This window comes from Pseudomonas sp. 22072 (assembly GCF_052046095.1).
Lineage (GTDB): Bacteria > Pseudomonadota > Gammaproteobacteria > Pseudomonadales > Pseudomonadaceae > Aquipseudomonas > Aquipseudomonas paracarnis.
In genome coordinates, this window is the sequence record NZ_JBQEQE010000008.1 from 1 (window position 1) to 114,271 (window position 114,271).

99 protein-coding genes, 1 tRNA gene, 1 other RNA gene and 2 pseudogenes (1 of these 103 cut by a window edge) are annotated in these 114,271 nt (G+C 60.4%); 57 read left to right on the forward strand and 46 right to left on the reverse strand.

Features of this window, described 5'->3' with window-relative positions; translation table 11 throughout:
- Window positions 1-116: 116 nt before the first annotated feature.
- A complete protein-coding gene (locus ACTJLA_RS10340) occupies window positions 117-1,781 on the reverse strand; it encodes an electron transfer flavoprotein-ubiquinone oxidoreductase (protein WP_314546778.1) in 1,665 nt (554 codons plus the stop codon).
- A 516-nt stretch (window positions 1,782-2,297) separates the two neighbouring features.
- On the opposite strand from ACTJLA_RS10340, the gene ACTJLA_RS10345 reads away from it, so the two are divergent.
- From ACTJLA_RS10345 to ACTJLA_RS10410, 14 genes are all read left to right on the forward strand, one after another.
- Entirely contained in the window at window positions 2,298-3,047 is a 750-nt protein-coding gene (locus ACTJLA_RS10345) for an electron transfer flavoprotein subunit beta/FixA family protein (protein WP_014719538.1), read from the forward strand.
- A gap of 2 nt (window positions 3,048-3,049) precedes the next feature.
- Window positions 3,050-3,979, forward strand: coding sequence for an electron transfer flavoprotein subunit alpha/FixB family protein (locus tag ACTJLA_RS10350; RefSeq protein ID WP_034120769.1), 930 nt, complete (start codon window positions 3,050-3,052; stop codon window positions 3,977-3,979).
- Window positions 3,980-4,139: 160 nt separating this feature from the next.
- On the forward strand, window positions 4,140-4,955 hold the full coding sequence (locus ACTJLA_RS10355; protein WP_089041900.1) for a substrate-binding periplasmic protein: 816 nt from the start codon (window positions 4,140-4,142) through the stop codon (window positions 4,953-4,955).
- A gap of 9 nt (window positions 4,956-4,964) precedes the next feature.
- Entirely contained in the window at window positions 4,965-5,327 is a 363-nt protein-coding gene (locus ACTJLA_RS10360) for a DUF4398 domain-containing protein (RefSeq protein WP_003193475.1), read from the forward strand.
- Complete coding sequence (locus ACTJLA_RS10365; protein WP_034126751.1) at window positions 5,324-6,136, forward strand: OmpA family protein; 813 nt, start codon at window positions 5,324-5,326, stop codon at window positions 6,134-6,136. Before ACTJLA_RS10360 ends, ACTJLA_RS10365 begins: the two co-directional genes overlap by 4 nt.
- A gap of 273 nt (window positions 6,137-6,409) precedes the next feature.
- Complete coding sequence (locus ACTJLA_RS10370) at window positions 6,410-7,849, forward strand: aminotransferase-like domain-containing protein (RefSeq protein ID WP_003193472.1); 1,440 nt, start codon at window positions 6,410-6,412, stop codon at window positions 7,847-7,849.
- A 93-nt stretch (window positions 7,850-7,942) separates the two neighbouring features.
- The gene (locus ACTJLA_RS10375) at window positions 7,943-8,434 is read left to right on the forward strand and encodes a hypothetical protein (RefSeq protein WP_034126752.1); all 492 of its coding nucleotides are present in this window, start codon (window positions 7,943-7,945) and stop codon (window positions 8,432-8,434) included.
- A gap of 162 nt (window positions 8,435-8,596) precedes the next feature.
- On the forward strand, window positions 8,597-8,851 hold the full coding sequence (locus tag ACTJLA_RS10380) for a YkgJ family cysteine cluster protein (protein ID WP_034126753.1): 255 nt from the start codon (window positions 8,597-8,599) through the stop codon (window positions 8,849-8,851).
- 41 nt (window positions 8,852-8,892) lie between these two features.
- Window positions 8,893-9,498, forward strand: coding sequence for an START domain-containing protein (locus ACTJLA_RS10385; RefSeq protein WP_054897213.1), 606 nt, complete (start codon window positions 8,893-8,895; stop codon window positions 9,496-9,498).
- A 103-nt stretch (window positions 9,499-9,601) separates the two neighbouring features.
- Window positions 9,602-9,838: a hypothetical protein gene (locus ACTJLA_RS10390; protein WP_054897212.1), complete on the forward strand. Its 237-nt coding sequence runs from the start codon at window positions 9,602-9,604 to the stop codon at window positions 9,836-9,838.
- A gap of 213 nt (window positions 9,839-10,051) precedes the next feature.
- The gene (locus ACTJLA_RS10395; protein ID WP_003193463.1) at window positions 10,052-10,393 is read left to right on the forward strand and encodes a ribonuclease E inhibitor RraB; all 342 of its coding nucleotides are present in this window, start codon (window positions 10,052-10,054) and stop codon (window positions 10,391-10,393) included.
- Between the two features lie 445 nt (window positions 10,394-10,838).
- A complete protein-coding gene (locus tag ACTJLA_RS10400) occupies window positions 10,839-12,248 on the forward strand; it encodes a circularly permuted type 2 ATP-grasp protein (RefSeq protein ID WP_054897219.1) in 1,410 nt (469 codons plus the stop codon).
- A gap of 4 nt (window positions 12,249-12,252) precedes the next feature.
- Entirely contained in the window at window positions 12,253-13,203 is a 951-nt protein-coding gene (locus ACTJLA_RS10405; protein ID WP_034126756.1) for an alpha-E domain-containing protein, read from the forward strand.
- A complete protein-coding gene (locus ACTJLA_RS10410) occupies window positions 13,200-13,982 on the forward strand; it encodes a transglutaminase family protein (RefSeq protein WP_054920491.1) in 783 nt (260 codons plus the stop codon). Before ACTJLA_RS10405 ends, ACTJLA_RS10410 begins: the two co-directional genes overlap by 4 nt.
- Before the next feature lie 171 nt (window positions 13,983-14,153).
- Here the strand turns inward: ACTJLA_RS10410 and ACTJLA_RS10415 are convergent, their stop codons facing one another.
- A complete protein-coding gene (locus ACTJLA_RS10415; RefSeq protein ID WP_314546802.1) occupies window positions 14,154-14,954 on the reverse strand; it encodes a cytochrome c in 801 nt (266 codons plus the stop codon).
- A 647-nt stretch (window positions 14,955-15,601) separates the two neighbouring features.
- Between ACTJLA_RS10415 and ACTJLA_RS10420 the strand changes: the two genes are divergently transcribed.
- The 3 genes from ACTJLA_RS10420 to ACTJLA_RS10430 all read left to right on the forward strand — a co-directional run bounded on the left by ACTJLA_RS10420 (window position 15,602) and on the right by ACTJLA_RS10430 (window position 19,900).
- The gene (locus tag ACTJLA_RS10420; protein ID WP_034126758.1) at window positions 15,602-16,807 is read left to right on the forward strand and encodes an acetyl-CoA C-acetyltransferase; all 1,206 of its coding nucleotides are present in this window, start codon (window positions 15,602-15,604) and stop codon (window positions 16,805-16,807) included.
- Between the two features lie 16 nt (window positions 16,808-16,823).
- Window positions 16,824-18,968: a 3-hydroxyacyl-CoA dehydrogenase NAD-binding domain-containing protein gene (locus tag ACTJLA_RS10425; protein WP_314546807.1), complete on the forward strand. Its 2,145-nt coding sequence runs from the start codon at window positions 16,824-16,826 to the stop codon at window positions 18,966-18,968.
- A 206-nt stretch (window positions 18,969-19,174) separates the two neighbouring features.
- Complete coding sequence (locus ACTJLA_RS10430; protein ID WP_014719523.1) at window positions 19,175-19,900, forward strand: amidotransferase; 726 nt, start codon at window positions 19,175-19,177, stop codon at window positions 19,898-19,900.
- Here the strand turns inward: ACTJLA_RS10430 and ACTJLA_RS10435 are convergent.
- The 4 genes from ACTJLA_RS10435 to ACTJLA_RS10450 form a co-directional block, all read right to left on the reverse strand.
- The gene (locus ACTJLA_RS10435) at window positions 19,897-20,868 is read right to left on the reverse strand and encodes a magnesium and cobalt transport protein CorA (RefSeq protein ID WP_003193449.1); all 972 of its coding nucleotides are present in this window, start codon (window positions 20,866-20,868) and stop codon (window positions 19,897-19,899) included. The genes ACTJLA_RS10430 and ACTJLA_RS10435 overlap by 4 nt on opposite strands.
- 147 nt (window positions 20,869-21,015) lie before the next feature.
- Entirely contained in the window at window positions 21,016-21,738 is a 723-nt protein-coding gene (locus ACTJLA_RS10440) for a 1-acylglycerol-3-phosphate O-acyltransferase (protein ID WP_054920500.1), read from the reverse strand.
- Window positions 21,739-21,950: 212 nt separating this feature from the next.
- Entirely contained in the window at window positions 21,951-22,643 is a 693-nt protein-coding gene (locus ACTJLA_RS10445) for a crotonase/enoyl-CoA hydratase family protein (protein ID WP_014719521.1), read from the reverse strand.
- Window positions 22,644-22,693: 50 nt separating this feature from the next.
- Window positions 22,694-22,861: a hypothetical protein gene (locus tag ACTJLA_RS10450; protein ID WP_155290843.1), complete on the reverse strand. Its 168-nt coding sequence runs from the start codon at window positions 22,859-22,861 to the stop codon at window positions 22,694-22,696.
- A 103-nt stretch (window positions 22,862-22,964) separates the two neighbouring features.
- Between ACTJLA_RS10450 and ACTJLA_RS10455 the strand changes: the two genes are divergently transcribed.
- A tRNA-Ser gene (locus ACTJLA_RS10455) sits at window positions 22,965-23,054 on the forward strand.
- Window positions 23,055-23,201: 147 nt separating this feature from the next.
- Here ACTJLA_RS10455 and ACTJLA_RS10460 read toward each other — a convergent pair.
- The 4 genes from ACTJLA_RS10460 to ACTJLA_RS10475 all read right to left on the reverse strand — a co-directional run bounded on the left by ACTJLA_RS10460 (window position 23,202) and on the right by ACTJLA_RS10475 (window position 26,342).
- Entirely contained in the window at window positions 23,202-24,242 is a 1,041-nt protein-coding gene (locus ACTJLA_RS10460; protein WP_236453100.1) for a DMT family transporter, read from the reverse strand.
- A 69-nt stretch (window positions 24,243-24,311) separates the two neighbouring features.
- Window positions 24,312-24,647 (reverse strand): hypothetical protein, encoded by a 336-nt coding sequence (locus ACTJLA_RS10465; RefSeq protein ID WP_003193349.1) that lies wholly within the window; start codon window positions 24,645-24,647, stop codon window positions 24,312-24,314.
- 178 nt (window positions 24,648-24,825) lie between these two features.
- Entirely contained in the window at window positions 24,826-25,404 is a 579-nt protein-coding gene (locus ACTJLA_RS10470) for a DUF4337 domain-containing protein (protein ID WP_003193347.1), read from the reverse strand.
- A gap of 53 nt (window positions 25,405-25,457) precedes the next feature.
- Window positions 25,458-26,342 (reverse strand): LysR family transcriptional regulator, encoded by an 885-nt coding sequence (locus ACTJLA_RS10475; RefSeq protein WP_054920598.1) that lies wholly within the window; start codon window positions 26,340-26,342, stop codon window positions 25,458-25,460.
- 94 nt (window positions 26,343-26,436) lie between these two features.
- On the opposite strand from ACTJLA_RS10475, the gene ACTJLA_RS10480 reads away from it, so the two are divergent.
- Window positions 26,437-27,405 (forward strand): NAD-dependent epimerase/dehydratase family protein, encoded by a 969-nt coding sequence (locus ACTJLA_RS10480; protein ID WP_181124867.1) that lies wholly within the window; start codon window positions 26,437-26,439, stop codon window positions 27,403-27,405.
- On the opposite strand, the gene ACTJLA_RS10485 is transcribed toward ACTJLA_RS10480, so the two are convergent.
- The 3 genes and pseudogenes from ACTJLA_RS10485 to ACTJLA_RS10495 all read right to left on the reverse strand — a co-directional run.
- The gene (locus ACTJLA_RS10485; protein ID WP_014719513.1) at window positions 27,392-27,748 is read right to left on the reverse strand and encodes a DUF2784 domain-containing protein; all 357 of its coding nucleotides are present in this window, start codon (window positions 27,746-27,748) and stop codon (window positions 27,392-27,394) included. The genes ACTJLA_RS10480 and ACTJLA_RS10485 overlap by 14 nt on opposite strands.
- A gap of 51 nt (window positions 27,749-27,799) precedes the next feature.
- The gene (locus ACTJLA_RS10490; RefSeq protein ID WP_014719512.1) at window positions 27,800-28,126 is read right to left on the reverse strand and encodes a helix-turn-helix domain-containing protein; all 327 of its coding nucleotides are present in this window, start codon (window positions 28,124-28,126) and stop codon (window positions 27,800-27,802) included.
- Window positions 28,110-28,361, reverse strand: a pseudogene (locus ACTJLA_RS10495) (type II toxin-antitoxin system RelE family toxin); the annotation flags it as partial. The pseudogene ACTJLA_RS10495 and the gene ACTJLA_RS10490, both read right to left, overlap by 17 nt.
- Window positions 28,362-28,585: 224 nt before the next feature.
- On the opposite strand from ACTJLA_RS10495, the gene ACTJLA_RS10500 reads away from it, so the two are divergent.
- A complete protein-coding gene (locus ACTJLA_RS10500) occupies window positions 28,586-29,272 on the forward strand; it encodes an HAD-IA family hydrolase (RefSeq protein ID WP_054897203.1) in 687 nt (228 codons plus the stop codon).
- A 129-nt stretch (window positions 29,273-29,401) separates the two neighbouring features.
- Here the strand turns inward: ACTJLA_RS10500 and ACTJLA_RS10505 are convergent, their stop codons facing one another.
- Entirely contained in the window at window positions 29,402-30,148 is a 747-nt protein-coding gene (locus tag ACTJLA_RS10505; RefSeq protein ID WP_054897202.1) for a 3-oxoacyl-ACP reductase family protein, read from the reverse strand.
- Between the two features lie 107 nt (window positions 30,149-30,255).
- Between ACTJLA_RS10505 and ACTJLA_RS10510 the strand changes: the two genes are divergently transcribed.
- On the forward strand, window positions 30,256-31,179 hold the full coding sequence (locus ACTJLA_RS10510) for a LysR family transcriptional regulator (RefSeq protein ID WP_054897201.1): 924 nt from the start codon (window positions 30,256-30,258) through the stop codon (window positions 31,177-31,179).
- Between the two features lie 76 nt (window positions 31,180-31,255).
- On the opposite strand, the gene ACTJLA_RS10515 is transcribed toward ACTJLA_RS10510, so the two are convergent.
- The 3 genes from ACTJLA_RS10515 to ACTJLA_RS10525 form a co-directional block, all read right to left on the reverse strand.
- The gene (locus tag ACTJLA_RS10515) at window positions 31,256-31,984 is read right to left on the reverse strand and encodes an aspartate/glutamate racemase family protein (RefSeq protein ID WP_054897200.1); all 729 of its coding nucleotides are present in this window, start codon (window positions 31,982-31,984) and stop codon (window positions 31,256-31,258) included.
- A 13-nt stretch (window positions 31,985-31,997) separates the two neighbouring features.
- On the reverse strand, window positions 31,998-33,527 hold the full coding sequence (locus ACTJLA_RS10520) for an NCS1 family nucleobase:cation symporter-1 (protein ID WP_314546844.1): 1,530 nt from the start codon (window positions 33,525-33,527) through the stop codon (window positions 31,998-32,000).
- 418 nt (window positions 33,528-33,945) lie between these two features.
- On the reverse strand, window positions 33,946-34,680 hold the full coding sequence (locus ACTJLA_RS10525) for a phosphoadenylyl-sulfate reductase (RefSeq protein WP_314546847.1): 735 nt from the start codon (window positions 34,678-34,680) through the stop codon (window positions 33,946-33,948).
- Window positions 34,681-34,831: 151 nt separating this feature from the next.
- Here ACTJLA_RS10525 and thrH point away from each other — a divergent pair, with 151 nt between their 5' ends.
- Window positions 34,832-35,449 carry a bifunctional phosphoserine phosphatase/homoserine phosphotransferase ThrH gene (gene thrH / locus ACTJLA_RS10530; protein ID WP_014719505.1) on the forward strand — a complete coding sequence of 206 codons (618 nt, stop codon included), beginning with the start codon at window positions 34,832-34,834 and terminating at the stop codon, window positions 35,447-35,449.
- Window positions 35,450-35,569: 120 nt separating this feature from the next.
- Here thrH and ACTJLA_RS10535 read toward each other — a convergent pair whose 3' ends face one another.
- From ACTJLA_RS10535 to rloA, 6 genes are all read right to left on the reverse strand, one after another.
- A complete protein-coding gene (locus ACTJLA_RS10535) occupies window positions 35,570-35,932 on the reverse strand; it encodes a helix-turn-helix domain-containing protein (protein ID WP_034128345.1) in 363 nt (120 codons plus the stop codon).
- Window positions 35,932-36,234, reverse strand: a complete 303-nt coding sequence (locus ACTJLA_RS10540; RefSeq protein ID WP_034128346.1) for a type II toxin-antitoxin system HigB family toxin — start codon at window positions 36,232-36,234, stop codon at window positions 35,932-35,934. The genes ACTJLA_RS10535 and ACTJLA_RS10540 overlap by 1 nt, the downstream gene beginning before the upstream one ends.
- A gap of 227 nt (window positions 36,235-36,461) precedes the next feature.
- On the reverse strand, window positions 36,462-37,805 hold the full coding sequence (gene pabB, locus ACTJLA_RS10545) for an aminodeoxychorismate synthase component I (protein WP_314546851.1): 1,344 nt from the start codon (window positions 37,803-37,805) through the stop codon (window positions 36,462-36,464).
- A gap of 186 nt (window positions 37,806-37,991) precedes the next feature.
- Window positions 37,992-38,978, reverse strand: a complete 987-nt coding sequence (locus ACTJLA_RS10550; protein ID WP_003193326.1) for an alpha-L-glutamate ligase-like protein — start codon at window positions 38,976-38,978, stop codon at window positions 37,992-37,994.
- Window positions 38,978-40,510 carry an osmotic stress tolerance membrane protein RloB gene (gene rloB / locus ACTJLA_RS10555; RefSeq protein ID WP_003193324.1) on the reverse strand — a complete coding sequence of 511 codons (1,533 nt, stop codon included), beginning with the start codon at window positions 40,508-40,510 and terminating at the stop codon, window positions 38,978-38,980. The genes ACTJLA_RS10550 and rloB overlap by 1 nt, the downstream gene beginning before the upstream one ends.
- An 18-nt stretch (window positions 40,511-40,528) precedes the next feature.
- Window positions 40,529-41,053 (reverse strand): retropepsin-like aspartic peptidase RloA, encoded by a 525-nt coding sequence (gene rloA / locus ACTJLA_RS10560; protein ID WP_014719501.1) that lies wholly within the window; start codon window positions 41,051-41,053, stop codon window positions 40,529-40,531.
- 270 nt (window positions 41,054-41,323) lie between these two features.
- On the opposite strand from rloA, the gene ACTJLA_RS10565 reads away from it, so the two are divergent.
- The 6 genes from ACTJLA_RS10565 (at window position 41,324) to prpD (ending at window position 49,809) form a co-directional block, all read left to right on the forward strand.
- Window positions 41,324-42,037 carry a GntR family transcriptional regulator gene (locus ACTJLA_RS10565; protein ID WP_057976273.1) on the forward strand — a complete coding sequence of 238 codons (714 nt, stop codon included), beginning with the start codon at window positions 41,324-41,326 and terminating at the stop codon, window positions 42,035-42,037.
- Window positions 42,034-42,927, forward strand: coding sequence for a methylisocitrate lyase (prpB, locus tag ACTJLA_RS10570; RefSeq protein WP_003193320.1), 894 nt, complete (start codon window positions 42,034-42,036; stop codon window positions 42,925-42,927). Before ACTJLA_RS10565 ends, prpB begins: the two co-directional genes overlap by 4 nt.
- 156 nt (window positions 42,928-43,083) lie before the next feature.
- Window positions 43,084-44,211, forward strand: a complete 1,128-nt coding sequence (prpC, locus tag ACTJLA_RS10575; RefSeq protein WP_314546858.1) for a bifunctional 2-methylcitrate synthase/citrate synthase — start codon at window positions 43,084-43,086, stop codon at window positions 44,209-44,211.
- Window positions 44,212-44,370: 159 nt separating this feature from the next.
- A complete protein-coding gene (gene acnD / locus ACTJLA_RS10580; RefSeq protein ID WP_019820558.1) occupies window positions 44,371-46,965 on the forward strand; it encodes a Fe/S-dependent 2-methylisocitrate dehydratase AcnD in 2,595 nt (864 codons plus the stop codon).
- An 11-nt stretch (window positions 46,966-46,976) separates the two neighbouring features.
- Entirely contained in the window at window positions 46,977-48,167 is a 1,191-nt protein-coding gene (prpF, locus tag ACTJLA_RS10585; protein WP_314546862.1) for a 2-methylaconitate cis-trans isomerase PrpF, read from the forward strand.
- A gap of 157 nt (window positions 48,168-48,324) precedes the next feature.
- On the forward strand, window positions 48,325-49,809 hold the full coding sequence (prpD, locus tag ACTJLA_RS10590) for a 2-methylcitrate dehydratase (protein ID WP_089041905.1): 1,485 nt from the start codon (window positions 48,325-48,327) through the stop codon (window positions 49,807-49,809).
- Window positions 49,810-49,932: 123 nt separating this feature from the next.
- Here prpD and ACTJLA_RS10595 read toward each other — a convergent pair whose 3' ends face one another.
- Genes ACTJLA_RS10595 through ACTJLA_RS10615 form a run of 5 tightly spaced genes read right to left on the reverse strand, consistent with a single transcriptional unit; the run spans window position 49,933 to window position 55,461 of the window.
- A complete protein-coding gene (locus ACTJLA_RS10595) occupies window positions 49,933-50,667 on the reverse strand; it encodes an alanyl-tRNA editing protein (RefSeq protein ID WP_034128353.1) in 735 nt (244 codons plus the stop codon).
- Window positions 50,668-50,669: 2 nt separating this feature from the next.
- Window positions 50,670-51,662, reverse strand: coding sequence for a serine O-acetyltransferase (locus ACTJLA_RS10600; protein ID WP_034128354.1), 993 nt, complete (start codon window positions 51,660-51,662; stop codon window positions 50,670-50,672).
- 37 nt (window positions 51,663-51,699) lie between these two features.
- The gene (locus tag ACTJLA_RS10605; RefSeq protein WP_127881138.1) at window positions 51,700-52,614 is read right to left on the reverse strand and encodes a PLP-dependent cysteine synthase family protein; all 915 of its coding nucleotides are present in this window, start codon (window positions 52,612-52,614) and stop codon (window positions 51,700-51,702) included.
- Window positions 52,615-52,630: 16 nt separating this feature from the next.
- On the reverse strand, window positions 52,631-54,493 hold the full coding sequence (gene moeB, locus ACTJLA_RS10610) for a molybdopterin-synthase adenylyltransferase MoeB (protein WP_252949679.1): 1,863 nt from the start codon (window positions 54,491-54,493) through the stop codon (window positions 52,631-52,633).
- A 23-nt stretch (window positions 54,494-54,516) separates the two neighbouring features.
- Window positions 54,517-55,461 carry a DMT family transporter gene (locus ACTJLA_RS10615; protein ID WP_034128416.1) on the reverse strand — a complete coding sequence of 315 codons (945 nt, stop codon included), beginning with the start codon at window positions 55,459-55,461 and terminating at the stop codon, window positions 54,517-54,519.
- A 109-nt stretch (window positions 55,462-55,570) separates the two neighbouring features.
- On the opposite strand from ACTJLA_RS10615, the gene ACTJLA_RS10620 reads away from it, so the two are divergent.
- Complete coding sequence (locus ACTJLA_RS10620; RefSeq protein ID WP_034128356.1) at window positions 55,571-56,995, forward strand: aminotransferase-like domain-containing protein; 1,425 nt, start codon at window positions 55,571-55,573, stop codon at window positions 56,993-56,995.
- Between the two features lie 140 nt (window positions 56,996-57,135).
- Here ACTJLA_RS10620 and ppsR read toward each other — a convergent pair whose 3' ends face one another.
- Entirely contained in the window at window positions 57,136-57,954 is an 819-nt protein-coding gene (ppsR, locus tag ACTJLA_RS10625; RefSeq protein WP_003193298.1) for a posphoenolpyruvate synthetase regulatory kinase/phosphorylase PpsR, read from the reverse strand.
- Window positions 57,955-58,132: 178 nt separating this feature from the next.
- On the opposite strand from ppsR, the gene ppsA reads away from it, so the two are divergent.
- The 8 genes from ppsA to ACTJLA_RS10665 all read left to right on the forward strand — a co-directional run bounded on the left by ppsA (window position 58,133) and on the right by ACTJLA_RS10665 (window position 66,271).
- Entirely contained in the window at window positions 58,133-60,508 is a 2,376-nt protein-coding gene (gene ppsA / locus ACTJLA_RS10630; RefSeq protein WP_003193296.1) for a phosphoenolpyruvate synthase, read from the forward strand.
- Window positions 60,509-60,614: 106 nt separating this feature from the next.
- A complete protein-coding gene (locus ACTJLA_RS10635; protein WP_314546878.1) occupies window positions 60,615-61,604 on the forward strand; it encodes an alpha/beta fold hydrolase in 990 nt (329 codons plus the stop codon).
- Between the two features lie 229 nt (window positions 61,605-61,833).
- Entirely contained in the window at window positions 61,834-62,325 is a 492-nt protein-coding gene (gene rraA / locus ACTJLA_RS10640) for a ribonuclease E activity regulator RraA (RefSeq protein ID WP_014719488.1), read from the forward strand.
- Between the two features lie 25 nt (window positions 62,326-62,350).
- A complete protein-coding gene (locus tag ACTJLA_RS10645; protein ID WP_054897192.1) occupies window positions 62,351-63,346 on the forward strand; it encodes a zinc transporter ZntB in 996 nt (331 codons plus the stop codon).
- Between the two features lie 86 nt (window positions 63,347-63,432).
- Window positions 63,433-63,678: a hypothetical protein gene (locus ACTJLA_RS10650; protein WP_014719486.1), complete on the forward strand. Its 246-nt coding sequence runs from the start codon at window positions 63,433-63,435 to the stop codon at window positions 63,676-63,678.
- A gap of 2 nt (window positions 63,679-63,680) precedes the next feature.
- Window positions 63,681-64,505, forward strand: a complete 825-nt coding sequence (locus ACTJLA_RS10655; RefSeq protein WP_003193288.1) for a mechanosensitive ion channel family protein — start codon at window positions 63,681-63,683, stop codon at window positions 64,503-64,505.
- Between the two features lie 87 nt (window positions 64,506-64,592).
- The gene (sigX, locus tag ACTJLA_RS10660; RefSeq protein WP_003193286.1) at window positions 64,593-65,183 is read left to right on the forward strand and encodes an RNA polymerase sigma factor SigX; all 591 of its coding nucleotides are present in this window, start codon (window positions 64,593-64,595) and stop codon (window positions 65,181-65,183) included.
- 107 nt (window positions 65,184-65,290) lie between these two features.
- Window positions 65,291-66,271 (forward strand): OmpA family protein, encoded by a 981-nt coding sequence (locus ACTJLA_RS10665; protein WP_034128361.1) that lies wholly within the window; start codon window positions 65,291-65,293, stop codon window positions 66,269-66,271.
- A gap of 57 nt (window positions 66,272-66,328) precedes the next feature.
- Here the strand turns inward: ACTJLA_RS10665 and cobA are convergent, their stop codons facing one another.
- From cobA to ACTJLA_RS10705, 8 genes are all read right to left on the reverse strand, one after another.
- Window positions 66,329-67,072 carry a uroporphyrinogen-III C-methyltransferase gene (cobA, locus tag ACTJLA_RS10670; protein WP_054897190.1) on the reverse strand — a complete coding sequence of 248 codons (744 nt, stop codon included), beginning with the start codon at window positions 67,070-67,072 and terminating at the stop codon, window positions 66,329-66,331.
- Between the two features lie 10 nt (window positions 67,073-67,082).
- The gene (locus ACTJLA_RS10675; RefSeq protein ID WP_314546899.1) at window positions 67,083-69,791 is read right to left on the reverse strand and encodes a nitrate reductase; all 2,709 of its coding nucleotides are present in this window, start codon (window positions 69,789-69,791) and stop codon (window positions 67,083-67,085) included.
- Window positions 69,791-70,108: a nitrite reductase small subunit NirD gene (gene nirD / locus ACTJLA_RS10680; protein ID WP_014719483.1), complete on the reverse strand. Its 318-nt coding sequence runs from the start codon at window positions 70,106-70,108 to the stop codon at window positions 69,791-69,793. Before nirD ends, ACTJLA_RS10675 begins: the two co-directional genes overlap by 1 nt.
- Window positions 70,105-72,558 (reverse strand): nitrite reductase large subunit NirB, encoded by a 2,454-nt coding sequence (gene nirB, locus ACTJLA_RS10685; protein WP_034128365.1) that lies wholly within the window; start codon window positions 72,556-72,558, stop codon window positions 70,105-70,107. Before nirB ends, nirD begins: the two co-directional genes overlap by 4 nt.
- A 232-nt stretch (window positions 72,559-72,790) precedes the next feature.
- Window positions 72,791-74,458, reverse strand: coding sequence for a bifunctional protein-serine/threonine kinase/phosphatase (locus tag ACTJLA_RS10690; protein WP_020302635.1), 1,668 nt, complete (start codon window positions 74,456-74,458; stop codon window positions 72,791-72,793).
- Window positions 74,458-75,669, reverse strand: coding sequence for a nitrate/nitrite transporter (locus ACTJLA_RS10695; protein ID WP_014719480.1), 1,212 nt, complete (start codon window positions 75,667-75,669; stop codon window positions 74,458-74,460). The genes ACTJLA_RS10690 and ACTJLA_RS10695 overlap by 1 nt, the downstream gene beginning before the upstream one ends.
- Before the next feature lie 146 nt (window positions 75,670-75,815).
- Entirely contained in the window at window positions 75,816-76,391 is a 576-nt protein-coding gene (locus tag ACTJLA_RS10700; RefSeq protein ID WP_003193274.1) for an ANTAR domain-containing response regulator, read from the reverse strand.
- 13 nt (window positions 76,392-76,404) lie between these two features.
- Window positions 76,405-77,604, reverse strand: a complete 1,200-nt coding sequence (locus ACTJLA_RS10705; protein ID WP_236282446.1) for a CmpA/NrtA family ABC transporter substrate-binding protein — start codon at window positions 77,602-77,604, stop codon at window positions 76,405-76,407.
- A 246-nt stretch (window positions 77,605-77,850) separates the two neighbouring features.
- Here ACTJLA_RS10705 and ACTJLA_RS10710 point away from each other — a divergent pair, with 246 nt between their 5' ends.
- The 5 genes from ACTJLA_RS10710 (at window position 77,851) to ACTJLA_RS10730 (ending at window position 81,113) form a co-directional block, all read left to right on the forward strand.
- Window positions 77,851-78,771 (forward strand): secretin N-terminal domain-containing protein, encoded by a 921-nt coding sequence (locus ACTJLA_RS10710; RefSeq protein ID WP_314546915.1) that lies wholly within the window; start codon window positions 77,851-77,853, stop codon window positions 78,769-78,771.
- A 14-nt stretch (window positions 78,772-78,785) separates the two neighbouring features.
- Window positions 78,786-79,001, forward strand: a complete 216-nt coding sequence (locus ACTJLA_RS10715) for a FliM/FliN family flagellar motor switch protein (RefSeq protein ID WP_034128368.1) — start codon at window positions 78,786-78,788, stop codon at window positions 78,999-79,001.
- A 163-nt stretch (window positions 79,002-79,164) separates the two neighbouring features.
- Complete coding sequence (locus ACTJLA_RS10720) at window positions 79,165-79,554, forward strand: winged helix-turn-helix domain-containing protein (RefSeq protein ID WP_072447526.1); 390 nt, start codon at window positions 79,165-79,167, stop codon at window positions 79,552-79,554.
- Window positions 79,541-80,008 (forward strand): transglycosylase SLT domain-containing protein, encoded by a 468-nt coding sequence (locus tag ACTJLA_RS10725; RefSeq protein ID WP_034128369.1) that lies wholly within the window; start codon window positions 79,541-79,543, stop codon window positions 80,006-80,008. The genes ACTJLA_RS10720 and ACTJLA_RS10725 overlap by 14 nt, the downstream gene beginning before the upstream one ends.
- An 85-nt stretch (window positions 80,009-80,093) precedes the next feature.
- Entirely contained in the window at window positions 80,094-81,113 is a 1,020-nt protein-coding gene (locus tag ACTJLA_RS10730) for a quinone-dependent dihydroorotate dehydrogenase (RefSeq protein ID WP_034128370.1), read from the forward strand.
- 127 nt (window positions 81,114-81,240) lie between these two features.
- Here ACTJLA_RS10730 and rmf read toward each other — a convergent pair whose 3' ends face one another.
- Window positions 81,241-81,456, reverse strand: coding sequence for a ribosome modulation factor (gene rmf / locus ACTJLA_RS10735; RefSeq protein ID WP_002553055.1), 216 nt, complete (start codon window positions 81,454-81,456; stop codon window positions 81,241-81,243).
- 532 nt (window positions 81,457-81,988) lie between these two features.
- Between rmf and rlmKL the strand changes: the two genes are divergently transcribed.
- Complete coding sequence (gene rlmKL, locus ACTJLA_RS10740; RefSeq protein WP_034128371.1) at window positions 81,989-84,253, forward strand: bifunctional 23S rRNA (guanine(2069)-N(7))-methyltransferase RlmK/23S rRNA (guanine(2445)-N(2))-methyltransferase RlmL; 2,265 nt, start codon at window positions 81,989-81,991, stop codon at window positions 84,251-84,253.
- A 198-nt stretch (window positions 84,254-84,451) separates the two neighbouring features.
- Window positions 84,452-86,836, forward strand: coding sequence for a diguanylate cyclase (locus ACTJLA_RS10745; protein WP_314546922.1), 2,385 nt, complete (start codon window positions 84,452-84,454; stop codon window positions 86,834-86,836).
- A 129-nt stretch (window positions 86,837-86,965) separates the two neighbouring features.
- Here the strand turns inward: ACTJLA_RS10745 and dacB are convergent, their stop codons facing one another.
- Window positions 86,966-88,426, reverse strand: coding sequence for a D-alanyl-D-alanine carboxypeptidase/D-alanyl-D-alanine endopeptidase (gene dacB, locus ACTJLA_RS10750; protein ID WP_314546923.1), 1,461 nt, complete (start codon window positions 88,424-88,426; stop codon window positions 86,966-86,968).
- A gap of 236 nt (window positions 88,427-88,662) precedes the next feature.
- Between dacB and ACTJLA_RS10755 the strand changes: the two genes are divergently transcribed.
- On the forward strand, window positions 88,663-89,007 hold the full coding sequence (locus ACTJLA_RS10755; protein WP_003193255.1) for a YggL family protein: 345 nt from the start codon (window positions 88,663-88,665) through the stop codon (window positions 89,005-89,007).
- A 37-nt stretch (window positions 89,008-89,044) separates the two neighbouring features.
- Here the strand turns inward: ACTJLA_RS10755 and ACTJLA_RS10760 are convergent, their stop codons facing one another.
- Complete coding sequence (locus ACTJLA_RS10760) at window positions 89,045-90,235, reverse strand: benzoate/H(+) symporter BenE family transporter (RefSeq protein WP_057976252.1); 1,191 nt, start codon at window positions 90,233-90,235, stop codon at window positions 89,045-89,047.
- 222 nt (window positions 90,236-90,457) lie between these two features.
- On the opposite strand from ACTJLA_RS10760, the gene ACTJLA_RS10765 reads away from it, so the two are divergent.
- Window positions 90,458-91,222, forward strand: a complete 765-nt coding sequence (locus ACTJLA_RS10765) for a GntR family transcriptional regulator (protein WP_014719469.1) — start codon at window positions 90,458-90,460, stop codon at window positions 91,220-91,222.
- A 151-nt stretch (window positions 91,223-91,373) separates the two neighbouring features.
- Here the strand turns inward: ACTJLA_RS10765 and guaD are convergent, their stop codons facing one another.
- The 4 genes from guaD to xdhA form a co-directional block, all read right to left on the reverse strand.
- Window positions 91,374-92,678 (reverse strand): guanine deaminase, encoded by a 1,305-nt coding sequence (guaD, locus tag ACTJLA_RS10770; RefSeq protein ID WP_314546931.1) that lies wholly within the window; start codon window positions 92,676-92,678, stop codon window positions 91,374-91,376.
- Window positions 92,679-92,690: 12 nt separating this feature from the next.
- A complete protein-coding gene (gene xdhC / locus ACTJLA_RS10775; RefSeq protein ID WP_127881131.1) occupies window positions 92,691-93,530 on the reverse strand; it encodes a xanthine dehydrogenase accessory protein XdhC in 840 nt (279 codons plus the stop codon).
- Window positions 93,531-93,595: 65 nt separating this feature from the next.
- Window positions 93,596-96,022 (reverse strand): xanthine dehydrogenase molybdopterin binding subunit, encoded by a 2,427-nt coding sequence (gene xdhB / locus ACTJLA_RS10780; RefSeq protein ID WP_314546934.1) that lies wholly within the window; start codon window positions 96,020-96,022, stop codon window positions 93,596-93,598.
- Window positions 96,015-97,463 (reverse strand): xanthine dehydrogenase small subunit, encoded by a 1,449-nt coding sequence (gene xdhA, locus ACTJLA_RS10785; RefSeq protein ID WP_054898613.1) that lies wholly within the window; start codon window positions 97,461-97,463, stop codon window positions 96,015-96,017. Before xdhA ends, xdhB begins: the two co-directional genes overlap by 8 nt.
- A gap of 280 nt (window positions 97,464-97,743) precedes the next feature.
- On the opposite strand from xdhA, the gene ACTJLA_RS10790 reads away from it, so the two are divergent.
- The 4 genes from ACTJLA_RS10790 to ligA all read left to right on the forward strand — a co-directional run bounded on the left by ACTJLA_RS10790 (window position 97,744) and on the right by ligA (window position 105,471).
- Entirely contained in the window at window positions 97,744-98,403 is a 660-nt protein-coding gene (locus ACTJLA_RS10790) for a GntR family transcriptional regulator (RefSeq protein WP_034128379.1), read from the forward strand.
- Window positions 98,404-98,405: 2 nt separating this feature from the next.
- Entirely contained in the window at window positions 98,406-101,894 is a 3,489-nt protein-coding gene (smc, locus tag ACTJLA_RS10795) for a chromosome segregation protein SMC (protein ID WP_440841216.1), read from the forward strand.
- Window positions 101,895-102,153: 259 nt separating this feature from the next.
- Entirely contained in the window at window positions 102,154-103,017 is an 864-nt protein-coding gene (gene zipA, locus ACTJLA_RS10800; protein WP_054898611.1) for a cell division protein ZipA, read from the forward strand.
- Window positions 103,018-103,104: 87 nt separating this feature from the next.
- Window positions 103,105-105,471, forward strand: coding sequence for an NAD-dependent DNA ligase LigA (gene ligA / locus ACTJLA_RS10805; protein WP_034128382.1), 2,367 nt, complete (start codon window positions 103,105-103,107; stop codon window positions 105,469-105,471).
- Between the two features lie 120 nt (window positions 105,472-105,591).
- Here the strand turns inward: ligA and ACTJLA_RS10810 are convergent.
- A pseudogene (locus ACTJLA_RS10810) lies at window positions 105,592-105,681 on the reverse strand (outer membrane lipoprotein carrier protein LolA); the annotation flags it as partial.
- Window positions 105,682-105,758: 77 nt separating this feature from the next.
- Between ACTJLA_RS10810 and ACTJLA_RS10815 the strand changes: the two are divergent.
- The 5 genes from ACTJLA_RS10815 to ACTJLA_RS10835 all read left to right on the forward strand — a co-directional run bounded on the left by ACTJLA_RS10815 (window position 105,759) and on the right by ACTJLA_RS10835 (window position 111,029).
- Window positions 105,759-106,925 carry a zinc-binding metallopeptidase family protein gene (locus ACTJLA_RS10815; protein WP_313042565.1) on the forward strand — a complete coding sequence of 389 codons (1,167 nt, stop codon included), beginning with the start codon at window positions 105,759-105,761 and terminating at the stop codon, window positions 106,923-106,925.
- Between the two features lie 98 nt (window positions 106,926-107,023).
- An RNA gene (gene ffs, locus ACTJLA_RS10820) (signal recognition particle sRNA small type) lies at window positions 107,024-107,120 on the forward strand.
- A gap of 150 nt (window positions 107,121-107,270) precedes the next feature.
- A complete protein-coding gene (locus ACTJLA_RS10825; RefSeq protein ID WP_314546943.1) occupies window positions 107,271-109,232 on the forward strand; it encodes a hypothetical protein in 1,962 nt (653 codons plus the stop codon).
- 158 nt (window positions 109,233-109,390) lie between these two features.
- The gene (locus ACTJLA_RS10830) at window positions 109,391-110,437 is read left to right on the forward strand and encodes an N-acetylmuramidase family protein (protein WP_034128386.1); all 1,047 of its coding nucleotides are present in this window, start codon (window positions 109,391-109,393) and stop codon (window positions 110,435-110,437) included.
- A 1-nt stretch (window position 110,438) separates the two neighbouring features.
- The gene (locus ACTJLA_RS10835) at window positions 110,439-111,029 is read left to right on the forward strand and encodes a hypothetical protein (protein ID WP_034128387.1); all 591 of its coding nucleotides are present in this window, start codon (window positions 110,439-110,441) and stop codon (window positions 111,027-111,029) included.
- A gap of 141 nt (window positions 111,030-111,170) precedes the next feature.
- Here the strand turns inward: ACTJLA_RS10835 and ACTJLA_RS10840 are convergent, their stop codons facing one another.
- Window positions 111,171-112,034 carry a LysR family transcriptional regulator gene (locus ACTJLA_RS10840; protein ID WP_060772981.1) on the reverse strand — a complete coding sequence of 288 codons (864 nt, stop codon included), beginning with the start codon at window positions 112,032-112,034 and terminating at the stop codon, window positions 111,171-111,173.
- A 98-nt stretch (window positions 112,035-112,132) separates the two neighbouring features.
- On the opposite strand from ACTJLA_RS10840, the gene ACTJLA_RS10845 reads away from it, so the two are divergent.
- Complete coding sequence (locus tag ACTJLA_RS10845; protein ID WP_181124892.1) at window positions 112,133-113,074, forward strand: DMT family transporter; 942 nt, start codon at window positions 112,133-112,135, stop codon at window positions 113,072-113,074.
- Between the two features lie 77 nt (window positions 113,075-113,151).
- A protein-coding gene (gene dnaX / locus ACTJLA_RS10850) for a DNA polymerase III subunit gamma/tau (protein WP_034128390.1) crosses the window boundary here: on the forward strand, window positions 113,152-114,271 show its 5' portion. 956 nt of this gene lie beyond the right edge of the window; only the first 1,120 of its 2,076 coding nucleotides appear in the window; it begins with the start codon at window positions 113,152-113,154; the stop codon falls past the right edge of the window.

The following is a 114,271-nucleotide window of genomic DNA, read 5'->3' on the forward strand; positions in this document are numbered from 1 at the left end:
TTTTTGGGGCCGCTTCGCGCCCCAGCGGGAGCAAGCTCCCTCGCCACAGTTACCGATTCTGTCTTAACTGACTGGCATTACCCATTTCGGGAGCCTTTTCTGGTTAAGCGAACTACTTACATATTCGGGTAAGTCGGCCCGCCCGCGCCTTCCGGCGTCACCCAGGTGATGTTCTGCGAGGGGTCCTTGATGTCACAGGTCTTGCAGTGCACGCAGTTCTGGGCGTTGATCTGGAAGCGTTTCTCGCCGTCTTCCTTGGTCACCACTTCATACACGCCTGCCGGGCAGTAGCGCTGCGCCGGTTCATCGTAGAGCGGCAGGTTGGTGCCGATCGGGATGCTTGGGTCTTTGAGCTTCAAGTGGCACGGCTGCTCTTCTTCATGGTTGGTGCCGGAGATGAACACCGAGCTCAGTTTGTCGAAGCTCAGCTTGCCGTCGGGTTTGGGGTAGTCGATCTTCTGGCTGTCTTTGGCCAGCTTCAGGCAGGCGTAGTCCGGCTTGGTGTCGTGCAGGGTGAAAGGGATCTTGCCGCCGAAAATGTTCTGGTCGAGCCAGTTGAAACCGCCGCCGATGATTGCGCCGAACTTGTGCACGGCCGGGCCGAAATTACGGCTGGCGAACAGTTCTTCATACAGCCAGCTGGCTTTGAAGCTGTCGACATATGTGGTCAGCTCATCACCGCCCTCGGATTCGGCAAACAGGCGGTCAGCCACGGCGTCGGCGGCGAGCATGCCGGACTTCATCGCGGTGTGACTGCCTTTGATCTTGGCGAAGTTCAGGGTGCCCAGATCGCAACCGATCAGCGCGCCGCCCTTGAAGACCATCTTCGGCAGCGAATTCAGGCCACCTTTGCAGATCGCGCGGGCGCCGTAGCTGACCCGCTTGCCGCCTTCCAGGTACTGGGCCAGCACCGGGTGGTGCTTGAGGCGCTGGAATTCATCGAACGGCGACAGGAAGGTATTGCTGTAGGACAGGTCGACGATCAGGCCGACCACGACTTGATTGTTTTCCAGGTGATAAAGGAACGAGCCACCGGTGTTCTCTTTACCCATGATGTCCAGCGGCCAACCGGCGGTGTGCACCACCAGGCCCGGCTGGTGCTTGGCTGGGTCGATTTCCCAGATTTCCTTCAGGCCAATGCCGTAGTGCTGGGCGTCGGCGTCGCTGTCCAGGTTGAAGCGCTGGATCAGTTGCTTGCCGATGTGGCCACGGCAACCTTCGGCGAACAGCGTGTACTTGCCACGCAGCTCCATGCCCGGGGTGTACAGGCCGTCTTTTGGCTTGCCTTCACGGTCGACGCCGAGGTCGCCGGTGATGATGCCGCGTACCACGCCGTTCTCGTCGAACAGCGCTTCCTGGGCGGCGAAGCCTGGGTAGATTTCCACGCCGAGGTTCTCGGCCTGCTGGGCCAGCCAGCGGCACAGGTTGCCCAGGGAAATGATGTAGTTGCCTTCGTTGTGCATGGTCTTGGGCACAAAGAAGTCGGGCACCTTGGTGGAGGCTTCCGGGCTGCGCAGTACATAGATGTCATCGCGCACCACGGGCGTGTTGAGCGGGGCGCCGAGTGCTTTCCAGTCCGGGAACAGCTCGTTCAGGGCACGTGGTTCAAACACGGCACCGGAGAGGATATGGGCGCCGACTTCGGAGCCTTTCTCGACCACGCAGACGCTGATGTCCTTACCGGCTTCGGCGGCCTTCTGCTTCAGTCGGCAGGCGGCAGACAGGCCAGCCGGGCCAGCGCCGACGATGACCACGTCGAATTCCATGTATTCGCGTTCCACAGGCTATCTCCTACTCAAGGCTCAACAGGCTTTTTTTTCTAATGGGTGGAGGTTCGGTGTGGTTCTGCGCGAAGGCAGGACCCACCTGTCTCTCTAGGTGGCGCATTATATATAGACCACTGACAGCGTCCAATACAAACGTTTGTTTGAATTGCCTGCAGCCTAGATAAATCAAAGCAACGGGGCTTATGACTGACCATTTTGCCGTATTGACCAGAATAGGCGTTCCGGTCAAGATACGGTCGGTTTTGCGCTTCCCGTAGGCAGACTGCAGGTTTCAAGAGCACGTCCAAAGACAGGCCGAAGGCAATGAAGGTGATGCGCACCCAAACGTTGGAGCGCAGTTTACACGCCGCGATAAAGAATGACCTCTCAGTCACCACTGACGAACGGTCGTCATTTCCCGTGTGCAAGGCCACTGCCGAGGTCTTTGGAGGTGCCCTTGTGTGCCGATGAGCATCAACCGCCAGGTTCGCCTAGGCGACTTTCTTTTCACCGGAGAGTAACGAGGAATCCATGAAGGTTCTTGTAGCTGTCAAACGCGTTGTCGATTACAACGTGAAAGTTCGCGTCAAGGCGGACAATTCCGGCGTCGACCTTGCTAACGTCAAGATGTCGATGAACCCTTTCTGCGAAATCGCTGTGGAAGAAGCCGTACGCCTGAAAGAGAAAGGCGTGGCGACGGAAATCGTCGTGGTGTCCATCGGGCCGACCACTGCCCAAGAGCAGTTGCGTACCGCTTTGGCCCTGGGCGCCGACCGCGCCATTCTGGTGGAGTCCGCTGAAGAGCTGACCTCACTGGCCGTTGCCAAGCTGCTCAAGGCCGTTGTCGACAAGGAGCAGCCACAACTGGTGATCCTGGGCAAACAAGCCATCGACAGCGACAACAACCAGACTGGCCAGATGTTGGCTGCACTGACCGGTTACGGCCAGGGCACCTTCGCTTCGAAAGTCGAAGTGAGCGGCGACAGCGTTGCGGTCACCCGTGAAATCGACGGCGGCGCCCAAACGGTTTCCCTGAAACTGCCGGCTATCGTCACCACCGACCTGCGTTTGAACGAGCCGCGTTATGCGTCCCTGCCAAACATCATGAAAGCCAAGAAGAAGCCTCTGGAAACGCTGACTCCGGACGCTTTGGGCGTTTCCACCGCCTCTACCAACAAGACCGTCAAAGTCGAAGCGCCGGCTGCACGCAGCGCGGGCATCAAGGTCAAGTCGGTGGCTGAACTGGTCGAGAAACTGAAAAACGAAGCGAAGGTAATCTAATCATGACTATCTTGGTAATCGCTGAACACGACAACAAGGTACTGGCCCCGGCCACCCTGAACACCGTGGCCGCTGCCGCTAAAATCGGTGGGGACATCCACGTGCTGGTTGCTGGTCAGGGCGCTGGCGCCGTGGCTGAAGCGGCTGCAAAAATCGCAGGCGTGAGCAAAGTCCTGAACGCTGACAATGCCGCTTATGCGCATCAGCTGCCGGAAAACGTTGCACCGCTGGTCGCCGAGCTTGGCGCTGGCTACAGCCACATCCTGGCCGCCGCTACCTCCAACGGCAAAAACATCCTGCCACGCGTTGCCGCCCAGCTGGACGTTGACCAGATCTCCGAGATCATCTCGGTAGAAAGCGCCGATACCTTCAAGCGCCCGATCTACGCCGGTAACGCCATCGCCACCGTGCAGTCCAATGCTTCGGTCAAGGTCATCACCGTACGCGCCACCGGTTTCGACCCGGTTGCTGCCGAAGGTGGCTCGGCTGCCGTTGAAGCCGTCTCCGCTGCCCACGACGCTGGCACTTCCAGCTTCGTCGGCGAAGAGCTGGCCAAGTCGGACCGTCCTGAACTGACTGCTGCCAAAATCGTCGTTTCCGGCGGGCGTGGCATGCAGAACGGTGACAACTTCAAACACCTGTACGCCCTGGCCGACAAGCTGGGCGCTGCGGTCGGCGCTTCCCGCGCAGCCGTTGACGCAGGTTTCGTACCCAACGACATGCAGGTCGGCCAGACCGGCAAGATCGTTGCGCCACAGCTGTACATCGCCGTCGGTATCTCCGGCGCGATCCAGCACTTGGCCGGTATGAAAGACTCCAAAGTGATCGTTGCGATCAACAAGGACGAAGAAGCGCCGATCTTCCAGGTCGCCGATTATGGCCTGGTGGCGGACTTGTTCGAAGCGGTACCTGAGTTGGAGAAGCTGGTCTAATCCTGCCGCTTCACTTATAAAGAGCCCGGTCTTATGACCGGGCTTTTTTATTCCCTGTAGGAGCGAGCTCGCTCGCGAAAAAACCACAGGCGCCGCATTTATTCAGAACGCACGCGTTATCGTTGACGTTTTTCGCGAGCACTTTAGGAAGGAACATGCCATGGCGCTGCGCCCCTGGACTGTACTGCTGGGCCTTACGCTGCTGCCGAGCCTGACGCTCGCCGCCGGCAAGTGCGAGCGCCTGGTGATCACCGGCAGCCCGGACGCACCGCCTTTACTCTGGCGCGACCCCCAGGACCCTACGCACCTGATCGGCGCGACCGCTGACGTGCTGCAACAAGTGGGCAAGGAGCTCGGGGTGAAAATCGACCTGCTCTACGGCGGCAAACGCTCCCTGGCCCTAGATGAAGCACGCAGCGGGCGCATGGACATTCTCGCCGACGCACCGCTGAACCTGGGTGAACTGGACCACTTCGACTACATCCATCCGGCGCTGATGCAGACCGACTACCTGGTATGGACGCGCAAGGATTCAGCCGTGGTCTATTCCACCGCCGCCGATTTGCACGGCCACAAAGGCGCAGTCTCGGAACGTGCGCGTTTGAGCACGGAGTTCGAAACCTTCGCCAGCCAGCAACTCAACCTGCAACGCCTGCCCAATTTGACGCCGGCTTTCCAGAAACTGTTGCTCGGTGAGGTGGACTACGTGCTGGCTGGGCGCTATTCCGGCATGGCCATGGCCCAGACCCTGGGCATGAGTAATGACCTGGTGGCCCATGAGGTGCCTGTCGATCAGCCTGGCCTGTACCTGGCGATTTCCCACAACTCGGCCTGCAATGATCCTTGGCTTCGCGGACAGCTGACGAAAAAGATGACAGAATTGCCCGCCTCCGGTGCCGCTCAAGCCGCGCTGCAGCGCAATCTGGAGCGTTGGAAAGCGCAACTGCAACAACCTGTCGGCACCCCAACAAAGTAGGGATTTACAGTGATTTTTCGAGCTCTTTTCGCGGCCCTTGCCGTTGTCGCGCTGGCGGGATGCGCAACCGATCCTGCGCCGATCGAACAAATGCGCCTGACCCAGCAAGCCTTGGAACAAGCCACCGCGGTCGGGGCCAACACCGATGAATCCCCCGAACTGAAGCTGGCCGAAGAAAAATTCGCCCGGGCCAAGGGCAACATGGCCGACCAATCCTACAAGCGAGCGCGGATGCGCGCCGAGCAGGCTGAGCTGGACGCACGCCTGGCCGAAGCCAAAGTGCTGACCGGCAAGAGCCAGGAACAATTGAACGTGCTCAATACCCGTATCACTCGCCTGCGTAAGCAGCTGCAGTTGGGAGAAGCACAATGAGCCCGATGATCCGTGGCCTGAGCTGTGTACTGCTGCTGGGCAGCGTGGCCCTGGGCGGCTGTGCGAGCCAACCCACGAGTGAGCAGGCGTTGCAGCAGGCCGGCGATGACTTTCAAAAGGTCAAGGAAGACGCCAACGTGCTGCGCTTCGCGCCCAAGGACGTGATCCGCGCCGGAGAGTCCCTGGCCCGCGCCGATCGCCTGTCCAGCTACTGGGGCAGCGGCTCCGATGTGGTGCATTACGCCTACCTGAGCCAGCGGTACAGCGCCATCGCCCGAGAGCACACCCAGCAGGGCCTGAATGCCGAGCGCGGCACCCAACTGGAGTTGGAACGTCAGCGCCTGCAACTGGCCTTGCGCGAAAACAAGCTGGCCAGCGTGCAACAGCAGGGCAAGTGGGTTGAAGCGCAAATCGCCAGCCTCACCACCCAGACCGACCGTGGCCTGGTGATGACCCTGGGCGACGTACTGTTCGACACCGGCGAAGCGGAGCTGCAGAACTCGGCCAACCGCACGGTGCTCAAGATCGTGCAATTCCTGCAACTGAACCCCAAGCGTCGGGTGCGCATCGAGGGCTACACCGACAACACCGGTGGCGAGCAGGAAAACCTGAAACTGTCCCGCGACCGGGCTCAATCGGTGGCCGACCTGTTGATGGACCTGGGCATCGATGACAAGCGCATCGAAGTCGAGGGCTACGGCGACCAATACCCGGTGGAAGCCAATGCCTCCGAGCGTGGTCGTGCACAAAACCGTCGGGTGGAAATTGTTTTCTCTGACGAGAAGGGCCAATTGGGCGCTGCGCGCTAACAGCCAAGCCCGGGTCAAAATGTGGGAGGGGGCTTGCCCCCGATAGCGGTTGTTCAGTTGGTACATCTTTGACTGACACACCGCAATCGGGGGCAAGCCCCCTCCCACATTTTTTCTGGGCTCTATGAATGCTGTCCCTGCACCCTTACAGTTTTTACTGTCACTCCCGCCCACGCTCGACTATTGTGGCAACTGTCCCCGTACACTTCTAAACTGTGCCGGTATGTATGTTTCACACAAAAATAAAATGCCCGTGAAATCGAGTGCTGCGTCATGACCAATCTGTTGCTTTACCAACGTATTGCCCAGCAACTGGCTGAGGACATCCGCCGCGGTGTTTACCAACCGGGGGAGCGCGTGCCGTCGGTGCGCAAGATGAGTTCCCAGCTCAATGTGAGCCATGCCACGGTGCTGCAGGCCTACGCCAACCTGGAAGACCAGGGGCTGATCCGGGCGCGGCCGCAGTCGGGCTACTACGTGCACCAGACGCCAGCACTCACGGCGCCTACGCCTGATATCGCACGGGTCGAGCGCCCAGGGTTGGTCACCCGTAGCAGTATCATCCAGCAGGTGCTGGTCGAGTCGCGCCGTGAAGGGGTTTTTCCCCTGGGGGCGGCGGTGCCGAGTGTCGACTACCTGCCGGTGCGGGCATTGCATCAGCAATTGGCCAAGGTCACGCGTTTCCAGAGCCCACGGGCGTTCAGCTACATGTTCAGCCCTGGCTTTGAACCCCTGCGGCGCCAGGTGGCGATCCGCATGCGCGATGCCGGGGTGGTAGTGGACCCTTCCGAAGTGGTGATTACCCACGGCTGTGTCGATGCCTTGCAAATGTCGTTGCGCGTGCTGACGCGCCCTGGCGACCTGATCGCGGCTGAATCACCGACCTATTACGGCTTGCTGCAATTGGCTGATTTGCTGGGCCTCAAGGTGATCGAGATCCCCAGTGACCCTGCCACGGGCATGAGCCTGGAAGCCCTGCAACTGGCCGCCAACCAATGGTCGATCAAGGCGCTGGTGCTGACCACGCGCTTGAGTAACCCGCTGGGCGGCACCATGCCAGAGGAGCGGCAGAAACAGTTGCTGCGCCTGGCGTCGGACTTTGATATCCAGATCGTCGAAGATGATATTTACGGCGAGTTGATGTTCGAACTCGGCCGCACCAAAGCTCTCAAGGCCTACGACCGCCTCGACCGGGTGATCTATTGCTCAAGCTTTTCCAAGACCTTGTCGCCGGGCGTACGCATTGGCTGGATGATTGCCGGTAAATACCAGCAGGAAATCCAGCGCCTGCAGATGTTCAGCACGCATTCGGCATGCAGCGTCACCCAGATGGGCGTCGCGGCCTATCTGGAAAACGGTGGCTACGACCGTCATTTGCGCTACATCCGCCAGGAATACCGCAAGAACCTCAGCGCCTTCCAATTGGCGGTGCAGCAGTATTTCCCCGAGGGCACCCAGATGACCCGCCCGACCGGCGGCTTTATCCTGTGGGTCAGTTTGCCGGGGCGGGTCAATACTCAGGAGCTGCATGTGCGTGCCCTGCAACAAGGCATCAGCATTGCGCCAGGGCTGATTTTCAGTAATACCGAACAGTTCAACCACTGTATTCGCCTCAATTGCGGCACGCCGTGGAACCGCGAGGCGGAGAGGGCGTTGATGACCCTGGGAATGCTTGCCAGCCAGCTGTGCCAAGAGGCCGCAGCGGGTTTTTGAGGCGAGCAAAGGGGACAAGACTGATCTGTGCCCTTGTCATGCCGCGCACAACAAGCGAGCATATGGCCTTCTGCCGTTAATGCTGTTGGCGATATGACTTCTATTTTTCGCGTTACGTTGATGCTTGGTCTGCTGAGCCTGTGCAATGCCGGTAGCGTGCTGGCTGCAGCACCGGTGGCTGAAGGCAAGCCTGTTGTCGGTGCCGAGCAAAAGACCTCAGCCAAGCAGCCAACGCCTGCGAAAAAATCCCCTGCCGCGCAAAAAAAAGCCGCTTCGACCAAAAAGCGTGCACCCGTGGCGAGCAAGTCCAAGTCGGCCCATGAGGTCGCCCAGACCAAACTGCCACCGGCACAGTTGGACCTGTCCCTGCCTTCGGACATGGTCAGGCACTTGCAACCCATTGGCACCATGCCCAAGCCCAAGAGCGTGCCTCTGTTGCCGCCGATGTTTGGTGAAAAGCCCACCGACAACAGTGCGTTCCAGATCAACGGCCGCTTGCTCAGCAATGAGATGAAGCTGCAACTGCGTAACGAAGAGCGCCGTGATGTAGAAGGCGCTGCGCTGGATTTCGAATTCAAGCAATAAACTTTCGGTCCACAGGTGACCCAGGTTGCCGACCATCTGTCGCAGACTGGTCGGTCATTTTTGTTTTGTGCGAAAAACTCCTGTTGGCCCATTTTAAAACGGCTGTTTAAGGGCGTACTCTAGCCCGGCCATCCCTATTGAGTCGTCGAGGACCTGCTGGTCATGAAATGCCGTGAAGGCTGTGGCGCCTGCTGCATTGCCCCCTCCATTAGTTCGCCACTACCCGGAATGCCCCAGGGCAAACCCGCTGGCGTCCGTTGCGTGCACCTGTCGGTGGAACAATTGTGCCAGTTGTTCGGTCAACCGCAGCGGCCCGCCGTGTGCAGTGATTTCAAGGCCGATATTGAGGTGTGCGGCAACGACCAGGCCGATGCCATCCGGCTGATCGGCTGGTGGGAGCAGATGACGGCGGCTTGATGGGCTTTACTATCGGAACTTCAACAATAAGGAATACAACGATGGGTTCGCTGAAACGAGTGGCTGTGCTGTGCGGTTTTACGCTGTTGTTTGCGGCCACTGCCCAGGCTGAGGATTGGCAAGTCGCCAAGGACGAAGACGGTATCAAGGTGTCCCTGAGCGAGATTGCCGGTTCCAAGTACAAGGCCTATCGCGGCGTGACCGTGATCAAGGCGCCTTTGGCCAAGGTCCAGGCGCTGCAGGAAGATGTGGTCGGTGCTTGCGCATGGATCCATGAATGCAAATCCCAGAAACTCGTCGACAAGAAAGGCGACGAGGCCTGGACCTACACCCAGTTCAAGGCCCCGTTCCCCGTGACGGACCGCGACTCGTACATCCACGTCACCACCACCAAAGCCGCTGACGGCACCGTCACGCGCAAACTGGAAGGCGTGCCGACCTACAAGCCTGAAGCAAAAGGCTACGTGCGGGTCGCCCAGGTGGAGGGTTTCTGGAAGCTGGTGCCAAAGGGCGATAACCAGACCGAAGTCACCTACCAGGTACACACCGAACCAGGTGGCAGCGTACCTTCGTGGCTGGCCAACAAGTTCGTGGTGGACGCGCCGTTCAACACCTTGAAAGCCTTGAAAGATCACGCTGAAAAATAAGTGCAGTTGATCCGGTGCCTCCGGGCTTGAGCGGAACGTTTTGCGCGCCGCCAAGGTCCAGATACTTGTAAGCCCACCTATGGGTTTTATCGAGGAGGCACCGATGCAAACGTGGCAAATTACCTTCGTTGATGATCACGGTGAAACGTCCGTGCAGCAGTTCACCTGCGAACAAAAGCCCAGCCTCGAAGACGCTGCGCATATGATTCGTGCGAAGCTGGTGCCGATTGCTGCCAAGCTCGATCTCAATGACCTGGAAGGCCGTAAACCCGAGCCGACGGTCAAGATTCTCAAAGACCAGAACAGTATCCAGATTCTCGATATTTCTCCCTCCGTCTAAACATTTTTCACGCGCCACACGAGCACCTCTGGTGGCGGTGATAGCTTCACGCTACTCTGCAATCGAGATCAGCGAATGAATCGCTAAGGTCTGGTCTTGTCAGCTACATGCTTGTTTTCCTGCGGTGATGTTATGCCGTGGTGCCCGCGCCAGCAGGGCGCGGGGCTTCAGGAAGCACGGAAAGTCTATCCATCGGTGTGAGGAGGACGTTTCATGAGCACAGCCTATCAAGAAGACATCAGCACCAACGTACTGCGCCGCATGAAAGAAGGCGGCTTTGATTTCTCGCGCTTTCACCCCATCGAGTTCTACGCCATTTTCCCGGATGAGGAACGGGCGCGCAGGGCTGCGGGTCGATTTCGTGGGGAGTCCCTCAACGCCCAGGTCAGCGCGCGCGACGATGGCGCCTGGTACCTCGAACTGAGCAAAATCATGTTCGCAACCTACGACGGCATAGGAGACTTCGAGCAAGACTTTGAAGCGGTGGTCGAGCCCCTGGGAGGGATCATCGAAGGATGGGGCGTCAAGCAGGAGGTGCGTGGGTTACCCATGTAGTTGGTATTTATGAGCAGCACAGCGTATCGGCTGACCTTTGGGTCGGCCGATTTTGTTTGGGCTACCGTCGCAACGGAAACTGCCGTTTCAGGCGCAAAAAAAAGCCACCCGGATGGGGTGGCGGAAAGGGAAGACCGAGGAGTCATCAGTACACGAGTCAATACGTTACTGAATGTGCAAAGGGTTTGGCTGTAGGACACGTCCTGTTCAACCGATGTGGGCGATTATCCGCATGTGCAGGCGGGCAGTGAAATCAACTCTGACTATGCTGTTGATAGCCAAACACCGCATTGCAACGGAGCGTACGGCGTGGCCCAGGCAATTGCGCGCACCAGGACGGTGCGGCAAATCCCCTCGGATTATGCAACTGTTTGATTATAAAGTGTTTATGCCGCTGGCACGGGCCTTGCGAAGGTTCTTGAGTCCGGGTGACAAGGAGTACGGCATGATCCGCACTTATTACGATGAAATGTACGATGGGGCAGGGCAGGTTCGCCCCCATTATCGCGAGTTCGCCCGCTGGTTGGCCGACACCCCTGCCGAACTGCTGGCCCAGCGCCGGCGTGAAGCCGATTTGCTGTTCCACCGCGCCGGCATCACCTTCACCCTCTACGGGGACGAACAAGGCACCGAGCGCCTGATCCCCTTCGATACCATCCCCCGCAGCATTCCGGCGAGTGAATGGCGGGTTGTCGAACGCGGTTGCATCCAGCGGGTCAAGGCGCTGAACCTGTTCCTCACCGACCTGTACCACGACCAACGCATCATCAAGGCCGGCATCATCCCCGCCGAGCAGGTATTGGCCAACGAGCAATACCAACTGGCAATGCGGGGCCTGGACTTGCACCGCGATATCTATTCGCACATCTCCGGGGTGGACCTCGTACGCGATGGCGACGGCACGTACTACGTGCTCGAAGACAACCTGCGCACGCCCAGCGGTGTCAGCTACATGCTCGAAGACCGCAAGATGATGATGCGTCTGTTCCCCGAGTTGTTCGCGGCCCAACGCATCGCGCCCATCGACCATTACCCCAACCTGCTGCTCGACACCCTCAAAAGCGCCAGCCCCCTGGATAACCCCAGTGTGGTGGTACTTACGCCCGGGCGTTTCAATAGCGCGTTCTTCGAACATGCCTTCCTGGCTCGGGAAATGGGTGTGGAGTTGGTGGAGGGCGCGGATTTGTTCGTGCGCGATGACCGTGTGTTCATGCGCACCACCGATGGGCCCAAGGCTGTCGATGTGATCTACCGTCGCCTCGATGATGCATTTCTAGATCCCTTGGCATTCAACCCCGACTCGATGCTCGGTGTACCCGGCCTGCTCGCCGCCTACCGGTGCGGCAATGTGGTGCTTGCCAACGCCATTGGCACCGGAGTCGCGGACGACAAATCGGTTTACCCGTTCGTCACCGAGATGATCCGCTTCTACCTCGATGAAGAGCCGATCCTGCAGAACGTTCCGACTTTTCAATGCCGTAAGCCTGACGAGTTGTCCCACGTACTGGCCAACCTGCCCGACCTGGTGGTCAAGGAAACCCAGGGCTCCGGTGGTTACGGCATGCTGGTTGGCCCGGCGTCTACAACCGCAGAAATCGAAGCGTTCCGGGCGCGTATCAAGGCCAAGCCACACGCCTATATCGCGCAGCCGACCCTGTGCTTGTCCACCTGCCCGACATTTGTCGAAAACGGCATCGCCCCGCGCCATATCGACCTGCGCCCCTTCGTGTTGTCCGGCAAGGACACCCGCGTGGTGCCGGGTGGCCTGACCCGTGTGGCGCTGCGCGAAGGCTCGCTGGTGGTCAACTCGTCCCAGGGCGGCGGAACCAAAGACACCTGGGTGGTCGAGGACTGATGCCATGTTGAGTAGAACTGCCTCGGATTTGTACTGGATGTCACGCTACCTGGAGCGTGCCGAAAACCTCGCACGCATGCTCGATGTCAGCTATTCGCTGTCGCTGATGCCCCAGGACGGACGCGGCGATGGCCTGCACGAATTGGCCATGCCGCTGTTGATCACCGGCACTCTGGACGATTACCACGAGCGCCATGGCCCATTGCACGCTGAACGCTTGCTGCACTTTTTTGCCTTGGACGCGGCCAACCCGGCGAGCATCTACAGCTGTCTGGGTGCGGCGCGGGCCAGCGCCCATGCGGTACGTGGGCGGATCACCGCCGACATGTGGGAAAACATCAACGCCACCTGGCTGGACATTCGCGATATCGCCCAGCAGGGGCTCAGCCATTACGGCATGAGCCGGTTTTGTGAGTGGGTCAAGGAGCGTTCCCATCTGTTTCGGGGCGCCACGTACGGCACCATCATGCGCAACGATGCCTTCCGCTTTATCCGCCTGGGCACTTTTATTGAGCGTGCCGATAACACCCTGCGCCTGCTGGATGCCCGCTACGAAATGGCCGGCGAACAGGCGGCGGCGGTCAGCGATGGTACGGCTCACGCGTATTACCAATGGAGTGCGTTGCTGCGCGCTCTGTCGTCGTTCGAGGCGTACACCGAGATTTATCGCGATGCGCCGGGCGCTCGGCAAGTGGCCGAACTGCTGCTCTTACGCGCGGATGTGCCGCGTTCGCTGCGTGCTTGCAGCGAAGAGATCGACCAGATACTTGCGAGCCTGCCCGGCCTCAATGGTCGCCCGGCCCAGCGTCTGGCCGCCGAGATGGATGCGCGCCTGCGCTTTACCGCCATCGACGAAATCCTCGAGGAAGGCCTGCATGCCTGGCTGACCGACTTTATCCCCTTGGTCCGCCAGTTGGGCGACGCCATCTACAGTTCCTACCTGGAGGCGGCATGAGACTCTCCATCAGCCACGACACTACCTACCACTACGAAGACCAGGTGCGCGCCAGCATCCAGTACCTGCGCCTGACCCCTCATGACAGCGAGCGCCAGCACGTGCTGAGCTGGCAACTCGACCTTCCACGCCCCGTGCGGGCGCAGGTGGACCCGTTCGGTAACATCCTGCATGTGCTTACGCTGGACGAGCCCCATGACGCCATCATCATTGGCGCCCGGGGCGTGGTGGAGATCGATGAATTGCGCGAGGCCGAACACGAAAGCCAGTCTGCCTTTCCGTTCCTGCGCTCCACGCGCCTCACCGAGCCCGACGACGCCCTGCGCGGGTTTGCCGAGCAAAACTGCCATCAGCGTCGCGACCGCACGGCGCTTATCGACCTGATGCAGGCGCTGAACCACACCATGGTCTACACCCCCGGCGCGACTGACGTCGATACCTGCGCCGCCCAAGCCTTCGCAGGGGCCGCTGGGGTGTGCCAGGACCATACCCATGCGTTCCTGGCCTGCGCACGTAGCCTGGGGATCCCGGCGCGGTATGTGTCGGGGTATTTGTACACCGAAGACAGCGCGCACCTGGCCAGTCATGCCTGGGCCGAAGCCTGGCTGGATGACGCCTGGTACAGCTTTGACGTGACCAACCAACTGGCGCGGCCGGAGCGGCACTTGAAGCTGGCCGTCGGCCTGGACTACCTCGACGCCTGCCCGGTACGCGGCATGCGCCGTGGCGGTGGGCATGAGCAGATGCACGCCAAGGTATTCGTGGCGCCGCAGCAATGACCGATAACTGTCGGAGCAAGCTTGCTTGATCGTTCCCACGCTCTGCGTGGGAATGCAGCCCAGGACGCTCCGCGTCCCATAGCGTGATGCAGAGCATCGCAAGAGGCGTTCCCACGCAGAGCGTGGGAACGATCGACGGTGCTCTCAGGCTTTTCGCGAGCAAGCTCGCCCCTACAACTTGCGGCCCGCCATATGCCGCAGATACCCCACCAGCAAATCCAACTCATTGTCTGGCAATACACTCGCTGTAAACGCCGGCATCTTGGCCTGTGGCCAATGCCTCAGGCTCTGCGGGTCGCGGATGTAACGCTTGAGGAAATCGCCGCTGAAATACTCGGTGGGGTTGTAGGGCACATTCAAGTCCGGCCCCATCTGGGCATCACCGCCGCCATTGAGGCGATGGCACGCCAGGCAGTTCTTCTGAAATAACGCGAAGCCTTGGTTGATCGGGTCGTTCGCCGCCAGCTTAGGGTCGGGCAATAACGCCGGGAAACGCTCGCCAACCGTCTGCAACTGTTTGAACCTGGAGACCTGGAACGGCCACTGTTCCGGGCTGATACGTCCGGCTTGAGGGTTGGTCCAGACCAGATAGAACGGTCCGGCGCTGGGCTTGCCCTGTGCCAGTGGTGGCCATGGATGGGCCGGGTCTTCCACGGCCAGCCAGGCGCGGGCGCCGTTTTTTTCCAGCAACGGCGCGGCGGCAAGTTCGGCGGCAAAACCATCAAGGGCAACGGCTTGCAGGTGGTTCGCAGATTTAAGGCCCGGCAAGAGCACCGCGAGGGGCACCGCACGATAGGTCATGTTGCGCTTGTAGGACACATCATCAACGATCTGCACCGTCTGAGCGTCGGGATGCTTGAGCAGCTCGGCGGTCTCCCAGGTTTTGTGGGTGTGGTCCAACTCGATGGTCAACTGTGCCGCCGCCGCAGGCAGGCTCAGCAGCAGGGCAAAAAGGGCGCGGATCGGTTTCAAGGCACAGGCCCGTTGCGAGAGAGTGAGGGCGCACACGATAACGGAAAACGGCAGGTAAAAAGACAGCCCCTGCAACAGGAGCGCTAAGCGCAATGTCCTGGCAGGTGCTGCCAAAAGCTGCAGGCCTGGTGCGGTGTGTGCACGGAAGCTGGGAGTGTCACCCAATAACCTTGGTTAAATTGGGCAAGATCAGAATCAAGGTGGTGGCGAACAGGATAAGTCCCGCCTGACGTACTTTCGATTGTTTGAACATGGCTGACTGCCTTTTCTTTTGTTGTTATTCCTGAGCGTCAAATGCGTGCCGTTGAAGTCAGTATCGCGAGGTGACGTTGCACTTTTCTTACAGCTGCTCCAGCAAAACCCGGCAGCAGCGTCTTACAGATTCAACCTTAGAGCGCCCGTTCTTTCTGGCTTAGACTCATTTCATATCAGCTAAGAAGTATTTGCGCTAAAAACGGCATGAGGCTTATTGCCATCTTGGCGCCAGCCCTAGGGCTAGACAGCTAAAACGATTAATCAGGCATTTCCCGTAGGTACCTACCGTTCGTCCGAGCGAGGGGGTCAAAAGCAATGAGCGCATCCGTCATTGAAACCGTGTCAATCGGGCCTAAGGTAGGGGCACACACCCATAGCGGTTCGAGGATGTCATGACCCAAGCTTTGATCTTTGATGCGATACGCACGCCCCGGGGAAAAGGCAAGGCCGACGGTGCCCTGCACAGCGTCAAGCCTGTAAACCTGGTGGCCGGCTTGCTCACGGCGCTGGCGCAGCGCAGCGACCTCGACACCCGCCAAGTGGATGACATCGTCCTTGGCTGCGTCACCCCCGTGGGCGACCAGGGCGCCGATATCGCCAAGACCGCCGCGCTGGTGGCCGACTGGGATGTCAGTGTTGCCGGTGTACAGGTCAATCGCTTCTGCGCGTCGGGCCTGGAGGCGGTGAACCTGGGGGCGATGAAGGTGCGTTCCGGCTTCGAAGACCTGGTGGTTGTTGGCGGCGTCGAGTCCATGTCCCGCGTGCCCATGGGCAGCGATGGCGGCGCCTGGGTGCTCGACCCGCAAACCAATATGCACAGCCACTTCACGCCCCAAGGCATTGGCGCCGACCTGATCGCCACCCTGGAAGGCTTCACACGCCAGGATGTCGACACCTTTGCCCTACAGTCCCAGCAGAAAGCCGCCAGGGCGAGGGCAGACGGTTCCTTCAATAAGTCGCTGATCGCGGTGCACGACCAGAACGGCATCGTGCTGCTGGACCATGACGAATTTATCCGCGGCGACTCAACCCTCGAGGGCTTGGGCAAGCTCAAGCCGAGCTTCGAAATGATGGGCCAGATGGGCTTCGACGCCACCGCGTTGCGGGTCTATAGCCACGTGGAGCGCATCCACCATGTGCACACGCCGGGCAACAGTTCCGGCATTGTGGATGGCGCCGCGCTGATGCTGATCGGTTCCGAGGCCAAAGGCCGTGAACTGGGCCTGCAACCGCGGGCGCGTATTGTCGCCACGGCGGTGACCAGCACCGACCCGACCATCATGCTCACCGGCCCCGCGCCGGCCACTCGCAAGGCGCTGGCCAAAGCCGGCCTGCGGGTTGAAGACATCGACCTGTTTGAAGTCAACGAAGCCTTTGCTTCGGTCGTGCTCAAGTTCATCAAGGACATGGGCATCGACACCGCACGGGTCAATGTCAACGGCGGCTCCATCGCCATGGGCCATCCCTTGGGCGCCACCGGCTGCGCGATTCTCGGCACCTTGCTCGACGAGCTCGAGGTGCGCCAGCAACGCTACGGCCTGGCCACCTTGTGTGTCGGCGGTGGCATGGGGATCGCCACCATTATCGAACGCCTCTGAGCCTAAGGAATTTGTCATGACCGATGCCATTCGTTACGAAAAAGGCCAGGACCAGATCGTGGTACTGACCCTGGACATGCCCGGCCAGAGCGCCAACACCATGAACGCCGCTTACCGTGAAGCCATGGCCGCCACCCTCGCGCGCCTGGAAGCGGAAAAGGACGAGATCGCCGGGGTGGTGATCACCTCGGCCAAGAAAACTTTTTTTGCCGGGGGCGACCTCAATGAGCTGATCAAGGTCGATAAAGCCCATGCCAAGTCGTTCTACGACAGTGTCTTGGTATTGAAAGCGCAATTACGCCGCCTGGAAACCCTCGGCAAACCGGTGGTGGCCGCAATCAATGGCGCGGCCTTGGGCGGTGGTTGGGAAATTTGCCTGGCCTGCCATCACCGGGTCGCGCTGGACGACAAGTCCGTGCAACTGGGTTTGCCGGAAGTCACCCTCGGCCTGTTGCCAGGAGGCGGCGGCGTGGTGCGTATGGTGCGCATGCTTGGCCTGGAAAAAGCCTTGCCGTATTTGCTCGAAGGCAAAAAGGTGCGGCCCGCCCAGGCCCTGCAAGCGGGTTTGATTGATGAGTTGGCGGCGGATCGCGAGGCATTGCTGGCTCAAGCCCGTGCCTGGATTCTGGCTAATCCGCAGGTCAGGCAACCCTGGGACAACAAGGGCTACTCGATTCCCGGCGGCGCGCCGTCCCACCCTAAAGTCGCGCAGATGCTCGCCATTGCCCCATCGATTTTGCGTAGCAAGACCCAGGGCTGCTTCCCTGCGCCGGAGAAAATCCTGTGTGCGGCGGTCGAGGGCGCCCAGGTGGACTTCGACACCGCGCACCTGATCGAAACCCGCTACTTCACCGAACTGGTGACCGGGCAAGTGGCAAAAAACATGATCGGCACCTTCTGGTTCCAGCTCAACCAAATCAACGCTGGCAGCTCGCGCCCGCAGGGCTTTGCGCCTTATGTAACGCGCAAAGTCGGTGTGCTCGGCGCCGGGATGATGGGCGCGGGCATCGCCTATGTCAGTGCCTGTGCGGGGATCGAGGTGGTGCTCAAAGACATCACCCTGGCCGCCGCTGAAAAAGGCAAAGCTCATTCGGCCGCATTGCTGGACAAGAAAGTCAGCCGTGGGCAATTGACCGCCGAACAGCGCGAAACCACCCTGGCGCGCATTCATCCTACTCAGGATGACGCCGACCTGGCCGGCTGCGACCTGATCATCGAGGCCGTATTCGAAGACCGCGCACTCAAGGCCAAGGTCTCGGCCGCAGCGCAAAGCGTGGTGGGGGCCGACGCGGTGATCGCCTCCAACACCTCCACCTTGCCCATCAGCGGTCTGGCCACGGCGGTGCCTGATCAAGCCAGGTTCATCGGCCTGCACTTCTTCAGCCCCGTGGACAAGATGCCCTTGGTGGAAATCATCAAGGGGGCGCGCACCAGCGACGAAACCCTGGCCCGAGGTTTTGACTTCGTACTGCAAATCAAGAAAACCCCGATTGTGGTCAACGACAGTCGCGGTTTCTTTACCTCGCGGGTATTCGGCACCTTTACCAACGAAGGCATCGCCATGCTCGGCGAAGGCGTGGCGGCGCCGATGATCGAGACCGAAGCGCGCAAGGCCGGCATGCCAGTGGGGCCGCTGGCGGTGTCCGATGAAGTGTCCCTCAGCCTGATGAGCCATATCCGACAGCAAACGGCCAAGGACCTGCAGGCCGAAGGCAAGGCTATGCCGAACCATCCGGCGACGGCGGTGATTGATCTGTTGGTGAACGAATACAAGCGCACGGGCAAGGCGGCCGGCGGTGGTTTTTACGACTATCCCGCTGGCGGCCAGAAGCACCTGTGGCCTGAGCTGAAAAACCGGTTCGAACAGCCCGGCAAGCAAATCTCCCCCCAGGATGTGCGTGACCGCTTGCTGTTTATCCAAGCCATCGAAACCGTGCGCTGTGTGGAGGAGGGCGTGTTGATGTCCACGGCGGATGCCAACGTTGGTTCAATCTTCGGCATCGGTTTTGCCGCTTGGAGTGGCGGCGCGTTGCAGTTTATCAACCAGTACGGGCTGAACGACTTCATCGCCCGCGCCCGCTACCTCGCCGAGGAGTACGGGGAGCGCTTCTCGCCACCGGCGTTATTACTGGAAAAAGCCGCAAAAGGCGCGCTGTTTTAGACGTTCCACTGTAGGAGCGAGCTTGCTCGCGAAGAACGCACAGGCAACGCTTTTATCCAGGCCACCTGCGTTATCGTTGACGTTTTTCGCGAGCAAGCTCGCTCCTACAGGGAGTGTGGGCGGCCATTGAGGGCTTGCTTTGGGGAGGTATTTCAAGGCAGGCTCTGGGGTGTGCAATATTCCCATCGCCGTGTCAGGTATTTTTTATGTCGCTACGCGTCTGCATCCTGGAAACCGATATTCTGCGTCCCGCTTTGATCGATGAGTACCAAGGCTATGGGCAGATGTTCAAGCGCCTGTTCGCCAAGCAACCGATAGCCGCCGAGTTTGTGGTCTACAACGTGGTGCAAGGCGAGTACCCGCCGGATGACGAAGTGTTTGACGCGTACCTGATCACCGGCAGCAAGGCCGATTCGTTCGGTACCGACCCTTGGATCCAGACGCTCAAAACCTACCTGCTCACGCGTTATGAGCGCGGCGACAAGCTGCTGGGCGTGTGCTTCGGTCATCAGTTGCTCGCGCTGCTGCTGGGCGGCAAGGCCGAACGTGCCAGTCAGGGCTGGGGGATGGGCACCCACGCCTACAAGCTGGATGCGAAGACGCCATGGATGAGTCCTGAGGTGCCGGAACTGACGCTATTGATCAGCCACCAGGACCAAGTCACCACCTTGCCAGAAAACGCCACCGTGATCGCCTCCAGCGAATTCTGCCCGTTTGCCGCGTATCACATTGGCGACCAGGTGCTGTGCTTCCAGGGCCATCCGGAGTTTGTTCACGACTATTCCCGTGAGTTGCTGGAAATACTTCAGACAACCCTGGGTGAAAAGGTCTACAGCAACGGCGTGGCCAGCCTGGAGCGCGACCACCACGGCGTGACCGTGGCGGAGTGGATGATGCGCTTTGTGGCGCACCAGCCTGAAGCCAAGGCTTAAAGCCAGCCCGAACGCTTGAAGCTGGCCCATAAACCGGTACAGCCCAAGGTAATAAAACCGAGCACCGCAAAATAGCCGTAGTGCCATTGCAGCTCGGGCATGTTCTGAAAGTTCATCCCGTAAATCCCCGCCACCGCCGTGGGGAACGCCAGGATCGCCGCCCACGCGGCGAACTTGCGCTGCACCACGCTCTGGCGCGAAGCCTCCAGCAACACACCGATCTCGATGGTCTGGCTGGCAATGTCGCGCAGGGTGGTGAGGTCTTCCATCTGTCGCGTAACGTGGATTTGCACATCACGAAAATACGGGCGCATGTTCTTGTCGATAAACGGGAAGCTCAGCTTCTGCAGCTCCTGGCTGATTTCCACCATCGGCGCCACATGCCGCTTGAGCCGCAACACATCGCGGCGCAGGCCGTGGAGGTGCTGGATATCGCGCTCGTTTAGCGAACTGCACAGCACGTTACGCTCCAACTCATCAATCTCGGCGTGGATCGCCTCGCTCACCGGCTGGTAGTTTTCAGTGACAAAATCCAGCAACGCATAGAGTACGAAATCTTCCCCATGCTCCAGCAACAACGGGCGCGCCTCACAGCGTTGGCGCACAAAGCCGTAGGACGCCGAGTGACCGTTGCGTGCGGTTATGATGTAGCCGTTGCCGGCAAAAATATGGGTTTCGATAAACTCCAGCTTGCCGTTCTCGCGCACCGGTGAGTAGGTGACGATAAACAGCGCGTCGCCGAAGGTTTCCAGCTTCGGGCGGCTGTGTTTTTCCATGGCGTCTTCAATCGCCAGCTCGTGCAGGTTGAACTGGCGTTGCAGGTTGTTCAGTTCCTGGGCGCTGGGTTCTTCCAGGCCGATCCACACAAAGTGCCCAGGTTTGGCGGCCCAGGCCGCGCCTTCATCGAGAGTGATATCCGAGACTTTCTTACCGGCGCTGTAGACGGCAGCCGCAACAACTCTACCCATGGTGCTGATCACTTCTTATCAAGAGGACAGATGTTGGGCAGCTTAGCCTGAATGGTGTTCCGTTGTTGCTGGCTGATATCACTGATCGTTCCCACGCTCTGCGTGGGAATGCCGCCCGTGACGCTCCGCGTCACCCTAAGCGGGCGCCTACGCGCGTTGCAGTTCGCGATCCATCTGTGCAATGCACTCATCCATCTGCGTCTGACACGTCAGCAGCAACTGAGGGATGTCATCCACCGTCAAGCCACAGGTAGGAATCGGCGGCAACGAGCGTATCAGCACACTGCCACTGTCCCAACGATTGAGCTTCATCTGCGTCACGTAATTGCTGACACACACCTGCACGATAGGCACACCGGCCGCAATCGCCATATGGAATGCGCCTTTCTTGAACGGCAACAACCCTTTGCCCAGGTTGCGCGTACCTTCCGGGAACACCCAGATTGACGTGTCCTCATGCTGCAAGGTATGCGTGGTCGTCAGCATCGCACGCCGGGCCTTGTGCGCATTGCCACGGTCGATCAGCACATTGCCCGCCAGCCAGAACAACTGGCCGAACAGTGGTACCCATTTCAGGCTTTTCTTGGCGATGCAGACCGTGCGATGCGGCACTACATTGCCGAACACAAACAAATCGTAATTGGACTGATGGTTGGCGATCACCACGCAGGTACCGGGCTTGTTGCGCAGCGAGTCGACGTCGGTCTTTACGTTCAAGCCCAGGATCCGCATGGCCGGCAACGCATAGAGGCGAGCGCAGAGACGGCTGTTGTCCGGGTTGAACGGCCTGCACACACCGACCAGCACACCCAGCACGCCAGCGATCATAAAATGCAGGCCCATCAACAACATACGCAACAGAAAAAGCATCGACACGGCCCATAGGGACAAAAGGTGGCGCAGTGTACGGATGTGCACTGTATTCGGCAATTGCCCCTACAGACGTAGGAGATAGCCGATGTTTAAGCGCATGTTTCCACATGAGCCGATAACGGCTAGCTAGAGCGGCTACGGACGTTTCACATTTATAGGTAAGAAAAAGCCCGACTCAAGGTCGGGCTCAGGTACAGCAGGTGTAGGACTTAGCTCAGGCTATGGCCCTGATCCTGGATGATTGCATCATCCAGGGCTTCGAGCAGCGCGCGGCGTACTTTCAACTTAGTGTGTTTGTGCGCGTTCATATTGATCTTCTTCAGCTGCCGTGCTGCTTCCAGTGCTGCAGCGTGCAGTTCTTCGGGTGCCACCACCTTGTCGAGGAAACCGGCGTGCAAGGCGCCTTGCGGATCAAACATTTCGGCATTGATCACCGAACGCTGAAACGCCGACTTACGCAGGCGATCCCGCGCCAACTCGATACCGGCGTGGTGCATGGTCATGCCAATCGCCACTTCATTCAGGCCAATGCTGAACGGGCCTTCGACGCCAATCCGATAATCCGCCGACAACAACAGGAACGCGCCCTTGGCCACCGCATGCCCAGGGCAGGCCACAATCACCGGGAACGGATGCGCCAACATCCGCCGCGCCAGGGTCGAACCCGAGGTCACCAGGCTGATTGCCTCTTTAGGGCCCGCCGTCATCACCTTCAAATCATAACCACCCGACAAAATCCCCGGCGTGCCCGTGATGATCACCACCGCCCGATCCTTCTCGGCCTGATCCAGCGCCGCATTAAACTCACTGACCACCGCCGGAGAAATGGCATTCACCTTGCCGTTGCTCAGGGTCAGGGTCGCGATACCGTCTTCGAAGTGGTAGGCAATCAACTCACTCATGACGCGGTTCCTTGTAGGGCTTGTTATAGAGATAGATGCGCAGACGTTACTCACCACGCCCGTGCGGGTAAAGCACCGTGACTGACTACCCAGTCAGGCTTTTCCTGCATCCCCAAGGGTAGACGCCCCGGAGCAGGGCGCAGCAAGCGCTCCAGACGCGTGCCGCCGATGCCTGAGAATGGCACAATCACCACCCCTTGCCGGACGGTGAATGGCATAACGGTCTAACCGCATGAAAATTCTGAAAAAAACCTTTGCCATCAGAAAGGCTTTCGACTACATTAGCGCGCCTCGACAGACTGAACTGGTTTGACGAGATACGGTGAAGTGTCCGAGTGGCTTAAGGAGCACGCCTGGAAAGTGTGTATACAAGAAATTGTATCGAGAGTTCGAATCTCTCCTTCACCGCCAAATTCGATGTAAACAAAACCCCTGGTTTCGAAAGAAACCAGGGGTTTTGTGATTTCTGGGTTTGAAAAGTACAACTTTTATCAGCTCAGTTGTCTGGCCTTTCAGTCTGCGGCCCCATGACGTCACACCCTATGCCTAAGCCCGCCCTCAATGCCTATGCCGATGATGCACATCCGGAAAGTGCGCATGGCTATGCCTCATCACTCCATGCGCATGCTCATGGCTATGAGGCACCTTCGAGTCCCACTCAAACCTATGCTCATGTTGATGATGCTCATCATGCACATGCCAGTGCCCATGTTGCGTTGCCTCATGCACATGCTCATGGGCATGCCGCTCCGTCAGGTGCAGGCACACGCCCACGGCCATCAGCGCCGAGGCAATCCAGAAGGCGACGGTCACCGACTCGCCAAACACCAGTAACGCCACTGCAGCACCGAGAAAGGGTGCCGTGGAGAAGTAAGCGCCGGTACGCGCGCTGCCCAGCCCGCGGAGGGCCAGCACGAACATCACCAGGCTGATGCCATAGCCGAGGAAACCTACCAGTAGAATCGGCGCCAGTTGCGCCATGCCCGGAATCTGCGCCCCCAGGTAAAGCGCCAGGCTGCAATTCACCAACCCCGCAATCAAACCCTTGGCGCCAGCGATAAAGAGCGCGTCAGACGCCGACACCTTGCGCGTCAGGTTGTTATCAATGCCCCAGCACAAACACGCCAGCGCAACGGCGAGCGGTCCGGTCCAGTCCTGATGGCTGCTGTCAGCACCGGACCACGACAACACCACGCCGCCCAACACAATGGCAAGCATGCCGAGGACGATGCGTCGGTCGGCGTTTTCGCGGAACACGACCCAGGCGATCACGGCGGTCAGTACCGACTCAAGGTTGAGCATCAGGGAGGCGCTGGCGCTGGTGGTGCGGGTCAGGCCGAACATCAGTGCAACGGGGCCGAGGAGGCCGCCGAAGGCGATGGCGCCAAGTAGCCAGGGCCATTCCGATGGGGTTAGCCCGGTAGGTTTCCAGCCGCGATCACGGATCAAGCGCACACCGGCAAGGCCAATGCCGCTGCCGAGGTAGAGCAGGCCGGCGAGCAGGATGGGCGAGAGGCCCAGGCCAAGACTTTTGGCGAGCGGGGTGCTGGCGCCGAACAGGGCGGCGGCCGCGAGGGCGTATATGATGCTGAGGTTCATGGGCCATCCTCGAAAGTCAGGCCCATGATACGTCGCTTGCCGGGGTCAGCGCCCTGGCAATTTCGTACTTTATTGCGCGGTTTTCAGCTTGATCACATCACCGGAGATTTTGGTGGTGTAGCCGTTCAATACCCAAGCCCAGAACCACTTTTCCTGCACTTGTGTGTTGATCAACGCGTCGCCGCCCTTGGCCTTGATGGCTGCATCCTGGGCGCGTACGAAGCGGTTGTTCTGGCCGATGGGGATGACGCCCAGCAGCATGATGCCGGTGGCGCTGGCTTCGCTGTGGCCGAGGACGGTGTATTGGCTGGCGTCGTATTGCTGGGTTTTCATGGCGGTGCCGGTGCAACCTGCCAGGGTGAAACCAAGTACGGCTGCTGCAACGACTTTACTGACGTATTTCACTTATAACTCCATAAATTCAATCTCGAGATTCAATTCTCGGGGGGGCGACACTCTAAGCGCTCAGTTGGCAGATTGAAATCAATCAGCGAGGCTGGGTCGCAGTCTGGCGGGTACTGCGCGGTGATCCCATTGCAGCCTGGTTGGGGCTCGACAGCGCCCACATTTATTCTTCGGCGTGTCAGAGATGCAGCCACGCCAGGCCACCCAACATCACCGCCACCCCGCCGGCGGTGTACGACATGCGTTTGAGCCATTCCTTGCGCGTGAGCAGGGTAATCGCCGCCAATGAAATCGCGATCTGAATCGCCGTCATCGCCTGGGCCCAGCGATGGTGCTGGTGCAGCGCTTCCTCGGATTTGTGGTCCCAGTCCCGTGAAGTGGCCTCAAGCGTTTCGGCCTGTTTACGCACTTCTTCCTTCTGGCGCTTGTAGCGCTCGATCTCCGCCTGGTAATGCGCCGCATCCACGCCGGGAATATGGCTGGCCAGTTCTGCCAGGTTCTGGCGGCTGGATTTGGCCTGGTAGTAGTTCCACTGGTTAGCGGCTTCGGTCTTGATGATGGCGGCGTTGTTCTTGTCCATCGCAGCTTCACTTTCGCTGGAGCCGGCCTGATAGCTGAGCATGGCACCGACGGTCGCCATGATCGCGGTCATCACGGCGATACGACTGGCAAAGCTATCGCCGCGGCCGTGAGCATGCTCGGTGGTGTGTTCAAGGTGTTTTTCGTGGGGGCTGGGAACTTCGAAGGCTTCGGACATGGGGCGACCGCGAACGGATTGAGGTGCGCTGATTGTTCACCAGCGCAGCTGTCTCAAGCCTGTACGTAACGCTGCAAACCTGCCACCAGTGCATCGAATGTCACCCGGCAGCGTGGGCTGTTGCGCAGGTCTTCGTGCATGCTGACCCAAGTGTCCATTTTAAACGCGAAGCCGTCAGGCAGCACTCGGCGCAGACGTGGGTCGCGCTGGGCCAGTTGTACCTGGCACCCACCGATGCCGGCACCGGCGCGGATCATTGCCAGTTGCGCCAGGTCGCTGTCGCTACTGATGGCGAAGGCGTTGCGCTCAAAACCCTTGATTGCCAGGCTGCGGATAAATGCAGTGGCTTGATCAAAGCCGATGACGGAGTGGCCGGCCAGGTCGTGCATGTGTTGGGGGATGCCGTGTTGCTGCAGGTAATCGTCACGGGCATGCAGGCCGACTTCGATCAGGCCGATACGCCGCGCCAGCAGCTGCTCCTGGCTGGGGCGCACCATGCGCACGGCAATGTCGGCTTCCAGCTGCAGCAGGTCGCTCAAGCGGTTGGTCAGCACCAGTTCCACCTTCAGGTGCGGGTGTTCCCGGTGCAATTGCGTGATGATCGGCGGCAGTACCTCCACACCCACCACTTCACTGGCCGATACTCGTACCACGCCGCGCACCTCATCGCCTTGGGACGAGGCGGCGCGTTCAAGGGCGGCGGCGGTACGCGCCATGGTTTCTGCATGCGCCCGCAGTGTGTGGGCGACCGTAGTGGGTAATAAGCCTGAGGGCGAGCGGGTGAACAACACGACGCCCAGCGCCGTTTCCAGCGCGGCGATGTGCCGCCCTACCGTGGGTTGGGTGATGCCGAGCTGCCGTGCGGCCCCCGACAGCGATCCTTCCTTGAGTACACCGAGAAATGACCGGTAAAGCTCCCAACCGATATTCGTAGCCATACATAAATGTATAGCGGCTCGATACTCTTGGGCAATTCCTCTATAGCTGTTCCGCATCCAACATACCCTCATCAACCAACAGTGGGAGAGGGTGATGAGCAAGGTTCTGGTTTTGGGTGCAACCGGTGGCATTGGTGGCGAAGTGGCGCGGCAGTTGAGCGCGGCGGGCTGGGAGGTGCGGGCGTTGACTCGGGATCTGATCAAGGCTCGCAGCCAAAATCCTGTTTTTACGTGGCTAAAAGGCGATGCCCTGAATCGCGACGACGTGATCGCGGCCGCCCGGGGCTGCGCGGTAATCGTGCACGGCGTCAATCCGCCGGGTTATCGCAAATGGGCCGAGTGGGTGTTGCCGATGATCGACAACTCCATTGCGGCGGCCATCTGCGAAGGCGCGACAGTCGTGCTGCCCGGCACGGTCTACAACTTCGGGCCGGATGCATTCCCTGTGCTGCACGAAGACTCACCCCAGCACCCGCTGACTCGCAAGGGCGCGATCCGTGTGCAGATGGAGCAGCGCTTGCGAGCCGCTTCCACTCAGGGCGCCCGGGTGGTGATTGTGCGCGCTGGGGATTTTTTCGGCGCCAGGGTGGCCAATAACTGGTTTGCCCAAGGCTTGGTCAAACCCGGCAAACCGGTGCACACCATCCGCTACCCAGGCGATTACGGCGTGGCCCATCAATGGGCTTATCTGCCGGACGTAGCGCGTACAATGCTTGAGTTGATTGAGCGTCGTGCCAGTCTTGGCGCCTTCGCCTGCTTTCATATGGCTGGGTACATGGATGCGGACGGTGCGCAGATGGCTAAGACGATCCAGCGTGTGGTGCTGCGCAGGACGGGCCAGCAACCCAGGGTCGGCGCGTTTCCCTGGTGGTTGTTGAACTGGGCGGCGCCTTTTGTCGTCACCGTGCGTGAGATGCAGGAGATGCGCTACCTGTGGCAAACACCGTTGCGCCTGGATAACCAGCGCCTGCTCGCGACGCTCGGCCATGAGCCCCACACACCGCTGGAACAGGCGGTGGAGGCCACCCTGGTTGGCCTGGGTTGCCTGCCTACTTGCGTTTGATCAGGCGTGCATACACGGCGAGGTTGACCACCACCACCACGGCCCCCAGCACTAATTGAGTATTCGCAGTCAGCCCGGCTGGGTAGATCATCGTCAGAATGTAATGCTCGATAAACCCACCGCCATAACCATCCTGCCCGGCCAAGTGGCGAAACAGGTTTTCCCAACGGGTGAGTGGGCAGGGCAGGTGCAGCACCTCCACCGCGATGCCCCAGGCAACGGCGGGCAGGTGCAGCCACATTACCCTGGGCCACTTCAGGGTGAGCAGGCCGCCGAACAGCACGAACAGGATAAAGGCCAGGTGGAACAGCACGAGGCCGTCGGCGGCTAGGCGGTAGAGCATGTTTGAGCTCGATGTGAGGTGAAGGGGTACGTGAATTTTTGCAGCGCGCCGTTATAGCTCCAGTTGACTGGCATTGATACCGAACGCTTTGGCTATCTTTTCTCGCGTGGTGCGGCGGGGTTTGCTGACCGCTTCCTGCTGGGCAAATGCCGATTGTGAAATACCCAGGCGTTTGGCGACTTCTTCCTGGGTCAGGCTCAGATGCTCGCGCCACGCGCGAATAGGTGTTGCGCCATCCACCAGGCGGCTGACTACCGCATGGGGTATCAGGTTTGGATCGTTTTGCTGCGCCACATAGTGTTCATAGGGAATCACCACATAGGCTGGCTCGCCCTGCGTATTGTGGATGATCTGTACGGCAGTAGGTTCGCTCGTCACGTTTTTTACCCTCTTGGATACTGACGACCTGGGTGCTGCCGTCCCAGTCGAAAAGGACCCGGTAATGACCAACCCGCAAGCGATAGCTGTGAGGATGGTTAACCAGTGCCTTGACGTTGATTGCATCGGGCATGTGTTCAAGAGCGGACACGGCATCGCGTACCTGTTGCTGATGATACGAATGCAACCGAAGCAATTGTTTGACGGCTTTTCGCGTCCATTGGATTGAGTTCAGGGGAGGCTAATAAGTCTTTTATAAGGTTTGCAATCGGTATTTTCAGATCCGCGTCAACGGGTCATGACGTTTTCCTCTCAAACCCTAGACGGCCGCCGTCAGCGCCGACGGGCAAAACTGTTGCGTGGTATGAATCAACGGATAGCCCACGAAGGTTGCTTGCAGGCAACGAGGGCCGTTATTGTGCTGAATCCTTTTAGTCCTCGCCCCAAGGTTGTGTTGTGATGAATGCACCGCGTAACGCTGTCCCGATCAAGGCCGTGATTTTCGATATGGACGGGTTGTTGCTGGATACCGAAGGCATCTACACCGAAGTCACGCAGATCATTGCCGAACGCTATGGCCGTACCTACGACTGGGGCATCAAGCAGCACATCATCGGGCGGGGTGCCCAGGATTTGGCCGATTACGTGGTCAAGGCGCTGGACCTGCCGATCACGCCCGCCGAGTTTCTGGAAATACGCGAACCGCTGATGAGCGAGCGCTTTCCCAAGGCCTTGGGCATGCCCGGTGCCGAGGCGTTGGTGCGGCACTTGAAGGCGCACAATATTCCGATTGCGGTGGGCACCAGTTCATCGCGTAATTCGTTTGGCCACAAGACCACCCTGCACCGTGAATGGTTTGGCCTGTTCGACACCATCGTCACCGCTGACGACCCGGAAGTCGGTGCTGCCAAGCCCGCGCCGGATATCTTCCTTACCGCAGCGCGCCGGTTGGGTGTAGCGCCTGAGGATTGTCTGGTGTTCGAAGATTCGCCGTTCGGCGTGACGGCCGCGAAGGCTGCGCACATGACCGCTATTGCGGTGCCCGATGAGGCGATGGCTGACAGCAAGTACCAGCATGCTGACCAGATTATTCGCAAGCTCGCCGACTTTGATTTGGCCGCCTACGGCTTGCCCCCCATGGCCTGACCCCGCGCGGTCAAAAATGTGGGAGCTGGCTTGCTCGCGAATGCAGGGTGTCAGTCAGTAGATTTATCAACTGACTCACCGTATTCGCGAGCAAGCCCGCTCCCACATTTGGTTTGCGGTTTTGCAAAATCAGGCGCTGAAACCACCATCGATGGTCAGGCTGGCGCCAGTGATATAGCCGGCTTCCGGCCCGGCCAGATAGGCCACAAAACTGGCAATCTCCTCCACATGCCCATACCGACCTACCGCCATCAACCCGATCAGACTTTCGGCAAAATCACTGTTCGCCGGGTTCATATCGGTGTCCACCGGCCCAGGCTGCACGTTGTTGATGGTGATGCCACGTGGCCCCAGATCCCGCGCCAATCCCTTGGTCAACCCCACCAGTGCCGCCTTGCTCATCGCATAAGGGCCGCCGCCACCGAACGGCATACGCTCGGCGTTGGTGCTGCCGATATTGATCACGCGGCCGCCTTCACCCATGTGTTTGGCGGCTTCCTGGGTGGCGATAAACACGCTGCGTACGTTGATCGCCAGGGTCTGGTCGAAGTCTTCCAGCTTGAAGTCTTCCAGCGGCGCGATGGCCAGCACGCCGGCATTATTCACCAGGATATCCAGGCGTCCAAACGCCTCGACCGTGGCGTTGACCGCAGCGCGAATCGCCGTGGCATCGGCGCTGTCGGCGTGTATCGCCAGAGCCTGCCCCCCTGCGCTGATCACCTCGTTCTGCAGTGTTTCAGCCTTGGCGGCCGAGCTGACGTAGGTAAAGGCAACCGCTGCCCCCTGGGCGGCGAGGCGCTTGACGATGGCGGCGCCGATGCCGCGGGAACCGCCTTGAATCAAGGCGACTTTGCCGGTGAGGTTGTGTGTGGTCATGTCGATCTCCGAGGTAGTTGATGGAGCGAGTATCGACCTCACCCGCGCTGCTCGGTAGCCCGTGGTTGCTATAGTCTGTGTAAACCAAAAGTTTAGAGTGTGGCGATATGGAAAGCTTTGGCAGTATCGAATGCTTTGTGCGCAGCGCCGAGGGTGGCAGCTTTGCCGAGGCTGCTCGGCACCTGAGCCTGACCCCGGCTGCGGTGGGTAAAAGCGTTGCCAAGTTGGAGGCGCGCCTCGGTGTGCGGCTGTTCCAGCGCAGCACTCGGCGTCTGGCGCTGACCGAAGCCGGCAAGATGTTTCTGGCGGAAGTCAGCGGCAGCCTCACCACCATCCAGAATGCGGTCGCCAACCTGGCCAGTGCCGAAGGGCGGCCGGTGGGCACGCTCAAGGTCAGCATGGGGCCAGTGTTCGGTAACCGGTACGTGGTGCCGTTGCTGGGCGAATTTATGCGGCGCTATCCGGATATCAGCCCGGACTGGCATTTCGATAACCGCCAGGTCGACCTGATCGGGCAAGGCTTCGATGCGGCCATTGGCGGCGGGTTTGAGCTGCCCCAAGGCGTGGTTGCGCGCAAGTTGACCCCGGCGCACCGGGTGCTGGTGGCGTCGCCGGATTACCTGGCGCGGTGCTTGCCGGTACGGGCGCCCGACGACCTGTCGCACTGCCTTGGCATCTTGATCCGCTCGCCGCAGACAGGCCGGGTGCGTTCATGGCAACTGACCCATCGTGAGCGCGAGCACAGCCCTCTAGTGCTGAAACCAGCGATGACCATGAGCGACTCCGAAGCCGCTTGCTGCGCCAGTGCCCAGGGCCTTGGCATCGCGCTGGTGAGTATGCCGATGGCGGTGCCGTTCCTGGACAGCGGTGCGTTGGTGCGAGTGTTACCCGATTGGTATGTGGACGACGGCAATATTTCCATCTACTACGCCGAGCATAAATTGCTGCCGGGCAAGACGCGGGCGTTTGTGGATTTTATTATTGAGCAGTTCGCCGAGCAGAAACTGGCTCAACGGTTCAGTGCTATCTGAGCAGGGCCTTGCATCGAGTCGTGGCCGTCGCGGGCANTGTGGGAGCCGGGCTTGCCCGCGATGCAGGCGCATCGGTCTACCGCCCGAATTTGCCCGGCCAGCCGATGACCTTCTTCGGCCGCGGTGTCGCATAAGTTCTGACCTTCGAGGTCGACAACCCCAACCGCACCAACGACTCGGCCACCATCACCGCCGCCGTTACCCCGTCCACCACCGGAACCCCGGTGCGCTGACGGATCTGCTCATCCAGCCCTGCCATGCCGCCGCAGCCCAGGCAGATCACCTCGGCCTTGTCGTCGCGGATGGCCAGTTCGGCCTGGCGCACGATGGCCTCCATGGCGCCCAGCGGGTCTTCTTCCAGCTCCAGCACCGCCATGCCGCTGGCGCGCACCGAAGCGCAACGCTGGTAGAGGCCGGCGAGTTTCAGCCGGTCTTCAATCAGCGGCACCGTGCGGTCCAGGGTGGTCACCACCGAGTAGGCGTGCCCCAGGAACATCGCGGTGCTGGCCGCCGCTTCGGTGATATCCACCACCGGTACATTGAGCAGTTCCTGCAGGCCTTCACGGCCATGTTCGCCATAGCCGGCCTGGATCACCGCATCAAAGGGCTGGTCGTAGGCCATTACCCGATCCATCACGGCGATGGCTGCCAGATAGCTTTCAAAGTTGCCTTCCACCGATTCTGCGCCGAAGTACGGGGTGAGCCCGACAATCTCGGTGCCCGGTGAAGCCACGGCCCGTGCTTGCTGGGCAATGGTGTCGGTGATGGATTCAGTGGTGTTGACGTTGACCACGAGGATACGCATGGAAAGTCCTTGTTTAATGACTGACGTTATCGACGGCAATGCTTTCGCCGCTGACATCGGCGTAGTGCGGTTGACGCTTGGCAATCAGCAGGTACAGCAACCCGGCAATGCCGGCGCCAAACAACCAGGAAAACGGCGAGACGCTGGCAAACCCCGGCAACAGCGCCAGCAGGATGGCGATCACTGCCGCCGGAATGAACGCGGCCACCGCACGCATATTCACCCCGCGGCTGTAGTAATAAATGCCTTGGGGGTCTTCGCTGTACAACTGCGGTACATCCACCTGGCTTCTACGAATCAGCCAGTAATCGACCATGATCACCCCGTACAACGGCCCCAGCAGCGCGCCGAGGCCAGAGAGGAAGTACACGATCACCAGTGGGCTGTTATAGAGGTTCCACGGCAGGATCAGCACGGCAACGAAGGCGCTGATCAACCCGGCGCGCCGGAAGTTCAGGTACTTGGGCGCCAGGTTGCTCAGTACAAAGGCCGGGGCGACGAAGTTGGCCATGATGTTCACCGCCACGGTGACGATCAGGAAAGCGAGGCAGCCGAGCACCAGAAAAAAGGTGTTGGGGATCGCCGCGATGATTTCGGTCGGGCTTTCGATCACGCGGCCATTGAGCTGGAACTGTCCGCCGCACAGCAGCACGGTAATTGCGGCGAACACCAGGATATTGACCGGCAGGCCCCAGAAGTTCCCGACCTGGATGGTCTTGCGGCACGGCGATGAACGCGCGAAGTCGCAGAAATTGAGGATCAGGGTGCCGTAGATGGCCAGCCACAGCGCGCCGCCGGCAAAGATATTGCGCCACATCTCGCCGCCACTCAGGGGCTCGCGGATCGACCAGGCGATCTGCCCGTTCGCCTGGAAGTACATCCAGCCGGCCAGTGCGGCCACGGTCAGCAGTATCACCGGCCCGGCGAAGCCTTCATAGCGACGTACCATTTCCATGCCATAGGCGAGGATCACCAACTGCACCAGCCAGATCGCCACAAAACACGCCCAGCCCAGGGTCGACAGGCCGAGAATCGAGTCGTGGTCATAATCGGCAAAGCCTGGATGAATGGCGGTCAGCAGCACGCGGAAAACTACCGAGGCCAGGTAGGTCTGGATCCCAAACCAGGCAATCGCAATTACCGCCCGAATCAACGCCGGAATCTGCGCCCCATGAATGCCAAAACTGATGCGGCTGATAACCGGAAACGGCACACCGGTCTTCTGCCCCATGTAGCCCGACAAGTTCATGAAGAAGTACACCAGTGCTGCGCCGATCCCCAGGGACAGCAATATTTGCCAGCCGCCCAGGCCCAGGGCATAGAGCCCAATGGCGAATGAATAGTTGGCGATGTTGTGCACGTCATTGGTCCACAGCGCAAAGATGCTATAGCGCCCCCAGCGTCGGCCTTCAACTTTGGTGGGCGCCAGGTCCTTGTTGTGCAGGCGCGGGCTGAGTACCAGCGGGCCGGGGCCGGCGGCCGCAGGGTTTAACGGGGAGGAGGGCAGATCCAGTGCGAGGGTGTTCGAGAGACTTGTACGCATTCCGGCAGGCTCCAGCGCATCTGCAGCAAAGCGGCGGATGACAAAGTGTATGTAGGTTTTGTATTGATTGTATACAAAGCGCACTTCTGCCTAAGCCATATGCGTGCCAATTCTCGATATATGAAAATCTTGGCTAATTTCGTTTTTATATAGGTCGCGAATAACTTACTGAATTACGGGCACTATAAGTTGACCGTTTGAACAGGTATTTATTTTTTCATTAATTGCAGGGTTATTTATATGCAGCGCCATTGGCGCAGGGAGATGTTACGTTTTGGTGCGTTGTACATTAAGTTGCACACAAAAATGGCACCTATGGTTACAAGGTTGTGTACAGGTTTACCCGACCCCCAAAGCAAATATCGCGTTATGTAGGAGCGAGCAAGCTCGCTCCTACAGAGGCGGTGGCATCGGAGGCTCAAGCCTTGCTGATGATATTCCCCGCATGCAGCCCGCATTCCTTCTGCGTGGCTTCTTCCCACCACCAGCGGCCTTCGCGCTCATGCTGGCGGGGCAGTACCGGCCGGGTGCAGGGCTCGCAGCCGATGCTGATGAAGCCGCGCTCATGCAGGCTGTTGTACGGCAGCTCCAGCATGCGGATGTAGCTCCAGACCTCTTCGCTGGTCATCTGCGCCAGCGGGTTGAACTTGTACAGGGTGCGTTCCGGTGTGGAGAACGCCGTGTCGATTTCCAGCGCCGCCACCTGGCCGCGAGTGCCGGGGCTCTGGTCGCGGCGCTGGCCGGTGGCCCAGGCGCTGACGCCTGCGAGTTTGCGGCGCAGCGGTTCGATCTTGCGGATGCCGCAGCATTCGCCATGGCCGTCCTTATAGAAGCTGAACAGGCCTTTCTCTTTGACGAAGGGCTCCAGCTTGCTCGGGTCTGGCGAGATCAGCTCGATGTCGATCTTGTAGAACTCACGCACCTGCTCGATAAACCGGTAGGTCTCCGGATGCAGGCGGCCGGTGTCGAGGCTGAACACCTTGACGTTCTTGTTCAGCTTCCAGGCCATGTCCACAAGGACCACATCCTCGGCACCGCTGAAGGAAATCCACAAGTCATCGCCGAACTGGCTGAACGCCAGCTTGAGAATGTCCTGGGCAGACTTGTTGGCATAAGTCGTGGCGAGTTCAACGACGTCGAAGGCTTGGTTCATCAGGACGGTTCCTACAGGTCAGTGGCGCTGAGCGCTCTCTAGGAGGGCGATGGTATCAAAAACTGTCCCGCGTTGCGGCGGCGGGCTTGAGTCGCTAGAGTTCGCCAGTCCTTTTGCTCGCTCAACTAACAATATCTAACAGGAGTGTCGTGTGGAAATTGCCTGCCTTGACCTGGAAGGGGTACTGGTTCCGGAAATCTGGATCGCCTTTGCCGAGAAAACCGGCATTGAGTCCCTGCGGGCCACCACCCGTGACATCCCCGACTACGACGTGCTGATGCAACAGCGCCTGCGCATCCTCGACGAGCATGGGCTCAAGCTGGCCGATATCCAGGCCGTTATCGCCACGCTCAAGCCGCTGGACGGCGCCATTGAGTTCGTCAATTGGCTGCGCGAGCGCTTCCAGGTGGTGATCCTGTCCGACACCTTCTATGAGTTCTCCCAGCCGCTGATGCGTCAGCTGGGTTTCCCGACCTTGCTTTGCCACCGCTTGATCACCGATGAAAACGATCGGGTGGTGAGCTACCAACTGCGCCAGAAAGACCCCAAGCGCCAATCGGTGCTGGCATTCAAGACGCTCTACTACCGCGTGATCGCTGCCGGTGATTCCTACAACGACACCAGCATGCTGGGTGAAGCTGACCGTGGGATTCTGTTCCATGCGCCGGACAATGTGATTCGCGAATTCCCGCAGTTCCCGGCGGTGCATACGTTTGAAGACCTGAAGAAAGAGTTTATCAAGGCGTCGAATCGGCAGTTGAGCCTGTAAATTATGCGGCGCGGCTGATTGCCCCATCGCAGGCAAGCCAGCTCCCACCTTTGACCATGTAACGTCAAACGACGCGGTCAACTGTGGGAGTCGGGCTTGCCTGCGATGGCGTCGGCGCCGTCACACCTTACCCTCGGCCAGCAAGCGCTCATAAGGAATACGCAAGCCTTCATGCAGACGCTTGATCATCGACAGGCTCAGCTTGCGCTTGTGGTTCAGCACCTCTGACACCCGCCCACTGGTGCCGATAAACGGCTCCAGATCGCGGGCGGTCATGCCCAATTGCTCCATGCGAAACTTGATAGCCTCTACCGGATCCGAAGGGGGCATGGGGTAATGCTCGGCTTCGTACTTCTCGATGAGGACTGCCAGGATTTCCAGCTCATCACCTTCAGGCGAGCCGGGTGGTGCTCCCCATACCTGCTCGACTCGTACGAGTGCCGCAGTCAGGTCTTCCTGGGAGTGAATAGGTTTGATGTTCATCACGCAGTCTCCGCGTTGATCTGGTCGTACTGAGCGTGGGTCCCCACGAACCGTATAAACCCTAGTTGTCGCTGGTAGTCGATCGCCATGATCACTCGATACTTGTTGCCGCCAACGTTGAACACGACCCTGCCACCCTTAAGAATGCTCGCTGTTCTGAGTTCGGCCTTGAGTGCTTGCGGTGTTGGATAATTGGCCTTTTCCATGTGCCGATACAACTCGACCAGCGGTGTTCTGGCGTCGCTATAAGCTGAATGGCTTTCCCAGAATATTCGTAGGGTAGATAGAGCGATTATCCGCATCGCTTCAACCTCCCGTTTTGGGAGATCATAGGTGCGATTGCGTGGATAGGCAAACTCGGAAATATTTCCAGACGAGGAGGTAGTCGCTTCATGTGATCCTTCACAGGTGGCGGGTGGACGGTCGCTCCGGACGCTATCTGCAAGCGTCTATCCCGTCCACAGCGGTTCTGATTCAGGCTTTTTCTATCGCATGGCGTTCTACTCGAACGCTAGGAAGGGGCTGTGCCCTACAGATTTTCCAACGTTTGTAACAACACACGCACCTTTGTCAGCGACTCCTGATACTCCGCCTGCCACTGCGAATCCGCCACAATCCCGCCGCCACCCCAGCAACACACCTGCCCATCCTTGACCAGCAAGCTGCGAATCGCGATGGAGCTGTCCATTTCGCCGCGCACGTCCAGGTACACCAGCGAGCCGCAATACAACCCGCGGCGGGTGGGCTCCAGCTCATCGATGATCTGCATGGCGCGAATCTTCGGCGCGCCGGTAATGGAGCCGCCAGGGAAGCTGCCGGCGATCAGGTCGAGGGCGTCTTTGTCGTCAGCCAATATGCCAGTGACACTGCTCACCAGGTGGTGCACGTTGGGGTAGCTTTCCAGGCTGAACAGTTCCGGCACGTTCACCGAGCCGATTCGGCAACTGCGGCCGAGGTCGTTGCGCAGCAGGTCAACGATCATCAGGTTTTCTGCGCGGTCCTTGGGGCTGGCGAGCAGCTCAGCGGCGTTGGCAGCGTCCTCTTCCGGTGTTAAACCGCGAGGGCGGGTGCCCTTGATCGGGCGGGTTTCGACCTGGCCTTCGCTGATGCGCACGAAGCGCTCCGGCGACAGGCTCAGCACCGCGCCGTCATCGGGCAAACTCTGGAACCCGGAAAACGGCGTCGGGCAGGCTTCGCGCAGCGCGCAGTAGGCTGCCCATGGATCGCCGATGCACGGCGCACGAAAGCGTTGGGCAAAGTTGACCTGGTAGCAGTCGCCGGCCTGGATGTAATCCTGGATACGCAGGATGGCCTGCTGGTACGCATCCACGCTGAGGTCCCGCGCCATGGTGCCCTGGAGCTTGAAGGTGGTGGGGGTGTCACCTGTTGCATGACTGAACAGGGCGATCAGACGTTGCCGCTCGCTATCGGCCAGCACCGGGTGAAACACCAGTTGGCTGGTGTGCGCCAGGTGATCGCTGACCAGTGCCCAGGCATACAGCCCCAGGCGCGCATCCGGCAGATGCAGGTCGTCCACGGCCAGGCGCGAGACCTGTTCCAAGTGCCGGCCGAAGTCATAGCTCAAGTAACCGATCAAACCGCCGGCAAATGGCAATTCAACGCCAGCAGGCAGGGCCGCCTCACCCAACTGCGCCAGGTTCTCGCGCAGGCGTTGCAGGAAATCGCTGCCGCGTTCATCCGGCCCAACCGTCAAGGTCGCTTCGGGCCAGGCGCTGAGCAGGTCATAACGCCCCCGCTCGGCAGCCGGGCGGCCGCTGTCGAGCAGCACCGCGCCAGGCGCATGGCGAATAGCCGCAAAGTACTCGGCGGGGTTGGCCCGGTAGGGTAAGGGGTAAACGGAGCAGGTCGACATGCGAGGGTGAATCAGCCAGTGGCGGGGGGGAGGGGATTGTAGTCCTCTGTAGGACTTGCTCCTAGAGGGGATGTCGGTGATAGCTCGATAGAGGGTATAGCCTGAGGGGCAAGTGGCTTGTCAGAAAGCTATCGCAGGCAAACCAGCTCCCACCTATCGAGCCCGGGCTTGCCTGCGATGCGCTGCTTAGCCTTCAACCGGCGGAATATGCCCGAACATCTCCTGCACGAACTTCACCCGTTCCTCGGGGGTTTCTGTCACCCCGGCTGCCTTGAGCTCTTCAAGCCGTGCCTCCACCGCATGGGTGCGCAAAGTCAGGCCGCAATCGTTGGCAATCTGGATGTTCAGCCCAGGCCGAGCGTTCAGCTCAAGGATCAATGGGCCTTTTTCCTGGTCCAGCACCATGTCCACGCCGATATAACCCAGCCCGCACAGCTCATAGCAGCCGGCGGCGAGCTTCATGAAACCGTCCCAGTTGGGCAGTTGCACGCCATCCACCGCGTTGGTGGTGTCGGGGTGCTTGGTGATGATGTTGTTCAGCCAGGTGCCGCGCAGGGTCAGGCCGGTGGCCAGGTCTACACCCACGCCGATCGCGCCCTGGTGCAGGTTGGCCTTGCCGCCGGACTGGCGGGTGGGCAAGCGCAGCATCGCCATCACCGGGTAGCCCATCAGCACGATGATGCGGATGTCCGGCACGCCTTCATAGCTGATGCTTTTGAAGATCTGGTCGGGCACCACGCGGTACTCGATCAACGCGCGGTCGCGGTGGCCGCCGAGGGAATATAGGCCGGTGAGGATGCTGGAAATCTGGTGCTCGATCTCCTCATGGCTGATGATTTTGCCGGACACCGTGCGATAGCGCCCTTCAAACCGGTCGGCCACCACCAGGATGCCGTCACCGCCGGCGCCCTGGGCGGGCTTGATCACGAAGTCGCTGCGCCCGCCGATGATCTCGTCGAGCTTGTCGATTTCCTTCTCGGTGGAGATCACCCCGTACATTTCCGGTACATGGATGCCGGCCGCCAGGGCCCGTTCCTTGGTGATGATCTTGTCATCCACGATGGGGTACAGGCTGCGCTTGTTGTACTTGAGCACGTAGTCGGCATTACGCCGGTTAATGCCCATGATTCCCCGCGCTTCCAGGGCCTTCCAGGTCTTCCAGAAGCCGAACATCAAGAATCAGCCTTCAGGAACGCCTTGAAACGCACCAGCTCGGTGAGGCGATAGCCGCGGTAGCGACCCATGGCCAGCATGAAGCCCACCAGAATCAGCAGGATCGCCGGGAAGGTGAACACGAAGTAAACCAGCTCCGGCACGCTCATGATCAGGTGCGCCAGGGACGCAGCGAACAGCGTGCCAATCGCCACTTTCAGCGCGTGGTTGGCGCCACGCTCCTCCCAGGTGATCGACAGGCGTTCGATGGTCATGGTCAGGATCACCATCGGGAACAGCGCCACCGACAAACCGCGTTCCAGCCCCAGCTTGTGGCTGAACAGGCTGATGGCGGCAATCAGCACCACCACGAAGGTCAGCACCACCGACAGCCTCGGCAGCATCTGCAGTTTAAGGTGTTCAAGGTACGACCGGAGCGACAGGCCCAGTGCCGTGATGATCGTGAACAGCACAATCCCGAAGCCCAACTGGGTCTCGCGGAATGCCAGGGCGATCAGTACGGGGGTGAAGGTGCCCAGGGTCTGCAGGCCGATCAGGTTGCGCAGGATCAAGATTACCAGCACGCCTATCGGGATCATCACCATGATCATGAAGGTCTGCTGGGTTTGCAGCGGCAGGCCGTACAGCGAGTATTCGAGGAAGTTGGCGTCGGTGTTTTCGTCCGTCAGCTTGGCCAGGCGGATGGCGTTCATCTCGCTGTTGTTCAGGCTGAAGGTCACCATGGCTTTCTTGCCGCCATCGACGGTGATCAGGTTTTCATCGCCGGTCCACCACAGCAGGCGGTCGGCGGGCAGGCCCTGTTCACCAGTCTCCGGGTTGAAGTACAGCCAGTCGTTGCCGTTGAAACTGCGCAGCCATAGTTCCGGGGTTTGCGGCTGGTCGGCCACCAGGCGGATGGTGTGGACTTTCTCTACCGGCACGTGGGCGATGGACAGCAGCAGTTCGACGATCTTGGCTTTGTGCGGTGTCGAGGGGTCGCCGGCCAGCAGCAACTTCACATTGTCGTCGTTGAGGTTGTTGGTGCGCTTGATGGCTTCACTGATAAAGGTCTCGACGTCGGCCGAGTGCTGGCGGATCGGGGCCAGCAAGGCTTCGGCGGCGATCTTCTCGGGGCCTTCCACGGCGATGCTGTCGCGGAAGGTCGGGCCTTTGATCTTGACCTTTTCGCCGCTGTAGCGCTTGGTCAGCACCAGGCGGTAATAGAGGGTCTGGTTGCCCTTGGCCCGACGCGCCGACCAGGTGACCTTGCGGTTGCCGTCGATGCGGTTGACGCTCACCCCGTAGTTGTTCGAGATAAAGCTCTCATTGAGGCTGACGAAGTCGCGGCTCAAGGGCGGCACGAACATCTGGATCTTGACCGGGTCTTTCGGATTGGCGACGAACTCGACCTTGGCGTCGATGTTCCACAAGTCGTCGGTGGCATCTTCGGTGACGGGAATTCCCAGCACGAAGATCTGATAGGCGGTGACCGAAATGCCCAGCACCACCAGCAAGGTGATCAGGATTTTCAGGTGCAGGGTCAAAGAGCGCATTCGGTTTACTCGGCGGTATTAAGCGTCGGCGGCGCAGGCGGGTTTGCCTGCTGCATATTTAAGACTGGGGTCGACCAGCGCATCAAAGCGTTTCAAGGCTTCGGAGCCAATCAGCAGCGGGTATTGGAATGCGCTGCGGTCAGTCAAGTTCACTTCGATGCTGCGTAAAGCACTGCCCATGCAGATATCCAGCGCAATCACTGGGCGGGCGGTGTAGTTCTTGTCCTCATCGGGGTCGTAGTCGCCGGCGCGGCGCTTGATCTTGCTGACACGCGCCAGGGGCAGTTCGATGGGGTGGGAATGGGCGGTGTCGATGGCCAGGTAGAAGCGTACCCAGGATTCGCCATTGCGCTTGAAGCGCTTGATATCGCGGGCACTCAACGAGGCGGTCTTGGCGCCGGTGTCGAGTTTGGCCGCCACTTCCAGGTCGATACCCGCAAGCTTGGCGTATTCATTCAGGCCGTACACGGTCTTCTCGGCGCCAGCGCCAAGGCTCGGTATGCACAGCAGGCACATCACTAGTAGGTAAGGCTTGAGTCTCATAAATCCTGAGGCAGGGCAGTGCACTGTTCATTTCATGGGGACTGGCATTGCTGCGCAATCTCGGGTGCGCCCTTTCATCATTTGATGTCAGGCAAAAGCGGCGGGCATTCTAACATGATGCTTTTTTGGCGCCAGCGCTGGCAGGCGGCCATGCCTTGGCAAGCGAATGAGGGGGTTATTAGACGATTGTCGACAATGTGTATTTATTCTTTGACTGTGAGAGGCTTATTGGCTAGTTTTTGCGGCATTGATTTTAAAGGTGTCGACAATATGCTGGGGCAACTGGAAAAACCATCGGTAGTACCAGACGATTCCCAGACCATGTCGGAGAACGTCTTCCGGCGTATCCAGGCCGCCATCGTCAAAGGCGAAATCGCCCCCGGCAGCAAGATTTCCGAGCCGGAGCTGGCGCGCACCTACGGCATCAGTCGCGGCCCGCTGCGCGAAGCGATCCATCGCCTGGAAGGTCAGCGCCTGCTGGTGCGGGTGCCTCATGTCGGCGCACGCGTGGTGTCTTTGAGTCATGCCGAGCTGGTCGAACTGTATGAGATTCGCGAGTCCCTGGAAGGCATGGCCTGTCGCCTGGCCGCCGAGCGCATGACTGACGCAGAGATCGAGGAGCTTCGCCAGGTGTTGCACACCCACGAACGGGATGCGGCGTTCCAGGCCGGTGTCGGCTATTACCAGCAGGAAGGCGACTTCGATTTTCACTACCGCATCATTCAAGGTGCCGGTAACCGCACCCTCACCCAAATGCTCTGCGGCGAGCTGTATCAACTGGTGCGCATGTACCGCATCCAGTTCTCCGCCACCCCCAATCGTCCACGCCAGGCCTTTGCCGAGCATCACCGCATTCTGGACGCGATTGCCGATCGCGACGGTGAACTGGCCGAACTGTTGATGCGCCGGCATATCGGCGCCTCCAAACGCAACATTGCCCGTCACTTCCCGGACGGTGCGCCTTCATCACGAGGTGAGTCATGAGTTCCAACAACAACAGCACTCCCGGCCAGCGTTTCCGTGACGCCGTCGCCAGTGAACAGCCCTTGCAAGTGGTGGGCGCCATCAACGCCAACCATGCGCTGTTGGCCAAGCGCGCCGGCTTCAAGGCGATTTATCTGTCAGGTGGCGGTGTAGCCGCCGGCTCCCTCGGCGTGCCGGACCTGGGTATCACCGGCCTGGATGACGTGCTCACCGACGTGCGCCGCATTACCGACGTGTGCGACCTGCCGCTGCTGGTGGACGTGGACACCGGTTTCGGCTCCTCGGCGTTCAACGTGGCGCGTACCGTCAAGTCGATGATCAAGTTCGGCGCCGCCGCCATCCATATCGAAGACCAGGTGGGCGCCAAGCGCTGCGGTCATCGCCCCAACAAAGAAATCGTGTCCCAGCAGGAAATGGTCGACCGCATCAAGGCCGCCGTGGATGCGCGCACCGATGACAGCTTCGTGATCATGGCGCGTACCGACGCCCTGGCAGTCGAGGGCCTGGAGTCCGCCCTGGAGCGTGCAGCCGCGTGCATCGAGGCCGGTGCCGACATGGTATTCCCGGAAGCCATCACTGAACTGGAGATGTACAAGCTGTTCGCCTCCCGCGTGAAGGCGCCGATCCTGGCGAACATCACCGAGTTTGGCGCCACACCGCTGTACACCACCGAACAGTTGAAATCTGCGGATGTATCCATTGTGCTGTACCCGCTCTCGGCCTTCCGTGCCATGAACAAGGCCGCCGAGAATGTCTACACCGCGATTCGTCGCGACGGTACCCAGCAGAACGTGATCGACACCATGCAAACGCGCATGGAGCTTTACGATCGCATCGACTACCACACCTTCGAGCAGAAGCTCGACGCGCTGTTCGCCGCGAAAAAGTAATTGCACTGTAGGAGCGAGCTTGCTCGCGAAGATCGCCAACGATAACGCGAGAAACCTGGAGAAACGCGATGCCCTTGCGTTTTTCGCGAGCAAGCTCGCTCCTACAGGGTGTGAGCTGGACGGCTCCCTGAATAATTACAAAATTGGAGAAGAACCATGGCTGAAGCAAAAGTATTGAGTGGTGCTGGCCTGCGTGGCCAGGTCGCCGGGCAGACTGCACTGTCCACCGTGGGCCAGGCCGGCGCCGGCCTGACCTACCGTGGCTACGACGTACGCGAACTGGCCGCTGACGCCCAGTTTGAAGAAGTCGCCTACCTGCTGCTGTACGGTGAATTGCCAACCCAGGCAGAACTGGCCGCGTACAGCAACAAGCTGAGCAAACTGCGTGACTTGCCCCAGGCCCTGAAAGAAGTGCTCGAACGCATCCCCGCCGACGCCCACCCGATGGACGTGATGCGCACCGGGTGCTCGTTCCTGGGCAATATCGAGCCGGAGAAAGACTTCAGCGTGCAGCGCGATGTCACCGACCGCCTGCTCGCCGCGTTCCCGGCGATCATGTGCTACTGGTATCGCTTCAGCCACGACGGCCAGCGCATCGATTGCGTGACCGACGAGCCGAGCATCGGTGGCCACTTCCTGCACCTGCTGCATGGCAAGAAGCCGAGCGAGTTGCACGTCAAAGTGATGAACGTGTCACTGATCCTCTACGCCGAACACGAATTCAACGCTTCGACCTTCACCGCACGGGTGTGTGCATCGACATTGTCCGACCTGTATTCCTGCGTCACCGCTGCCATCGGCTCCCTGCGCGGCCCGCTGCATGGCGGTGCCAACGAAGCAGCGATGGAAATGATCGAGCGTTTCTCCTCGGCCCAGGAAGCGGTTGAAGGCACCCTTGGCATGTTGGCGCGCAAAGACAAGATCATGGGCTTTGGCCACGCGATCTATAAAGACAGCGATCCGCGCAATGAGGTGATCAAGGGCTGGTCGAAAAAACTCGCTGACGAAGTGGGCGACACCGTGTTGTTCCCGGTCTCCGAAGCCATCGACAAGACCATGTGGGAACAGAAGAAGCTGTTTCCCAACGCCGATTTCTACCATGCCTCGGCGTACCACTTCATGGGCATCCCGACCAAGTTGTTCACGCCGATCTTCGTATGCTCGCGCCTGACCGGCTGGGCTGCGCATGTGTTCGAGCAGCGCGCCAACAACCGCATCATCCGTCCAAGCGCCGAGTACATCGGCGTTGAGCAGCGCAAGTTCGTGCCAATCGAACGTCGCTGAATGGGATGGGCTGTGCCCGCTGGCTCATGTGCTTGTTTGTGGGAGCTGGCTTNGACAGGTACACCGAGGTGATGCTATCGCAGGCAAGCCAGCTCCCACAGGAAACAAAGCCAGTGTCGACAGCTCACCTTTCGAACTTACCGTGACCGAGTCCTGACGATGAACACTGAATTTCGCAAACCACTCCCCGGCAGCCGCCTGGATTTCTTCGACGCCCGTGCGGCTGTCGAGGCAATCACCCCCGGCGCCTACGCCACGCTGCCCTACACCTCGCGCGTGCTCGCCGAGAACCTGGTGCGCCGTTGCGACCCGGCCACCCTCGACGCGTCCCTGAGCCAACTGATCGAGCGCAAGCGCGACCTCGACTTCCCGTGGTTCCCGGCCCGCGTGGTGTGCCATGACATCCTCGGCCAGACCGCTCTTGTCGACCTCGCCGGCCTGCGCGATGCCATCGCCCAGCAAGGCGGCGACCCGGCGCAGGTCAACCCGGTGGTGCCCACCCAACTGATCGTCGACCACTCCCTGGCCGTCGAGGCCGGTGGCTTTGACCCGCAAGCCTTCGAAAAAAACCGCGCCATTGAAGACCGTCGCAACGAAGACCGCTTCCACTTTATCGAGTGGACCAAAAAGGCCTTCAAGAACGTCGATGTGATCCCACCGGGCAACGGCATCATGCACCAGATCAATCTGGAGAAAATGTCTCCGGTGATTCAAGTGCGTGACGGTGTGGCCTTCCCGGATACCTGTGTCGGCACCGACAGCCATACGCCTCACGTAGACGCCCTGGGTGTGATCGCCATCGGCGTCGGTGGCCTGGAAGCCGAGAGCGTGATGCTCGGCCGCGCGTCGTGGATGCGCCTGCCGGAAAGCGTTGGCGTGGAATTGACCGGCAAGCTGCAACCGGGCATCACCGCCACCGATATGGTGCTGGCGCTCACCGAATTCCTGCGCCAGCAAAAGGTGGTCGGCGCCTGGCTGGAGTTCTTCGGCGAAGGGGCCTCGGCACTGACCTTGGGTGACCGTGCCACCATCTCCAACATGGCCCCGGAGTACGGCGCCACCGCCGCGATGTTCTACATCGACGCGCAAACCATTGCCTACCTCAAACTCACCGGTCGCGAAGACGAACAAGTCGCCCTGGTCGAGCAATATGCACGCCACACTGGCCTGTGGGCAGACGACCTGAAAGGCGCGCAGTACGAGCGCAGCCTGAGCTTCGACCTCTCCAGCGTCGTGCGCAACATGGCCGGCCCGAGCAACCCCCATGCCCGCCTGGCCACCCGCGACCTGGCGTCGAAAGGAATTGCCGGCCAATGGGATGACGTGCCGGGGCAAATGCCCGACGGCGCAGTGATCATCGCCGCCATCACCAGTTGCACCAACACCAGCAACCCGCGCAACGTGATCGCCGCCGGCCTGTTGGCACGCAACGCCAACAAGCTGGGGCTGACCCGCAAACCGTGGGTCAAGTCGTCCCTGGCGCCGGGCTCGAAAACCGTGGCCATGTACCTGGAAGAAGCCGGACTGGGCCATGAGCTGGAAAAGCTCGGCTTTGGCGTGGTGGCCTTTGCCTGCACCACCTGCAACGGCATGTCCGGCGCGCTCGACCCGGTGATCCAGCAAGAGATCATCGACCGCGACCTTTACGCCACCGCAGTGTTGTCGGGTAACCGCAACTTTGACGGGCGCATTCACCCTTACGCCAAGCAAGCGTTCCTGGCGTCGCCGCCGCTGGTGGTGGCCTATGCGATTGCCGGTACCATCCGTTTCGACATCGAAAAGGACGTGCTCGGCCTGGACGCCGACGGCAAGGAAATCCGCCTGCAAGACATCTGGCCGAGCGATGAAGAGATCGATGCGGTGGTCAAGGCTTCGGTGAAACCCGAGCAATTCCGTGCGGTGTATATCCCGATGTTCGCCATCCACGAAGACACCGGGCCCAAGGTCACGCCGCTGTACGACTGGCGCCCACAAAGCACCTATATCCGCCGCCCGCCGTACTGGGAAGGCGCGCTGGCCGGTGCACGGCCGCTCAAAGGCATGCGCCCGCTGGCGGTGCTGCCAGACAACATCACCACGGACCACCTGTCGCCGTCCAACGCGATCATGCTTGACAGTGCCGCCGGTGAATACCTGGCGAAAATGGGCTTGCCGGAAGTCGACTTCAACTCCTACGCGACCCACAGGGGCGACCATTTGACGGCGCAGCGCGCCACCTTCGCCAACCCGAAACTGTTCAACGAAATGGTGCAGGAAAACGGCAAGGTCAAGCAGGGCTCTCTTGCGCGTATCGAGCCGGAAGGCAAGGTCACGCGGATGTGGGAAGCCATCGAGACTTACATGGAGCGCAAGCAACCGCTGATCATCATCGCCGGCGCCGACTACGGCCAAGGTTCGTCCCGTGACTGGGCGGCCAAGGGCGTACGCCTGGCCGGTGTGGAAGCGATTGCCGCCGAAGGCTTCGAGCGCATCCACCGCACCAATCTGGTGGGCATGGGCGTGTTGCCCCTGGAGTTCCTGCCGGGCACCGACCGCCACACCCTGCAAATCGACGGCAGTGAAACCTATGACGTGGTCGGCGAGCGCACCCCGCGTGCGCAACTGACCCTGGTGATCAATCGCAAGAATGGCGAACGTGTCGAGGTGCCAGTGACCTGCCGCCTGGACACCGCCGAAGAAGTGTCGATCTACGAGGCCGGTGGCGTGTTGCAACGTTTCGCCCAGGACTTCCTGGAATCAAAGGCGACCGCCTGAAGAGGATAACCATGGCACACGTAGCGCAAATCAAGATCCCCGCCACCTACATGCGTGGCGGCACCAGCAAGGGCGTGTTCTTCAGCCTCCAGGACCTGCCCGCAGCGGCGCAGGTGCCGGGCCCTGCACGCGACGCCTTGTTGCTGCGGGTGATCGGCAGCCCCGACCCCTATGACAAGCAGATCGACGGCATGGGTGGGGCCACCTCGAGCACCAGCAAGACCGTGATCCTGGCCAAAAGCAACTGCGCCGATCACGACGTGGATTACCTGTTTGGCCAGGTCTCCATCGACAAGCCATTTGTCGATTGGAGCGGCAACTGCGGCAACCTGTCGGCGGCGGTGGGTTCGTTCGCCATCAGTGCCGGCCTGGTCGATGCGGCCCGCGTACCCCATAACGGCGTGGCCGTGGTGCGGGTGTGGCAGGCCAATATCGGCAAGACCATCATCGCCCACGTGCCGATCACTGACGGCGCGGTGCAGGAAACCGGCGACTTTGAACTGGACGGCGTGACCTTCCCGGCCGCCGAAGTGCAGTTGGAATTCATGGACCCGGCGGCGGAAGAAGAGGGCGGTGGTGGTTCGATGTTCCCCACCGGCAACCTCGTCGACGACCTGGAGGTACCCGGCGTCGGTACCTTCAAGGCCACGTTGATCAACGCCGGTATCCCGACGATTTTCATCAACGCCCAAGACCTGGGCTACACCGGTACCGAGCTGCAAGGCGCGATCAACAGCGACCCCAAGGCCCTGGCGATGTTCGAGACCGTACGGGCGTATGGCGCGTTGCGCATGGGCCTGATCAAACACCTGGACGAAGCCGCCCAGCGCCAGCACACGCCCAAGGTGGCGTTCGTCGCCAAGCCAGCCGATTACGTGGCCTCCAGCGGCAAGGCGATCAAGGCCGGCGATGTGGACCTGCTGGTGCGCGCCTTGTCGATGGGCAAACTGCACCACGCGATGATGGGCACCGCGGCGGTGGCGATTGGCACCGCCGCGGCGATTTCCGGCACCTTGGTCAACCTGGCGGCGGGCGGCGTAGAGCGCAATGCCGTGCGCTTCGGGCACCCGTCCGGCACTTTGCGCGTAGGCGCCGAGGCCAGCCAGGTGGACGGTGAATGGGTGGTGAAGAAAGCCATCATGAGCCGCAGCGCACGGGTGTTAATGGAAGGCTATGTGCGCATCCCCGGCGACGCTTTCTAGCTTGATCGTTCCCACGCTCCGCGTGGGAACGCCGCCTGGGACGCTCTGCGTCCTGCTGTGACGCACAGCGTCACGGGATGCATTCCCACGCGGAGCGTGGGAACGATCAAATCAACCTTGACCTTGAGGAACAACCCCACCTTTTAGGAGAACTGCCATGAGCGCCAACGTCGACCAGAACAACCGCCCCGACTACGACCCGGTTTTGCAGGGCATCGCCGACTACGTCCTCAACTACCGCATTGACTCCCAGGACGCCCTGGACACCGCCCGCAACTGTCTGATGGACACCCTCGGCTGTGGCCTGCTGGCCCTGCGCTTCCCCGAGTGCACCAAGCACCTGGGGCCGATGGTCGAGGGTACCGTGGTGCCGTTCGGTGCACGGGTGCCGGGCACTTCGTTTCGCCTGGACCCGGTCAAGGCCGCCTGGGATATCGGTTGCATCGTGCGCTGGCTCGACTACAACGACACCTGGCTTGCCGCCGAATGGGGCCACCCTTCAGACAATCTTGGCGGCATCCTCGCCGTGGCCGATCACCTGTCGCAAAAGCGCCTGGCCAATGGCGACGCGCCGCTGACCGTGCGTGCAGTGCTGGAAGCGATGATCATGGCTCACGAAATCCAAGGCGTGATTGCCTTGGAAAACTCCTTCAACCGGGTAGGCCTCGACCATGTGTTGCTGGTGAAAGTCGCTACCACGGCGGTCACCGCCAAGCTGATGGGCGCCAACCGCGAGCAGTTGCTATCGGCGTTGTCCCACGCTTTTGTCGATGGTCAGGCGCTGCGCACCTATCGTCATGCACCGAATGCCGGCTCGCGCAAATCCTGGGCGGCGGGCGATGCGTCGAGCCGCGGCGTGCGCCTGGCAGACATCGCCCTGCGTGGCGAAATGGGCATCCCCGGCGTGTTGAGTGCGCCGCAGTGGGGCTTCTATGACGTGCTGTTCAGCCACACCAACAAGGACCTGGCGCTCAAGCCCGAGGACAAGCGAGCTTTCAGCCTGCCCCAAGCCTACGGCACCTATGTGATGGAAAACGTGCTGTTCAAGATCAGCTTTCCGGCCGAGTTTCACGCGCAAACCGCCTGTGAAGCGGCAGTCGCCCTGCATCCGCAGGTCAAGCATCGTTTACATGAAATCGACCGTATCGTGATCACTACCCATGAGTCGGCGATTCGCATTATTTCCAAGGTCGGCCCATTGGCGAATGCCGCCGATCGCGACCACTGCCTGCAATACATGACCGCCGTGCCCTTGGCGTTCGGCAATCTGGTGGCCGAGCAGTATGAAGATGATTTCCACGCGGCCCACCCGATCATCGATGAGCTGCGCGACAAGATGGTCGTCATCGAAGACCCGCGCTACAGCCGCGAATACCTGGAGGCCGACAAGCGCTCGATTGCCAACGCGGTGCAGGTGTTTTTCACGGATGGCACCTGCACCGAGCAGGTGGTGGTGGAGTACCCGATTGGCCATCGCCGCCGTCGGGTGGACGGCATTCCACTGCTGGAAGACAAGTTCAAGGCCAACCTGGCCACGCGGTTCACCGCGCAACGCAGCGCCGAAATCTTTGCGTTGTGCAAGGATCAGGCACGGCTTGAGGCTACTCCAGTCAACCGTTTCATGGACCTGCTCACTATCTGAAAAACAGCACAGTCACTGTAGGAGCGAGCTTGCTCGCGAAAAACGTCAACGATNCCTGAGTAAGCGCGGCGCCTATGGGTTTTTCGCGAGCAAGCTCGCTCCTACAGAGGCAATGACGCAGGCTCAAGCGTGTCCAAACCGCAGTATCACCCGGCGGTTGTGCTTGCTCTTTTTCTCGATCTTCTCGCAGAACACCCGACCGATTTCCTCGGTATTGAGCACATGGGTACCGCCGCAGGGCTGGATATCGATGCCGGGGATTTCAATCACCCGTACCGAACCGGAGACCACCGGCGGCGCAACCGCCTGAGTGCGGGTGATCTGCAGCAGGGTCGCGTACTCGGTGGCAGGCATCGACAGCGTTTTCACCGCGTGGGCCTGCTCGATCAGGGCGTTGAGGTCACGGGTGAGGCCGTCTTTGTCCAGGGTCATCTCCGGCAGGTCGAAATCCAGTCGGCCTTTATCCGCACTGATGCTGCAACCGGTCACGGGCGCGTCGATGAGGGAGCACAGCAAGTGCAGGCAAGTGTGCATCTTCATGTGCTGGTAGCGCCGCTCCCAATCCAGCCCGGCGTCGACCTGGACGCCAGCGGCCAACTGTTCGGGGCAATGGTCTACCTGATGCCAGATGATCGAGCGCAACACCGGATCGCGCACGGTGCCTGTCACCTCGACCCGTGTGCCATCGGCCAGGGTGAAGTGGCCGGTATCGCCTGGTTGCCCGCCGCCGGTGGGGTAGAACAGGGTGTGCTCCAGGGCGATACCTTGTTCGCTGACGGCAATCACCCGGGCGCTGAAGGCGTTCTGGTAGGGCGCGCTGTCAAACAGCGCCAGGGTTTCCATGGTATGCACGGACATGTTCAACCTCCGACGATCAATGGGGTGGCTTGCAAGAGGTGGCGCACCAGTGCGCTCAAGCCAGGGGGAGAGAGCAGGGTGATTTCAAATTCCGGCCCGCACACCTTCAGGTTCAGCGGCAGGCGTGGCAGTTGCTCGTCGTTGTCGAGGCGACGCAGGCGAAACTGCAGGTGGTGCCGCTCTTTCACCGTGGGTTCGAGCATCAGTCCTTGCAGCGGATGAAAGTCGGCGTCCAGCACGGTGACCTTGTGGCCGGCACTCACTTCGCCCACCACGTGCAAGCGCTCATCCAGGGCAAAGGCGCCGAGGTAGTTGCTATGGTCCGATTCATCGTTTTTCTGCAGTTGGATCTGGTTGACCACCTTGACCTTGGTGCCTGCCGGCACGTCCTGGGTAATCACGCAGGAGGGGCTGATAAACACGTTATCGCCGATCGAAACATAGCCCAGCACCCGGGCGCCGGCGCCGACTTCGACGTTGTTGCCCAGGCGCGGGTGGCGTTTGCCGTCCGGGTTGTTGGCAATACCGCGCGCACCCAGGGTCACGCCGCAGAGGATATAGCAGTCGTTGCCGATCACGCAGGTCTCGCCGATGACCGTGCCGTAGCCATGGTCCAGCACAAAGCGCCGGCCGATGCGCGCTGCCGGGTGAATCTCGGCGCCGGAGAGAATCTTGCCCTGGTTACTCAGTTTGAGGGCCATGCGCGAAAAATCGCCGTGGTCAGCGGCCTGGAAATGCCACACCAGGTGCGCAAGGCGGTAGAACAGCACGGCCTTGAACGAGGCGTAGGATTCCAGGATCAACTCACCGCGCCCACGGGACGCGGGGTCGCGATAGGCATAGGCAATCAGGTCCTCGGCCACCGCCTGGGCGGCGGTCTGGATCAACGGTGCCAGGTGCGGCTCCAGCTGCTTCATCTGTCTGGGCGTCAGGGTGGTGATGAGGTGGGTGAGCAACTCATCGTGCAGCTGTTGCATGTCGATAAAGCCCCCCATGGAGACACCCCCGTACATTGAATGGTTGGAAGCCCCGTTATTCGAAACTGGGCAGGTAGCTGTCGGCATTGTCGTAGACCATGGTCAACACCACCGTTTCAGGCGGCAGTTCGGGGGCGAGTTGGGCGATGGCAACCATGTTGGCGGCCGAAGACAGCCCCAGGCTGATGGCATCGGTGCGCATGATGCGTTTGATCATGTCCAGGCAATCGGCGTGCGACACCTTGAGCATGCCGTCGATCACGTCCAGGTTGAGGATGCTGGGGATCAGGCCAATCGACAGGCCCTGGATCCCGTGCGCTGCGTGTTGGTCTTTGAGCAGGTCGCACTCTTCCGGTTCTACACCCATCACCCGCAGCGCCGGCCAGGCGGCCTTGAGGGTTTCGCCGATACCGGTGATGTGTCCACCGGTGCCAATGCCGCTGACGAAGTAGTCCACGCGCTGTTCACCGAAGGCGCGAAGGATTTCCGGGGCGGTGGTGTCGCGGTGGGTTTGGGGGTTGGCGCCATTGCGTTGCTGGTTGAGCATCACATAGTTGGGGTTCTCCAACTGCAGCTCCATGCACTTTTCGCCGTGGGAGTTATTGCCCAGGCGACTGTCGGACAGCACTACCCTGGCGCCATACAGACGCAGCAGTTTCTGTTTTTCCGGGCTGTAGTTGTCAGGGATCACCAGCACTACTTTGTAACCCAGCACATTGCCGGCCATCACCAGGCCAATGCCGGTGTTGCCGCCACTGGGTTCGATGATGGTCTGCCCGGAATCACGGATCAGCACGCCGCGGCGCTCGGCATCCAGGATCATGCCCAGGGCGATGCGCGCCTTGTGGCTGCCGCCGGGGTTGAGGGACTCCAGCTTGGCGTAGACCTCGATGCCGAGGTCTTCGGAAAACTGGGCCAGACGCACGATCGGCGTTTGGCCGATGACGTCGAGAATGGAGTTATGCAGCATCAGCACGTCCCCACTTTCAGTACAACGGCATGTCAGGTTCGACGTCGCGAACCCAATGTTTCATGCCACCCTGGAGGACTTTGGTGTTGGCAAAGCCGGCCGCCAACAGGGTGCTGGCGGCTTGCTCGGCACGGGCGCCTGCGTAGCAGATCAGATAGTGGGTGTTGTCGCGGCTCAGGCTGGCGAGTTGCCCATCCAGTTCTGCCAACGGGATATGCACCACGCCCGGTAATTTGCACACTTCCAGTTCGCTGGCGTCCCGCACGTCGAGCAATACATCGGCGCTGCTGGGGTGTTCGAGCACTTGCTTGAGCACCTGGGGCTTGATGTAGCGTTCCGCGGCCAGGGAGGGCAGGCTCGGTACGGCATCGGCGCAGGTGGCCGGCGCGACGGTTTCGCTATGGCGCAGGTCCGAGCAGCAGGGGCAATCAGCGCGGCGCTTGAAGCGGATTTCGCTGAACTTCATCGCCAGCGCGTCGAAGCGCATCAAGCGGCCGGACAAGGGTTCGCCAATACCGATCAGCAATTTGATCGCCTCGGTGGCCTGGATCATACCGACCACGCCCGGCAACACGCCGATCACACCGCCCGCGCTGCAATTGGGTGCCAACTCTGCGGGTGGGGCCTTGGGGAACAGGCAGCGATAGCACGGCCCACCTTTATAGTTGAGCACGCTGATCTGCCCGTCGAAACGGTAGATAGCGCCGTACACCAAAGGTTTGCCCAACTGCACACAGGCGTCGTTGACCAGGTAGCGGGTGTCGAAATTGTCGGTTCCGTCGATCACCAGGTCATAGGCGCCCACCAGTTCCAGGGCGTTGTCGCTGTTGAGCGCGGTGTTGTACGCGTTGATCTGGATATGCGGATTGAGGTCCAGCAGGCGCTGCTTGGCGGACTCGACCTTGGGCATGCCCAGGGTGCTGTTGCCATGCACAATCTGGCGTTGCAGGTTGCTGCTTTCCACCACATCAAAGTCCACCAGCCCCAGGGTGCCGATGCCGGCCGCGGCCAGGTACAGGCTGATGGGCGAGCCCAGCCCGCCGGTACCAATGACCAGTACCTTGGCTTTCTTCAGGTTCAATTGGCCTTCGCGGCCCACGCCCGGCAGGGTGATGTGGCGCACGTAGCGCTGCACTTCTTCGTTGCTCAGGGTATCGATGTTCATGCCACCTGAGGTGGCGAGCAACACTTCGATCCGGGATTTCGGCGGCAGGGCTTCATCGGCTTCGATCAGCGCCTCCTCGGCGGTAAACAGGAAGTGTTCCTTGAGCTGGTTGTTCTTTTCATGGAACAGGTGCTGACGCAATTGGGGGTGATGGGTGCAGAGATTTTCAATGACTTCGCGCAATGTCGATCCGGCGCCCTCAAGGGTCGATTCCGGCAGCTTGGCCACGCGAACCAGAATGTCGGGGAAAGAGACAGCGTTCATGGACAACTCCGTGTGCAGGTCGTTGAAAGGTTGAAGGGAGAAATGCTTGCCATCCCAGGCAAACAGCTTGGAGCCCAGGGCCTGGCCCTGGCGGACATCCACCACCAAATAGCTGACGGGGAAGATCGGCTCGCCCAGGAACAGTGCCTTGTCCTGGTCTTCGTCACTGAAATAGGCGCCGACATCCGGGTGTGAGTGGTAGATCACCACCACCGGGTTGTCACTGCGAAACGCCTTGTTCATCAGCAAGGTGTCGGCCACCGAAAAGGTGTAGCCATTGGCCGCGCTGCGTGGGTACATCTCGGGGTTCTTGCGGTGCAGCTCATTCTGGATATTGCTGCCCAGGTACACGCTGCCGTCGGCGAAGACGAAACCACAGCACTCCTCGGGGTAGCTGCGGCTGGCGTGGGCGTAGATCTGTTCCAGGGCGGTGGGGCGGAGGACGTCCATGTTTCTCTCGCGTTGGTTGAGGGTCACTTTTTCTTGGCCATGAGTTTTTCGATCGGCAACTTGGTAATCGCAAAGCCGGCCAGCAGGATCGCCGAGTACAGCATCAGGTCGCGGGAAATTTCCACGCCTTCGTACCAGGCTCCGATGATGACCGCGAACACCGGGAAGATGATGAAGACGAACGACAGGATGATCGGGCTCAGGCGCTTGAGCAGCATGAAATACACAATGAACCCACCCACCGAGGCCACTAGCCCCAGGTAGAACAGCGCGCTCCAGGAACGCAGGGTGATGTCGTCGAACGTCGGTGTTTCAAACCACAGGCCGGCCAGGAACAGCATCAGCCCGGCGATGCCGATGGGCAGGGTGTTGTAGGTGATGACGCTGATGGCGCTGCCTTTTTGCTTGGTAATGACATAGCACAAGGCGTGCATGATCGCGGCGCTCAGAATGGCCAGCACCCCGAAGAACTCGGCGTGGTCCAGGTGCAGGCCCTGGCTCTTGATGATCATGTAAAGGCTGCCGAAACCAATGCCGATGCCGACCACCTGGGAAAAATAAATGCGCTCGCGCAAGAACAGCGCCGAGAAGATCAGGATGAACACCGGCATGCAGCTGAACAGCAGGGCGGTGAGGCCCGACGACACATGCATTTCGCCGTAATTGAGCAAATAGTAGGGAACGCTGAAGTAAGACAGGGTCACGAATACGAAGAACCAGCGGCTTTCCCGGGGAAACAGGATCGGCTCACGGCGCACCATGGCAAAACACAGGAACAGCGGAAACGCGATGAGAAAGCGCAGGCCGGCAGATGTCAGCGGCGGCACGCTCTCGACGGCGATCTTGATGCCCAGCCACGTAGTGCCCCAACTCAGGCACACGATCAGGAACATCACGCTGGTCACCAGCCCGGCGAGCCACTGTTTTTGCGTTTTTGTTTTTGCAGTGTTTTCGAGAACGGCGGACATTGGCATCGTTTATTGCTTCCCTGGGCCGAAATTGAACTCTATATTGAACTTGTAATGAGTTATGTTTATCGGCGATTGAACCCGTAAAAGCACACTATTAGGGCGAAAGATGGCTGTCAAAACAAATATTGACATGGTGTCAATTATGCGTGAGGGCCTGTCCAACGGGCAGGGCGTGAAGTACAAGCGCCTGTCTGATGTGATGGAACGGGGCATCCTCGAAGGCTTGATTGAACCGGGACGAAAACTGCCGCCCCATCGGGTGCTTTCCGACAATTTAGGCGTGACCATCGGCACCATCAGCCGGGCTTACGGTGAACTGGAACGCCTGGGCCTGGTGGTTGCACGGGTAGGTGACGGCACCTTCGTGCGCAAGCGTGGGATGGAGCGCCAGCGTGATGAGGGCTTTCGTAATTTCAGCGAGGAGCCGCGCCAGTACTTCGACATGAGCCGCAACATGCACATTCCCGGGCAAGAGACGGTGTTTCTCGCCCAGAGCTTTCAAACCCTGTCGACCAACGCCAAGTTCCTCCAGGACATCAGCGCCTACACCCCCGACGCCGGCCTGCCGCGTTACCGTGAAGCGGGCGCGCAATGGCTGGTGCAGCGCGAGTTTCATCCGATTCCCGAGCAGGTCATCTGCGTCAACGGCGGCCAGCACGGCTTGCTGTGCGCCATGATGGCGTTGCTGCGTGCTGGCGATACGGTGGTCACCGAGCAGTTGACTTATCCCGGGCTGATTACCGCTGCGCGTATGCTGGGGGTGCGGCTGATCGGCCTGGAGATGGATGAGGAAGGCGTACTGCCCACGGCGCTGGATGAGGTCTGTCGCAATCACCGTATTTCGGCGTTGTACTGCACGCCGACTATCCAGAATCCGACCACCGCTGTGTTGTCGGTGGCGCGCCGCGAAGCCTTGGCCAGGGTGTGTCGCGAACATAACCTGCTGATTCTGGAGGACGAAGCCCACGGTGTGCTGGTGGAGGACCGTCCGCCGCCCCTCAGCTATTTCGCGCCTGAGCGTACGATCTTGATCAGCAGCCTGAGCAAGGCGGTATCGGCCGGTTTGCGGGTGGGCTACGTGCATGCGCCGCCGGCGCTGGTCAGCCGCATCTCGGCGGCGCTACGTTCGACCTGCTGGATGGCCACACCTGTGACCCTGGAACTGGCGACCCAGTGGATTGAAAACGGCACGGCGGAATATTTGTTGCGTCAGCAGATCAACGAGATCAGCCGACGCAAGACGCTGGTCGAAGATTTATTGACCGGCCTGGCCTATCGCACCCACCCCAATAGCCCGCACTTCTGGATCGAAGTACCGGAGCCCTGGCGCGCCTCGGAAATCGAGGCGGAGCTCAAGCAGAACAATTACCTGATCGCCACCGCCGAGGCGTTTGCCGTGGGGCAGACGGCGGTGCCGCAGTTTATTCGGGCGAGTATCTGCAACACGTCGGGTGATGATCAGTTATTGCGCGAGGGGTTTGATGCGCTGGCGACGGCGTTGGGGCAGGGGGGCGGACGGTTTCATCTGTAAATCCGCGTTACCGTTGCTCGTTTCCACGCTCTGCGTGGGAATGCATCTTGCGACGCTCCGCGTCGCTATTGCGGGACGCGGAGCGTCCCAGGCGGCGTTCCCACGCAGAGCGTGGGAACGATCAGATCAGGCGACAGAGATCACTTGAAGCGCCGCTCCACACCCTTCTCCACCAGAATCTTCGCCGAAATCTCTTCCACCGAAAAATGCGTGGAATTGATGTGCGCAATATTTTCGCGACGGAACAGATTTTCTACTTCCCGCACTTCAAATTCGCACTGGGCATAGCTGGAGTAGCGGCTGTTGGGCTTGCGTTCGTTGCGGATGGCGGTCAGCCGGTCCGGGTCGATGGTCAGGCCGAACAGTTTGTGTGAGTGCGCGCGCAGGGCGGCGGGCAGGGTCAGGTGTTCCATGTCGTCTTCGGTCAGCGGGTAGTTGGCCGCACGAATACCGAATTGCATGGCCATGTACAGGCAGGTGGGGGTCTTGCCGCAACGCGACACGCCCACCAGGATCAGGTCGGCCTTGTCGTAGTAGTGGGTGCGGGCACCGTCGTCGTTGTCGAGGGCGAAGTTCACCGCCTCGATACGCTCCATATAGTTGGAGTTATGCCCGATGGAATGGGACTTTCCGACGGAATAGGACGAATGTTCACTCAACTCCTGTTCCAGCGGCGCCAGGAAGGTGGAGAAAATGTCGATCATGAAACCATTCGACGTTGCGAGAATCTCACGAATGTCTTGATTGACGATGGTGTCGAAAATGATCGGGCGAAAACCGTCTTTTTCAGCCGCCAGATTGATTTGTTGTACCATGGCCCGCGCTTTATCCACGCTGTCTATATAAGGCCGGGTGAATTTGGCGAAGGTAATGTTTTCGAACTGCGCGAGCAGGCTCTGGCCCAATGTTTCGGCTGTGATGCCGGTGCCGTCGGAAATAAAGAAAGCAGATCGTTTCATTTGAGCCCTGGGCCTTAAGCTGATGGCGAATCTTGGATATGATAGGCGCGATTTTGCCGTCCCGCAGTGGGCCGCATTCTCACTTATTTTCCAGGTCCAGGCCACAAGCGCTGGCGTTAGCTCCTACTGAGCAACCCGCGTCCTGAGCTTTTCCAACACAGAAAGTGGAGAGATCACCTTGGTAGAGTACGTAGTTTCCCTCGATAAGCTCGGCGTCCATGATGTAGAGCATGTGGGGGGCAAGAACGCATCCCTCGGCGAGATGATCAGTAATCTTGCAGGCGCTGGTGTCTCGGTGCCCGGTGGTTTCGCCACCACGGCCCAGGCTTACCGCGACTTCCTCGAGCTGAGCGGCCTCAACGCCCAGATCCACGCCGCGCTGGACGCCCTGGACGTCGATGACGTCAACGCCCTGGCCAAGACCGGCGCCCAGATCCGCCAGTGGATCATGGAAGCCGAGTTCCCCGAGAAGCTCAACGAAGAAATTCGCACCGCCTTCGCCACTCTGTCGGCCGGTAACCCGGACATGGCTGTTGCCGTGCGTTCCTCGGCCACCGCCGAAGACTTGCCGGACGCCTCCTTTGCCGGCCAGCAGGAAACCTTCCTCAACATTCGCGGCGTCGAAAACGTGATCCGCGCGGCCAAGGAAGTGTTTGCCTCCCTCTTTAACGACCGTGCGATCTCCTATCGCGTACACCAGGGTTTCGACCACAAGCTGGTGGCCCTGTCTGCCGGTGTGCAGCGCATGGTGCGTTCGGAAACCGGCACTGCCGGTGTGATGTTCACCCTGGATACCGAATCCGGTTTCCGTGACGTGGTGTTTATCACCGGCGCCTACGGCCTGGGCGAAACCGTCGTACAAGGCGCGGTCAACCCCGACGAATTCTACGTACACAAGGGCACCCTCGAAGCGGGCCGCCCGGCCATCCTGCGCCGTAACCTGGGCAGCAAGGCCATCAAAATGATCTACGGCGATGAGGCCAAGGCCGGTCGCTCGGTCAAAACCGTTGAAGTCGACAAGGCCGAGCGCGCGCGTTTCTGCCTGACCGACGCTGAAGTCAGTGAGTTGGCCAAACAAGCGATGATCATCGAAAAGCACTATAAGTGCCCGATGGACATCGAGTGGGCCAAGGACGGTGACGACGGCAAGCTGTACATCGTGCAGGCTCGCCCGGAAACCGTGAAGAGCCGCACTTCGGCCAACGTCATGGAGCGCTACCTGCTCAAGGAAACCGGCACCGTGCTGGTGGAAGGCCGTGCCATTGGCCAACGCATTGGCGCAGGCAAGGTGCGGATCATCAAGGACGTGTCCGAGATGGACAAGGTCCAGCCGGGTGACGTACTGGTTTCCGACATGACCGACCCGGATTGGGAACCGGTGATGAAGCGCGCCAGTGCCATTGTCACCAACCGTGGCGGGCGTACCTGTCACGCGGCGATCATTGCCCGTGAGCTGGGGATTCCGGCAGTCGTGGGTTGCGGCAACGCCACCCAACTGCTCAAGGATGGCCAGGGCGTGACCGTTTCCTGCGCCGAAGGCGATACCGGCTTTATCTTCGAAGGTGAGCTGGGCTTCGATATCAAGCAAAACTCCATCGACGCCATGCCCGACCTGCCGTTCAAGATCATGATGAACGTCGGCAACCCGGACCGCGCCTTTGATTTTGCGCAGTTGCCGAACGCCGGCGTGGGCCTGGCCCGCCTGGAATTCATCATCAACCGCATGATCGGCGTGCACCCCAAGGCACTGCTGAACTATGACGGGCTGCCGCTGGACATCAAGGAAAGCGTCGACAAGCGCATCGCCGGCTACAACGACCCGGTAGGTTTCTACGTCGAGAAACTGGTCGAAGGCATCAGCACCCTGGCTGCGGCGTTCTACCCGAAAAAGGTCATCGTGCGCCTGTCGGACTTCAAGTCCAATGAATACGCGAACCTGATCGGCGGCAAGCTCTACGAGCCGGAAGAAGAAAACCCGATGCTGGGTTTCCGCGGCGCCTCGCGTTACATCAGCGAAGCCTTCCGTGACTGCTTCGAGCTCGAATGCCGTGCGCTCAAGCGTGTGCGCAACGAGATGGGCCTGACCAACGTCGAGATCATGGTGCCGTTCGTGCGCACCCTGGGCGAAGCGAGCCAAGTGGTGGACCTGCTGGCCGAAAACGGCCTGACCCGCGGCGAGAACGGCCTGCGGGTGATCATGATGTGCGAATTGCCGTCCAACGCCATCCTGGCTGAAGAGTTCCTGGAGTTCTTCGACGGTTTCTCCATCGGCTCGAACGACCTGACCCAGTTGACCTTGGGCCTGGACCGCGATTCGGGGATCATCGCCCACCTGTTCGACGAACGTAACCCAGCGGTCAAGAAGCTGCTGGCCAACGCCATCCAGGCTTGTAACAAGGCTGGCAAGTACATCGGTATCTGCGGCCAAGGCCCTTCGGACCACCCTGACCTGGCCAAATGGCTGATGGAGCAGGGGATCGAGAGCGTCTCGCTGAACCCCGATTCCGTGCTGGAAACCTGGTTCTTCCTGGCTGAAGGCCAAGCGTCCGCCTAAGGTCGCGTGGTCAAAAGTGCCGGTCACTCGTTGCGGGTGACCGGCATTCTTATCTGTACAGGGCGGGAATCCTTGCGGACGCCGCCCTTTTTTGTGCAAGAGCATTATGCAAAGCAGCAGCCATCTGTTTCCTGTCGCCCTGATCAGTGCTGAACGTCGCGGCGACCTGAGTGAAGACGTCTACCGGCTCAAACCCGGTAACAGCCCGGACGGCACCGTCGAGTTGGCGGTTACCCGTTTGGGCCTGGCCGATGTCCCGGAAAACCGGGGCACGCCGATTATTTTGTTGCATGGAAGTTTTTCCAATCGGCGTTTCTGGTATTCGCCCAAAGGTATCGGCCTGGGGGCTTACCTGGCGCGTCGCGGATTTGATGTGTGGATCCCGGAAATGCGCGGCCATGGTTTGTCCAAGCGCAATCACGACTACGTCAGAAACCGTGTCGCCGATTACGCGCGCTACGATTTGCCGGCCGTGGGGGCGTTTGTGTGTGAGCAAAGCGGGCAGGTTCCGCACTGGATCGGGCATTCCCTCGGTGCCACTACCCTGGCTGCGGCCTTGGGTGGGCGGCACTTGGATGCATCGGGGGTGGCCTCGGTGGCGTTGTTCGGCTGCCAGGTCAGTCGCACCCACTGGCCGTTGAAAATTCCACCGGTGGAGTGGAGTGGTCGCTTTATTCTCAAGCGCCTTGCCCATCTGTCCGGCCCGCGCTTCAAGCGGGGGCCCGAGGACGAACCGGCTGGCGTGATGATCGAAGCGATGCGTTGGAACGGCCTGTTCGGCCGGTTTGGCGATGCCGAGCATGATTGGTGGAAAGGCTTGGCGCAGGTCGATGTGCCGCTGTTGGCGGTGAGCGCAGCGGGCGACCGGCAAGACCCGGACTGGGCCTGCCGCAAGCTCTTCGAGCAAGTGGGCAGCGAGCATCGCCAGTACCTGTGCCTGGGACGTCAGCAAGGTTTCAGCGAGGATTTCGGCCATGTGCAGATGCTGGTCAGCAAAGCGGCCCAGGCCCAAGTGTGGCCTTTGGTCGAGCGTTGGTTGAACGACCCGCTGACACCCTTGTTGGGTACGCAACCCGGGGTGTCCGCAGCGGTTTGACGAAACGCTCTACCAAGGGCGTTTCACTCTTGAATGGTTGCGGCTAAGATATGACGCGCCACGCGCTTCTGGTCATATTCAGTCGCGTAACGTGTATTGCGTTGCGCTGATCGTGGTTTGATCATGGCCGCCGCCCACCCGCAGGCGCTTAAAGAATGCCTGTCGCGGGGCGTTTTCTTGATGTACACCGTGGATGTTCGACCTCTTCTTTGATGACAGGAGTTTCTCGATGAACCATTACGTGACCCCCGACCTGTGTGACGCCTACCCGGAGCTGGTGCAGGTAGTGGAGCCGATGTTCAGCAACTTCGGTGGCCGAGACTCCTTTGGTGGCGAGATAGTCACCCTCAAATGCTTCGAGGATAACTCGCTGGTCAAGGCGCAGGCTGACCTGCCGGGCGCTGGTAAAGTGCTGGTGGTAGACGGTGGTGGTTCGCTGCGCTGCGCGTTGCTGGGTGACATGATTGCCGAGAAAGCCGCGAAAAATGGTTGGGAAGGGCTGGTGATCTACGGGTGCATCCGTGACGTAGACGTCATCGCCCAGACCGACCTGGGTGTGCAGGCCCTGGCCTCTCATCCGAAAAAAACCGACAAGCGTGGCCTTGGCGACCTGAACGTGCCGGTGACATTCGCAGGCGTGACGTTCCGCCCCGGTGAGTACATTTATGCCGATAACAACGGGGTGATTGTGTCACCCAGCCCGCTGAAAATGCCTGAATAAACTGCCGCAACCGATCGGGGTGAGGATGTTCGAAGAAGAAAACGCGCAATGGGGGCTGGTGCATGCCCTGGTGCTGGACGGTAAAGGCGGTGCGCGTTCGATTGCCCGGACTGAGCTCGACGATTTGCAGTTGCAGCCCCAGGAAAGCCTGTGGCTGCACTGGGATCGCAGCCATCCTCAAACCCAGACCTGGCTGCGCAAATCCAGCGGCCTGAGCGAGTTTGCCTGTGACTTGCTGCTGGAGGAAAACACCCGTCCACGCCTGTTGCCGCTGCCGGACGCCGAATTGCTGTTGTTTCTGCGCGGGATCAATCTCAACCCAGGCGCGGAGCCGGAAGACATGGTGTCGGTGCGCATCTTCGCCGCCGCCAACCGAGTGATTTCCCTGCGTTTGCGCCCCTTGCGCGCTACCGATGAGTTGCTGGTGCAACTGGCAGACGGCAAAGGCCCCAGGACGGCGTCTGAACTCATCCTTTATATGGCTCAGTACCTGACCAACAAAGTGCAGGATCTGGTCGCCGGCTTGTCTGAAATCGTCGATTCCGAGGAAGAAAAACTCGATGCCGACGAACGGTATACTCCGGAGCACGGCAGCGTTCTGCAGATCCGTCGAAGAGCCGCCGGACTCAAGCGCTTCCTGGCCCCACAGCGGGATATTTTCGCCCAGCTGACACGAATCAAATTGGCGTGGTTCTGCGACGACGATGCCGACTATTGGAACGAACTGCACAACAGCCTGACCCGTTACCTGGAAGAGCTGGAATTGGCCAGAGAGCGCGTGGGGCTTGTGCTGGAGGCTGAAGACCGGCGCTTGAGCCTGCGCATGAACCGCACCATGTACCGCTTCGGGATCATCACCGGGATCTTCTTGCCGATGAGTTTTCTTACCGGTTTGCTCGGTATCAATGTGGGCGGCATTCCGTTCTCTGCCAGCCCTTATGGATTCATGATTGCGTGCCTGTTGATGGTGTCTGTGGCACTGGGGCAATGGTGGCTGTTTCGGCGATTGCGCTGGGTTTGACCTGAATATGACCTGAACGTAAGAAAGGGCCGATGTGACCCGATGAATTTTACCCTCGTCTTTTAAATCACTTGCGAGAGGTCTCTATGCACGATCCGTTCGAACAGTCTTTGCGTGACATGCTCAATGCTTCGCCATCCAACCGTGATGACGATGCCTGCCTGGGCCGCGTACTGAAAACCGCCAACCGTCAGGTAGGGGCGGGTGACCTGTTCGGTCTGCTCGGGCGTTGGTTGCCGGCGTTGATGATGGCCCTGAACAACGGTTCGGCCCATGTGTCACCGGTTTCCCGTCGTAAACCTCTTGCTAGCACTGCTGATAAGGCTGATTGAATATGGAACTTGATCTCTGGACCCAGAGCCTGGTCACTGCGATGACCGCATTGTGGACCAAGGTGGCGAATTTCATTCCCAACCTGTTTGGTGCCCTGGTCCTGGTATTGCTGGGTTTTGTCGTGGCCAAGCTGCTCGATACCCTGCTGTCCAAATTGCTCGCCAAACTGGGGCTCGATCGCCTGATGGCGGGCACTGGCCTGACCAAATTGCTCGGCCGCGCGGGGTTGCAAGTACCGATTTCGACCCTGATCGGCAAGATCGTCTATTGGTTTGTTCTACTTATTTTTCTGGTTTCTGCAGCGCAGTCCCTTGGACTTGAGCGAGTTTCAGCTACGCTCGACATGCTGGCACTGTATTTGCCGAAAGTTTTCGGCGGCGCGCTGGTGCTGCTGGTGGGGGTTTTACTCGCGCAACTGGCCAACGGGCTGGTGCGCGGGGCCGCCGAAGGCGTGGGGTTGGACTACGCGGCAGGCCTGGGGCGAATCGCACAGGGGCTGGTGATCATCATCAGTATTTCCGTCGCGATCAGCCAGTTGGAGGTCAAGACTGACCTGCTCAACCACGTTATTGTGATTGTTTTGATTACCGTTGGTCTGGCAGTTGCGCTGGCCATGGGGTTGGGAAGCCGGGAAATTGCCGGTCAGATTCTTGCGGGAATCTATGTGCGTGAGCTGTATCAAGTTGGGCAACAGGTGCGTGTGGGCGAGGTCGAAGGGCAAATCGAGGAGATCGGCACAGTCAAGACGACCGTGCTGACCGATGACGGGGAACTGGTGTCGCTGTCGAACCGGATTCTCCTGGAGCAGCAGGTCAGTAGCCGCTAATCCGGCAAATCCTGCTAATGTACGCCGCCGCAAACCCGGGTGACCGGGTTGCAGCGGACATTGACCTGACTGTCGGCACGACTTGTTTTGAATAAAGCCCAAACGCTGTCCACGCGCTATGACCCCCGTGAGCTCTCTGATGAGGAGTTGGTCGCGCGCTCGCACACGGAGCTGTTTCACGTAACACGCGCGTACGAAGAATTGATGCGCAGGTATCAACGCACTCTGTTCAACGTTTGTTCAAGGTATTTGGGGAACGATAGAGACGCGGATGATGTCTGTCAGGAAGTGATGCTCAAGGTGCTATACGGCCTGAAGAACTTCGAGGGCAAATCGAAGTTCAAGACCTGGCTGTACAGCATCACGTACAACGAGTGCATCACGCAGTATCGGAAGGAACGGCGAAAGCGTCGCTTGATGGACGCTTTGAGTCTGGACCCCCTTGAGGAGGCGTCTGAAGAGAAGGCGCCGGCACCCGAGGAAAAGGGCGGACTTGATCGCTGGTTGGTGCATGTGAACCCGATTGACCGCGAAATTCTGGTGCTTCGATTTGTCGCAGAGCTGGAATTTCAGGAAATCGCTGACATCATGCATATGGGTTTGAGTGCTACAAAAATGCGGTACAAGCGTGCTCTTGATAAATTACGTGAGAAATTTGCGGGCGAGACTGAAACTTAGTGCGTAGCAAATATCTCTTACGTGTAGGCAAGTTCTGTTAGACTTGTCGCCGAGTTGTCCCCCGGTTTGTGGGACTGCTTTACAATCACCAGATGGGGATTTAACGGATGAAACTGAAAAACACCTTGGGCTTGGCCATTGGTTCTCTTATTGCCGCTACTTCTTTCGGCGTTCTGGCACAAGGCCAAGGCGCAGTTGAAGGCGAGCTGTTCTACAAGAAGCAGTACAACGATAGCGTTAAGCACATCGAAGACGGCTTCAACCCAGGCGCTCGCATTGGTTACTTCCTGACCGACGATCTGTCGTTGAATCTGTCGTACGACAAGACCAACCACACCCGTTCGAACGACGGCACTGGCAACCAGAAGATCAAAGGTGACACTGGCAGCCTCGTTGCTCAGTACCACTTCGGTCAGGCTGGCGTTGATAGCCTGCGTCCATACGTTGAAGGCGGTTTCGGCCACCAGAGCCGTACCAACGTTCAGGCTGACGGCCACAGCGGTCGCGACCAGACCACTTTCGCTACCATCGGTACCGGCGTGAAGTACTACTTCACCAACAACCTGTACGCTCGTGCTGGTGTTGAAGCTGACTACGGTCTGGACAACGGCAAGTGGGACTACTCCGCACTGGTTGGCCTGGGCGTGAACTTCGGCGGTAACGCTGGCGCAGCTGCTCCAGCTCCTACCCCAGCACCTGCTCCAGAGCCAGTTCCAGAGCCAGAAGCTCCGGTTGCTCAGGTTGTTCGTGTTGAGCTGGACGTTAAGTTCGACTTCGACAAGGCCGTTGTTAAGCCTAACAGCTACGGCGACGTTAAAAACCTGGCCGACTTCATGGCTCAGTACCCAGCTACCAACGTAGAAGTTGCTGGTCACACTGACTCCGTAGGTCCAGACGCTTACAACCAGAAGCTGTCCCAGCGTCGTGCTGACGCTGTTAAGCAAGTCCTGGTTAAAGACGGCGTTGCTCCTAGCCGTGTAACTGCTGTTGGTTACGGCGAATCCCGCCCAGTTGCTGACAACGCAACTGAAGCTGGTCGCGCTGTTAACCGTCGCGTAGAAGCGTCGGTTGAAGCTCAAGCTCAGTAATTACTGAGTAAAGAAAAGCCCGGCTCAGGCCGGGCTTTTTTTCGCCTGCGATTTGCCTCAGGCGCTTGCCGCAGCGGCGATGCTAGCCATCTGTGCGGCGCCGGCAACCTGGCCAATCACCAGGATGGCCGGGCTCTTCAGTGCAAAGGCTTTTGCAGCTTCATGCATGGCCGCCAGGGAGCTGCGGCATTCGCGTTGCTGGGGCAATGAAGCGTTTTCGATCATTGCCACCGGCATATCCGCAGCCATGCCGCCGTTGAGCAGCTGTTCGCGGATTTCTTCCAGCTTCGCCACGCCCATATATACCACCAGCGTGGTTCCACCCTCCGCCAGCGCACGCCAGTTCAAGCTACTGTCATCCTGGGTATGCGCGGTGACCAAGGTCACTCCACGGCTCACCCCGCGCAAGGTCAAAGGGATGTCACACTGGGTCGCCCCGGCCAGCCCTGAGGTGATGCCATTGACCAATTCCACATCGACTCCACGCTCGCGCAGCCAGGTTGCCTCCTCGCCACCGCGGCCAAAAATACACGGGTCACCGCCTTTAAGACGTACTACGCATTTGCCCTGGCGTGCATAACGCAACATCAGGCGGTGAATGAAATCCTGCGGTGTAGAGCGACATCCCCCGCGCTTGCCAACGGTAATCACCCGAGCGCTGGCGCAGTGTTCCAGTACTGCCGGGTTGACCAGATCATCAATCAGCACGACGTCCGCTGCCTGCAGAGCCCGGACCGCTTTCAGGGTCAGCAACTCCGGGTCACCCGGTCCTGCGCCTACCAGCCACACTTTTGCGCTCATGTTGTTCCCCTTACACACTGATGGCGATTGGCTGCGGGTTGCTGGCCAAAAGACGTTTGATTTCCGGCACGCAGGAGCCGCATTGGGTGCCGCAGCCCAGGGCCTGTTTGAGGCCATCCAGGTCCAGGCCGCTGCCGATACCGGCGCACACGGCGTTTTCGCTGACGTTCTTGCAGTTGCACACAATCTTGTTGCTGGCCGTTGCACCGCCCGGCGGCGCGCTCAAGGGCGCCAGCAACCAGCGCCGCAGTTGCTCGTCGGCCCGGCCTTCCAGCCACAGGCTTTGCAGCCAGTGACGGGCCAGGGTTTCGCCGGCCAGGCGCAGGGCGGTGATGCGACCTTTCTCGATTTTTACGCGCTTGCCGATTGAGCGGCGCGGGTCGTCATAGGCCATTACCGGGCCGTCGTTGAGGCCCAGCAGTTGGTCGATACGGGTCAAGAGTTGCAGGTCGGGCGCCTCGGTATGCGCGGCGCGCACCAGCAGCGCGGGGCGTTCACGGCCAGCCAGGCTCAGGCTGACGTAGGCAAAGGTTTCACACAGTGGACGCAAGGCTTCGAAGTGTTGCTGTACATCGCCTTCGATCAGCGCAAACAGCTGCCACGGCAGTTGCACTGCTTCCAGGCGCACTCCGCTGTGCTTGAGCTCCGGCTGCTTGGACAATGGGTCGAACGCCGGTTGAGTGAGGGTATTGACGCCGCCCTTGAGAAAGCGGTCGCCCCAGTGCATGGGCAGAAACGCTTGGCCGGGGCGCACACTGTCATCGCTGCCGACGGCGACGATCACGCTGCCGCGACGGCTTTTCAGGCTGACCAGGTCACCCTCTTTGAAGCGGTGGCGGCGTAGCTCATCCGGATGCAGGCTCAACAATGCTTCACTGACGTGCCCGAACAGCTGCGCTGCCGTGCCGGTGCGGCTCATCCCGTGCCATTGATCACGCAGGCGACCGGTGATCAGGGTCAGGGGGAATCGCGCATCGCGCTGTTCCTTGGCGGCGCGGTAAGGCTCGGCGACAAATCGCGCCCGGCCCGTGTCAGTAGGGAAAATGCCGTCGGTGTACAGGCGCGACGTACCCGCTTGCGCACCCTCGGGAAAGGGCCACTGCTGCGGGCCGAGCCGGTCGAGCAGGGAGTGGCTGATGCCGGACATATCCAGGTCACGGCCTTGGGTCAGTGGCTTGAATTCATCAAACAGCTGCGCCGCTTGCTCAAAGGCGAACAGGCTCGGCAACCCCGGACGCAGACGACGCTCCAGGCGCTGTGCGAAATCCACCGTGATCGCCCAATCCGCGCGTGCTTCACCCGGTGGGTTGATGGCGCGGCGCACGTGGGAAATACGCCGCTCGGAGTTGGTCACCGTGCCGTCTTTTTCACCCCAACTGGCGGCGGGCAGTAGCAGGTCGGCATAGGCGGCGGTTTCGGTGGTACGAAACGCTTCCTGCAACACCACGAACGGGCACGCGGCCAAGGCGGCACGCACCGCGTTCTGGTCGGGCAGCGATTGGGCTGGGTTGGTACAGGCGATCCACAACGCCTTGATCTTGCCAGCCTGCACCTGTTCAAACAGTTCGATGGCGGTAAGGCCCGTAGTCGCGGGCAGTTGTTCCACGCCCCAATAGGCCGCTACTTCAGCGCGGTGTTCAGGGTTGGCCGCTTCGCGGTGGCCCGGCAGCAAGTTGGACAGGCTGCCGGTTTCGCGCCCGCCCATGGCGTTCGGTTGGCCGGTCAGGGAAAACGGCCCGCAGCCCGGCCGGCCAATGGTCCCCGTGGCTAAATGCAGGTTGATCAACGCGCTGTTTTTGGCGCTGCCAGCGGTGGATTGGTTAAGCCCCATGCACCACAGCGACAAAAAGCTGCTGGAGGTGCCGACCCACTGTGCGCACAGGCGCAGCTGTTCGACGCTGATGCCGCACAGCTGCGTGACCATCTGCGGCGTGTAGTCATGCACCAGGCGCTTGAGTTCGGCCAGGCCGTCGGTATGGGCCTGGATAAACGCACGGTCGACCCAGTCTTCCCACAGCAGTAAATGCAAAATGCCGTGGAACAACGCCACATCCGTTCCCGGCAAGATGGCCAAGTGCAGGTCGGCCAAGTCGCAGGTGTCGGTACGCCGAGGGTCAATCACCAGCACTTTCATCTGCGGGCGTTGTGCCTTGGCTTGCTCCAGGCGTCGGAACAATACCGGGTGGGCGTAGGCCATATTGCTGCCGACGATCATCACGCAGTCGCTGTTTTCCAGGTCTTCATAGCTGCACGGCGGCGCATCGGCGCCCAGGCTGCGCTTGTAGCCGACCACCGCCGAAGACATGCACAGCCGGGAGTTACTGTCGATATTATTAGTGCCCACCAACGCCCGCGCCAACTTGTTGAAGCTGTAGTAGTCCTCGGTCAGCAGTTGCCCGGAGATATAGAACGCCACGCTGTCGGGCCCGTGTTCGGCAATCGTCTCGGCAAACACGTTGGCCGCGTGTTCCAGGGCGGTGTCCCAGTCGGTGCGAGTGCGCGCCAGTTCTTTGCCCAAGCGCAATTGCGGGTAAAGAGCACGGGCGCTCAAGTCGCCGGTCAGGTGCAGGCTCGCGCCTTTGCTGCACAACTTGCCGAAGTTGGCCGGATGGCTGGGGTCGCCTTGCACCCCCAGGATCTGTTCATCGTCATGCTCGATCAGCACGCCGCAGCCCACCCCGCAATAACAACAGGTGGACGCGGTGGTCTGGCGGTTCATCAACCCGCGTCCCGCAGGGCCAGCATCACCCGGCCGTTTTCGACCCGGGCTTGATGATGGTGGGCGCAGCCGATATCCGGGGCCTGGGCTTGGCCAGTCGCCAGGTCGATCTGCCAGTTGTGCAGCGGGCAGGCCACCCGCTTGCCGTAGATCAAGCCTTGGGACAGCGGCCCGCCTTTGTGTGGGCAGCGGTCGTCGAGGGCAAAGACTTCATCGTCACTGGTGCGAAAAATCGCAATGTCACCTTTCGGCCCGCTGATGATGCGCGAGCCCAGGGCGTTGATTTCATCGAGCGCGCAGATATCCAGCCAGTTCATAGCGAGACCTCCAGTTGTTTGACGGGGATCACGTCGAATTCCTTTTTCAGCAGCGGCTGTTCCAGGCGTTCCTTCCATGGGTCCTGCTCGAATGACAACGAGAACTGCAAACGCTCATTGAGGGCCTGGCGGCGGGCCGGGTCTTCCAGCACAGCCTTCTTGATATGCTCCATGCCCACCCGCTGCAGGTAGTGCACGGTGCGCTCCAGGTAGAAGGCTTCTTCGCGGTATAGCTGCAGGAATGCGCCGTTGTATTCGCGCACTTCCTCTGCGGTCTTCACCTTGACGAAGAACTCCGCGACTTCGGTCTTGATCCCGCCGTTGCCACCGATGTACATCTCCCAGCCCGAGTCGACACCGATAATGCCTACGTCCTTGATGCCCGCTTCCGAGCAGTTGCGTGGGCACCCGGAGACCGCCAACTTGACCTTGTGGGGCGACCACATATTGAACAGGTCATGCTCCAGCTCGATGCCCAGTTGCGTCGAGTTCTGCGTGCCAAACCGGCAGAACTCGCTGCCCACACAGGTTTTGACGGTGCGGATGGATTTGCCATAGGCATGCCCGGACGGCATATCCAGGTCCTTCCATACCCCTGGCAAGTCCTGCTTCTTGATACCGAGCAAGTCAATGCGCTGGCCGCCGGTGACCTTGACCATCGGCACGTTGTACTTGTCGGCCACATCGGCGATGCGGCGCAACTCCGAAGGATTGGTCACGCCGCCCCACATCCGTGGGACCACAGAGTAGGTGCCGTCTTTTTGAATATTGGCGTGGGCCCGTTCGTTGATCAGCCGCGATTGCGGGTCGTCCTTGGCTTCACCGGGCCAGGTGGAGATCAGGTAGTAGTTGAGGGCCGGGCGGCAGGTGGCGCAGCCATTGGGGGTGCGCCAGTTCAGGTAACGCATGGTGCTGTCGATGGTCAGCAGGTGCTGCTCGCGGATGGCCTGGCGGATCTGCCCGTGGTTGAGGTCGCTGCAGCCACAGATGGCTTTTTCACTTTTGGGTTTGACGTCGGCGGCGCCGCCCACGGTGTTGATCAGGATCTGCTCGACCAGCCCGGCACAGGAGCCGCAGGAACTGGCGGCCTTGGTGTGTTTTTTCACCTCATCTACACTGAACAGCCCTTGTTCCTGGATCGCCTTGACGATGGTGCCCTTGCACACGCCGTTGCAGCCGCAGACTTCGGCGCTGTCGGCCATGCTCATGGCTTTGTCCTGGCCTTGGTGGCCGACATCGCCGAGTGCATTTTCACCGAACATCAGATGATCGCGGATTTCACCGATGGCGTGGTTCTCACGGATCTGGCGGAAATACCAGCCGCCATCGGCGGTATCGCCGTACAGGCAGGCGCCGACCAGGATGTCGTCCTTGATCACCAGCTTCTTGTACACGCCGCCAATCGGGTCGGAGAGCGTGATGGTCTCGGTGCCTTCGCCGCCCATGAAGTCGCCGGCGGAGAACAGGTCGATGCCGGTGACTTTCAGCTTGGTCGAGGTCACCGAGCCCTTGTAAGTGGCAAAGCCCAATTGGGCCAGGTGGTTGGCGCAGACCTTGGCCTGTTCGAACAAGGGTGCCACCAGACCATAGGCGATGCCGCGATGGCTGGCGCATTCACCGATCGCATAGATACGCGGGTCGTAGGTTTGCATTGTGTCGTTGACCAGGATCCCACGGTTGCAGGGGATGCCGGACTTTTCCGCGAGTTCGGTATTGGGGCGGATGCCGGCAGCCATCACCACCAGGTCGGCCGGGATGATGTCGCCATTCTTGAACTGCACCGAGCCGACGCGGCCATTGCCGGCATCGTGCAGGGCCTGGGTTTGCTCGCACAGGCGGAACACCAGGCCGCGACTTTCCAGTTCGGTTTGCAGTAGCTGGCCGCTGGTCTTGTCCAGTTGCCGCTCCAGCAGCCATTCACCGATGTGCACCACCGTCACGTGCATGCCGCGCAGCATCAGGCCGTTGGCCGCTTCCAGGCCGAGCAGGCCGCCGCCAATCACCACCGCATGCTTGTGGGTCTTGGCGGTGTCGATCATCGCCTGGGTGTCGGCAATGTCGCGGTAACCAATCACGCCCTGCAAGCTGTTGCCGGGAATTGGCAGGATAAACGGCGTGGACCCGGTAGCGATCAGCAGGCGGTCATATTCGGCCTCGGTGCCGTCTTCGGCGATGACTTTGCGCTTGACTCGGTCGATCTGCACCACTTTGCGGTTGAGCAGCAGTTTGACGTTATTGTCCAGGTACCAATCCAGGTCGTTGAGCACGATCTCTTCGAAGGTTTGTTCACCGGCCAGTACCGGCGACAGCAGGATGCGGTTGTAGTTGGTGTGAGGCTCGGCGCCAAACACGGTGATGTCGTACAGCTCGTTGCTCAGCTTGAGCAGTTCTTCAAGGGTGCGAACCCCGGCCATGCCGTTGCCGATCATCACCAGTTTGAGTTTTTTCATGTCGTTCTCCGCAATGGCTCGACAAATCGTGCGCAAACAAAAAAGGCATCCCCGCTAGTCAGCTAGCGAGGACGCCTTTGTCCTGGTCCCGTTCTCTCGGGAAGCTCGGCCCTTCGTCGTTGAAGGAGCGGCTATATGTGGGGTGTTGAGAACGTTAATGCAGCAGCTGTGCCAAGTCCCTATAGCCCAGGTTTACTGGGCGTTTACACGGAGAGTTGGCGGATTCTGCCCGCTAGTGGTGCATCAGCCAGTACAGCAGCACCAGATTGAGTAGCAGCGAAGCCATCGCCAGGGTCTGCCAGACTTTCAAGGGTTCGCGTTCGAGCAAAGGGCGTGGGCGTACGCTCAATTCGCGGCGATCGGCCTGTTCCAGCACCAACAGCCATTCTTCGGCGGTTTCATAACGTTGGGCCGAGACAGCGGTCACCGCTCGTTCCAGGCTGTGTGGCAACCATTCCGGCAAGTCGGGGCGATAACGGCTGGCGCTGACGGGTTGGGAAAACCTGGGCCGTTGGAAGGCCTCGATTTCACCGTAGGGGTAATGCCCAGTCAGCAGGTAATACAAGGTCACGCCGACGCTATATAAGTCCTGTTGTGCCGTAGGCTGCTCGCCAGCGAACGCCTCGGGCGCGATGAAACTCGGGGTGCCGGGCAGCAGGTGCGCACGGTCCTCGGAGAGCCCGGGGCAATAGGCCAGGCCGAAGTCCAGCACTCGCAGTTCGCCATCTTCTCCCAGCAGCAGGTTTTCTGGCTTGATGTCGCGGTGCAGGATCTGCCGGCGATGCAACAGGCCCACGGCGCGCAGCAAGCGTTCGGCAATCGACTGCCATTGTGCCAACGGCAGCGGGCCCTGTTGTTGGAACAGTTGGGCCAGGGTTTGCCCGGCGTATTCGCGCATCACGTAGTACAAATGCTGACGGCCACTGGCGGCATGCACTTCGGGAAAGGCCCGGCCGGCGACCCGGCGCAGAAACCATTCCTCCGATAACAAGGCCTGGGCGGCGTCGGTATCGTCGCAACGCAACGGCAAGGTCTTGAGCAGCCAGGGTTGCCCCTGGGCGTCGTGCACGCGGTACAGCAGCGACTGCCGACTCTGCGCCAGCACGCTTTGCACCTGCCAGCCTTCAAAGGTTTGCCCGACTTTCAGCGGTGGCGGCAGTGGCCATTGCTGCAACTGCACCAAGGCGTCGCCGAGGGTGGCCGCGCCGAGTTGATCGATGCGCACCAGCAAGGCGCTGGCGTTGTCTTGACTACCCGCCAGGTGGGCGGCGTTGACCAGGGTGTTGACGGCCAGCTCGAGGTCGCTTTGTTCGCGCAGGATCGCGCCGATGCTGTGATCGCCCAGCGTGGCCCACACCCCATCGCTGAGTAGCAGGAAACACTCGCCCTCGCGCAATGGACCATCGAGGAAGTCCAGCACCAGATGCTGATCCAGGCCGAGGGCGCGCTTGAGCACATGTTGCATGCCCGGCTGTTCCCATACATGGTCTTCGCTGATGCGTTGCAACTCTCCGTCAAGCCAACGATACGCCCGGCAATCACCGACATGGGCCAGGGTGAAACGCTGGCCGCGAAACACCAGGGCGCTCAGGGTGGTGAGCAACGGTTGGCCGCCGCCGTTGGCTTGCAACCAGCGATTCTGCGCCAGTAACAAGCGCTCCAGCGCCTGGGCCACGCCCCAGGTCTGTGGCGTAGCGTAGTAGTCCAGGGCCAGGGCCTGCAGGGTCGAGCGTGCGGCCAGGCCACCGTCGGCGCACTGGCTGACGCCGTCGGCCAGCGCGCACAGGTAGCCTTTGCTCGCGGCCAGTTCCGCCATGGGCGTGACCACCCGCAGCGCGTCCTGGTTCTCGCTGCGCGGGCCGATGGCACTGGCCTGGGCGACGCTCAGTTGCAGGCTCATCAGACGCGGGCGGCGGTCACGGCGGCCGAACCCCAGGTGGTTCTCCAGCGCCGTTTCACCCCATGCAGGCCGAACCAGGCCAACACACCGAGGCTGGCGAACAACCACAGGGCCAGTTGATAGCTGCCAGTACTCTGCTTGATCGCGCCCATGCCCGCCGCAAGGGCGAAGCCACCGATGCCACCGGCCATGCCGATCAGGCCGGTCATGACGCCGATCTCACTGCGAAAACGCTGCGGCACCAGTTGGAATACCGCCCCATTGCCAGCGCCCAGGCCGAGCATGGTGCAGACGAAAAGCGCCAGCGCCGCGTAGGAACTGGGCAGGTTGAACCCCACTGCCGCAATGCAGATCACCGCCACGCTGTACATGCCGAGCAGGGTCTTGATCCCGCCGAACCGGTCTGCCAGGGCGCCGCCCAATGGGCGCATCAGGCTGCCGCCGAACACACAGGCGGCGGTGTAGTAGCCGGCGGTCACCGGGCTCAGGCCATATTGGTCGTTGAAGTAGCCGGGCAGGGCGCTGGCCAGGCCGATAAAGCCGCCGAAGGTCACGCTGTAGAAGAACATGAACCACCAACTGTCGCGGTCGCCCAAGGCCTTGAAGTAGTCGGCCATGGCTTTGGCTTTCGGCCGTTCAGGCGCATTGCGCGCAAGCCAGGCGAATACGATCAGGGTCAGCACCAGTGGGATCAGCGCAAAGCCGAATACATTGCTCCAACCAAAGGCGGCCGCCAGCACGGGCGCCAGCAACGCCGCAAACACGGTGCCGGAGTTACCGGCGCCGGCGATGCCCATCGCCTTGCCCTGGTGCTCCGCGGGGTACCACTGTGACGCCAAAGGCAGGGCGACCGCGAAGGACGCACCGGCCATGCCCAGGAACATGCCCAGCAGCAGCGCTTGTTCGTAGCTGTGGATCCCCAGTTTCCAGGCGCAGAACAGCGCCACGATCACAATCACCTGGCCAATCAGCCCGGCGGTCTTGGGCGACAGCTTGTCGGCCAGCATCCCCATCAAGAAGCGCAGTACCGCGCCCGCCAGGATTGGGGTGGCCACCACCAGGCCGCGCTGTTGGGTGGTCAGGTGCAAATCAGCGGCAATCTGCACCGCCAGGGGGCCCAGCAGGTACCAGACCATGAAGCTCAGGTCGAAATACAGGAACGCGGCAAACAGGGTCGGGGTGTGCCCGGATTTCCAGAAGCTTGATTTCATCACGCACCTCAACGGTTGGGGGTCTAGAAACGAAAAAACGCCGCCACCGGGTTCGCGAGGGCAAACCGGGTGGGCGACGTCTTTGTCGTGAAGGGGCAACCGCCGTTGGCTACCTGTGATAATTCTTTAGCAAGAGCTGAGCCAGATCAGCCGAGCAACTCGCTCATGGCAATAATCTGCTCCGCCACCTGGATCAGTTTCTGTTGACGGCTCATGGCCTGGCGGCGCATCAGGGTGTAGGCCTCTTCCTCGTTGCAGCTCTTCATCTTCATCAGCAGGCCCTTGGCCAACTCGATGCGCTTGCGCTCGGCCAGTTGCTGGTCGCGGGCATGGAGCTGGGCGCGCAGGGCCTGGTCACTCTCGAAGCGCGCCATGGCCACATCGAGGATCGGTTGCAGGCGCTGGGCCTGGATGCCTTCGACGATATAGGCACTGACGCCGGACTTGATGGCCTGGCGCATCACATTAGGGTCGTGCTCGTCGGTGAACATCACGATGGGCCGTGGCTGATCGCGGCTGACCAGCACCACTTGCTCCATCACATCGCGCCCGGGTGACTCGGTATCGATCAGGATCACATCAGGACGCACTGTTTCGACGCGTGCGGGCAGGTCGATGGTCAAGCCGGACTCATCGATCACCTCGAAGCCGGCCTCGGTCAATGCGGCCTTGAGGCGCCCGACCTTGCGCGGGGTGTCGTTGATCAACAGGATTCGCAGCATCGTCGGGCTCCTGTCAGCGCAGCGCTTGGCGATTGGCATCATCGGCCAGGGCATGCAGGTGGAAGCTGCGGGCGTAGCCAGCGGGGTCGCTGCCGTCCCAGGTCTTGCCATCGAGCAACTGGCTGCGACGCATGTCCGAGTCGCCTGCGGTAATGCCCAGCGCCTCGGCAGCCTGGCGATACAGTGCCAATTGCTGAACTTGCCGGGCAACGCCCAGGTAGTCAGGGTCTTCCCGCAGCAAGCCCCAGCGCCGGAACTGGGTCATGAACCACATGCCATCGCTGAGGTAAGGCAGGTTCACCTCGCCGTCGGCGAAAAAGCGCAGTGCATGGGGATCCTGCCAGTGGTTGCCCAGGCCATCGTCATAGTGCCCCAGCAGGCGCGGTTCGATGCAGCCCACAGGTGCGTCGAGGTATTCACTGGCACTGAGCAACTGGGCGGTAGAGCGGCGGTTTTCACGGCTCTGCTCGATAAACCGACTGGCCTCGAGGATCGCCATGACCAGTACGCGTGCGGTATTGGGGTACGCGTCAGCGAAGGCTTGGGTGCAGCCCAGGACTTTTTCCGGGTGGTCCGGCCAGATTGCCTGGCTAGTCGCCAGGGTAAAGCCCTGGTTTTGTTGCACTGCGCTGGCGCACCAGGGTTCACCCACGCAAAGTCCGTCGATGCGTCCGGCTTGCAGGTGCGCCACCATTTGCGGCGGCGGCACCACCACACTGTTCACATCCTGCAATGGATGAATGCCTTGGCTCGCCAGCCAGTAGTACAACCACATGGCATGGGTGCCGGTGGGAAACGTCTGAGCGAAGGTCAGTTTTGTCCGGCTTTGGTGCACATGGCCTTTCAACGCCTCAGGAGTGATCACGCCTTGCTGTTGCAGGCCGTGGGACAGGTTGATGCCCTGGCCATTCTGGTTAAGCCCCATCAGCACTGCCATGGGGCTGGCGGCGACGCCGCCGATGCCCAGGTGTACGGCATAAATCAGCCCGTAGAGACTGTGGGCGGCGTCGAGTTCACCGCTGACCAGCTTATCGCGCAGGTTGGCCCAGGACGCCTGGCGCTTGAGGTTGAGTGTGAGGCCGTAAGGTTGGGCGAAGCCCTGGGTGGCGGCGACCACCAACGAGGCGCAATCGGTCAGGGCCATGAACCCAAGGTCCAGGCTGCTCTTTTCCGGGGCATCGCTGCCGTGTACCCAAGCCAGCGGATCGTTCATCAATACCTGCCTTTTCTGAAAAAAAAGCGCCGTTTCCCAGGCTGGCGTTACAGGCCATTGCAGGGAAACGACGCCTCTGTCCGTAGGCCCGTACCGCCGTTGGTGCGAGCCTGATACAGAGTGCATAGCAAGGCACATGCCATGGGTGGGCCGGTGCAACTGGCCGTCAACTTTCCATCATGATTGAACCTTGTGCGCCTCGCAGTATGGCCGCTTCCTCAGGCCAGACCGCCAGGCATTCCCACGGTGCACGCTGATTTCCTCGCAACCCTCAATTGCCGCTGGCTGTACAGCGTGCTGCTGTGCGCCGCGCTGTTGCTGGGCAGTCGCACGGCCTGTGGCGAGGTGTACCAGGCACAGGATGAGGGGCTGCCGGCTTTCTTTGCTGCGTTGTCTGTGTCATTGGGCCTGCCCGTGGTGACCAGCCGTGCCGTGGCTAGTAGGCAGGTGAGCGGAGCATTCGATTTTGCGGCGCCGCAACAGGTCATTGAAACGCTCGCCGCGCGCGAAGGCTTGATCTGGCACAGCGATGGCCAAGTGTTGCACGTCTACGCTGCCGACGAAGCGAGAAGCTCGGCGGTGGCGCTGCAACATATTAGTGTCGACAGGCTGCGTGGCATCATGCGGCGTGCAGGGCTGGATGAGCCGCGTTATCCGCTGCGCGCAAACGGGGCGCGCATGTTCTACGTGTCCGGGCCTCCCAGCTATGTCGATCATATATTGCGGCTGACGCAACTGATGGATCGGCCCCCTCGCAAGGCGCCAGAGCGCCCGCCTGCATTTGGCGTGGTGCAAGTGGCCAATTTCCCGGTGGAAGATCACCCGCACGGCGTGGGTACCAACAGGGGCCGGGTACCAGGCATGCTCTCGATGATCCAGGCCCGGCTATCCCAGGCGCAGAGGGACCAGTTGGCCGACGGCCGCCTTGCGTTGCTGGCCTATCCGGATACCAACAGTGTGTTGATCAAGGGCTCGCCTGCCCAAGTGAAAGTTATCGAGAAACTGCTCGCCGAGCTGGATGTGGCCCAGGTGCTGAATGAAACCTTGCCGGGGCAGGCGCATGCCGGTGGTGGCGACCCGCAGGCCGGGCCACCTCAGTTGACCGCCGCGCAATATGAGCGTGTGCAACGTGCGTTCCTACGGACGGAGCGCGAGTTTTCCCCCTGAAAAGGCATTTGTCCATGCACCTGGAAATACTGCTGCAGGAGCAATTGATCAGCCGCAAGCGTTTGGCCGCGTTCGCGCCGGGAAAAGTGCTTCCCTTGGACCCAGGCGTCACACGATGTGTGGAGGTGCGGGTCAATGGACAATTGATGGCGTTAGGTGAGTTGGTGCAGTTGGAGGACCGGCTAGGGGTCGAGTTGCAGGAGACCTTTCAGGAATGGCTGTCGCGATAAGGGGGCAAGCGATTTGTCTGACCGGCAGCGGCCCAAAAAAAACCATTGAATGGGTTTTTTCCTAACGCGAGTCTGCGGGGCGGTTTTTATAGTCGTGCCAATGGCAGGTGAGCCGGTTCACACAGTAAGGATTTGAATGTCAGTAGTCGATACAGAGGTGCGTATGGCCGTCGTGACGCAAGAAGCGGCGGCATCCCTGGTCTTCGCTCGCTGGACCTTGCACGGCGATGGTCGGTTGATAGGCGCGGATGCGGATATACAGCTGCCTCCCAAGGAGGGGCAGGTGCTGAGGTTGCTGCTGGCCTCCGGTGGCGCACTGATGACCAAGGACCGCTTGCTGGAACTGGCCTGGCCTCGGGGCGAGGTAGCCGATGAGTCACTTACGCGTTGTATTTATTCCCTGCGCAAGCACTTGAGGGCCGACAAAGGCTTTATCAAGACTATTTATGGCAAGGGCTATCGCTTTACATGCCCGGTACGGGTGGGTGATCAACCGAGGGCTGTCCTGCACCTGTGCGCCGTCTGTGGTCAGGCCAGTAATGTTAAAGGTTAGGGTCGGGGGCAGAGGCCTGTTGTTCAGTGTGCTGATGGGCTGTAACCCGGCATGGGCCTATTGCTGGGAAGAGGCGGCCAGCCGCTACGATCTCGAGCCAGAGTTACTGCAGGCTATCGCCTCAGTCGAGTCGGGTTACCGTGCGCAAGCAATGAACTACAGCAACCGAAACGGCACACGGGATATTGGCTTGATGCAGATAAACAGTATTCACCTGCCTCGTTTGCTCAAGCAGGGTATTACCGAAGAGCGGTTGTTGAACGAACCTTGCCTGTCGGTGGAAGTAGGCGCCTCGATTCTTGCCGATTTTATACAGCGTTTTGGCTACAACTGGACGGCAGTGGGCGCCTACAACGTTGGGCCCGGCCCCGGCCCTCAGCGTGAGGCATTACGCCTGCGCTACGCCGAGAGGATCTGGGTGCGCTATGAGGCCTTGATGGCGCAGCGTCAATGAGATCGAGTGTCATGCCTCGCATGCAACCCACCGCCGCGGCTATAATCACCGCCACCTTTTACCGCCATCCGAGTCTAGCCCGCCCATGTATAACCTGGCCCGCCAGCTGTTGTTCAAACTTTCCCCGGAAACCTCCCACGATCTGTCCCTGGACCTGATCGGCGCTGGTGGCCGCCTGGGGCTCAATGGCCTGGTATGCAAGGCACCGGCGAAAATGCCGGTGTCGGTGATGGGGCTCGACTTCCCCAACCCGGTCGGGCTGGCAGCCGGCCTGGACAAGAACGGCGCCGCCATCGACGGGTTTGCGCAGTTGGGTTTCGGCTTTGTCGAAATCGGCACCGTGACCCCACGGCCGCAACCGGGCAACCCCAAGCCCCGCATTTTCCGCCTGCCGGAAGCGGAGGCGATCATTAATCGCATGGGCTTCAATAACCTCGGCGTCGACCACCTGCTGTCGCGGGTTCAGGCGGCGAAATACACCGGCATCCTGGGTATCAACATCGGCAAGAACTTTGACACCCCTGTGGAACGTGCGGTGGATGACTACCTGATATGCCTGGACAAGGTCTACGCCCACGCCAGCTATGTCACCGTCAACGTCAGCTCGCCCAACACTCCGGGCCTGCGCAGCCTGCAATTTGGCGATTCCCTCAAGCAACTGCTCGAAGCCTTGCGTCAGCGCCAGGAAGACCTGGCCGTGCGTCATGGCAAGCGTGTGCCGCTGGCCATCAAGATCGCGCCGGACATGAGCGATGAAGAAACCGTCCTGGTGGCCCAGGCCCTGGTGGATTCAGGGATGGACGCGGTGATTGCAACCAATACCACCCTCAGCCGCATGGGTGTCGAGGGCCTGGCCCATGGTGACGAGGCGGGCGGCCTGTCGGGCGCGCCAGTGCGTGACAAGAGCACCCATATCGTCAAGGTGCTGGCGGCCGAGTTGGCCGGGCGTTTGCCGATCATCGCGGTGGGCGGTATCACCGAAGGCAAACACGCGGCTGAGAAGATCGCGGCCGGCGCCAGCCTGGTGCAGTTGTACTCCGGCTTCATCTACAAAGGCCCGGCATTGATTCGCCAGTCGGTGGATGCCATCGCTGCCTTGCGCTGACAATCTGCTGGGCAATAAAAAGGGCTCCATAAAGGAGCCCCTGGGCCGAAGCCCGCCGCCCGGATGGGGCGCGCGTGGTTAAGTCGTTACTCGTTCAGAGATGTGTGTCGGAATAAAGTGCCCCTGATTAGCCGACGGCGTGAAGTTCGTTGAGTCTGTGGATGCCCGCAGTGCCAGTCATACCGTCCCAGTTGTCGCCGCGTCCTTCTCGCCAGCCGTTGATCCAGGCTTGGCGTACCGACGGTAGAGTAAATGGGCAAAGCTCACGGGATTTTCCATGAACGCCATATTGATATCCGCGTAAAAATGCTCTTTCCAACGGATCACGCTTAAGTCTTCTCATAGGGTGTTTCCCTCACTTGTTGACTGTCTAGATATCCTTCGGCCTTGTCCAAGGCCGGGCAGAGTTTTTCTGCCGTTGGTGGGCTCGCTGCCGGCGTGGCGAGCCGATGTGTCGGCACCGTTACGGCGCCAACCTGTGTTGAGTTCTAACCAATAGGTCACATGTATTCAATGATCGTTTTGTCATAAGCACGTAACGATAACGATGCTATAGCCATAAGCTGGGATGGTTATTCGCCCCTTTTATAGGGCAAAGCCAGCTATGATGTGCCCTGCACAGAGGAAAGGTTTAATCCCTTGGTGAGAATGACCGCCTGTTGCAGTCGGTTATTATTCGACGAAGGGTCGGAATATTTCTTTTTATTGCACAACATTCTTCTTCTGCCTCGCCAATAAAGGCTCAAGGGCCCGTCAGACGGGGTGGAACGGCACATTCGTGCCACGCGAGCACTCTTCGAGAAAAGTGCTTGATTGAAAACCGAACCGGCGATGCGTCGCCTGTTCACTTATTGCTGAAAAGCCTGGAATGCCCCATGTCGGACCGTTTTGAACTCTTCCTCACCTGCCCCAAGGGCCTCGAAGGCCTGCTGATCGAGGAAGCCGTCGGGCTTGGCCTTGAGGAAGCCCGCGAGCACACCTCGGCCGTGCGCGGCATGGCCGACATGGAAACCGCCTACCGCCTGTGCCTCTGGTCGCGCCTGGCCAACCGTGTGTTGCTGGTGCTCAAGCGCTTCCCGATGAAGGACGCCGAGGATCTTTACCACGGCGTGCTGGACATCGAATGGGCTGACCACATGGTCCCCGACGGTACCCTTGCGGTGGAGTTCAGCGGGCACGGCTCGGGCATCGACAACACCCACTTCGGCGCCCTGAAGGTCAAGGATGCGATCGTCGACAAACTGCGCACCCCGACCGGCGAACGTCCATCCATCGACAAGATCAACCCTGACCTGCGCATTCACCTGCGCCTGGACCGTGGCGAAGCCATCCTGTCCCTGGATCTTTCCGGCCACAGCCTGCACCAGCGCGGCTACCGCCTGCAGCAGGGTGCGGCACCGCTGAAGGAAAACCTGGCGGCGGCGATCCTGATCCGCGCCGGCTGGCCGCGTATTGCGGCCGAAGGCGGCGCGCTGACAGACCCGATGTGCGGTGTGGGTACCTTTCTGGTCGAGGGCGCGATGATCGCCGCCGACATGGCCCCCAACCTCAATCGTGAACTGTGGGGGTTCACCACCTGGCTGGGCCACGTCCCGGCGCTGTGGAAAAAACTGCACGCAGAAGCCACTGAGCGCGCCGCTATCGGCATGAACAAGCCGCCTTTGTGGGTGCGTGGCTATGAAGCCGACCCACGCTTGATCCAGCCTGCTCGCAATAACATCGAGCGCGCCGGGCTGAGCCATTGGATCAAGGTGTACCAAGGCGAAGTCGGTACTTTCGAGCCGCGCCCGGACCAGAACCAGAAAGGCCTGGTCATCTGCAACCCACCTTACGGCGAGCGCTTGGGTGATGAAGCCAGCCTGTTGTACCTCTACCAGAACCTCGGCGAGCGCCTGCGCCAGGCCTGCATGGGCTGGGAAGCGGCGGTGTTTACCGGCGCGCCGGACCTGGGCAAGCGCATGGGTATCCGTAGCCACAAACAGTATTCGTTCTGGAACGGCGCATTGCCGTGCAAGTTGCTGCTGATCAAGGTCAACCCGGATCAGTTCGTCACGGGCGAGCGCCGCACTCCTGAACAGCGTCAGGCCGAACGTGAGCAAGCGGCCTACGACCAGGCCCCGAGCGAGCCGGCAGAGCGTCAGTACAACAAGAACGGCAACCCGATCAAGCCCGCCCCGGCCCCCGTGGTGGAACAGGCGCGCTTGAGCGAAGGCGGGCAGATGTTCGCCAACCGCCTGCAGAAGAACCTCAAGCTGTTGGGCAAATGGGCCAAGCGCGAAGGGGTGGATTGCTACCGTGTGTATGACGCCGACATGCCTGAATACTCCATGGCCATCGACCTGTACCACGATTGGGTGCACGTACAGGAATACGCCGCGCCTAAATCCATCGACCCGGAAAAAGCCTCGGCCCGCATGTTCGATGCCCTGGCGGCAATTCCCCAGGCACTGAACGTCGACAAGAGCCGTGTGGTGGTCAAGCGTCGTGAGCGTCAGAGCGGCACCAAGCAATACGAGCGTCAGAGTGCCCAAGGCAAGTTCACCGAGGTCAGTGAAGGCGGCGTTAAGTTGCTGGTCAACCTCACCGATTACCTGGACACCGGCCTGTTCCTCGACCATCGCCCGATGCGCATGCGCATCCAGAAGGAAGCGGCGGGCAAGCGCTTCCTCAATCTGTATTGCTACACCGCCACAGCCAGTGTGCATGCTGCCAAGGGCGGCGCGCGCAGCACCACCAGCGTCGACCTGTCCAAGACCTATCTGGACTGGGCGCGTCGCAATTTCTCCCTCAACGGCTTCTCCGACAAGAACCGCCTGGAACAGGGTGACGTGATGGCGTGGCTGGAAGCGAGCCGCGATGAATTCGACATGATTTTCATCGACCCGCCGACCTTCTCCAACTCCAAGCGCATGGAAGGCATCTTCGACGTGCAGCGTGACCATGTGCAGTTGCTCGACCTGGCCATGGCGCGCCTGGCGCCGGGTGGCGTGCTGTACTTCTCCAACAACTTCCGCAAGTTCCAGCTGGAAGACAACCTCAGCGAACGCTATGCGGTCGAGGAAATCAGCGACAAGACCATCGACCCGGATTTTGCGCGCAATGCCAAGATCCACCGCGCCTGGAAAATCACCGCACGCTGATTTTCCCCTGTAGGAGCGAGCTTCTGTGGCGAGGGAGCTTACTCCCGCTGGGCTGCGCAGCGGCNCCGAGCGGGAGCAAGCTCCCTCGCCACAATAAGCCAGTTGACGGTTTTGCGCTGGTCAAACCCATGACCGATGGCTATAACTTAAGCCCTAGCCAAAGTGACACCCCGCACACTGGCGCTGTGAGTGTTGCCTATGCCGATGCAAGTCGTTCGCCCGAAAATCCTTGGTTTTATCAGTGAGCAGGCATCGGCTTGGCTGGTGGCATTGGTGGTGTTAGTGGTTGGTAGCGCGCTGACGGTGGTCGTCGCGTGGGCGGCGTCCGACCTGTATCAGCAACAGGTGCGCCAGCGGTTCCAGTTGCTGGTCAACGAGCGCTACAGCCGCATCCAGGAACGTTTTGAAGACCAGGAACAACGCCTGGGCAGCCTGCAGCGTTTCTTCGTCAATTCCGGCGAGGTGTCCCGCAACGAGTTCGACGGTTTCGCCAAACCGCTGTTGTTGCATGCCCGTGCTTATGCCTGGGCACCACGGATATTTCGCACGCAGCGCAGCCTGTTTGAACAGGACATTTCTCGCCAGCGTGGCATTCCCTTCAGTATCCGCGAACTGAATACCTCCGGTGAATTGGCGCCAGCGGCCGAGCGCGATGAATACGTACCGGTGCTGTACAGCCAGACGCAGAGTTTGCTGGGCTCGCCGCTGGGCTTTGATTTGCTGGCGCAGCCCCTGCGCCGTGCAGCGCTGGAGCGTGCACAACAAAGCGGCCAGTTGGCGGTGTCACAGCCCATGCAATTGGTGGGGGTGGAGCCCGCTTATGCGGCAGGCGTGTTATTGGTGGCGCCCGTGAGCAAAGTCGCGGGGGCCGAGCCTTATGGTTTTGTGATGGCGGTGATCAGCATGCGCCAGCTGGTGGCCGAGGGGTTGCCCAGGCCCAACCGTGACAACCTGGTGATGCAGATCGTAGACACCTCCGACACTCAGCAACGGGTGTTATATGCGTCCAGTAACGCGTTGGGCAGCAGTGGCTTGACGGCTGCACGCCGCCTCTCCCTGGGCGATCATGTCTACGCTCTTAGCCTGAGCGCCAGCGAAGTGTTCGACAGGGCCAACCATTCTTCGATGCACGCCATTCTGGCGATGGGCGTGTTGCTCAGCGCCTTGCTCAGTGCGCTGCTTTACATGTTGGTCAGCCAGCGCCAGCGCGCACTGAAACTGGTGGAGCAACGCACCGTTCAATTGCGTGCCCGTGAGCAGGAGTTGCGTGGCGCCCATGGGCAACTGCGCAGCGTGTTGAATGCGGCGACTCAAGTGGCGATCATTGCCACTGACCTGCGCGGTGTGATCAACACCTTCAATGCCGGTGCCGAACAGATGTTGGGCTTCAAGGCCGAGGAGGTGCTTGGGCATATGACCTTGGACCGTCTGCATGTGGCCGTGGAACTCGACGCCCGCGCCGAGGCGTTGAGCAGGGCGCTGGGCAAGCGCATTCCAGCGAGTCAGGCGATGCTGGTGGAGAGCCCGGACAGTCAACATGAAGGACGTGAGTGGACGCTGGTGCGCAAGGATGGCAGCCAGTTGACGGTCAACATGTTGCCGACCGCGCTCTTGGATGACCATGGCCTATGGGTCGGGCACCTGGCGATTTACCTGGATGTCACCGAGCAAAAGCGCGCCTATGAGGCCCTTGCCGTCCGCGACCGCCTGCTGAAAAAACTCAGCGCCCATGTGCCTGGTGGCATCTTCCAGTTCACCCTGGAGCCCCAGGACAATGGGCGTTTCATCTATGCCAGCGAAGGCATGCGCGATATCTATGAAATCGAGCTGGGCATGCTGCAGAAGGATGCGCGCACGGTCCTGGAGCGCATTCACCCTTTGGATCTGGAGCGAGTGCGTGCGTCGATACGCCTTTCTGCGTTGCAAATGAGCCATTGGCGAGAGGAGTACCGCGTGCAATTACCCCAGCGAGGCCTGCGCTGGATTCGCGGCGAAGCGACGCCGGAAGAGTTGCCGGGAGGCGGTACGCTTTGGCACGGTTATGTATCGGATATTTCTGACCTCAAACGGGTCGAGGAAGAACTGCGCGCGTTGTCCATCACCGACTCCCTGACAGGGATCTATAACCGGCGCTATTTCCAGGATCGTCTCAAGGGCGAAATGCTTCGGCTCAACCGTATATCTGGCGCGCTGTCGTTGATCATGCTCGATATCGACCACTTCAAGCGCATCAACGATCAGCACGGCCATGCCGTGGGCGACAGCGTGTTGCAGGAGTTGTGCAAGCGTATCGGCCAACGCTTGCGCCGCACCGATGTGTTTTGCCGGATCGGCGGGGAAGAGTTCGTGGTGCTGTGCCCCAACACCGATGGCGCTCAGGCCTACAGCCTGGCGATACAGTTGTGGCAGTCGTTGCGCGATGCGGCGATGGAACCGGTGGGAGTGGTCACCGCCAGCTTCGGCGTGGCCAGTTGGCGGGTTGACGAAGGCATCGATGGGTTGCTGCTGCGCGCTGATTCGGCGGTGTATGTGGCCAAGCAGGCGGGCAGGGATCGCGTCGAGGAAGCCCTGATGCTTGAATGATCGTTCCCACGCTCTGCGTGGGAATGCATCCTAAGACGCTCCGCGTCACGCCTTGAGCGCGGACGCAGAGCGTCCAAAAAAGCATTCCCACGCAGAGCGTGGGAACGATCAGACAGGGTAATGGAGTGCTTAGAGGACCGACGCGGCCGCAACGGCCTTCGGCTGGCGATACAGGTCTAGCAGCACCTGATCCAACACCGACGAGGCTCCCCAAGGCTTGGAGTCGTTGAGAATCGCCACCACCGCCCAGGTATTGCCATTGTTGTCGCGGCTGTAGCCGGCAATGGCGCGTACGGTGTTCAAGGTGCCGGTCTTTACGTGGGCTTCGCCGCGCAGGGCGGTGGTTTTCAGGCGTTTACGCATGGTGCCGTCGGTGCCGGCGATCGGCATCGAGCTGATGTACTCCGCCGCATAAGGACTTTTCCACGCCGCTTGCAGCATGGCCGCCATTTCGCGGGCGCTGACCCGTTCGGCGCGGGACAGGCCGGAGCCGTTTTCCATCACCAGGTGCGGCGCGGTGATGCCTTTCTTGGCCAGCCACTGGCGCACGACACGTTGCGCGGCCTTGGCATCGTCGCCATCGGCATCGTTGCGAAACTGTGCACCCAGGCTCAGGAACAACTGCTGGGCCATGGTGTTGTTACTGTATTTGTTGATGTCACGGATGATCTCCGCCAGGTCCGGCGAGAAGGCGCGCGCCAGCACCTTGGCATCCTTGGGCACCGGTGCCTGGATATCACGGCCCTGGATGGTACCGCCCAACTCTTTCCAGATCGCCCGCACGGCGCCTGCGGTGTAGGTGGCGTGGTCGAGCAGCGACAGGTAAGTCTGCGAGCTGCAGCCATCACCCAATTGGCCGCTGACGGTCACGGTCACGCTGCCGTCGGCGGCGGTCACCGGGCTGTAGCGCACGTCACCGGTGCACTGCTTGGCGTTGGTGACTTTCACCTGGTTGTCGATGCGAATGCTGGCAATCGGCGGCTCGACCGATACGATCACCCGCCCCGAATCATTGCGGGTCACGAAGCGCAAGGCCTTGAGGTTGACCAGCAAGGCGTCGGGCTTGACCAGAAACGGCTTGTTCTCATCGTTGCCGTCGTCGTTGAACTCGGGTAATTGCGGCTGGTTGAAGAAGTTACGGTCCAGGACCAGGTCGCCGGTGACTTGCTGCACGCCATTGGCGCGCAGGTCGCGCATCAGCAGCCAGAGTTTTTCCATGTTCAGCTTGGGATCGCCGCCGCCCTTGAGGTACAGGTTGCCACGCAATACGCCGCCGCTGAGGGTGCCATCGGTGTAGAACTCGGTCTTCCACTGATGGTTGGGGCCGAGCATTTCCAGGGCCGCGTAAGTGGTGACCAGCTTCATGGTGGAAGCCGGGTTCACCGAGACGTCGGCGTTGAAAACCGTAGGGGTACCAGGGCCGTTCAGGGGCAGCATCACCAGGGACAACGCGGTATTTTGCAGCTTGGCTTTCTGCAAGGCCTGCGCAACGCTGGGTGGCAGGGTGTTATTGACGGGAGCAGCGGAAACGGAAAAGGCCAGGGGCAAGACAACACTGGCAAGTAACACTGAACGCAAAGATTTGATCATAAGAAATAAAACCCTACTGCTGAGGAGGGTGAAAAAGGCGAGGGGTACGGAAGAAAATCCCTCATTGGTCACGAAAGTGTCGGCATTATGCCCCAAGCTGGCGCTGCTTGTAGCTGAACGATAGCCGCTAATTGCGGTTTTTTTGCGCGCATTTGCCCGTCGGTCCCAGAGAGTCGGGCAATTGCCGCCTTAAACTGCTAAAGTGCCGCCCGTTAATACTTATGAGGATTGTTCCAATGGCGACTAACCGTTCCCAGCGTCTGCGCAAAAAACTGTGCGTTGATGAATTTCAAGAGCTGGGTTTCGAACTGAACCTGGACTTCAACGAAGGCCTGAGTGAAGAAGCTATCGACGCTTTCCTCGAAGCATTCATCAAAGAAGCCATGGAAGCCAATGGCCTGGGCTATGTCGGCGGCGATGACTACGGTCTGGTTTGCCTGCAAAAGCGTGGCTCGGTCTCCGAAGAGCAGCGTGCTGCGGTCGAAGCCTGGCTGAAAACCCGTTCCGAGCTGACCAAGGCTGAAGTCAGCCCGTTGCTGGACGTGTGGTATCCGGAAAAGCCGATCAACGCGGCTAAGTGATACTGAAAAAAACGGCGACCTGAGGGTCGCCGTTTTTTTATGCCTTGCGCCAATTCAGAATCAGCAGCGTCAACACCCCCGCCACAATCCCCCAGAACGCCGAACCGATGGAAAACAACGTCAAGCCTGACGCCGTGACCATAAAGGTAATCAGCGCCGCTTCCCGTTCCTTCGGCTCATTCATGGCGATGCTCAAGCCATTGATGATCGAGCCAAACAACGCCAACGCCGCAATCGACAGCACCAGTTCCTTGGGCAGGGCTGCGAACAGTGCTGCCAGCGTGGCGCCGAATACCCCGGCAATCCCATAGAACACCCCACACCACACCGCAGCGGTGTAGCGCTTGTTGCGGTCTTCATGGGCGTGCGGCCCGGTGCAGATCGCGGCGCTGATCGCCGCCAGGTTGATGCCGTGGGAGCCGAACGGTGCCAGCACCAGTGACGCCAGGCCGGTGATGGTGATCAACGGCGAAGCCGGCACGGTGTAGCCATCGGCCCGCAGCACGGCTACGCCGGGCATGTTCTGCGAGGTCATGGCCACCACGAACAGCGGGATGCCGATGCTGATGGTCGCCGCCAGCGAGAAATGCGGCGTGGTCCACACAGGCGTCGCCACCTCCAGATGAAAGCCGCTGAAATCCAGCAGCCCCATCAGTCCTGACAAGGCGGTGCCGATGAGCAAGGCGGCCAGCACGGCATAACGCGGCGACAGGCGCTTGATGATCAGGTAGGTGAAGAACATCCCCAGCACCAGCCCGGTACGATGCTGGGCGGCGACAAAAATTTCGCTGCCGATCTTGAACAGAATCCCGGCCAACAGCGCCGCCGCCAATGACGCCGGAATCCGCTTGACCAGTTTCTCAAAGCTGCCGGTCAACCCGCAGAGCGTCACCAGTACCGCGCAGGTGATGTAGGCACCGATGGCCTCGCCATAGCTCACGCCGCCCAGGCTGGTGATCAGCAGCGCCGCGCCAGGGGTGGACCAGGCGATGGTGATCGGTGTGCGATAGCGCAGGGACAGGCCGATGCTGCACACCGCCATGCCGATGGAAATCGCCCAGATCCACGAAGAAATCTGCGCGGTGGTCAAGCCGGCGGCCTGGCCGGCCTGGAACATCAGCACCAGGGAGCTGGTATAGCCGGTCATCATGGCGATAAAGCCGGCGACGACGGCTGACGCAGAGGTGTCGGCCAGCGGGCGCAAGGGCGCTTGGGTGGCGTCGGTCATGGAGAGGAGTTCCTTATTGCCGGGAATTTGCCGCTGGCGGCTCTGATTCAAGCCTAAACTCAAACGTAACGAGTCATTGCAATACAGCCGAGGCCGCAAACAGCCGTACAGTGTGTTGGCGCAGTGGGTTGTGTACAATGTGCGCTGTTTTTAGGTGATACTTGCCAGCGACACGCTGTTGCCGTATTACCGTTAATTCGCCGTTCTCAAACCCGAGTGCTCATGAACGAACAGTTGCAACCTCTCAAGAAACAACCGCGAGCCGGCAAGGCCGGTCGCAGCGGAACCCAGGACGATATCGTCTATGCGCATATCTTCGAGGCGATCCTTGAACAACGCCTGGCGCCCGGAACCAAATTGAGTGAAGAGGCACTGGGCGAGATCTTCGGCGTGAGCCGCACCATCATTCGCCGTGCGCTGTCGCGCCTGGCCCATGAAAGCGTGGTACTGCTGCGGCCCAATCGCGGTGCGGTGGTTGCCAGCCCAAGCGTCGAAGAAGCGCGCCAGGTGTTCATGGCACGGCGCCTGGTGGAGCGGGCGATCACGGAGTTGGCGGTGCAGCACGCCACGGCCGAGCAGTTGGCCGAGTTGCGCCAGATGGTCAACGACGAGCGCGACAGCTTCTCGCGCGGTGATCGCGGCGCCGGTATCCGTCTCTCTGGCGAATTCCATTTGAAGCTGGCCGAAGCCGCGAAGAACGCGCCGCTGATCAGCTTCCAGCGCAGCCTGGTGTCTCAGACGTCATTGATCATCGCTCAGTACGAAAGCGGCAACCGCTCGCACTGTTCCTACGATGAGCACACCCAGTTGATTGACGCGATCGAAGCCCGGGATGCGACGTTGGCGGTGAACTTGATGATGCATCACATGGATCACATCGACAGCAAGCTCAACCTCGATGAAGAGAGTGCGTCGGATGATTTGCATGCGGTGTTTTCGCATCTTTTACAGACTAAAAAACCTGGGCGCTCGTCTGTAAAGTTGTAAACCCAATCAAATGTGGGAGCAGGCTTGTATGGGAGCCGGGCTTGCCCGCGATGCAGGCGCCGCAGTGTATCAGTTACACCGCGGTGATGTTATCGCAGGCAAGCCAGCTCCCACACAAGCCAGCTCCCACATTGGTTGTATGTAGCTTGAATCAGCGCTGGTGCACCAGTTGCCCGGCTGCATAGGTCTGCAACACCGTCCGGTCATCCCCCAACGTCATCAGCACAAACAACGTCTCGGCAATGTTACTGGCCTGTTTCAGGCGATAGCTCAGCAGCGGCGTGGCGTTGTAATCCAATACCAGGAAGTCTGCATCGGTGCCTGGTTGCAACGTGCCGATCTTGTCTTCCAGGCGCAGCGCTCGAGCGCCGCCCAGGGTCGCCAGGTACAGCGACTTGAACGGGCTCAGCCGCGCACCTTGCAGTTGCATGACCTTGTAGGCTTCGTTCAGGGTTTGCAGCAGCGAGAAGCTGGTGCCGCCGCCCACGTCGGTGCCCAGGCCCACGTTCAAGTTGTGTTTCTCGGCCATCGGCAGGTTGAACAACCCACTACCGAGGAAGAAGTTCGAAGTCGGGCAGAACGCCACCGCCGAGCCGGTCTCTGCCAGCCGTGCGCATTCGTCGTCGCACAGGTGTACGCCGTGGGCAAACACCGAGCGCTCGCCGAGCAGCTTGTAGTGGTCGTAGACATCCAGGTAGCCGTTGCGCTCCGGGAACAGCTCATTGACCCACTCGATTTCCTGCTTGTTCTCGCTGATGTGGGTCTGCATGTACAAATCCGGGTACTCGCCCAGCAGCTGACCGGCCAGCGTCAGTTGCTCCGGCGTGCTCGTAGGGGCGAAGCGTGGCGTCACCGCGTAATGCAGGCGCCCCTTGCCGTGCCAGCGCTCGATCAGCGCCTTGCTTTCCTGGTAGCCGGATTCGGCGGTGTCGGTGAGGTAGTCCGGCGCGTTGCGGTCCATCATCACCTTGCCGGCGATCATGCGCAGGTCGAGTTTCTCGGCCGCTTCAAAGAATGCATTCACCGATTGCGGGTGCACGCTGCCGAACACCAGCGCTGTGGTGGTGCCGTTGCGCAGCAGTTCCTTGATGAAGATATCGGCGACTTCTTCGGCGTGAGCCTTGTCGGCAAACTGGCTTTCACAGGGGAAGGTGTAGGTGTTGAGCCAGTCCAGCAACTGCTCGCCATAGGCGCCGACCATACCGGTCTGCGGCAGGTGGATATGGGTGTCGATCAAGCCAGGGGTGATCAGCGCGTCCTGGTAATGGGTGATGTCGATATCGGCGGGCAGGCTCGGCAGTAGGTCGCTGGCGTGCCCGAGGGCACTGATCTGGCCGTTGTCGATCACCAGCAGGCCGTCCTCGAAATATTCATAAGAGGCTTCGATCCCCACGATGGCAGGGTCGGCGATGCTGTGCAGGATGGCGGCACGGTAGGCTTTGCGAGTCAAAGGCATGATCGTCTCAATTCAGATAGCGTGGCTGCGGCGCGAAGCCGGCAGCAGTTTGGCAATAGGTTCGGCGCCGGCAAGATGCTGGCCGAAATTGGCGTTATAGGTGGCGATGATTTCACCGGCGATGGAGATGGCGATCTCCACCGGAAGCTTGCCCTTGACCTCGGGGAGGCCCATGGGGCAACGCATGCGTTGCAACTGCGCGGCGTCAAAGCCGCGATCACGCAGGCGGTGTTCGAATTTGACCCGCTTGGTTTTCGAGCCGATCAGGCCGAAGTAGGCGAAGTCGTTGCGCTTGAGCAGGGCGGCGGTCAGTTCCAGGTCCAGCGCGTGGTTGTGGGTCATGACGATGCAGTAGCTGCCTGCAGGCAGGTCGGCAATTTCGTCGACCGGCTCTTCGCTGACAATTTTACGCACGCCTTGGGGGATGTGCTGCGGGAATTCCTGCTCGCGGGAATCGATCCAGCGCACCCGGCAGGGCAGACTCGCCAGCAATGGCACCAACGCACGGCCGACGTGGCCGGCGCCAAACACGGCGATGTGCGCCTGCGCCTGGCCCATGGGTTCGAACAGCAGCACGGTCACGCCACCGCAGCACTGGCCCAGGCTGGCGCCGAGGCTGAAGCGCTCCAGATGGGTGTTCTGCTGGCCGCGCACCAGCATGTCCCGGGCGATCTGCATCGCCTTGTATTCCAGGTGCCCACCGCCGATGGTGTCGAAGGTGTGCGCGGCGCTGATGACCATCTTGGAACCGGCGTTGCGCGGGGTTGAGCCGAGTTCTTCGATGATGGTGACGAGCACGCAGGGTTCGCCCTGGTTTTGCAGGGTGGCGAGGGCGCTGATCCAGTTGTCCATGTCTACCTCCAGTCAGATCGTTCCCACGCTCCGCGTGGGAATGCATACCGTGACGCTCAGCGTCACTAGAGCGGACGCACAGCGTCCAGGGCGGCATTCCCACGCGGAGCGTGGGAACGATCAACAGCCTTTGGCGCCCGCAACTGCCGCATCTGTTCACACCCCCACAACACCCGCTCGGGCGTGGCCGGCGCATCGATCCTGGGCTGCTGGCGATAGTCAGCCAAGCTCGCCACCGCATCCTTGATTGCACACCACGAAGCAATCCCGAGCATGAACGGCGGCTCGCCCACGGCCTTGGAATGGAACACCGTGTCCTCCGGGTTCTTGCGGTTCTCTACCAGCTTCACCCGCAAGTCCAGCGGCATGTCGGCCACTGCCGGGATCTTGTAGCTGGCCGGGCCGTTGGTCATCAGCTTGCCCTTGTTGTTCCACACCAGCTCTTCCATGGTCAGCCAGCCCATGCCCTGTATGAAGCCGCCTTCCACCTGGCCGATGTCGATGGCCGGGTTCAGCGAGGCGCCGACGTCATGCAGGATGTCGGTGCGCAGCATTTTGTATTCGCCGGTCAGGGTGTCGACGATCACTTCGCAGCAAGCCGCCCCGAACGCGTAGTAGTAGAACGGTCGCCCGCGTGACTGGCTGCGGTCGTAGAAAATTTTCGGGGTTTTGTAGAAACCTGTGCTGGAGAGCGATACCTGGGCGAAATACGCCTGCTGGATCAACGCCTCGAAGCTCAGGATCTGCTCGCGCACGCGCACATGGCCGTTGCGAAACTCCACGTCCGCCTCGCTTACGTCGTACTTGCGCGCCGCAAATTCCACCAGGCGCTGCTTGATGGTCTCGGCCGCATTCTGCGCGGCCTTGCCGTTCAGGTCGGCGCCGCTGGAGGCAGCGGTGGGCGAGGTGTTGGGTACCTTGTCGGTGTTGGTGGCGGTGATCTGGACGCGGTCGATTTCTACCTGGAATACCTCGGCCACGACTTGCGCGACCTTGGTATTCAAGCCCTGGCCCATCTCCGTGCCGCCGTGGTTCAGGTGGATGCTGCCATCGGTGTAGATATGGATCAGCGCGCCGGCCTGATTGAGGAAGCTGGCGGTGAACGAAATACCGAATTTCACCGGGGTCAGCGCCAGGCCTTTTTTCAGGATCGGGCTGTGGGCGTTGTACAGGCGGATTGCTTCGCGGCGCTCTGCGTACTGGCTGCTGGCCTCAAGCTCAGCGGTCATTTCTTCGAGCATGTTGTGCTCGACGGTCTGGTAGTAGTGGGTAACGTTGCGCTCGGTCTTGCCGTAGTAGTTGGCCTTGCGCACCGCCAGCGGGTCTTGGCCCAGATGGCGCGCGATGGCGTCCATTACCTCTTCGATGGCGACCATGCCTTGGGGGCCGCCGAAGCCGCGATAGGCCGTGTTGGAGGCAGTGTTGGTCTTGCAGCGATGGCCATTGACCGTGGCGTCGCCCAGGTAATACGAGTTGTCGGCGTGGAACATGGCGCGGTCGACAATCGAGTTGGACAGGTCCGGCGAACAACCGCAGTTACCCGCCAGTTCCAGGTTGATGCCGTGCAGTCGGCCGTTGTCGTCAAACCCCACGTCGTATTCGATATAGAAGGGGTGACGCTTGCCGGTCATCAGCATGTCTTCGACCCGTGGCAGGCGCATCTTGGTCGGCTGGCCAGTGAGGCGCGCCACCACGGCGCACAGGCATGCCGGGCTGGCGGCCTGGGTTTCCTTGCCGCCGAACCCGCCGCCCATGCGGCGCATGTCCACGACAATCTTGTTCATCGACACGTCAAGCACTTCGGCCACCAGCTTCTGCACTTCGGTGGGGTTTTGCGTGGAACAGTAGACGATCATGCCGCCGTCTTCGGTGGGCATCACCGATGAGATCTGGGTTTCGAGATAAAAGTGTTCCTGGCCACCGATATGCAAGGTGCCCTGGATACGGTGCTTGGCACTTGCCAGCGCAGTGGCCGAATCGCCGCGCTGGTGGGTGTGGCTGTCGAGCACGAAGTGCTTGTTGCGAAACGCCTCGACCACATCCAGTACCGGTTCCAGGTCTTCATATTCGATCACCGCCGCCATCGCCGCCTTGCGGGCGGTCTCCAGGTCGCGGGCGGCCACGGCCAGTACCACCTGGCCCACGAACTGCACGGTGTCGATGGCCAGCAGCGGGTCGCCGGGCATCAACGGGCCAATGTCTTTCAGTCCCGGTACGTCTTCATGGGTGATGGCAATGCGTACGCCGTCGAAGGCGTAGCAGGGCGCGGTGTCGATGCTGATGATCCGGGCATGGGCGCGGTCGGACATGCGCGCATACAGGTGCAACTGGTTGGGAAATTCCAGGCGGTCGTCGATGTACTGCGCTTCACCGCTGACATGCTTGGCGGCGCTGTCATGCTTGACGCTGCGACCTACCCCGGTGGTGAGGTCCTGGGCAAAGAGTGCGGCAAGTTCGGCCTGGGTTTTTACCACGGCGTGATGGTTAGACATAAGCGGTCACCCGAGTCTCGATGTGCGGCGTTTGCAGTTCGATGAAGTATTTGCGCAGCAGGTTTTGCGCGCTGAGCAGGCGATATTCCTTGCTGGCGCGGAAGTCCGAGAGTGGGGTGAAGTCCTGTGCCAGGGCGGCGCAGGCTTTCTCGACCGTGGCCAAGTTCCAGATGGCGCCCACCAACGCGGCCTCGCAATTTTTTGCGCGTTTTGGTGTGGCGGCCATGCCTCCGAAGGCAACGCGAGCCGCGCTGATCACACCGTTGTCGATGTTCAGGTTGAACGCTGCGCAAACCGCGGAAATATCGTCGTCCAGGCGCTTGGACACCTTGTAGGCCCGGAACAGCGTGTGGCCCTTGGGCACGATGATGGTCTCGATGAACTCGCTGTCCTGGCGCGCGGTGACGCGGTAGTCGATGAAGTAGTCTTCCAGCGCCAGGGTGCGGCGGGTGTTGCCTTTGCACAGCACGATCTGGGCGCCCAGGGCAATCAGCAGCGGCGGCGAATCACCAATGGGCGAAGCGTTGCCAATATTGCCGCCCAGGGTGCCCTGGTTGCGGATTTGCAGGGAGGCGAAGCGCTGCAGCAGTTCGCCGAAGTCCGGGTATTCGTGGTGCAGCGCGGCGTAGCAGTCGGAGAGGGCGGTGGCCGCGCCGATTTCCAGGCGGTCGTCGAACTGCTCGATGCGCTTCATGGCTTCAATGTTGCCGACGTAGATCATCACCGGCAGGGTGCGGTGGAACTGGGTGACCTCCAGCGCCAGGTCAGTGCCGCCGGCCAGCAGGCGGGCTTGCGGGTAGGCGTCATAGAGGTCGGCCAGGTCGGCGACGGTCAGTGGCACCAGGCAGCGCTTGTCACCGCTGTTGAGTTCACCGGTTTGCGTCGGCGCGATGGCTTTGAGGCTGGCGATGGTTTCAGCCTGGCGGCTGTCGAATTGATCCTGGGGTTTGTTGCAGCAGGCCTGTTCGGCGGCGGCGAGGATCGGGCGATATCCGGTGCAACGACACAGGTTGCCGGCCAGGGCTTCATGGGCTTTCTGGCTGTCGGGTGCATCGCTGTTCTTTTGCAGGGCAAACAGCGACATCACAAAACCTGGGGTACAAAAGCCGCACTGCGAACCGTGGCACTCGACCATGGCCTGTTGCACGCTGTGCAGTTGGCCCTGGTGCTTGAGGTCTTCGACGCTGATCAGTTGTTTGCCGTGCAGTGACGACACGAACGTCAGGCAGGAATTGAGGCTGCGATAACGAATCTGCTCGACGCCTTGCTCGTCGGTGTGCAACTCGCCGACCACCACGGTGCACGCGCCACAGTCGCCGCTGGCGCAACCTTCCTTGGTACCGGATTTGCCCACATGCTCGCGCAGATAATTGAGCACGGTCAGGTTGGGGTCCAGGGCGTGCTCGCTACGGAGTTCCTGGTTAAGTAAAAACTGGATCACGGAAGGCCTCGCAGACTCATTATTGTTGTTAACCGCTTTGCGCCGAATCTAGTCATGTCTGACTTTTCGGTCAATGGTTTTCTGACCTAAGGGTCAAGAAAATACGATCACAACACTTTCAATTATGGTCCAGTCTTCTGGAACCGGCGTTTTTGGCGGCTTACAGGCTTTCAACGTTGCTTATTTCGTGCCAAATTCGCCAAGGTGGGCGTAGCGCCATCAGCGGGCCAATGCGCTACACTGCCGCGCTTGTACCGATAGCAGATTTCGAAGGGAAAACATGACGTTCAAGGCGCCGGACAGTCTCGCCGAGCAAATTGCTCACCACCTCGCCGAACGTATCATTCGCGGCGATCTCATGCCTGGGGAGCGAATCCAGGAACAGAAAGTCACGCTGGCGCTCAACGTCAGCCGTGGTTCCGTGCGCGAAGCTTTGCTGATCCTTGAGCGCCGCCATCTGATTGCGATCCTGCCGCGCCGTGGCGCCCACGTCACCGAACTCACCGCGCACAAGGTGCAGAGCCTGTGTACGTTGATGGGCGAGATGTACATCCTGCTCGGCAATGCGGTTGCCGAAGGCTGGCAGACCCAGGCCGACATGGCGCCGTTTCTGCAGATCCAGCAACGCCTTCAATTGAGCCTGGAGCGTGAGGACATCCGCGCTTTCGTCGAAGAAAGCTTCAATGTGATGCGCGCTGCGTACCCCTTCGCCAACAACCCGTATTTGCAGGAAACCGTCGAAAACCTGCAACCGGCGATGAACCGCGCCTATTACCTGGCGCTGGATCAGCGCAAGGCGTCCATGAGCGAGTTCCTGGCGCTGTTCGAGCAATTGCTCGCCGCAGTACTGGCCCGTGACCTGGTGCAGATTCGCCTGGTGCTCACAGCCTATTGCCAGCGCAGCAGTTCGCTGGTCATCGCAGCCTTGGCGGACGCCTAAGCGTGCGGCTCAAGTGCATCAAGTTGGCGGGGTTCAAATCCTTTGTCGACCCGACCACCGTCAACTTCCCCAGCAACATGGCGGCGGTGGTGGGGCCCAATGGCTGCGGCAAGTCGAACATCATCGACGCCGTGCGCTGGGTGATGGGCGAGAGCTCGGCGAAAAACCTGCGCGGCGAGTCGATGACCGACGTCATCTTCAACGGCTCCACCAGCCGCAAGCCGGTGAGCCAGGCCAGTATCGAACTGGTATTCGATAATTCCGACGGCACCCTGATCGGCGAATACGCAGCCTACGCGGAAATTTCCATCCGTCGTAAAGTCACCCGCGACAGCCAGAACAGTTACTTCCTCAACGGCACCAAGTGTCGCCGTCGCGATATCACCGATATCTTCCTTGGCACTGGCCTGGGCCCGCGCAGCTACTCGATCATCGAGCAGGGCATGATCTCCAAGCTGATCGAAGCCAAGCCCGAAGACCTGCGCAACTTTATCGAAGAAGCGGCTGGCATCTCCAAATACAAGGAGCGCCGCCGCGAGACTGAAAACCGTATCCGCCGCACCCACGAAAACCTCGCCCGGCTGACCGACCTGCGCGAAGAGCTGGAGCGCCAGCTCGAACGCCTGCACCGCCAGGCCCAGGCCGCCGAGAAGTATCAGGAATACAAGGGTGAAGAGCGCCAGCTCAAGGCGCAATTGTCGGCCCTGCGCTGGCAAGCATTGAATGACCAGGTGGGCCAGCGCGAAGCGATTATTGGCACCCAGGAAGTCAGTTTTGAAGCATTGGTGGCCGAGCAGCGTAATGCCGACGCCAGCATTGAGCGCCTGCGTGACGGTCACCATGAGTTGTCCGAACGCTTCAATCTGGTGCAAGGCCGCTTCTATTCGGTGGGCGGTGACATTGCCCGGGTCGAGCAGAGTATCCAGCACGGCCAGCAGCGTTTGCGCCAGTTGCAGGATGACTTGAAGGAAGCCGAGCGCGCACGCCTGGAGACCGAGTCGCACCTGGGCCATGACCGTACCTTGCTGCTGACCCTGGGCGAAGAGCTGGACATGCTCACCCCCGAGCAGGAAATCACCAGCGCCGCCGCCGAAGAAGCCGCCGCCGCCCTGGAAGAATCCGAAGCCACCATGCACGGCTGGCAGGAACAGTGGGACGCCTTCAACCTGCGATCCGCCGAGCCACGCCGCCAGGCCGAGGTGCAGCAGTCGCGCATCCAGCAGTTGGAAACCAGCATGGAACGTCTGGCCGAGCGCCAGCGTCGGTTGCAGGAGGAGCGCGTATTGCTCGCTGCCGATCCGGAAGACGCGGCGATCATGGCGCTGAGCGAACAGCTGGCCGAAAGCGAAATGACCCTGGAAGAGCTGGAGGCCAGCGAAGAACAGCAAGTGGAGCGCCTGGAGCAACTGCGCCAGCAATTGCACACCGCGACCCAGGCGCAGCAGCAAGCCCAGGGCGACTTGCAGCGGCTCAATGGTCGGTTGGCTTCGTTGGAAGCCTTGCAGCAGGCCGCGCTCGACCCAGGCACCGGCACCGCCGAATGGCTGCGCGACCAGCATTTGGCCGAGCGCCAGCGCCTGGCTGAAGGCTTGAAAGTCGAAGCCGGCTGGGAACTGGCGGTGGAAACCGTGTTGGGTGCCGATCTGCAAGCGGTGCTGGTGGATGATTTTGCGGGTTTCGACCTGGTCGGGTTTGCCCAGGGCGATTTGCGCCTGCTCAGCCCGGCGCCCGAGGGTGCACGGGTGCCGGGCAGCTTGCTGGACAAGGTCGAGGCGGCGATGGATCTGTCGCCATGGCTGGGCCAGGTCAGGCCCGTGGAGACCCTTGAGCAAGCCTTGGCCCAACGCGGCCAATTGGCGACCGGCGAAAGCTTGATCAGCCGCGATGGTTATTGGGTCGGCCGCCACTTCCTGCGCGTGCGCCGCGCCAGTGAGGCGGAAAGTGGCGTATTGGCCCGTGGCCAGGAAATCGTCAACCTGAGCGCCGAGCGTGAAGAACGCGAAGCCACACTGGAAAGCCTGGAAACCGAACTGCAAACCCTGCGCGCTACCCAGCGCCAGCAGGAAACCGGCCGCGAACACCTGCGTCGGCTGTTGCAGGACGAAGCGCGCCAGCAAGGCGAGTTGAAAGCCCAACTTTCCGCGAGCAGAGCCAAGGTCGAGCAATTGACCCTGCGCCGCACCCGTCTTGACGAAGAAGTGGCCGAGATGGGCGAACAGCGCGCCCTGGAACATGAACAGATCGGTGAAGCGCGCCTGCACTTGCAGGAAGCCCTCGACAGCATGGCCCTGGACACCGAACAGCGCGAGTTGCTGCTGGCCCAGCGCGACAGCCTGCGCGAGCGCCTTGACCGCGTGCGCCAGGAAGCCCGGCAGCACAAGGACCACGCCCATCAGTTGGCCGTACGCCTGGGCTCGTTGCGCGCCCAGCATGATTCCACGCGCCAGGCCCTTGAGCGCCTGGAGATGCAGTCCGAACGCCTGACCGAAAAGCGCGAGCAACTGAGCCTCAACCTGGAGGAGGGCGAGGCGCCGCTGGAAGAGCTGCGCCTCAAGCTTGAGGAATTGCTCGACAAGCGCATGACCGTCGATGTCGAACTCAAGACCGCCCAGATCGCCCTGGAAGACGCCGACCGTGAACTGCGCGACGCCGAAAAGCGTCGCACCATGGCCGAGCAGCAATCGCAGTTGATCCGCGGCCAGCTCGAACAACAGCGTATGGAATGGCAAGCCCTCACCGTGCGCCGCAAGACCTTGCAAGACCAATTGCTGGAAGACGGCTATGACCTGCACGGCGTGCTCAACACCCTGACCGCCCAGGCCAACGAGAAAGACGCCGAAGAAGAACTTGAACGGATTGCCGCACGTATTCAACGCCTGGGCGCGATCAACCTCGCCGCTATCGATGAGTACCAGCAGCAGTCCGAGCGTAAACGTTATCTGGATGCCCAGGACGCCGATCTGGTTGAAGCCCTGGACACCCTGGAAAACGTGATCCGCAAGATCGACAAGGAAACCCGCAACCGCTTCAAAGATACCTTTGATCAGATTAATGGCGGTTTACAGGCGTTATTCCCAAAAGTTTTCGGTGGTGGCAGCGCCTACTTGGAACTGACGGGCGAAGATCTACTCGATACAGGGGTAACGATCATGGCGCGGCCTCCGGGCAAGAAGAACAGCACCATCCATTTATTGTCTGGCGGCGAAAAAGCCCTGACCGCATTGGCCCTGGTATTTGCCATCTTCAAGTTGAACCCGGCGCCGTTCTGCATGCTCGACGAAGTTGACGCGCCGCTGGATGACGCTAACGTTGGACGCTACGCTCGGTTGGTCAAAGAGATGTCCCAGACCGTGCAGTTCATCTATATCACCCACAACAAGATCGCCATGGAAATGGCCGACCAGTTGATGGGGGTGACGATGCATGAGCCTGGATGTTCGCGATTGGTAGCGGTGGATGTGGAAGAGGCGATGGCGATGGTGGAATCCTGAGCCACGCCGGGAGAGAGAATTTACAGCACGCTGTAGGGCGATTTACCGGTCTGGGGAAAGTGGCAAATGGACATATTTGTTCAAGGCATTTTGACAGACGGTGTAAAGTTATCTTTGGTCGTGCTAGTTTAATGTCAATTTTTCGTGTGCGTGGGCAAAACGTCAGTCAGAACATAGAGTTGGCGCCACGTTTTAAAGCGGTTTGCACGGTGCTAAACCCCTTATTTTTCAGCATTTTTTATTAGAGGCACGGGATTACATGGAAATCGGTCTGCGCGAGTGGCTGATCGTCATCGGCATTATTGTCATTGCCGGTATTCTTTTTGATGGCTGGCGCCGCATGCGCGGTGGCAAGGGCAAGCTCAAGTTCCGGCTGGACCGAAACCTGTCCAACTTGCCTGATGACGACGGCGCCGCCGAGCTGCTGGGGCCGCCCCGTGTGCTGGATACCCATAAAGAGCCGCAACTGGACGAGCACGACCTGCCGTCGATGAGCGCCCCGCTGCGTGAAGCCCGCGAGCCGTCGTCCAAGCGTGGCAAGCGCGGTAGCGCGGCGGTTGCCGAGCCGCACCAGGGCGACCTGAACCTCGACGTCGATGATGGCCCGAGCTTCAGCAGCCGCGATGACGATTTCCCGGACGAGACGTCCGCCAAGAGTGCGGCGCGCCAATCGGTCAACGATCAGCCGGCTGCCGAAGAAGTCCTGGTCATCAGCGTGATCTGCCGCGATGCCGGCGGTTTCAAGGGCCCGGCACTCTTGCAGAACATCCTCGAAAGCGGCCTGCGTTTTGGCGAGATGGATATCTTCCATCGTCACGAAAGCATGGCCGGTAACGGCGAAGTGCTGTTCTCCATGGCCAACGCGGTCAAGCCGGGCACGTTCGATCTGGACGATATCGACCTGTTCAGCACCCCGGCGGTGAGTTTCTTCCTTGGCCTGCCAGGCCCGCGTCACCCGAAACAAGCGTTCGACGTGATGGTGGCCGCTGCCCGCAAGCTGTCCCAGGAGCTCAACGGCGAGCTCAAGGACGACCAGCGCAGCGTGCTCACCGCCCAGACCATCGAACACTACCGTCAGCGCATCGTCGAGTTCGAGCGTCGCGCCCTGACACAGAAACGCTGAGGATCGATCTTAAGCGTTGTCTGTAGAATCCGTGCACTAACATATTGAGCAGCTTCGGCTGCTCTTTTGCTTTATGAGAGAACACCCATGACCGCCGCCCAAACCCGCATCCTCGAACTGCGCGCTGAGCTGGATCAGCACAACTATCGCTACCACGTCCTCGACGAGCCGAGCATTCCGGACGCCGAATACGACCGCCTGTTCCACGAGCTCAAGGCCCTGGAGGCCGAGCACCCGGAACTGGTGACGCGTGACTCACCGACGCAGCGGGTCGGCAGTGCGGCATTGTCGGCGTTCACCCAGGTCAAGCACGAGATCCCGATGCTCAGCCTGGGCAACGCCTTCGATGAAACCACCATGCTGGAGTTTGATCGCCGGGTCACCGAGGGCCTTGATCTGCCGGTGGGCGATCTGTTTGGCGCTGGCGCGGCGGTGGAATACAGCTGCGAGCCGAAGCTGGATGGCCTGGCGGTCAGCCTGCTGTACCAGGATGGCGAGCTGGTGCGCGGTGCCACCCGGGGCGACGGCACCACCGGCGAGGACATCAGCGTCAATGTGCGCACCGTGCGCAATATCCCCCTGAAACTGCACGGCACGGGCTGGCCAGCCACCCTGGAAGTGCGCGGTGAAGTGTTCATGTCCAAGGCCGGTTTCGAGCGGTTGAACGCCTCGCAACTGGAAGTGGGCGGCAAGACCTTCGCCAACCCGCGCAACGCCGCGGCGGGCAGCCTGCGCCAACTGGATTCGAAGATCACCGCCAGTCGCCCGCTGGAATTCTGCTGCTATGGCATCGGCCAGGTGACCGCGGATATCAGCGACACCCATATCGGCAACCTCAAGCAGTTGCAGAAGTGGGGTATGCCGATCAGCCACGAATTGAAGCTGGCCAAGGGTATCCAGGAATGTCTGGACTACTACCGCGACATCGGCGAGCGCCGCAATGCGCTGGGCTATGAAATCGACGGCGTGGTGTTCAAGGTCAACAGCATTGCCTACCAGCGTGAACTAGGCTTCCGTGCCCGCGAGCCGCGCTGGGCGATCGCGCACAAATTCCCGGCCATGGAAGAACTCACTGAGCTGCTCGACGTGGAGTTCCAGGTCGGTCGTACCGGTGCGGTCACGCCGGTGGCGCGCCTCAAGCCGGTCAAGGTGGCCGGCGTGACCGTGTCCAATGCCACCCTGCATAACATGGACGAAGTGGCACGCTTGGGGCTGATGATTGGCGACACCGTGATCATCCGCCGCGCCGGTGATGTGATTCCGCAGGTGGTCTCGGTGGTCACCGAGCGCCGCCCGGAAAACGCCCGCGCCGTGCAGATCCCGCAGAATTGCCCGGTGTGCGGTTCCCATGTGGAGCGCACGCAACTGGTCAAGCGTAGCAAGGGCAAGGAAACCGTCAGCGAAGGCGCGGTGTACCGTTGCGTCGGGCGCCTGGCCTGCGGTGCGCAACTCAAGCAGGCAATCATTCATTTCGTCTCGCGCCGGGCCATGGACATCGACGGCCTGGGCGACAAGACCATCGAGCAACTGGTGGATGAACAGCTCATTGGTTCGCCGGCCGATCTCTACAAACTCAAATATGAACAGATCATCGACCTGGAAGGCTTTGCCGATATCTCCAGCAAGAAGCTGATCAGCGCCATCGAAAACAGCAAGACCCCGACCCTGGCACGCTTTATCTACGCCTTGGGCATTCCCGATGTGGGCGAGGAGACGGCCAAGGTCCTGGCGCGCTCGCTGGCGTCCCTGGAGCGCGTTCAAAAGGCGTTGCCAGAGGTGCTGACGTACTTGCCGGATGTAGGTCTGGAAGTGGCCCATGAGATCCATAGCTTCTTTGAAGACGGGCACAACCAGCAGGTGATTGGCGCGCTATTGTCACCGGACGAATGCGGTTTGCAATTGCAGGAGCAGGGCGAACTCAGCGCGGAATTCGCCGCCAGCACCACCTTGGGCGGTTTGCTCGACAAGCTGCACGTGCCGTCGGTGGGTCCAGGTGCTGCGCAGAAACTCGCGGACAAGTTCGGTTCGCTGGAAGGCGTCATCAAGGCTGACTGGCTCGATATGCGCCAGGCGCTGCCCGAGAAGCAAGCCAAGGCTGTGCGGGACTTTTTCGATAATGCCGACAACGCCAGCCATGCCTTGGCCATCGAGCAGCAGCTCAAGGACTTTGGTATGCATTGGCAGAGCGAGAAAAAGGTCGTTGAAGGCTTGCCCGAAGCCGGGCACACCTGGGTACTCACGGGCTCCTTGGAGCTGATGAGCCGCGATGTGGCCAAGGACAAGCTCGAAAGCCTGGGGGCCAAGGTGGCCGGTTCCGTTTCGGCGAAAACCCACTGTGTGGTGGCGGGACCGGGCGCTGGCTCGAAACTGGCCAAGGCCAATGAGCTGGGCCTGAAAGTACTGGACGAAGAGGCCTTCGTCGCCTTCCTGGCCAAGCACAACATCACCGTCTGATTGATCGTCCCCACGCTCCGCGTGGGAACGCATCCTGTGACGCTCCGCGTCACGGCCTTCGCGCAGACGCAGAGCGTCCAAGGCGGCATTCCCACGCGGAGCGTGGGAACGATCTCTCAACACTGTAGGAGCGAGCTTGCTCGCGAAGAACCGGAGGACGCCGCTGTGAACCAGGCAGCCCGCGTTATCGTTAACGATCTTCGCGAGCAAGCTCGCTCCTACAGGGAGCAGTTGAACGATCCCGAGCGAGAAATGATCTAGTCTCTGTCACCCAGGGAGAGATCGCCATGTTCCGCTACTTCGAGCAACTCAGCACGCGCATCGCCGCTCCGTTCATGGCCGAAACCTCGCGCAACAGCAAGGTGTGGCAATGCCGGTGTGGCCAGTCGCTGTTTTTTCGCAACAGCCAATGCCTGGCCTGCCAGGCGGCATTGGGTTACCAGCCGCAGCAAAGCCGCCTGTCGTCCTTGCAACCTGGGCCGGCGGTCGGTACTTGGCTGGCGGACGATAATCTCGATGCCGGCGCATTCCGGCGCTGTGCAAACCTCGATTCACCCGCCGCCTGCAACTGGCTGATTCCTGCCCACAGCACCGCGCCGTTGTGCGTGGCCTGTAGCCTGAACCGCACCATTCCTGATCTCTCGGTTCCGGAAAACCCCGAACGCTGGCGCAAGGTTGAAACCGCCAAGCGCCGCTTGGTGGCGCAACTGATCAGTCTAGGCCTGCAAGTGGTGCCCAAAAGCGTTGACGAAGAGGCTGGCCTGGCCTTCGACTTCATCGGTATCGACCTGGAAGGCAACGCGCCCACCACCGGCCACGCCAATGGGCTGATCACCCTGGACATCAAGGAAGCCGACGACGCCCACCGCGAAAAAGTCCGTGTACAGATGCGCGAGCCATACCGGACCTTGCTTGGCCATTTTCGCCATGAAGTCGGCCATTACTACTGGGATCGCCTGATCGCCAACAGTCACTGGCTCACACCTTTTCGCAACCTGTTCGGCGATGAACGTGCCAGTTATGCCGAGGCCCTCGACCGGCACTACCAGAACGGCCCGCGCCCGGACTGGCAACTCACCTGCGTGAGCGCCTACGCCACCATGCACCCCTGGGAAGACTGGGCCGAAACCTGGGCCCACTACTTGCACATGATGGACGCCGTGGACACGGCCCTGGGCTTTGGTATGAGCGCCCGCGAGATGGACCTGGATTACCAGCCATTCCCCCTGACCACGCTCTACGACCCGCAACACCCTGGAGGCCCGGCATTCCTTTCCTTCGTCAATGCCTGGATCGAACTGGCCGGCATGCTCAACGAACTGTCCCGCGCCATGGGCCAGCCGGATTTCTACCCCTTCGTGCTGCCGCCCGCGGTGATTGCCAAGCTGCACTTTATTCACCTGGTCATCCAGGAAGAAGGCGGCAGGGCTGATGGGGTTATGGCAAGTGCTTGAGCCTTCTCATTTTTTAATCCGGAACCAACGGTTGTAACTTCCGATGAGATGGGTACAATGGCGCGGCTTGCCGAGAGGCAGCGTCGTTATGGTGACCCCATCGGTCCCCCCGCAACGATTACCCGTGAACCTGGTCAGAGCCGGAAGGCAGCAGCCACAGCGGGAACATTGTGTGCCGGGGTGTGGCTGGTGGGGTTGCCTCCATAACGCTCCCTCCTGCAGTCCCTTCTAAAACTCAAGTTATTTTCAGCCAGTCATCTGTGATGCTTCCTGCACAGTGCATGACGGTCATTTCGCGTCTAGTGGCATACTCCCAAGCGTCTCTTCCCCAGGCTACGAGGCTCTATGCACTCGGAACATTTCGACTTATCCAGCCCCGTATTCTTGCCGATCACCGAGCACACCTGTGCGGGTTTGTTGGGCGGCGAGGGTTTCGATGCGCTTGTAGCCCTGAGTGAGCCCGAATTGGCGGCGGTGCTGGTGATCCAGAACCTGGCGCAGGTGCCGGAAAGCGAGCTGAGCGCCAATGGTGCTGAAAAAGTGTTGGCCAAACTGGTTGACTGGGCAGTCGATGCCAGCCATTCGGCCAGTGTGTCCCTGCTCTCTGAAGCGCAGCGGCTGTTCGATCAGAGGAAGCTGTACTTCGGCCTCAATGTGGTCAAAAGCCTGAAGCTGCGCTTTCTGCTGGAGGAGGAAGTACAGGCTCGGGACTATCTGTTGCCCAGTGGCAAATGGGACGTCGAGTATAAAGTCCGCCACCTCAAGGCCAATGATCCGTTCAGCCAGCAGGTAATCACGCCCAGGCATCGCGAGCGCTGGTTGAGCGCTGAGCAAGACAAGCTGCTCAGAACCTTCCGCGCCAACCTGAACGAAGACCTGCATGTTCAAGGCTATGCAGGCATTGGCAAGAGTCACCTGCTGGTGGCCTTGCTGGAGCACCTGCGCCCGGAAAAGACCTTACTGTTGGCACGCACCCCGGCAAAACTCGAAACCCTGCGTGCGCGCATGGTGGGAGCGCGGGAGCGTAAGGCCGGGCATACCTTCCAGGACTTCGCCCATGCTCTATTGCATGGCCCGAGGCCAAAGCCGCTGAATACGCCGGTGAGGGTGCCGACCAAGCAGGCGCTCGCTCAAGAACTGAATATCTTTGGTTTCCGCCGCCTGGAAGGGCAAGCGGTGGTGGAGGTGTGCCTCAAGGTGCTTGAGGCCTACTGCCGCTCCTGGGAGTACAGCTTGTCGGCCCAGCATTTGCCGCATTTCAAGCAACCGCTCGCCGGCGTCGATGCCAGGGCGCTGCTCGAATATGCCAGCCGGTTATGGGGCTACCTAGAGGCTAACCCGGCCTGGGGCCGGCATACCGGGTTTGAAGCCTTGTTGATGATCAAGCGCGCCAGCCTTGCAGGCTGCGTGGTGCCCGAGCGCTATACCCACGTGCTCATCGATGAGAGCCAGGACATCCCGGCGCCGCTGTTGCAAATCATCGAGCGCGGCCGCCAGGTGCTGATCACTTTGGGGGATGAGTATCAGCAGGCCAGTGGCGGCGTGGTCAAGCGTGCCCGTGAGGTTCGCCATACCGACGTGTGCTACTCCGTGCGTTCCGGGCGCAATGTCGAGCGCCTGGTCAACCCGTTGATCAGCTTGCACTCGGAAAAAAGCAAATCGCTTTTCGAGGGCGCCCGCGATGCCGATGTCGGCATTGAGTTTTATCCGCAGGGTTTCGTGCCCCCGCAAGGTTGCGTGGTGTTGACCGCTTCCCATTGGGACACCATGCAGTGGGCGATCCAGCTGAGCCACGCCCGCTGTGCGTTCGGCCTCGCGAGCAAAGAGGCCCAGCAGTCGCTCAAGCATTTCATGGACACGGTCATCGCGTTGTTCAAACCCGATTTCTATAGCAATGAGTTCAATGACCTCGGCCCCCATGCGTTTTTCAGCGACATGGCCGATTGGCAGCAGGTGCGCGAAGCCTGCCAGTTCGATGAGGCGTTTCTGTGGGTCGAGGCCGAGCTGGAAAAAGGCTTTAACGTGGCGGATGTCACGCGTTTGAACAGGTTGATTGGCCATCCGGACGAGCGCGTCCTGTTGATGCTGGCGCAGGATGCGGGCGGCATGGAGTTCGACCGGGTACTGCTCACCCCGGAATTGTTGACCAATGTGAAGTTCCAGGACGCTTACGCGTTCGATCAACGACTCTGTGCGGTGTATATCGCGATTTCACGGGCCAGGGTGCAGTTGTACCTGCCCTACGATGTGGTCGAGTGGCTCGACTACCACAAGTATCAAAAGGCCCGTGAATCCCACGGTTACTGACGGATTTAATCCGGCTGTTTCACAACTTTCATAACGTCCTCTGGACAATCCGCAGACCGCCTTGTTAGCTTGCGCCGGCCACTTGTTTCAGAATATGACAAGGGCGTGGATTTGATATTGAAGTGCTATCACTTCTTTCACTCACAAGGATGTCTGTCATGAAAAGCCTGCAAGGGTTGCCTCGTCTTATCAGCGCGTCGGTAGGGACGCCCGGCAAAGCCCGCAACTTGCCCGCCGATGTTCAGTGCATCCAGTATTTATTCAATTTGATCATTCCCAAGATGGGGTTTGCCTTGCTGGAAAACGGCAAGTGCGACGGCCAGTTGGTGCAATGCATCAGCCAGTATCAGTTTCGCCATCTCAAGTACGCCCATCCCGATGGCGTGATCGACCCCACCGGGCGGACGTTCAACAGTCTGATCGAAGAGGCGCTGAAGGTACCGGTGCGGGCTTTTCCCAATACGCGCATTCCGACGTTTCTCAACATTTTCGGCAATAACAACGTCGATGCGGTACAGGCCACGGTCAATGTGTACCTGGACCGCGTGCGTGCGGTGATCGAGGCCGAGCGGCGTAACCGGCAGTTGATGATGCAGTCCACCTGCGATGGCGGGACGACATTGAGCGACACGGATTTCCAGAACGCCGCCAAGCAATTGGGCAACGGCATTTCGGTGAATGTGGTCAAGGCGTTCGCCACGGTGGAGTCGGGCGGGAAGGTGGGGTTCGGGCCCGCCAAGTTGCCGATCATCGCTTTTGAAGGGCACCACTTTCGCAAGTACACCAAGCACATCTACGACCAGTCGCAGCCGTTGCTGTCGTATATCTACAAGAAAAAAGCCGGCCCGCAATGGCAGACGAACAATAAGGATCAGGTCAAGGCCTGGGAGACCATGGCCACTGCCTTTGCGCTGGACCAGGAAGCCGCCTTGATGTCGGCCTCCTGGGGCATGTTTCAAATCATGGGGTTCAATTTTGCTGCGTGCGGATTCAAGACGGTGTTTGAGTTCGTGGCGTCATTAAAGATCAATGCCGGTAACCAACTCAAAGCCTATCTCAGCCTTTGCAGCCACAACTCGGCATTATTGAGTGCCATGAAAAACAAGGATTTTACCGCCATGGCCCGAAACTATAACGGCGATGATTACGGCAACTATGACGTCCTGATGAAACAAGCCTACGAAGCCTTTGAAGGGAAGAAATAAGATGATTCGTTATCTGGCGATGGGAGTGTTGTCGTGGTGCGCCGTGGCGCCTGCGTTGGCCGGCTCGGCGGCGTTGCATTCAGGCAAATATGAAGGGCTGATGCTGGCGGTGACGCCGGGGCATCAGGTGGAGGGTTTCTATCAGGAGTCGATGGGCGAGGGTGTGGCCCGTGGTTGCACGTTCTACTTGCAAGGCAAACCCGAAGCGCTCACCACCTGGCTGGACGCTGCCTACCCAGGCAGTGTGGCAGCGGCGTCCGACGGGGTGACCCTGACCGTGGCGCAGGGCCGTCAACACCCCGGCTGCATCAATGTGCTGATGCCGGAAATCGCCACCGGCCTGGAGCTGAGCCAGACGGCCAGCAAACAATGGATAGGCTTGGTGACGGTGTCTGCCGACAAGGCTTACTTGCTGAAAACGCCGGGCGCCAAAGCGGCAAAGCGGCCCTACATCGTCAAGCATGACGTGGTGGGCGTACTGGCGTTCAAGGACGGTTGGGCGCAGGTGGAGTTCATCAACGCTGACGACCGTTCGTTCACGGGCTGGATCAGCCAGGGCCAGTACGCACGGTTGGCTGCGCCGAAGCCCTGAATTGTAGGAGCGAGCTTGCTCGCGAAAAACGTCAACGATAACGCGTGCCTCCTGAATAAACGCGGCGCTTGTGAGTTTTTCGCGAGCAAGCTCGCTCCTACTTGGTATCAGGGCGATTTTCGTCGCACATTTAGGACTGTGTCAGCCAAAGGTCTCGCGCAGTAGCCCGGCAAACGCATCTCGCGCCAGGTGCCGCTGGGTGTCCGTGTGCCAGAACAACAGGTTGTCTACGGGCGCCAGTGCTTCAAAGCGATACGATGCCAGCTGATTGGCCTGTTCATAGCGCGCCAGGATCCCCTCGGGCGCCAACGCCACGCCAATCCCCGCGCTCACGCATCCGATGATCGTGCCCCAACTGGCGTAGCTGGCGATTGCTGGCTTGATGTCATGGGGCTTGAGCCAGTTTTCCAGGGCGGCGCGATAAGGGCAGCCCGGCGGCCACACCAGCAGGGTTCGGCCGGCCAGGTCCTCGGCACTGTTGATAGGTGCGCTGCACGCGCTGGCGATCAGCACCAGGCGCTCGCTGTAGACCACGCTCTGTTCCAGCTTCGTGCGTTTGCCGCCGGCAGCCACCAGCGCCACATCCAGGCGGTGGTGCTGCAGGTCGTCCAGCAGTTGCGCCCAGGCACCGGTGACCAGTTCCAGGCTGACATCGGGATAACGCCGGTGGTATTCCGCCAGTAGCGGCGGCAAGCGCCCGCTGGCGCTGGATTCCACCGCACCGATGCGCAAGGTGCCACGGGGAATGGCGCTGGCATCCACGGCGCGTTTGGATTCATCCACCAAGGCCAGGATACGTTCGCAGTAATCCAGGAAGATCTCTCCCGCGGCGCTGATCGCCAGCCCTCGGCCAGCACGGATAAACAGCGGTGTGCCCAACTCGCTTTCCAGCTGCTTGATGCGCGTGGTGATATTGGACGGCACGCAGTGCAATTGCAGCGCAGCCTGGGCCACGCTGCCGGTTTGCGCCACGGCTCGCACCATTTTCAGTTGGGCCAGTTCCATTGCTCAGTTCCAATGATTTCAGAAGTCAGAAACGCTTAATTGTCCTATGCCTTGCCTGGGCCAAGACTGGCAGCATTCCTTTTGCGTGGATGCTGTCGATGAATACTCCGTCACCTCTGAAGCTTACGCTAGTCATTGCCAGCGTCATCCTCTGTTGGGCGTATTCCCCCATCGGCGTGCACATGGGGCTGCACAGTTACAGCCCCGGCCAATTGGCGCTGCTGCGGTTTTTGATCGCGTCGGTATTCATGGGCGGCGTGGCCTCGGTGGTGGGAATTGGACGGCCACCATTGCGCGACCTGCCGTGGTTGTTGGTGCTGGGCTTTTTCGGGGTGTTCCTGCACCACACCAGTCTCAATTACGGGCAGCAATGGGTGACGGCGGCTGCGTCGAGTGTGTTGGCACAGTCGGCGCCGTTGTTCAGTGTGTTGATTGCGTTTTTGTGCTTGAAGGAGCAGGTCAGCGCCTGGCGCTGGGGCTGCGTGCTGTTGGGGTTGGCCGGCGTAGTGGTGGTGATCTGGGGCGACCGGGGCATAGGCGATATCAACCCACGGGGTTTGCTGATCTTGTTGGCGGCCTGCTCATGGAGTGTGTACTTCGCCATTCAGCGACATTACGCCCATCGCTACAGCCCGTTGACGATGGCGTGCTACATGGTGTGGTCCGGCACCCTGATGCTGTGCGTGAACCTGCCGGGCCTGCCCGTCGCCATCGTGCAGGCACCGATGGTGGAGAATCTTGCCGTGCTGGTGCTGGGCATTTTTCCCAGTGCCTTGGCCTATCTGGCCTGGGGTTACGTGTTGAAGCACGTCGAGGTCAGTCGTGCGTCGGTGGCGATGTACCTGATTCCACCGGTTGCCATGCTGATGGCCGCCACGCTGCTTGGCGAACACGTCACCCTGCAGGTGATGCTGGGCGCGGTGATCGTGCTGGCAAGTGTCGCCGCTATCAGTCTGGAAGGGCATTGGCGCTCCAAGGTGCCAGCAAAACGCCCGCAGGTACCCTCCGGGAGGCCAATCGAACAAGCTTCGTCAGATTAGACGAGCGTGCCGGATGCAATTTCCCCCTTGCTCCGCTAGCATTACCGGCTTCTGCTTCCCAGTTGCGACGGTTTTCGATGAGTTATCAGGTTCTTGCACGTAAATGGCGCCCGCGCTCGTTCCGCGAAATGGTCGGCCAGACCCATGTGCTCAAGGCTCTGATCAATGCCTTGGACAGCCAACGGCTGCACCACGCCTACCTGTTCACCGGTACGCGTGGGGTGGGCAAGACCACGATTGCGCGCATCATCGCCAAGTGCCTGAATTGTGAAACCGGTATTACCTCGACGCCTTGTGGCTCCTGTTCGGTGTGCCGTGAGATCGACGAGGGGCGTTTCGTCGACCTGATCGAGATCGATGCCGCGAGCCGAACCAAGGTCGAAGACACCCGCGAGCTGCTGGACAACGTGCAGTACGCGCCGAGCCGTGGCCGCTTCAAGGTCTACCTGATCGACGAAGTGCACATGCTGTCCAGCCACTCCTTCAACGCCTTGTTGAAAACCCTGGAAGAGCCGCCGCCCTACGTCAAGTTCATCCTGGCCACCACCGACCCGCAGAAACTTCCGGCAACGATTTTGTCGCGGTGCCTGCAGTTCTCCCTGAAAAACATGACCCCCGAGCGTGTGGTCGAGCATTTGACCCATGTGCTGGGTGTCGAGAACGTACCGTTCGAAGATGACGCGCTGTGGTTGCTGGGCCGCGCCGCTGATGGTTCGATGCGCGATGCCATGAGCCTCACCGACCAGGCCATCGCGTTTGGTGAAGGCAAGGTCATGGCCGCCGACGTGCGCGCCATGCTCGGTACCCTGGACCACGGCCAGGTGTTCGACGTGCTCCACGCGCTGATCGAAGGAGACGCCAAGGCGTTGCTCGAAGCGGTGCGCCACCTGTCGGAGCAAGGCCCGGACTGGAATGGCGTGCTTTCGGAAATCCTCAACGTATTGCATCGCGTCGCCATCGCCCAGGCCCTGCCGGAAGGCGTGGACAACGGCCATGGCGACCGAGATCGCGTATTGGCCCTGGCCCAGGCCTTGCCGGCCGAAGACGTACAGTTCTACTACCAGATGGGCCTCATCGGTCGCCGCGACCTGCCCCTGGCACCCGACCCTCGGGGTGGCTTTGAAATGGTGCTGCTGCGCATGCTGGCATTCCGGCCGGCAGATTCGGCAGACGCACCGAGACAGCCGCTAAAGCCAG

What these genes read in the sequence shown, in the direction of transcription:
- ACTJLA_RS10345 (WP_014719538.1), top strand. Translation starts at nt 2,298, where the DNA reads ATGAAGGTTCTTGTAGCTGTCAAACGCGTTGTCGATTACAACGTGAAA.
- ACTJLA_RS10350 (WP_034120769.1), top strand. Translation starts at nt 3,050, where the DNA reads ATGACTATCTTGGTAATCGCTGAACACGACAACAAGGTACTGGCCCCG.
- ACTJLA_RS10355 (WP_089041900.1), top strand. Translation starts at nt 4,140, where the DNA reads ATGGCGCTGCGCCCCTGGACTGTACTGCTGGGCCTTACGCTGCTGCCG.
- ACTJLA_RS10365 (WP_034126751.1), top strand. Translation starts at nt 5,324, where the DNA reads ATGAGCCCGATGATCCGTGGCCTGAGCTGTGTACTGCTGCTGGGCAGC.
- ACTJLA_RS10370 (WP_003193472.1), top strand. Translation starts at nt 6,410, where the DNA reads ATGACCAATCTGTTGCTTTACCAACGTATTGCCCAGCAACTGGCTGAG.
- ACTJLA_RS10375 (WP_034126752.1), top strand. Translation starts at nt 7,943, where the DNA reads ATGACTTCTATTTTTCGCGTTACGTTGATGCTTGGTCTGCTGAGCCTG.
- ACTJLA_RS10380 (WP_034126753.1), top strand. Translation starts at nt 8,597, where the DNA reads ATGAAATGCCGTGAAGGCTGTGGCGCCTGCTGCATTGCCCCCTCCATT.
- ACTJLA_RS10385 (WP_054897213.1), top strand. Translation starts at nt 8,893, where the DNA reads ATGGGTTCGCTGAAACGAGTGGCTGTGCTGTGCGGTTTTACGCTGTTG.
- ACTJLA_RS10390 (WP_054897212.1), top strand. Translation starts at nt 9,602, where the DNA reads ATGCAAACGTGGCAAATTACCTTCGTTGATGATCACGGTGAAACGTCC.
- ACTJLA_RS10395 (WP_003193463.1), top strand. Translation starts at nt 10,052, where the DNA reads ATGAGCACAGCCTATCAAGAAGACATCAGCACCAACGTACTGCGCCGC.
- ACTJLA_RS10400 (WP_054897219.1), top strand. Translation starts at nt 10,839, where the DNA reads ATGATCCGCACTTATTACGATGAAATGTACGATGGGGCAGGGCAGGTT.
- ACTJLA_RS10405 (WP_034126756.1), top strand. Translation starts at nt 12,253, where the DNA reads ATGTTGAGTAGAACTGCCTCGGATTTGTACTGGATGTCACGCTACCTG.
- ACTJLA_RS10410 (WP_054920491.1), top strand. Translation starts at nt 13,200, where the DNA reads ATGAGACTCTCCATCAGCCACGACACTACCTACCACTACGAAGACCAG.
- ACTJLA_RS10420 (WP_034126758.1), top strand. Translation starts at nt 15,602, where the DNA reads ATGACCCAAGCTTTGATCTTTGATGCGATACGCACGCCCCGGGGAAAA.
- ACTJLA_RS10425 (WP_314546807.1), top strand. Translation starts at nt 16,824, where the DNA reads ATGACCGATGCCATTCGTTACGAAAAAGGCCAGGACCAGATCGTGGTA.
- ACTJLA_RS10430 (WP_014719523.1), top strand. Translation starts at nt 19,175, where the DNA reads ATGTCGCTACGCGTCTGCATCCTGGAAACCGATATTCTGCGTCCCGCT.
- ACTJLA_RS10435 (WP_003193449.1), bottom strand. Translation starts at nt 20,868, where the DNA reads ATGGGTAGAGTTGTTGCGGCTGCCGTCTACAGCGCCGGTAAGAAAGTC.
- ACTJLA_RS10440 (WP_054920500.1), bottom strand. Translation starts at nt 21,738, where the DNA reads ATGCTTTTTCTGTTGCGTATGTTGTTGATGGGCCTGCATTTTATGATC.
- ACTJLA_RS10445 (WP_014719521.1), bottom strand. Translation starts at nt 22,643, where the DNA reads ATGAGTGAGTTGATTGCCTACCACTTCGAAGACGGTATCGCGACCCTG.
- ACTJLA_RS10450 (WP_155290843.1), bottom strand. Translation starts at nt 22,861, where the DNA reads ATGCCATTCACCGTCCGGCAAGGGGTGGTGATTGTGCCATTCTCAGGC.
- ACTJLA_RS10460 (WP_236453100.1), bottom strand. Translation starts at nt 24,242, where the DNA reads ATGAACCTCAGCATCATATACGCCCTCGCGGCCGCCGCCCTGTTCGGC.
- ACTJLA_RS10470 (WP_003193347.1), bottom strand. Translation starts at nt 25,404, where the DNA reads ATGTCCGAAGCCTTCGAAGTTCCCAGCCCCCACGAAAAACACCTTGAA.
- ACTJLA_RS10475 (WP_054920598.1), bottom strand. Translation starts at nt 26,342, where the DNA reads ATGGCTACGAATATCGGTTGGGAGCTTTACCGGTCATTTCTCGGTGTA.
- ACTJLA_RS10480 (WP_181124867.1), top strand. Translation starts at nt 26,437, where the DNA reads ATGAGCAAGGTTCTGGTTTTGGGTGCAACCGGTGGCATTGGTGGCGAA.
- ACTJLA_RS10485 (WP_014719513.1), bottom strand. Translation starts at nt 27,748, where the DNA reads ATGCTCTACCGCCTAGCCGCCGACGGCCTCGTGCTGTTCCACCTGGCC.
- ACTJLA_RS10500 (WP_054897203.1), top strand. Translation starts at nt 28,586, where the DNA reads ATGAATGCACCGCGTAACGCTGTCCCGATCAAGGCCGTGATTTTCGAT.
- ACTJLA_RS10505 (WP_054897202.1), bottom strand. Translation starts at nt 30,148, where the DNA reads ATGACCACACACAACCTCACCGGCAAAGTCGCCTTGATTCAAGGCGGT.
- ACTJLA_RS10510 (WP_054897201.1), top strand. Translation starts at nt 30,256, where the DNA reads ATGGAAAGCTTTGGCAGTATCGAATGCTTTGTGCGCAGCGCCGAGGGT.
- ACTJLA_RS10515 (WP_054897200.1), bottom strand. Translation starts at nt 31,984, where the DNA reads ATGCGTATCCTCGTGGTCAACGTCAACACCACTGAATCCATCACCGAC.
- ACTJLA_RS10520 (WP_314546844.1), bottom strand. Translation starts at nt 33,527, where the DNA reads ATGCGTACAAGTCTCTCGAACACCCTCGCACTGGATCTGCCCTCCTCC.
- ACTJLA_RS10525 (WP_314546847.1), bottom strand. Translation starts at nt 34,680, where the DNA reads ATGAACCAAGCCTTCGACGTCGTTGAACTCGCCACGACTTATGCCAAC.
- ACTJLA_RS10535 (WP_034128345.1), bottom strand. Translation starts at nt 35,932, where the DNA reads ATGAACATCAAACCTATTCACTCCCAGGAAGACCTGACTGCGGCACTC.
- ACTJLA_RS10540 (WP_034128346.1), bottom strand. Translation starts at nt 36,234, where the DNA reads ATGCGGATAATCGCTCTATCTACCCTACGAATATTCTGGGAAAGCCAT.
- pabB (WP_314546851.1), bottom strand. Translation starts at nt 37,805, where the DNA reads ATGTCGACCTGCTCCGTTTACCCCTTACCCTACCGGGCCAACCCCGCC.
- ACTJLA_RS10550 (WP_003193326.1), bottom strand. Translation starts at nt 38,978, where the DNA reads ATGTTCGGCTTCTGGAAGACCTGGAAGGCCCTGGAAGCGCGGGGAATC.
- rloB (WP_003193324.1), bottom strand. Translation starts at nt 40,510, where the DNA reads ATGCGCTCTTTGACCCTGCACCTGAAAATCCTGATCACCTTGCTGGTG.
- rloA (WP_014719501.1), bottom strand. Translation starts at nt 41,053, where the DNA reads ATGAGACTCAAGCCTTACCTACTAGTGATGTGCCTGCTGTGCATACCG.
- ACTJLA_RS10565 (WP_057976273.1), top strand. Translation starts at nt 41,324, where the DNA reads ATGCTGGGGCAACTGGAAAAACCATCGGTAGTACCAGACGATTCCCAG.
- prpB (WP_003193320.1), top strand. Translation starts at nt 42,034, where the DNA reads ATGAGTTCCAACAACAACAGCACTCCCGGCCAGCGTTTCCGTGACGCC.
- prpC (WP_314546858.1), top strand. Translation starts at nt 43,084, where the DNA reads ATGGCTGAAGCAAAAGTATTGAGTGGTGCTGGCCTGCGTGGCCAGGTC.
- acnD (WP_019820558.1), top strand. Translation starts at nt 44,371, where the DNA reads ATGAACACTGAATTTCGCAAACCACTCCCCGGCAGCCGCCTGGATTTC.
- prpF (WP_314546862.1), top strand. Translation starts at nt 46,977, where the DNA reads ATGGCACACGTAGCGCAAATCAAGATCCCCGCCACCTACATGCGTGGC.
- prpD (WP_089041905.1), top strand. Translation starts at nt 48,325, where the DNA reads ATGAGCGCCAACGTCGACCAGAACAACCGCCCCGACTACGACCCGGTT.
- ACTJLA_RS10595 (WP_034128353.1), bottom strand. Translation starts at nt 50,667, where the DNA reads ATGTCCGTGCATACCATGGAAACCCTGGCGCTGTTTGACAGCGCGCCC.
- ACTJLA_RS10600 (WP_034128354.1), bottom strand. Translation starts at nt 51,662, where the DNA reads ATGGGGGGCTTTATCGACATGCAACAGCTGCACGATGAGTTGCTCACC.
- ACTJLA_RS10605 (WP_127881138.1), bottom strand. Translation starts at nt 52,614, where the DNA reads ATGCTGCATAACTCCATTCTCGACGTCATCGGCCAAACGCCGATCGTG.
- moeB (WP_252949679.1), bottom strand. Translation starts at nt 54,493, where the DNA reads ATGGACGTCCTCCGCCCCACCGCCCTGGAACAGATCTACGCCCACGCC.
- ACTJLA_RS10615 (WP_034128416.1), bottom strand. Translation starts at nt 55,461, where the DNA reads ATGTCCGCCGTTCTCGAAAACACTGCAAAAACAAAAACGCAAAAACAG.
- ACTJLA_RS10620 (WP_034128356.1), top strand. Translation starts at nt 55,571, where the DNA reads ATGGCTGTCAAAACAAATATTGACATGGTGTCAATTATGCGTGAGGGC.
- ppsR (WP_003193298.1), bottom strand. Translation starts at nt 57,954, where the DNA reads ATGAAACGATCTGCTTTCTTTATTTCCGACGGCACCGGCATCACAGCC.
- ACTJLA_RS10635 (WP_314546878.1), top strand. Translation starts at nt 60,615, where the DNA reads ATGCAAAGCAGCAGCCATCTGTTTCCTGTCGCCCTGATCAGTGCTGAA.
- rraA (WP_014719488.1), top strand. Translation starts at nt 61,834, where the DNA reads ATGAACCATTACGTGACCCCCGACCTGTGTGACGCCTACCCGGAGCTG.
- ACTJLA_RS10645 (WP_054897192.1), top strand. Translation starts at nt 62,351, where the DNA reads ATGTTCGAAGAAGAAAACGCGCAATGGGGGCTGGTGCATGCCCTGGTG.
- ACTJLA_RS10650 (WP_014719486.1), top strand. Translation starts at nt 63,433, where the DNA reads ATGCACGATCCGTTCGAACAGTCTTTGCGTGACATGCTCAATGCTTCG.
- ACTJLA_RS10655 (WP_003193288.1), top strand. Translation starts at nt 63,681, where the DNA reads ATGGAACTTGATCTCTGGACCCAGAGCCTGGTCACTGCGATGACCGCA.
- ACTJLA_RS10665 (WP_034128361.1), top strand. Translation starts at nt 65,291, where the DNA reads ATGAAACTGAAAAACACCTTGGGCTTGGCCATTGGTTCTCTTATTGCC.
- cobA (WP_054897190.1), bottom strand. Translation starts at nt 67,072, where the DNA reads ATGAGCGCAAAAGTGTGGCTGGTAGGCGCAGGACCGGGTGACCCGGAG.
- ACTJLA_RS10675 (WP_314546899.1), bottom strand. Translation starts at nt 69,791, where the DNA reads ATGAACCGCCAGACCACCGCGTCCACCTGTTGTTATTGCGGGGTGGGC.
- nirD (WP_014719483.1), bottom strand. Translation starts at nt 70,108, where the DNA reads ATGAACTGGCTGGATATCTGCGCGCTCGATGAAATCAACGCCCTGGGC.
- nirB (WP_034128365.1), bottom strand. Translation starts at nt 72,558, where the DNA reads ATGAAAAAACTCAAACTGGTGATGATCGGCAACGGCATGGCCGGGGTT.
- ACTJLA_RS10690 (WP_020302635.1), bottom strand. Translation starts at nt 74,458, where the DNA reads ATGAGCCTGCAACTGAGCGTCGCCCAGGCCAGTGCCATCGGCCCGCGC.
- ACTJLA_RS10695 (WP_014719480.1), bottom strand. Translation starts at nt 75,669, where the DNA reads ATGAAATCAAGCTTCTGGAAATCCGGGCACACCCCGACCCTGTTTGCC.
- ACTJLA_RS10700 (WP_003193274.1), bottom strand. Translation starts at nt 76,391, where the DNA reads ATGCTGCGAATCCTGTTGATCAACGACACCCCGCGCAAGGTCGGGCGC.
- ACTJLA_RS10705 (WP_236282446.1), bottom strand. Translation starts at nt 77,604, where the DNA reads ATGAACGATCCGCTGGCTTGGGTACACGGCAGCGATGCCCCGGAAAAG.
- ACTJLA_RS10715 (WP_034128368.1), top strand. Translation starts at nt 78,786, where the DNA reads ATGCACCTGGAAATACTGCTGCAGGAGCAATTGATCAGCCGCAAGCGT.
- ACTJLA_RS10720 (WP_072447526.1), top strand. Translation starts at nt 79,165, where the DNA reads ATGGCCGTCGTGACGCAAGAAGCGGCGGCATCCCTGGTCTTCGCTCGC.
- ACTJLA_RS10725 (WP_034128369.1), top strand. Translation starts at nt 79,541, where the DNA reads ATGTTAAAGGTTAGGGTCGGGGGCAGAGGCCTGTTGTTCAGTGTGCTG.
- ACTJLA_RS10730 (WP_034128370.1), top strand. Translation starts at nt 80,094, where the DNA reads ATGTATAACCTGGCCCGCCAGCTGTTGTTCAAACTTTCCCCGGAAACC.
- rmf (WP_002553055.1), bottom strand. Translation starts at nt 81,456, where the DNA reads ATGAGAAGACTTAAGCGTGATCCGTTGGAAAGAGCATTTTTACGCGGA.
- rlmKL (WP_034128371.1), top strand. Translation starts at nt 81,989, where the DNA reads ATGTCGGACCGTTTTGAACTCTTCCTCACCTGCCCCAAGGGCCTCGAA.
- ACTJLA_RS10745 (WP_314546922.1), top strand. Translation starts at nt 84,452, where the DNA reads ATGCCGATGCAAGTCGTTCGCCCGAAAATCCTTGGTTTTATCAGTGAG.
- dacB (WP_314546923.1), bottom strand. Translation starts at nt 88,426, where the DNA reads ATGATCAAATCTTTGCGTTCAGTGTTACTTGCCAGTGTTGTCTTGCCC.
- ACTJLA_RS10755 (WP_003193255.1), top strand. Translation starts at nt 88,663, where the DNA reads ATGGCGACTAACCGTTCCCAGCGTCTGCGCAAAAAACTGTGCGTTGAT.
- ACTJLA_RS10760 (WP_057976252.1), bottom strand. Translation starts at nt 90,235, where the DNA reads ATGACCGACGCCACCCAAGCGCCCTTGCGCCCGCTGGCCGACACCTCT.
- ACTJLA_RS10765 (WP_014719469.1), top strand. Translation starts at nt 90,458, where the DNA reads ATGAACGAACAGTTGCAACCTCTCAAGAAACAACCGCGAGCCGGCAAG.
- guaD (WP_314546931.1), bottom strand. Translation starts at nt 92,678, where the DNA reads ATGCCTTTGACTCGCAAAGCCTACCGTGCCGCCATCCTGCACAGCATC.
- xdhC (WP_127881131.1), bottom strand. Translation starts at nt 93,530, where the DNA reads ATGGACAACTGGATCAGCGCCCTCGCCACCCTGCAAAACCAGGGCGAA.
- xdhB (WP_314546934.1), bottom strand. Translation starts at nt 96,022, where the DNA reads ATGTCTAACCATCACGCCGTGGTAAAAACCCAGGCCGAACTTGCCGCA.
- ACTJLA_RS10790 (WP_034128379.1), top strand. Translation starts at nt 97,744, where the DNA reads ATGACGTTCAAGGCGCCGGACAGTCTCGCCGAGCAAATTGCTCACCAC.
- zipA (WP_054898611.1), top strand. Translation starts at nt 102,154, where the DNA reads ATGGAAATCGGTCTGCGCGAGTGGCTGATCGTCATCGGCATTATTGTC.
- ligA (WP_034128382.1), top strand. Translation starts at nt 103,105, where the DNA reads ATGACCGCCGCCCAAACCCGCATCCTCGAACTGCGCGCTGAGCTGGAT.
- ACTJLA_RS10815 (WP_313042565.1), top strand. Translation starts at nt 105,759, where the DNA reads ATGTTCCGCTACTTCGAGCAACTCAGCACGCGCATCGCCGCTCCGTTC.
- ACTJLA_RS10825 (WP_314546943.1), top strand. Translation starts at nt 107,271, where the DNA reads ATGCACTCGGAACATTTCGACTTATCCAGCCCCGTATTCTTGCCGATC.
- ACTJLA_RS10830 (WP_034128386.1), top strand. Translation starts at nt 109,391, where the DNA reads ATGAAAAGCCTGCAAGGGTTGCCTCGTCTTATCAGCGCGTCGGTAGGG.
- ACTJLA_RS10835 (WP_034128387.1), top strand. Translation starts at nt 110,439, where the DNA reads ATGATTCGTTATCTGGCGATGGGAGTGTTGTCGTGGTGCGCCGTGGCG.
- ACTJLA_RS10840 (WP_060772981.1), bottom strand. Translation starts at nt 112,034, where the DNA reads ATGGAACTGGCCCAACTGAAAATGGTGCGAGCCGTGGCGCAAACCGGC.
- ACTJLA_RS10845 (WP_181124892.1), top strand. Translation starts at nt 112,133, where the DNA reads ATGAATACTCCGTCACCTCTGAAGCTTACGCTAGTCATTGCCAGCGTC.